102 protein-coding genes, 6 tRNA genes, 3 pseudogenes and 2 riboswitches (1 of these 113 cut by a window edge) are annotated in these 113,497 nt (G+C 65.4%); of the genes and pseudogenes, 76 read left to right on the top strand and 35 right to left on the bottom strand.

Translation table 11 applies throughout. The annotated features are described in order from the left end of the window. Positions 1–340: the 3' end of an HNH endonuclease family protein gene (locus tag JOE41_RS02140; RefSeq protein WP_209750635.1), read on the top strand. 458 nt of this gene lie to the left of the window's left edge; only the last 340 of its 798 coding nucleotides appear in the window; its start codon lies off the left edge, out of view; the stop codon is at positions 338–340. A 21-nt stretch (positions 341–361) separates the two neighbouring features. Here the strand turns inward: JOE41_RS02140 and def are convergent, their stop codons facing one another. From def to orn, 3 genes are all read right to left on the bottom strand, one after another. Beyond that, complete coding sequence (gene def / locus JOE41_RS02135) at positions 362–934, bottom strand: peptide deformylase (protein ID WP_011692278.1); 573 nt, start codon at positions 932–934, stop codon at positions 362–364. A 100-nt stretch (positions 935–1,034) separates the two neighbouring features. After that, positions 1,035–1,107 (bottom strand) — tRNA-His (locus tag JOE41_RS02130). A gap of 130 nt (positions 1,108–1,237) precedes the next feature. Then, entirely contained in the window at positions 1,238–1,873 is a 636-nt protein-coding gene (orn, locus tag JOE41_RS02125; protein ID WP_011692277.1) for an oligoribonuclease, read from the bottom strand. A gap of 157 nt (positions 1,874–2,030) precedes the next feature. Between orn and mptB the strand changes: the two genes are divergently transcribed. Next, on the top strand, positions 2,031–3,587 hold the full coding sequence (gene mptB / locus JOE41_RS02120; RefSeq protein ID WP_011692276.1) for a polyprenol phosphomannose-dependent alpha 1,6 mannosyltransferase MptB: 1,557 nt from the start codon (positions 2,031–2,033) through the stop codon (positions 3,585–3,587). On the opposite strand, the gene JOE41_RS02115 is transcribed toward mptB, so the two are convergent. After that, a complete protein-coding gene (locus JOE41_RS02115; protein ID WP_209750633.1) occupies positions 3,580–4,266 on the bottom strand; it encodes a DNA alkylation repair protein in 687 nt (228 codons plus the stop codon). The genes mptB and JOE41_RS02115 overlap by 8 nt on opposite strands. A gap of 218 nt (positions 4,267–4,484) precedes the next feature. On the opposite strand from JOE41_RS02115, the gene JOE41_RS02110 reads away from it, so the two are divergent. Next, positions 4,485–5,390 carry an aldose 1-epimerase family protein gene (locus tag JOE41_RS02110; protein WP_209750631.1) on the top strand — a complete coding sequence of 302 codons (906 nt, stop codon included), beginning with the start codon at positions 4,485–4,487 and terminating at the stop codon, positions 5,388–5,390. Positions 5,391–5,398: 8 nt separating this feature from the next. Here JOE41_RS02110 and xylB read toward each other — a convergent pair whose 3' ends face one another. Further along, positions 5,399–6,826, bottom strand: coding sequence for a xylulokinase (xylB, locus tag JOE41_RS02105; protein ID WP_209750629.1), 1,428 nt, complete (start codon positions 6,824–6,826; stop codon positions 5,399–5,401). A gap of 84 nt (positions 6,827–6,910) precedes the next feature. Beyond that, the gene (xylA, locus tag JOE41_RS02100; RefSeq protein WP_209744068.1) at positions 6,911–8,098 is read right to left on the bottom strand and encodes a xylose isomerase; all 1,188 of its coding nucleotides are present in this window, start codon (positions 8,096–8,098) and stop codon (positions 6,911–6,913) included. Positions 8,099–8,225: 127 nt separating this feature from the next. Between xylA and JOE41_RS02095 the strand changes: the two genes are divergently transcribed. After that, positions 8,226–9,482, top strand: a complete 1,257-nt coding sequence (locus JOE41_RS02095) for an ROK family transcriptional regulator (RefSeq protein WP_209750627.1) — start codon at positions 8,226–8,228, stop codon at positions 9,480–9,482. Here JOE41_RS02095 and JOE41_RS02090 read toward each other — a convergent pair. The 3 genes from JOE41_RS02090 to JOE41_RS02080 form a co-directional block, all read right to left on the bottom strand. Beyond that, on the bottom strand, positions 9,479–9,985 hold the full coding sequence (locus JOE41_RS02090) for a GNAT family N-acetyltransferase (RefSeq protein WP_209750624.1): 507 nt from the start codon (positions 9,983–9,985) through the stop codon (positions 9,479–9,481). The genes JOE41_RS02095 and JOE41_RS02090 overlap by 4 nt on opposite strands. Before the next feature lie 101 nt (positions 9,986–10,086). Then, entirely contained in the window at positions 10,087–10,899 is an 813-nt protein-coding gene (locus JOE41_RS02085; RefSeq protein ID WP_209750621.1) for an alpha/beta hydrolase, read from the bottom strand. Continuing rightward, positions 10,887–11,984: a LacI family DNA-binding transcriptional regulator gene (locus JOE41_RS02080; protein ID WP_209750618.1), complete on the bottom strand. Its 1,098-nt coding sequence runs from the start codon at positions 11,982–11,984 to the stop codon at positions 10,887–10,889. The genes JOE41_RS02085 and JOE41_RS02080 overlap by 13 nt, the downstream gene beginning before the upstream one ends. 164 nt (positions 11,985–12,148) lie before the next feature. Here JOE41_RS02080 and JOE41_RS02075 point away from each other — a divergent pair, with 164 nt between their 5' ends. The 5 genes from JOE41_RS02075 to JOE41_RS02055 all read left to right on the top strand — a co-directional run bounded on the left by JOE41_RS02075 (position 12,149) and on the right by JOE41_RS02055 (position 16,274). After that, positions 12,149–13,318 (top strand): Gfo/Idh/MocA family protein, encoded by a 1,170-nt coding sequence (locus tag JOE41_RS02075; protein ID WP_209750616.1) that lies wholly within the window; start codon positions 12,149–12,151, stop codon positions 13,316–13,318. Further along, positions 13,318–14,532 (top strand): dihydrodipicolinate synthase family protein, encoded by a 1,215-nt coding sequence (locus JOE41_RS02070; protein WP_011692266.1) that lies wholly within the window; start codon positions 13,318–13,320, stop codon positions 14,530–14,532. Before JOE41_RS02075 ends, JOE41_RS02070 begins: the two co-directional genes overlap by 1 nt. Next, on the top strand, positions 14,529–15,386 hold the full coding sequence (locus JOE41_RS02065) for a sugar phosphate isomerase/epimerase (RefSeq protein WP_209750614.1): 858 nt from the start codon (positions 14,529–14,531) through the stop codon (positions 15,384–15,386). Before JOE41_RS02070 ends, JOE41_RS02065 begins: the two co-directional genes overlap by 4 nt. 197 nt (positions 15,387–15,583) lie before the next feature. Then, complete coding sequence (locus JOE41_RS02060) at positions 15,584–16,015, top strand: SRPBCC domain-containing protein (RefSeq protein WP_011692264.1); 432 nt, start codon at positions 15,584–15,586, stop codon at positions 16,013–16,015. A gap of 82 nt (positions 16,016–16,097) precedes the next feature. Next, complete coding sequence (locus JOE41_RS02055; RefSeq protein WP_011694002.1) at positions 16,098–16,274, top strand: hypothetical protein; 177 nt, start codon at positions 16,098–16,100, stop codon at positions 16,272–16,274. A 58-nt stretch (positions 16,275–16,332) separates the two neighbouring features. On the opposite strand, the gene JOE41_RS02050 is transcribed toward JOE41_RS02055, so the two are convergent. Both JOE41_RS02050 and JOE41_RS02045 read right to left on the bottom strand, forming a co-directional pair. Beyond that, positions 16,333–16,851: a lipopolysaccharide assembly LapA domain-containing protein gene (locus tag JOE41_RS02050; protein ID WP_209750612.1), complete on the bottom strand. Its 519-nt coding sequence runs from the start codon at positions 16,849–16,851 to the stop codon at positions 16,333–16,335. A gap of 295 nt (positions 16,852–17,146) precedes the next feature. Beyond that, a tRNA-Arg gene (locus JOE41_RS02045) sits at positions 17,147–17,219 on the bottom strand. Positions 17,220–17,439: 220 nt separating this feature from the next. Here JOE41_RS02045 and JOE41_RS02040 point away from each other — a divergent pair. The 3 genes from JOE41_RS02040 to ettA all read left to right on the top strand — a co-directional run bounded on the left by JOE41_RS02040 (position 17,440) and on the right by ettA (position 20,415). Continuing rightward, complete coding sequence (locus JOE41_RS02040; RefSeq protein WP_209750610.1) at positions 17,440–18,018, top strand: single-stranded DNA-binding protein; 579 nt, start codon at positions 17,440–17,442, stop codon at positions 18,016–18,018. A 65-nt stretch (positions 18,019–18,083) separates the two neighbouring features. After that, on the top strand, positions 18,084–18,659 hold the full coding sequence (locus JOE41_RS02035) for a hypothetical protein (protein WP_307800654.1): 576 nt from the start codon (positions 18,084–18,086) through the stop codon (positions 18,657–18,659). A gap of 73 nt (positions 18,660–18,732) precedes the next feature. Continuing rightward, positions 18,733–20,415, top strand: coding sequence for an energy-dependent translational throttle protein EttA (ettA, locus tag JOE41_RS02030; protein WP_011692260.1), 1,683 nt, complete (start codon positions 18,733–18,735; stop codon positions 20,413–20,415). A 116-nt stretch (positions 20,416–20,531) separates the two neighbouring features. Here ettA and JOE41_RS02025 read toward each other — a convergent pair whose 3' ends face one another. Then, the gene (locus JOE41_RS02025; RefSeq protein ID WP_011692259.1) at positions 20,532–21,512 is read right to left on the bottom strand and encodes an acyl-CoA thioesterase II; all 981 of its coding nucleotides are present in this window, start codon (positions 21,510–21,512) and stop codon (positions 20,532–20,534) included. Positions 21,513–21,575: 63 nt separating this feature from the next. Here JOE41_RS02025 and JOE41_RS02020 point away from each other — a divergent pair, with 63 nt between their 5' ends. Both JOE41_RS02020 and JOE41_RS02015 read left to right on the top strand, forming a co-directional pair. Beyond that, a complete protein-coding gene (locus JOE41_RS02020) occupies positions 21,576–22,235 on the top strand; it encodes a hypothetical protein (protein ID WP_209750608.1) in 660 nt (219 codons plus the stop codon). A 41-nt stretch (positions 22,236–22,276) separates the two neighbouring features. Then, positions 22,277–22,984: a Pr6Pr family membrane protein gene (locus JOE41_RS02015; RefSeq protein ID WP_209750606.1), complete on the top strand. Its 708-nt coding sequence runs from the start codon at positions 22,277–22,279 to the stop codon at positions 22,982–22,984. 28 nt (positions 22,985–23,012) lie between these two features. Here JOE41_RS02015 and JOE41_RS02010 read toward each other — a convergent pair whose 3' ends face one another. Beyond that, on the bottom strand, positions 23,013–23,468 hold the full coding sequence (locus JOE41_RS02010) for a globin (protein ID WP_280873346.1): 456 nt from the start codon (positions 23,466–23,468) through the stop codon (positions 23,013–23,015). A gap of 4 nt (positions 23,469–23,472) precedes the next feature. Beyond that, positions 23,473–24,138, bottom strand: a complete 666-nt coding sequence (locus JOE41_RS02005; protein ID WP_011692255.1) for a mechanosensitive ion channel family protein — start codon at positions 24,136–24,138, stop codon at positions 23,473–23,475. 107 nt (positions 24,139–24,245) lie between these two features. Between JOE41_RS02005 and JOE41_RS02000 the strand changes: the two genes are divergently transcribed. Further along, positions 24,246–25,229 (top strand): epimerase, encoded by a 984-nt coding sequence (locus JOE41_RS02000; RefSeq protein ID WP_011692254.1) that lies wholly within the window; start codon positions 24,246–24,248, stop codon positions 25,227–25,229. Here JOE41_RS02000 and JOE41_RS01995 read toward each other — a convergent pair. Beyond that, positions 25,226–25,705, bottom strand: coding sequence for an OsmC family protein (locus JOE41_RS01995; RefSeq protein WP_011692253.1), 480 nt, complete (start codon positions 25,703–25,705; stop codon positions 25,226–25,228). The genes JOE41_RS02000 and JOE41_RS01995 overlap by 4 nt on opposite strands. 8 nt (positions 25,706–25,713) lie before the next feature. Beyond that, positions 25,714–28,266 (bottom strand): aminopeptidase N, encoded by a 2,553-nt coding sequence (gene pepN / locus JOE41_RS01990; RefSeq protein ID WP_043429835.1) that lies wholly within the window; start codon positions 28,264–28,266, stop codon positions 25,714–25,716. A gap of 145 nt (positions 28,267–28,411) precedes the next feature. On the opposite strand from pepN, the gene JOE41_RS01985 reads away from it, so the two are divergent. The 3 genes from JOE41_RS01985 (at position 28,412) to JOE41_RS01975 (ending at position 30,964) form a co-directional block, all read left to right on the top strand. Then, positions 28,412–29,398, top strand: a complete 987-nt coding sequence (locus JOE41_RS01985) for a hypothetical protein (protein ID WP_209750604.1) — start codon at positions 28,412–28,414, stop codon at positions 29,396–29,398. 154 nt (positions 29,399–29,552) lie between these two features. Then, the gene (locus JOE41_RS01980) at positions 29,553–30,047 is read left to right on the top strand and encodes a ribose-5-phosphate isomerase (protein WP_011692250.1); all 495 of its coding nucleotides are present in this window, start codon (positions 29,553–29,555) and stop codon (positions 30,045–30,047) included. Further along, positions 30,047–30,964 carry an Fpg/Nei family DNA glycosylase gene (locus JOE41_RS01975; protein ID WP_209750602.1) on the top strand — a complete coding sequence of 306 codons (918 nt, stop codon included), beginning with the start codon at positions 30,047–30,049 and terminating at the stop codon, positions 30,962–30,964. Before JOE41_RS01980 ends, JOE41_RS01975 begins: the two co-directional genes overlap by 1 nt. 81 nt (positions 30,965–31,045) lie before the next feature. On the opposite strand, the gene JOE41_RS01970 is transcribed toward JOE41_RS01975, so the two are convergent. Beyond that, positions 31,046–31,119 (bottom strand) — tRNA-Gly (locus tag JOE41_RS01970). 157 nt (positions 31,120–31,276) lie between these two features. Here JOE41_RS01970 and JOE41_RS01965 point away from each other — a divergent pair. From JOE41_RS01965 to JOE41_RS01940, 6 genes are all read left to right on the top strand, one after another. Next, positions 31,277–31,351 (top strand) — tRNA-Pro (locus JOE41_RS01965). Positions 31,352–31,417: 66 nt separating this feature from the next. Beyond that, a complete protein-coding gene (tig, locus tag JOE41_RS01960) occupies positions 31,418–32,827 on the top strand; it encodes a trigger factor (protein ID WP_011692248.1) in 1,410 nt (469 codons plus the stop codon). A 256-nt stretch (positions 32,828–33,083) separates the two neighbouring features. Further along, positions 33,084–33,695 (top strand): ATP-dependent Clp protease proteolytic subunit, encoded by a 612-nt coding sequence (locus JOE41_RS01955; protein ID WP_011692247.1) that lies wholly within the window; start codon positions 33,084–33,086, stop codon positions 33,693–33,695. Positions 33,696–33,731: 36 nt separating this feature from the next. Continuing rightward, positions 33,732–34,391 (top strand): ATP-dependent Clp protease proteolytic subunit, encoded by a 660-nt coding sequence (locus JOE41_RS01950; RefSeq protein ID WP_028268993.1) that lies wholly within the window; start codon positions 33,732–33,734, stop codon positions 34,389–34,391. Positions 34,392–34,588: 197 nt separating this feature from the next. Then, positions 34,589–35,878 carry an ATP-dependent Clp protease ATP-binding subunit ClpX gene (gene clpX, locus JOE41_RS01945; RefSeq protein WP_209750599.1) on the top strand — a complete coding sequence of 430 codons (1,290 nt, stop codon included), beginning with the start codon at positions 34,589–34,591 and terminating at the stop codon, positions 35,876–35,878. A 67-nt stretch (positions 35,879–35,945) separates the two neighbouring features. After that, on the top strand, positions 35,946–36,560 hold the full coding sequence (locus tag JOE41_RS01940; protein WP_011692244.1) for a DSBA oxidoreductase: 615 nt from the start codon (positions 35,946–35,948) through the stop codon (positions 36,558–36,560). A 399-nt stretch (positions 36,561–36,959) separates the two neighbouring features. On the opposite strand, the gene valS is transcribed toward JOE41_RS01940, so the two are convergent. Then, positions 36,960–39,581, bottom strand: coding sequence for a valine--tRNA ligase (gene valS, locus JOE41_RS01935; protein WP_011692243.1), 2,622 nt, complete (start codon positions 39,579–39,581; stop codon positions 36,960–36,962). A 105-nt stretch (positions 39,582–39,686) separates the two neighbouring features. Between valS and JOE41_RS01930 the strand changes: the two genes are divergently transcribed. Continuing rightward, a complete protein-coding gene (locus JOE41_RS01930; RefSeq protein WP_209750596.1) occupies positions 39,687–40,448 on the top strand; it encodes an SDR family oxidoreductase in 762 nt (253 codons plus the stop codon). A gap of 8 nt (positions 40,449–40,456) precedes the next feature. Here JOE41_RS01930 and JOE41_RS01925 read toward each other — a convergent pair whose 3' ends face one another. Next, positions 40,457–41,482 carry an endonuclease/exonuclease/phosphatase family protein gene (locus JOE41_RS01925; RefSeq protein ID WP_209750593.1) on the bottom strand — a complete coding sequence of 342 codons (1,026 nt, stop codon included), beginning with the start codon at positions 41,480–41,482 and terminating at the stop codon, positions 40,457–40,459. Positions 41,483–41,808: 326 nt separating this feature from the next. Between JOE41_RS01925 and ileS the strand changes: the two genes are divergently transcribed. The 4 genes from ileS to ndk are packed head-to-tail and all read left to right on the top strand — an operon-like array spanning position 41,809 to position 47,405. Beyond that, positions 41,809–45,138: an isoleucine--tRNA ligase gene (gene ileS / locus JOE41_RS01920; RefSeq protein WP_209750590.1), complete on the top strand. Its 3,330-nt coding sequence runs from the start codon at positions 41,809–41,811 to the stop codon at positions 45,136–45,138. Positions 45,139–45,141: 3 nt separating this feature from the next. Next, on the top strand, positions 45,142–46,500 hold the full coding sequence (locus JOE41_RS01915; RefSeq protein WP_209750587.1) for a folylpolyglutamate synthase/dihydrofolate synthase family protein: 1,359 nt from the start codon (positions 45,142–45,144) through the stop codon (positions 46,498–46,500). Between the two features lie 2 nt (positions 46,501–46,502). Beyond that, positions 46,503–46,946 (top strand): DUF4233 domain-containing protein, encoded by a 444-nt coding sequence (locus JOE41_RS01910; protein WP_043429833.1) that lies wholly within the window; start codon positions 46,503–46,505, stop codon positions 46,944–46,946. Positions 46,947–46,985: 39 nt separating this feature from the next. Continuing rightward, complete coding sequence (gene ndk / locus JOE41_RS01905; protein ID WP_043482064.1) at positions 46,986–47,405, top strand: nucleoside-diphosphate kinase; 420 nt, start codon at positions 46,986–46,988, stop codon at positions 47,403–47,405. Between the two features lie 86 nt (positions 47,406–47,491). Here the strand turns inward: ndk and JOE41_RS01900 are convergent, their stop codons facing one another. Continuing rightward, positions 47,492–48,163, bottom strand: coding sequence for a vitamin K epoxide reductase family protein (locus JOE41_RS01900; RefSeq protein WP_011692236.1), 672 nt, complete (start codon positions 48,161–48,163; stop codon positions 47,492–47,494). Between the two features lie 470 nt (positions 48,164–48,633). Here JOE41_RS01900 and JOE41_RS01895 point away from each other — a divergent pair, with 470 nt between their 5' ends. The 20 genes from JOE41_RS01895 (at position 48,634) to JOE41_RS01800 (ending at position 69,737) form a co-directional block, all read left to right on the top strand. Next, on the top strand, positions 48,634–51,975 hold the full coding sequence (locus tag JOE41_RS01895) for an Rne/Rng family ribonuclease (protein ID WP_209750584.1): 3,342 nt from the start codon (positions 48,634–48,636) through the stop codon (positions 51,973–51,975). 117 nt (positions 51,976–52,092) lie between these two features. Next, a riboswitch (TPP riboswitch) is annotated at positions 52,093–52,190 on the top strand. Then, on the top strand, positions 52,173–53,768 hold the full coding sequence (locus JOE41_RS01890) for a bifunctional hydroxymethylpyrimidine kinase/phosphomethylpyrimidine kinase (RefSeq protein ID WP_209750581.1): 1,596 nt from the start codon (positions 52,173–52,175) through the stop codon (positions 53,766–53,768). Its footprint overlaps the riboswitch before it by 18 nt. A gap of 323 nt (positions 53,769–54,091) precedes the next feature. Further along, entirely contained in the window at positions 54,092–54,400 is a 309-nt protein-coding gene (gene rplU, locus JOE41_RS01885) for a 50S ribosomal protein L21 (RefSeq protein ID WP_011692233.1), read from the top strand. Positions 54,401–54,461: 61 nt separating this feature from the next. Beyond that, entirely contained in the window at positions 54,462–54,725 is a 264-nt protein-coding gene (rpmA, locus tag JOE41_RS01880) for a 50S ribosomal protein L27 (protein WP_009372867.1), read from the top strand. Between the two features lie 117 nt (positions 54,726–54,842). After that, entirely contained in the window at positions 54,843–56,432 is a 1,590-nt protein-coding gene (gene obgE / locus JOE41_RS01875; RefSeq protein ID WP_011692232.1) for a GTPase ObgE, read from the top strand. 64 nt (positions 56,433–56,496) lie between these two features. Then, a complete protein-coding gene (proB, locus tag JOE41_RS01870) occupies positions 56,497–57,594 on the top strand; it encodes a glutamate 5-kinase (protein WP_052309786.1) in 1,098 nt (365 codons plus the stop codon). 26 nt (positions 57,595–57,620) lie between these two features. Beyond that, positions 57,621–58,970, top strand: coding sequence for a glutamate-5-semialdehyde dehydrogenase (locus JOE41_RS01865; RefSeq protein WP_209750578.1), 1,350 nt, complete (start codon positions 57,621–57,623; stop codon positions 58,968–58,970). A gap of 80 nt (positions 58,971–59,050) precedes the next feature. After that, positions 59,051–59,275, top strand: coding sequence for a hypothetical protein (locus JOE41_RS01860; protein WP_011692229.1), 225 nt, complete (start codon positions 59,051–59,053; stop codon positions 59,273–59,275). Between the two features lie 55 nt (positions 59,276–59,330). Further along, positions 59,331–59,948 carry a nicotinate-nucleotide adenylyltransferase gene (gene nadD, locus JOE41_RS01855; protein WP_245200600.1) on the top strand — a complete coding sequence of 206 codons (618 nt, stop codon included), beginning with the start codon at positions 59,331–59,333 and terminating at the stop codon, positions 59,946–59,948. 8 nt (positions 59,949–59,956) lie between these two features. Then, positions 59,957–61,246 (top strand): hypothetical protein, encoded by a 1,290-nt coding sequence (locus JOE41_RS01850; RefSeq protein ID WP_209750576.1) that lies wholly within the window; start codon positions 59,957–59,959, stop codon positions 61,244–61,246. A gap of 102 nt (positions 61,247–61,348) precedes the next feature. Next, positions 61,349–61,750, top strand: a complete 402-nt coding sequence (gene rsfS / locus JOE41_RS01845) for a ribosome silencing factor (protein ID WP_011692226.1) — start codon at positions 61,349–61,351, stop codon at positions 61,748–61,750. A 139-nt stretch (positions 61,751–61,889) separates the two neighbouring features. After that, positions 61,890–61,962, top strand: a tRNA-Ala gene (locus JOE41_RS01840). A 195-nt stretch (positions 61,963–62,157) separates the two neighbouring features. Continuing rightward, positions 62,158–62,230, top strand: a tRNA-Ala gene (locus tag JOE41_RS01835). A gap of 72 nt (positions 62,231–62,302) precedes the next feature. Further along, complete coding sequence (locus JOE41_RS01830; protein ID WP_209750574.1) at positions 62,303–62,653, top strand: zinc ribbon domain-containing protein YjdM; 351 nt, start codon at positions 62,303–62,305, stop codon at positions 62,651–62,653. 54 nt (positions 62,654–62,707) lie between these two features. Further along, positions 62,708–63,832, top strand: coding sequence for an NAD(P)-binding domain-containing protein (locus tag JOE41_RS01825; RefSeq protein WP_011692224.1), 1,125 nt, complete (start codon positions 62,708–62,710; stop codon positions 63,830–63,832). Positions 63,833–63,908: 76 nt separating this feature from the next. Further along, on the top strand, positions 63,909–65,084 hold the full coding sequence (locus JOE41_RS01820) for a class I SAM-dependent methyltransferase (protein ID WP_245200599.1): 1,176 nt from the start codon (positions 63,909–63,911) through the stop codon (positions 65,082–65,084). A gap of 154 nt (positions 65,085–65,238) precedes the next feature. Further along, positions 65,239–66,492, top strand: coding sequence for an ROK family transcriptional regulator (locus tag JOE41_RS01815; protein ID WP_307800653.1), 1,254 nt, complete (start codon positions 65,239–65,241; stop codon positions 66,490–66,492). Between the two features lie 117 nt (positions 66,493–66,609). Beyond that, entirely contained in the window at positions 66,610–67,965 is a 1,356-nt protein-coding gene (locus JOE41_RS01810) for an extracellular solute-binding protein (protein ID WP_209750572.1), read from the top strand. 3 nt (positions 67,966–67,968) lie between these two features. Continuing rightward, complete coding sequence (locus tag JOE41_RS01805; RefSeq protein ID WP_011692220.1) at positions 67,969–68,850, top strand: carbohydrate ABC transporter permease; 882 nt, start codon at positions 67,969–67,971, stop codon at positions 68,848–68,850. Next, positions 68,847–69,737 (top strand): carbohydrate ABC transporter permease, encoded by an 891-nt coding sequence (locus tag JOE41_RS01800; RefSeq protein WP_209750570.1) that lies wholly within the window; start codon positions 68,847–68,849, stop codon positions 69,735–69,737. Before JOE41_RS01805 ends, JOE41_RS01800 begins: the two co-directional genes overlap by 4 nt. Before the next feature lie 7 nt (positions 69,738–69,744). Here JOE41_RS01800 and JOE41_RS01795 read toward each other — a convergent pair whose 3' ends face one another. Continuing rightward, the gene (locus JOE41_RS01795) at positions 69,745–69,948 is read right to left on the bottom strand and encodes a hypothetical protein (RefSeq protein ID WP_156810671.1); all 204 of its coding nucleotides are present in this window, start codon (positions 69,946–69,948) and stop codon (positions 69,745–69,747) included. 161 nt (positions 69,949–70,109) lie between these two features. Between JOE41_RS01795 and JOE41_RS01790 the strand changes: the two genes are divergently transcribed. The 9 genes from JOE41_RS01790 (at position 70,110) to metE (ending at position 80,200) form a co-directional block, all read left to right on the top strand. After that, the gene (locus JOE41_RS01790; RefSeq protein ID WP_043429827.1) at positions 70,110–71,117 is read left to right on the top strand and encodes a MoxR family ATPase; all 1,008 of its coding nucleotides are present in this window, start codon (positions 70,110–70,112) and stop codon (positions 71,115–71,117) included. A 10-nt stretch (positions 71,118–71,127) separates the two neighbouring features. Then, the gene (locus JOE41_RS01785; RefSeq protein WP_209750568.1) at positions 71,128–72,051 is read left to right on the top strand and encodes a DUF58 domain-containing protein; all 924 of its coding nucleotides are present in this window, start codon (positions 71,128–71,130) and stop codon (positions 72,049–72,051) included. After that, complete coding sequence (locus tag JOE41_RS01780; RefSeq protein WP_209750566.1) at positions 72,041–72,541, top strand: hypothetical protein; 501 nt, start codon at positions 72,041–72,043, stop codon at positions 72,539–72,541. The genes JOE41_RS01785 and JOE41_RS01780 overlap by 11 nt, the downstream gene beginning before the upstream one ends. Further along, positions 72,532–73,554, top strand: a complete 1,023-nt coding sequence (locus JOE41_RS01775; RefSeq protein WP_209750563.1) for a VWA domain-containing protein — start codon at positions 72,532–72,534, stop codon at positions 73,552–73,554. The genes JOE41_RS01780 and JOE41_RS01775 overlap by 10 nt, the downstream gene beginning before the upstream one ends. Further along, positions 73,551–74,561: a vWA domain-containing protein gene (locus JOE41_RS01770; RefSeq protein ID WP_209750560.1), complete on the top strand. Its 1,011-nt coding sequence runs from the start codon at positions 73,551–73,553 to the stop codon at positions 74,559–74,561. Before JOE41_RS01775 ends, JOE41_RS01770 begins: the two co-directional genes overlap by 4 nt. Beyond that, positions 74,558–75,328 carry a hypothetical protein gene (locus tag JOE41_RS01765; protein ID WP_209750556.1) on the top strand — a complete coding sequence of 257 codons (771 nt, stop codon included), beginning with the start codon at positions 74,558–74,560 and terminating at the stop codon, positions 75,326–75,328. The genes JOE41_RS01770 and JOE41_RS01765 overlap by 4 nt, the downstream gene beginning before the upstream one ends. A gap of 118 nt (positions 75,329–75,446) precedes the next feature. After that, on the top strand, positions 75,447–76,316 hold the full coding sequence (locus tag JOE41_RS21085) for a type II CAAX prenyl endopeptidase Rce1 family protein (RefSeq protein WP_209750552.1): 870 nt from the start codon (positions 75,447–75,449) through the stop codon (positions 76,314–76,316). Positions 76,317–76,701: 385 nt separating this feature from the next. Next, on the top strand, positions 76,702–77,673 hold the full coding sequence (locus JOE41_RS01755; protein WP_209750549.1) for a methylenetetrahydrofolate reductase: 972 nt from the start codon (positions 76,702–76,704) through the stop codon (positions 77,671–77,673). A 166-nt stretch (positions 77,674–77,839) separates the two neighbouring features. Beyond that, the gene (gene metE, locus JOE41_RS01750) at positions 77,840–80,200 is read left to right on the top strand and encodes a 5-methyltetrahydropteroyltriglutamate--homocysteine S-methyltransferase (RefSeq protein WP_209750546.1); all 2,361 of its coding nucleotides are present in this window, start codon (positions 77,840–77,842) and stop codon (positions 80,198–80,200) included. A 124-nt stretch (positions 80,201–80,324) separates the two neighbouring features. On the opposite strand, the gene JOE41_RS01745 is transcribed toward metE, so the two are convergent. Then, positions 80,325–80,831: a DUF2004 domain-containing protein gene (locus JOE41_RS01745; protein WP_209750544.1), complete on the bottom strand. Its 507-nt coding sequence runs from the start codon at positions 80,829–80,831 to the stop codon at positions 80,325–80,327. Positions 80,832–80,942: 111 nt separating this feature from the next. Here JOE41_RS01745 and JOE41_RS01740 point away from each other — a divergent pair, with 111 nt between their 5' ends. Further along, complete coding sequence (locus JOE41_RS01740; RefSeq protein ID WP_209750542.1) at positions 80,943–82,370, top strand: aldehyde dehydrogenase family protein; 1,428 nt, start codon at positions 80,943–80,945, stop codon at positions 82,368–82,370. Here JOE41_RS01740 and JOE41_RS01735 read toward each other — a convergent pair. Further along, a complete protein-coding gene (locus JOE41_RS01735; protein WP_011692206.1) occupies positions 82,367–83,281 on the bottom strand; it encodes a LysR family transcriptional regulator in 915 nt (304 codons plus the stop codon). The genes JOE41_RS01740 and JOE41_RS01735 overlap by 4 nt on opposite strands. Before the next feature lie 210 nt (positions 83,282–83,491). Here JOE41_RS01735 and JOE41_RS01730 point away from each other — a divergent pair, with 210 nt between their 5' ends. From JOE41_RS01730 to JOE41_RS01685, 10 genes are all read left to right on the top strand, one after another. Then, positions 83,492–84,856: an FAD-dependent oxidoreductase gene (locus JOE41_RS01730; protein ID WP_209750540.1), complete on the top strand. Its 1,365-nt coding sequence runs from the start codon at positions 83,492–83,494 to the stop codon at positions 84,854–84,856. Then, entirely contained in the window at positions 84,856–85,584 is a 729-nt protein-coding gene (locus tag JOE41_RS01725; RefSeq protein ID WP_011692204.1) for a DUF1365 domain-containing protein, read from the top strand. The genes JOE41_RS01730 and JOE41_RS01725 overlap by 1 nt, the downstream gene beginning before the upstream one ends. Beyond that, positions 85,581–86,972 carry a class I SAM-dependent methyltransferase gene (locus tag JOE41_RS01720; RefSeq protein WP_209750538.1) on the top strand — a complete coding sequence of 464 codons (1,392 nt, stop codon included), beginning with the start codon at positions 85,581–85,583 and terminating at the stop codon, positions 86,970–86,972. Before JOE41_RS01725 ends, JOE41_RS01720 begins: the two co-directional genes overlap by 4 nt. Continuing rightward, positions 86,969–88,207 (top strand): cyclopropane-fatty-acyl-phospholipid synthase family protein, encoded by a 1,239-nt coding sequence (locus JOE41_RS01715; protein WP_209750536.1) that lies wholly within the window; start codon positions 86,969–86,971, stop codon positions 88,205–88,207. The genes JOE41_RS01720 and JOE41_RS01715 overlap by 4 nt, the downstream gene beginning before the upstream one ends. A 446-nt stretch (positions 88,208–88,653) precedes the next feature. Beyond that, positions 88,654–88,899: a glutaredoxin-like protein NrdH gene (gene nrdH, locus JOE41_RS01710; protein WP_011692201.1), complete on the top strand. Its 246-nt coding sequence runs from the start codon at positions 88,654–88,656 to the stop codon at positions 88,897–88,899. Between the two features lie 51 nt (positions 88,900–88,950). Continuing rightward, the gene (gene nrdI, locus JOE41_RS01705; protein ID WP_011692200.1) at positions 88,951–89,439 is read left to right on the top strand and encodes a class Ib ribonucleoside-diphosphate reductase assembly flavoprotein NrdI; all 489 of its coding nucleotides are present in this window, start codon (positions 88,951–88,953) and stop codon (positions 89,437–89,439) included. Between the two features lie 2 nt (positions 89,440–89,441). Further along, on the top strand, positions 89,442–91,625 hold the full coding sequence (gene nrdE / locus JOE41_RS01700; RefSeq protein WP_374068619.1) for a class 1b ribonucleoside-diphosphate reductase subunit alpha: 2,184 nt from the start codon (positions 89,442–89,444) through the stop codon (positions 91,623–91,625). 48 nt (positions 91,626–91,673) lie between these two features. Continuing rightward, positions 91,674–92,465, top strand: a complete 792-nt coding sequence (locus JOE41_RS01695; protein ID WP_209750534.1) for an NUMOD3 domain-containing DNA-binding protein — start codon at positions 91,674–91,676, stop codon at positions 92,463–92,465. Next, the gene (nrdF, locus tag JOE41_RS01690; RefSeq protein ID WP_209750532.1) at positions 92,462–93,436 is read left to right on the top strand and encodes a class 1b ribonucleoside-diphosphate reductase subunit beta; all 975 of its coding nucleotides are present in this window, start codon (positions 92,462–92,464) and stop codon (positions 93,434–93,436) included. Before JOE41_RS01695 ends, nrdF begins: the two co-directional genes overlap by 4 nt. A gap of 296 nt (positions 93,437–93,732) precedes the next feature. After that, complete coding sequence (locus JOE41_RS01685) at positions 93,733–95,481, top strand: hypothetical protein (RefSeq protein ID WP_209750530.1); 1,749 nt, start codon at positions 93,733–93,735, stop codon at positions 95,479–95,481. Positions 95,482–95,942: 461 nt separating this feature from the next. Here JOE41_RS01685 and JOE41_RS01680 read toward each other — a convergent pair whose 3' ends face one another. From JOE41_RS01680 to JOE41_RS01640, 9 genes and pseudogenes are all read right to left on the bottom strand, one after another. Next, the gene (locus JOE41_RS01680; protein ID WP_209750529.1) at positions 95,943–96,437 is read right to left on the bottom strand and encodes a winged helix-turn-helix domain-containing protein; all 495 of its coding nucleotides are present in this window, start codon (positions 96,435–96,437) and stop codon (positions 95,943–95,945) included. Between the two features lie 121 nt (positions 96,438–96,558). Continuing rightward, a pseudogene (locus tag JOE41_RS01675) lies at positions 96,559–99,704 on the bottom strand (type I restriction endonuclease subunit R). A gap of 140 nt (positions 99,705–99,844) precedes the next feature. Continuing rightward, positions 99,845–101,023, bottom strand: coding sequence for a hypothetical protein (locus tag JOE41_RS01670; RefSeq protein ID WP_209750527.1), 1,179 nt, complete (start codon positions 101,021–101,023; stop codon positions 99,845–99,847). Next, positions 101,020–101,412, bottom strand: a pseudogene (locus tag JOE41_RS01665) (N-6 DNA methylase); the annotation flags it as partial. The gene JOE41_RS01670 and the pseudogene JOE41_RS01665, both read right to left, overlap by 4 nt. A 2-nt stretch (positions 101,413–101,414) precedes the next feature. Further along, positions 101,415–102,471 (bottom strand): annotated as a pseudogene (locus JOE41_RS01660) (DUF222 domain-containing protein); the annotation flags it as partial. A gap of 26 nt (positions 102,472–102,497) precedes the next feature. Continuing rightward, the gene (locus JOE41_RS01655) at positions 102,498–103,022 is read right to left on the bottom strand and encodes a DUF2087 domain-containing protein (protein ID WP_209750525.1); all 525 of its coding nucleotides are present in this window, start codon (positions 103,020–103,022) and stop codon (positions 102,498–102,500) included. Positions 103,023–103,067: 45 nt separating this feature from the next. Beyond that, positions 103,068–103,466 (bottom strand): nuclear transport factor 2 family protein, encoded by a 399-nt coding sequence (locus tag JOE41_RS01650; protein ID WP_209750523.1) that lies wholly within the window; start codon positions 103,464–103,466, stop codon positions 103,068–103,070. A 251-nt stretch (positions 103,467–103,717) separates the two neighbouring features. After that, positions 103,718–104,122 (bottom strand): OsmC family protein, encoded by a 405-nt coding sequence (locus tag JOE41_RS01645; RefSeq protein ID WP_209750521.1) that lies wholly within the window; start codon positions 104,120–104,122, stop codon positions 103,718–103,720. A gap of 459 nt (positions 104,123–104,581) precedes the next feature. Next, entirely contained in the window at positions 104,582–105,307 is a 726-nt protein-coding gene (locus JOE41_RS01640) for a maleylpyruvate isomerase family mycothiol-dependent enzyme (protein ID WP_209750519.1), read from the bottom strand. 118 nt (positions 105,308–105,425) lie between these two features. Here JOE41_RS01640 and JOE41_RS01635 point away from each other — a divergent pair, with 118 nt between their 5' ends. The 5 genes from JOE41_RS01635 (at position 105,426) to JOE41_RS01615 (ending at position 108,938) form a co-directional block, all read left to right on the top strand. Beyond that, positions 105,426–106,247, top strand: a complete 822-nt coding sequence (locus JOE41_RS01635) for an amino acid ABC transporter substrate-binding protein (RefSeq protein ID WP_011692189.1) — start codon at positions 105,426–105,428, stop codon at positions 106,245–106,247. Between the two features lie 36 nt (positions 106,248–106,283). After that, complete coding sequence (locus tag JOE41_RS01630; RefSeq protein WP_209750517.1) at positions 106,284–106,949, top strand: amino acid ABC transporter permease; 666 nt, start codon at positions 106,284–106,286, stop codon at positions 106,947–106,949. Next, entirely contained in the window at positions 106,936–107,751 is an 816-nt protein-coding gene (locus JOE41_RS01625) for an amino acid ABC transporter ATP-binding protein (RefSeq protein ID WP_280873335.1), read from the top strand. Before JOE41_RS01630 ends, JOE41_RS01625 begins: the two co-directional genes overlap by 14 nt. A gap of 94 nt (positions 107,752–107,845) precedes the next feature. Then, positions 107,846–108,118: a hypothetical protein gene (locus JOE41_RS01620; protein WP_209750514.1), complete on the top strand. Its 273-nt coding sequence runs from the start codon at positions 107,846–107,848 to the stop codon at positions 108,116–108,118. Further along, on the top strand, positions 108,111–108,938 hold the full coding sequence (locus JOE41_RS01615; RefSeq protein WP_209750512.1) for a CPBP family intramembrane glutamic endopeptidase: 828 nt from the start codon (positions 108,111–108,113) through the stop codon (positions 108,936–108,938). The genes JOE41_RS01620 and JOE41_RS01615 overlap by 8 nt, the downstream gene beginning before the upstream one ends. Here the strand turns inward: JOE41_RS01615 and JOE41_RS01610 are convergent. Continuing rightward, the gene (locus JOE41_RS01610; protein WP_209750510.1) at positions 108,834–109,865 is read right to left on the bottom strand and encodes a ribonuclease Z; all 1,032 of its coding nucleotides are present in this window, start codon (positions 109,863–109,865) and stop codon (positions 108,834–108,836) included. The two genes, JOE41_RS01615 and JOE41_RS01610, sit on opposite strands and share 105 nt — an antisense overlap. Positions 109,866–109,964: 99 nt before the next feature. Between JOE41_RS01610 and JOE41_RS01605 the strand changes: the two genes are divergently transcribed. Next, positions 109,965–110,483 (top strand): DNA alkylation repair protein, encoded by a 519-nt coding sequence (locus JOE41_RS01605; protein WP_011692183.1) that lies wholly within the window; start codon positions 109,965–109,967, stop codon positions 110,481–110,483. On the opposite strand, the gene JOE41_RS01600 is transcribed toward JOE41_RS01605, so the two are convergent. After that, entirely contained in the window at positions 110,450–110,704 is a 255-nt protein-coding gene (locus tag JOE41_RS01600) for a hypothetical protein (RefSeq protein WP_156037032.1), read from the bottom strand. The genes JOE41_RS01605 and JOE41_RS01600 overlap by 34 nt on opposite strands. A gap of 25 nt (positions 110,705–110,729) precedes the next feature. Then, entirely contained in the window at positions 110,730–112,241 is a 1,512-nt protein-coding gene (locus JOE41_RS01595; RefSeq protein ID WP_209750508.1) for a polysaccharide deacetylase family protein, read from the bottom strand. A 250-nt stretch (positions 112,242–112,491) separates the two neighbouring features. Next, positions 112,492–112,668: riboswitch (cyclic di-AMP (ydaO/yuaA leader) on the top strand. A 3-nt stretch (positions 112,669–112,671) separates the two neighbouring features. Here JOE41_RS01595 and JOE41_RS01590 point away from each other — a divergent pair. Continuing rightward, positions 112,672–113,430, top strand: coding sequence for an NlpC/P60 family protein (locus JOE41_RS01590; RefSeq protein ID WP_209750506.1), 759 nt, complete (start codon positions 112,672–112,674; stop codon positions 113,428–113,430). The last annotated feature ends 67 nt before the right edge of the window (positions 113,431–113,497 follow it).

Here is a 113,497-nt window from a genome sequence, read left to right as displayed (position 1 = left end):
ACGGGGAGCGGAGAGCAGCAAGGCCGTCCAGATCGACCATGTCGTGGCGCTCGGGGACGCCTGGCAGAAAGGCGCCCAGCAGCTCACGCCGCAACAACGCCAAAGCCTGGCCAACGATCCGCTCAACCTCGTGGCCGCGGACGGTCCGGCCAACCAGGAAAAAAGCGCTTCAGATGCAGCCAGCTGGCTGCCGAAGAACAAGACCTTCAGGTGCCACTACGTGGCCCGCCAGATCTCCGTCAAAGCCGCTTACGGGCTGTGGGTGACCCAGCCGGAGAAGGACGCCATGAAGCGGGTCCTCGACTCATGTCCGCAGCAGCAGACTGTTATGCCGCGGTAGGGCAGCAAGGAGCGCTGCGGGTTAGTGACCGAACGGGTCGGGGTCGACGCCGGGCATCCACGTCAAACCGGGAACCCCCCAGCCGCTCCGTTTGGCCTGCTTCATGGCTTTCCGGGCGTAGCGGTCCATCAGCCGGTTCACGTAGAGCTTGCCGTCCAGGTGGTCGTACTCATGCTGGATGATCCGGGCGAACCATTCCGTCGCCTCAAAGTCCACCGGGTTCCCGTCCCCGTCGAATCCCTGCACCCGCGCCCACTCCGCGCGCTTGAGCGGGTACTGGCCGCCGGGGAACGACAGGCAGCCCTCCACTTCCTCGTCCGGGTCCGGGAGTGCGCCGGAGACCTTGGACAGCGTCAGGACGGGGTTCACCACGACCCCCGCAGGGGGCACGCCGTCGTCGTTGGCGAACTTGTAGACGAAGAGGCGTTTGCCCACGCCCACCTGGGGGGCTGCCAGGCCTACGCCGTTGGCGGCGTCGTTCGTTTCGAACATGTCGGCGATGAGGGTGCGGAGTTCGTCGTCGAAGACTTCCACTTCGGCGGCCCGGCGGTGGAGAACCGGCTCGCCCCAGATAGTGATCGGCAGAACGGTCATGTCAGGCGGTTCCTTTGATGCAGTGCGGTGAAACACAAAAGGCCGCACCGGATATCCGGTGCGGCCTCCTTGCTGGACGGCGGCAATACCATCCTGTGAGGGTGAGCTACGGGGGTTGAACCCGCGACCTCCTGGACCACAACCAGGCGCTCTGCCAACTGAGCTAAGCCCACCATGTGCCCTGCGGACAATCCGGCTAACCGGCTGTCTTGGAAGGCAACGTCATATAGCTTACCTGCTCCGCGGGGCTGTTTTTGCCACTTTTGCCGGTTTCGAGGAAATTTCCCTCAAACGTGGCGCAGATTACTTTTCCGAGGGTTCCGACAGGGGCTCGGCGGAGGCCATGACCGACTTGGAAATCCGCTGGGCTGTGGCACTGTCCGGCCCCGGGGCGGGGACGAAGATTGCCTCCCGGTAGTAGCGCAGCTCATCAATGGAATCCTTGATATCCCCGAGCGCGCGGTGCCCGCCGTGCTTGGCCGGAGCCTGGAAGTACGCCCGGGCGAACCAGCGGCGGGAGAGTTCCTTGATGGTGCTGACGTCTATCACCCGGTAGTGCAGGTGCTCCACCACCGCGGGCATGTCCCGGGCGAGGAAGACACGGTCGGTGCCTACGGAATTGCCTCCCAGCGGAGCCTTGCGGGGATCGGGAACCCACTTTGCGATGTATTCCATGATCACTGCTTCGGCCTCAGCCATGGTCTTGCCGTGGGGAAGCTCGTCGAGCAGCCCGGAGCGCGTGTGCATGTCGCGGACGAAATCGTTCATCTGGGCCAGCGCGGCGTCGTCCGGACGGATGACGACGTCGACGCCGTCACCGAGGATGTTGAGTTCGGAGTCCGTCACCAGGGCGGCCACCTCGATGAGGGCGTCGTTCTTGATGTCCAGGCCGGTCATCTCGCAGTCGATCCAGACAATGCGTTCGTTAGTAATAGGCACCCAACCAGCCTACCGTTCAGCTGCCACGGAGCTGTCCGATGCTAGGATTTCGGATACGTGGCGGTGCCTCTTTTTCATTGCCGCGGCCCCACCCCCGCCGGTTTGCCCGGCTATCACCGGGTGAAAAACGCCCCACAACAGATTGGACGATCCTGAGATGACGGCGCGTGTGCCTGCGGCGGGAAAAGTGGCTGCCGGCAGGTCACCGGAGCCGGCCACTGCGGAAGTGGACAACGCGCTCTCGCCGCTCCTCTCGGGGTTCGCCGGGTCGATGTTCATGGCGATCGGGTCGCTGGGTGTGGGCTGGCTCGCGCCTGTTTCCGAGCTTCGCCGCCTGCCGCTGTTCATCTGGATGCGCACGGAAGCGGTAGGGGTGGCGCTCTCCATCGTGCTGCTGGCCGTCGGCGGCATGCTCCTGGTGCGCGCCTGGCTTCGCCTTGGGCAGCGGGTCCGGGTCTGGGGTGCAGGCGCCCGTAGGGCCACGCTGCAGGCTGTGGCACTGTGGGGGCTGCCCATGATGTTTTCCGTGCCGCTCTTCAGCAGGGACGTGTACGCCTACATCGGGCAGGGCCGCCTGATGGTGGAAGGCTTCAACCCTTACGAAAACGGGATCTCGGCGCTGTCAAACTACTTCCAGCTCGGTGCCGACAAGATGTGGACCGAAGCGCCCGTTCCCTACGGCCAGCTGTTTCTCTGGATCGAACAGCTGGTGGTGTGGTCCACCAACGTGCAGCCTGAGGCCAGCATTATGCTGTTCCGCGTCGCCGCCCTGGTCGGCGTGGTTCTGTGCATCGTGTATGTCCCCAAGCTGGCAGAGCTGCACGGCGTCAATCCGCACCGCGCGCTGTGGCTGACAGCAGCCAACCCGCTGTTCCTCACCAACTTCATCGCCAGTGTCCACAACGATGCGCTCATGATCGGACTGGCGCTGGCCGGGCTCTACTACTGCGCCACCCGGCGCGTTCTTTTCGGCCTGGTCCTCGTGACGCTATCCATTTCCGTCAAGCCGATCACCATCGTCTTCCTGCCGTTCATCGGACTCCTGTGGGCCGGCAAGAACGCCGGCTGGCCGCGGAAGTTCGTCTTCTGGGGGCTCACTGCCGGTATCAGCCTGGCCATCCTGTACCTGATGAGCATGGTGAACGGCTTTGGCTTCGGCTGGGTGAACGGACTCTCCGCCCCCGGCAGCATATGGATCTGGTACGCGCCGGTGGGCCTGCTGGGACTTGTGGTGGCCTCCATCTCCAACGCCTTCGGCCTGGACGGCTGGGGCCTGGCCAAATGGGTTTACGACGCCGGCAAGCTGCTCGCCGTCGGAATTGTCGCCTGGCAGATCTTCCGCGGCGACCACGACCGCCTGATGCGCCGGCTCACGTTGGGGTTCGCGGCAGTGGTCCTGCTGGCGCCCATGATCCAGTCCTGGTATGTCGTGTGGCTTATCCCGCTGTTCGCCGTGACGGGCATCCGGGATGACTGGCAGGTGAAGGCCCTCTACTTCATCGTGTCTTTCTTTATGGTCTACGCCATCTCCGACCAGCTGGAAGTCTTCCCGTACCTGCAGACGGAGGACCTGGGGCTGCCCCTGGCCTTGGCGCGCAACGCGGCGGCCATCATCGCGCTGATGTTCGCGCTGTACCTGATCTTCCTCGATCCCAAGACCAAGCAGCTGTTCAGCAAACCCGACGAACCGGTAACCACCCGCCCGGTCATCTAGCCGGTAGGTTCCGGAGGGCCTCGCGGCGGGAGAGCGGGCTGAGCCCGGTCTCGTGCCGGGCCACAAACTGCCGGACCCAGTCGGCATCGGTCTTTGCGTACTCGCGCAAGGCCCAGCCAATCGCTTTGCGGATAAAGAACTCCCGGTCGGCCAGATTGGGCTCGATGACCGAGGCGAGCAGTACGGGATCTGTGGCGGATTTTGCCCCGAGCTGTGCCGTGATGGCAGCCCTGCGAACCCACATGTCAGGATCGCTGCTCCAGGAGCGGAGCACCCGATCGAGCTCCGGACGGTGTGCCTGCAGCAGATCGCAGATCCGGTGTGCCACTCCGTCCACAAGATCCCACCATGCACCGGTCCGGATGATCTCCTCGTACACCGGAAGCATCTCCAGCCTGCCTCTGGCCGGCCTCGCACCCGTCAGGTCAATGGCGGCGTAACGCTCTTCACGGAAGACGGCTGTACGCCAGAGTTCCAGGACAGTGTCGCGCAGCTCCTCGAACGACCGGCAGGGCCACTGCGCGGCGGCGCCAGTCGTGATCTTGCGGACCTCGGGAACCCTGACTCCCAGCGTCGGCATGTCCGATTTCATGTACGACTGGCTTCCCGCGGCCCGTAACGGATCCGCCGCCGCCCTCAGCCCGGCGCGGACCCCGGCGATCAGTTCCTCGTTGGCCATGGTGGACACTCTACTGGCGTGCCTGCATGTGCTTACGAACCGCTCCCGCGGAGTCCTGGATTTGGACCACGCGAGGTGATCCGGAGGAGGAAGTCCATGTCCGTGATCAAGGGTCCCCAGGAAATAGGACTGGTGCGCGAGTGATCACCGTGGACGAGTCGCCGGTGGACTAGAATAGTGAGCGCTAACACATATATTCCCGGCAGCATTGGACAACCATGACCCGCACCGAACATGAGATCAGTTTCGGCCCCTACACGGCTGTCGCCACGACGCGTGGAGGAGCCCTCCGTGAGCTGCGGCATGAGGGCCGCGACCTGGTGGTCGGCTTCGCTGCCGACGGCGAAATTCCGGACTACCGCGGCGTCATTTGTGCACCGTGGCCGAACCGCCTGGCTGGCGGCCGGTACAGCTTCGAGGGCAAGGACTATCAGGCCGTGGTCAACGAGGAGCAGCGCGGGACTGCCCTGCACGGGCTGGTGTTCGGGGCGGTATGGGAACTGCTTGAACGCACTGCGTCTTCTGTCCGGCTTGGAACCCGCATCGAGCCGGGCGACGGCTATCCGGGGCGCCTTGACGTGTCCGTTGACTACGAGCTGCGGCCAGACGGGCTGCACAGCACGGTGCGCGCCCGGAACGTTGGCGTTGAAGCAGCCCCTTACGGCGCGTGCCCGCACCCGTACCTGATCGCAGGTCCGGCCCCGCTGGATGAGTGGAGCGTGCAGATCCCGGCTACGGAATTCATGGAGGTCTCCGCCGACCGGCTGCTCCCGGAAGGCATGGCCGGCGTGGAAGGCCATGCCTTTGATTTTCGGACGGAAAAGGTCCTCGGGTCCGTGCAAATCGACCACGCTTTCACGGGCCTGATTCCCAACGCGGACGGTCTTGCCGCGGTGCGCGTTCACGACCCCTCGGGTAGCGGAGTGGAGCTGGAATGGGACGGGACGTGGCCCTGGCTGCAGATCCATACTGCGGACAAGCCGTCAGGGCCCACGCGGCTCGGGCTTGCGGTTGAACCCATGACCTGCCCCCCTGATGCCTTCAACAGCGGAACCGACGTGCTCCGGCTGGCTCCGGGGGAGTCCCACGAGGCCAGCTGGACCATCCGGGCGCTCAGTCGTTGAGTTAGGACTCAGCCGTTGACGTAGGTGCTGGCATACCGCCGGTATTGCTCGAGGACGTCCGGCGAGCCACTGCCGGTCCCTGGAACTTCGGTGCCGGACGAGTCCCACTCCGGCCACCGGCCCGTGAGGACGGCCGCCGCCTGCCGGGCGGCACCGTCCGCCACGTATTCACCTGGCTCGGGCACCACGACGGGAAGGTCGAAGACGGACGCGGCAATCTGCTGCACGGCAGCGGACTGCGCGCCGCCTCCTACGAGGATGATGCGCGCTGCCGTGACTCCCTGGGCCTGCAAGGCCGCCAGCCCGTCCGCGAGGGAGCAGACCACGCCTTCGACGGCGGCCCGGGCCAGGTTGGCCCGCGTGTAGCTCGCCAGGGTGGCGCCGTGCAGGGACCCCGTGGCGTGCGGCAGGTTGGGTGTGCGCTCGCCTTCGAAATAGGGAACGAGCGTGAGGCCGCCCGAACCTGCCGGGGCGGCGAGGGCCAGTTCGTTGAGCCCGGCCAGGGTCACGCCGAGCAACGCGGCCGTGGAATCGAAGATCCGGGTGGCGTTCAGCGTGCAGGCCAGCGGGAGAAAGTTGCCGGTGGCGTCGGCAAATCCGGCAACGAGTCCGGTTGCATCGGCGGACGGAGTCTTCGAGACGGCGAAAACAGTTCCCGATGTGCCCAGCGATACCACCACGTCGCCCGGACGGGCGTCGACGCCAAGGGCCGCAGCCGCGTTGTCGCCGGCGCCGGGGCCGATGATTGCACCCGCCGGCGTTGTGCCCGCGGCCTCCAGCGAACCGGCGACGGCAGGGAGAACCGGAACGTGGCCCAGTATTTTTTCGAGGAGTTCCGGGAGGTAGGTCCCCGAGGCCGTGGAGAAGTATCCGGTTCCGGAGGCGTCCGACCTGTCCGTGCGGAGCTGTTGCAGCGACGCGGGACCGGAGCCCGGGCCGTGGCCGGCGAGCCGCCAGCTGAGCCAATCGTGCGGCAGGCAGACGGCCGCCACGCGGCGCGCGCTGTCCGGTTCATGGCGGGCCAGCCAGCGAAGTTTGGTGATGGTGAGGGACGCCACCGGAACTGTACCCGTCGCCTCCGCCCAGAAAGCGGCTCCGGCTTCGGCGTCGCCGTCGCCCGCCTCTGCGATGAGCTGTTCCGCATCCTCCGCGGAGCGCGTGTCGTTCCAGAGCAGCGCGGGGCGCACCACCGCACCGGAGGCATCCAGGCACACCATGCCGTGCTGCTGGCCGCCGACTGAGACGGCGGCTACATCGTCCAGGCCGCCAGCCTGTGCGATGGCCTCCTGGAGGGCTGCCCACCAGTGGTCGGGGTGGATCTCGCTGCCGTCGGGGTGGGCGGCGCGGCCCTGGCGGATCAGCGTGCCGGTGTGCGCATCCCGGATCACCACTTTGCATGACTGCGTGGAACTGTCGATTCCTGCTACCAACGGCATGGCGGGTTCTTTCTGAAGGACTGCCGCCGGACCCGGCAGTCCGGGTCCGGCGGCAGTGGAGCTGGCTGGTTGGGGGAGCCTGGCCTAGCGGGCGCCGAGCAGGTGCTCGATGGCCAGCTGGTTGAGGCGGACGAAGGCGAATGACCGCCGGGCGGCGGCATCGGCGTCGAACTCCGCGAACGCGGAAGCGTCAGCCAGCAAATCCGCCGTGGTCTCTCCGGCGGCGAGGGTGGGCTCGCCGAGTTCGAAGACACCGGAGGTCTTCAGGGCTTCCTGGACATCGGGGTCGGCGCGGAAGGCCAGGGCGCGCTCCTTCAGGAGGAGGTACATGGACATGTTGGATTTCGCGGATTCCCAGACGCCGTCGTATCCGTCGGTTCGTGAGGGCTTGTAGTCGAAGTGACGCGGGCCGTCATACTTCGGACCGCCGTTGGGGAAGCCGTTTTCGAGCAGGTCCACGGTGAAGAATGCGCTGGTGAGGTCGCCGTGCCCGAACACGAGGTCCTGGTCGTACTTGATGCCGCGCTGGCCGTTGAGGTCGATGTGGAAGAGCTTGCCGGCCCATAGCGCCTGGGCGATGCCATGGGTGAAATTCAGTCCGGCCATCTGCTCGTGCCCGGTTTCCGGGTTGAGGCCCACGATGTCGCCGTGTTCCAGCTGGGCGATGAAGGCCAGTCCGTGGCCGACGGTGGGCAGGAAGATGTCGCCGCGGGGCTCGTTGGGCTTCGGTTCCAGGGCGATCCGAAGGCCGTACCCCTTGTCCTTGATGTAAGCCGCGGCCGTGTCCACGCCTTCCTTCATCCGGTCCAGCGCGGCAGAGAGGTCCTTGGAACCGTCATACTCGCTGCCTTCGCGCCCGCCCCACATGACGAAGGTCTCCGCACCCAGCTCGGCTGCAAGGTCGATGTTCTGAAGGACCTTGCTGAGCGCGAACCGGCGGACGGACCGGTCATTGGAGGTAAAGCCGCCGTCCTTGAAGACAGGATGGCTGAACAGGTTGGTGGTGACCATGGGGGTCTTGAGGCCCGTCTCGGCGAGGGCGGCCTTGAAGTTCTTCAGGATCAGCTCGCGCTCGGAAGCCGTTGCGTCGAACGGGACCAGGTCATTGTCATGGAAGGTGATGCCGTAAGCGCCCAGTTCGCTGAGCTTGTGGACGGCCTCGACGGGGTCCAGGGCAGGGCGGGTGGCGACGCCGAAAGGATCCGCCCCGGTCCAGCCGACGGTCCAAAGGCCGAAGGTGAAGCGGTCTGCAGGGGTGGGCTGAAGAGTCATGAAGCATCCTTGGTTCAGAGGTGGGATGGAAGTGGCCGGCCAGGCATGAAATGCAGGCCGATGAATTAGTTTTCAATCTGAACTATATGCGTCATGATTGACTTGGGTCAATGGTTAAGGGGTGGAAATGTCACGGGAAAATAATGCCAACGGCCGTGCAGGCGGGTCCTTCAAAGAACCGGGTCCGGCACCCGGCCGGGTGGAGGACGTCCGGCGCGGGAACCTCGTGCGGGTCCTCGCGGCAATTGCGCAGGCACGGACGGATCCACGGCGCTACCCTACGCGCGCCGAGCTGGCCTCCCTGACGGGCTTGACCAAGGCCTCAGTGTCCAGCCTGGTCGCGGAGCTCGCGGACTCCGGCCTGGTCATGGAGTCCGGCGCCACGCGCGACGGTGAACGCGGCCGGCCCGGGGTAGGCCTTCAGCTGAGCACCCGCCGCGGCGTGGTGGGCATGGAAATCAACGTGGACTACATCTCGGCAGGCCTTCTGGACCTCGGCGGTGCGCTGCGTGCTTCCAGGACGCTTGAGTGCGGTAACCGCGGCCAGTCGCCGGAATCCGTCATGGCCCTGTTGTCCGGGCTCGTGAACGGCGTCGTTGCCGAGGCGGCAGCCGCCGGGATCGAAATCCTGGGCGGCGGACTGGCGGTGCCCGGCCTCGTGGATACGGCCTCCGGAAGTGTTTCCAGCGCCCCCAACCTGCAGTGGCACAGTGTTGCCCTTGAGCTGGGCGGGTTGCTGCCGGGCGCACCGCTGGGCACTGTTCTGTATAACGAGGCTAACTGCGCCGCCCTGGCCGAGCTCTGGTACGGGCACGGACTGGATTTCCGCGACTACCTGTTTGTTTCCGGTGAGGTGGGTGTCGGTGGCGGCCTGGTCATCGGCTCCCGGCTCTTTGCCGGACCCCACGGGCAGGCGGGGGAGGTGGGCCACGTGGTGGTTGACCCGTCGGGTCCGGACTGCTCGTGCGGCGGCCGCGGCTGCCTGGAAACGTTCGCCGGCCAGGAGGCCATCTTTGCCGAGGCCGGCATTCCGGCAGGCACTGCCTCCGTGCGGCTGGGGCAACTCGTGGAACAACTTGACGTCGGCAATGCAGCCGCCACATCTGCCGTGGCCCGCGCGGGCCGCTACCTTGGCATCGCCGCAGCATCCACGGCACGGCTGATGAACCTCTCCGCCGTTGTCCTCGGCGGCCACTTCACCCGGATGGGGCCGTGGCTTGCACCGGCCGTGATAGAAAGCCTCGCCGACCATGCGCCCGGCGTCGTCAGTCCCGCCAGGGTGGCGGTTTCGGAGCTTGGCCAGTCGGCTGCCCTCCTGGGCGCGGCAGGGAGCGCCCTGCGTTCCGTCCTTGCCGCTCCCTCCGCGCTGACGCCCGCCGGTTAGCTTCTGTCCGGGGCGGCGAACCGGACCACCGCCCGGCCGGGCACTGCATTGCTGACCACCTCGAAGCCGGCGTCCAGGAACAGCTTCAGCGTTCCGTGGTAAAGGTCAGCCGGACCGGCTTTCGGCCGCAATGTTGGATCCACGGGGTAGCCCTCCACAATGCGGGCGCCATGCCCCACGGCATGGCCGACGGCGGCACGAAGCAGCGCTGCCGCCACGCCGCTGCGGCGGTGGCCCGGTGCGACGACGAAACAGCTCACCGACCAGACAGGGCCCTCCGGCTTCCCGCCGGGTCCGCCGTGCGCCGCCGGACCCGCGGCCTTCAACACCTGGGACCGGAGGATCCGCGGGTAGCAGTCGCGCGGCTCCACGGCACACCAGCCCACCGGCGCTCCGTCACGGAAAGCGAGGACGCCCGGTGCCGGAGTGCCGGCGTCGAACCTGGCCCGCAGGTGATTCTTCCGCTCCGGAGGGGTCGAATCATTCCAGTCGGCCCCCGTCATGGCGAAGAACCTGCACCAACAACGAGACGGCTCACCGCGCACCCCGAAAAGGCGTTCGACGTCGGGCCATTCCGCCGGTGCTGTGGTTACGGGTGAAGCGGTCACGGCCGCCAGCCGTGTCCGGCAAGCCAGGCGGCGCACAGCTCGGTCCAGCGTTCCACGCCGGCCACCCCGGAAGCGAGGCCCAACCCGTGCCGGCCCTGCGGAAAGACGTGCAGCTCCGCGGGCACGGCAGCCTTGCGCAGCGCCAAGGCGTAGCGCAGGCTGTGTTCCACATCGACTGCTGCGTCGTCAAACGTGTGCCAGATGAAGGCCGGGGGAGCATTGCTTTTAACGGTGAGCTCGGCGGACAACTCTGCCAGGAGGTCACCGGCCGGCGCAGCGCCGAGCAGGTTGTCAATGCTGCCCTGGTGGACGGCCGATTCGAAGGACACCACGGGGTAGCACAGGATGGCGAGGTCCGGCCGGGACTCCGGCCCGTCAAGTGTCTCGTCGCCGGTGGAAACTCCTCCGGCGAGGGTGGCAGCCAGGTGCCCCCCGGCGGAGAATCCCAGGACACCCACGCGTGCGACGTCCACTCCGAGTCCGTGGCCGCCGCGCCGGATCCAGGCCAGGGCCGCCTTCGCGTCCGCCAGCGGCGCCGGGTGGCGGTGCGGAGCCACCCGGTAGCGCAATACGAAGGCGTGGATGCCCAGCGACGCCAGCCATTCGGCCACCGGCTCCGCCTCGTGGTCGGTGTGGCGCGCGTAGCCTCCGCCGGGAAGGACCAGGATTGCCGGGAACTGACGGGATTGCCCGTTGTCCGGGTGTGCGCGGGCCGGTGACGTGCCGTCTCCGGATGCGGAAGGACCGTGGCGGGCCGGGAGCACGGTGAGGCCGGCCGGCATCCGGGAACCGCCCGTCAGGGTGTCCACTCTGTGCTCCGCCGGAGCGTCACCTGACCGGTGACGGCCGTGCCGTCGTCGTGTTTTCCGTCCGCTACGGCGGCAGCTTTGGAGCCCACGGTGCTCAACGTTGCCAGGCGGCCAATTTCCTCCAGCGGAAGGCGCACCGTTGAAAGCGCCGGGCGGAAGTCCCGCAGCGTTTCGATGTCGTCAAACCCTGCGATCAGGGCGTCGCGGGGAATTCGGAATCCCTGGGAGCGAAGCCCCGCAGCGGCGCCGATTGCCATGACGTCGTTCGCCGCAAAGATGCACAGGTCAGGCCTCCCGCCCTCGTTCGCCGAGGCGGAGTTCCGGACATTCCGGATCCGTTCGGCCAGCACGAGCCCGGCTTCGTAGCCGCCGGCACGGTTGAAGGAGGCGCGGAGGACTTCGGCTTCGGGGCGTCCGGCCGAGGCGAGGCCTGCCTGGAAACCGCGGATCCGGTCGTCCGACGTGATCAGGCCCTCGGGGCCGCCGATGATCACGAAGCCGCCTGAATGGCTGGCTGCCAGCTTTCCGGCAAATTCCGCAGCAAGCTGTTCGTTCGGCACCTCCACAAGGTGGTAGCCGTCCAGTTCAGCGGCTCCGACGATTGCCTGCCCTACGACGCCCACGTGCCCGCCATTGCGGCAGTAGCGGTCCAGTTCGGCGGCAAGATCGGCGTTGCCTTGCTGGTCTTCAGGACGGCTGGACCGTGAACCGGCAATAACGATGGCGTCGGCCCGCCTGGCAGCAAAGGCGGCGACGGCTTCCTTCTCATCGGCCGGAGTTCCGCCCGTTGTGGCCAGCAGCACCATCTTGTGCTGTTCGCGGGCCACTTCCTGGACCCCGCGGGCTATCGCGGAGAAATACGGATCGGCGATGTCGTGCACAATCAGGCCCACCAGGCCCGAACTGGATTTCGCCAGTGCCTGGGCCTGGGCGTTGGGGATGTAGCCAAGGGTTTCGGCTGCCTGCCGGACCCGTTCGGACACTCCCGGGCCGGGTTTGCGGGCGGAGCCATTGAGGACGCGTGACGCAGTAGCCGGCGAGACCCCGGCCAATCGTGCCACCTCGGTGAGGGTACTTGCAGCCACTGATATCTCTCCTGTTCAGCCAACGTGCGCGTAGTGGTCATTATGGCAGTTTGAAGGACTTTCGGGAAAGCGCTTGCCATGAGACGCGAGAAGATGCATCATAAATGCAGTGGGAATGCGCTTTCCCAGCACACCGTACCGAATCAACTCACCGTGGAGGACACATGGGCTTCGAAACAAAGACGATCCGTATCGCCATGAACGGCATTACCGGCCGGATGGGATACCGCCAGCACCTGTTGCGTTCCATCCTCCCCATCCGCGACGCGGGCGGGTTTACCCTCGAGGACGGCACAAAGGTCCAGGTCGAGCCCATCCTGGTGGGCCGCAACGAAGCCAAGATCCGGGAACTCGCAGAACTGCACAAGGTCTCCGAGTGGAGCACCGACCTGGACGCTGTGATCAGCGACCCCACAGTCGACGTGGTTTTTGATGCGTCCATGACGAGCCTCCGCGCCGCCACCCTGAAGAAGGCGATGTCCGCCGGGAAGCACATCTTCACTGAGAAGCCCACGGCGGAAACCCTGGCGGAGGCCATTGAGCTGGCCCGGATCGGCAAGGAAGCCGGGGTCACCGCCGGCGTCGTGCACGACAAGCTCTACCTGCCCGGATTGGTCAAGCTCCGCCGCCTCGTTGACGAAGGCTTCTTCGGCCGTATCCTGTCCATCCGCGGTGAGTTCGGCTACTGGGTCTTCGAAGGCGATGTCCAGGCAGCCCAGCGCCCGTCCTGGAACTACCGCAAGGAAGACGGCGGCGGCATGACCACGGACATGTTCTGCCACTGGAACTACGTCCTCGAAGGCATCATCGGCAAGGTCAAGAGCGTCAACGCCAAGACCGCAACCCACATCCCGGCCCGCTGGGACGAAACCGGCAAGGAATACAAGGCCACGGCCGACGACGCCTCCTACGGCATCTTCGAGCTGGAAACCCCGGGCGGCGACCAGGTCGTCGGCCAGATCAACTCCTCCTGGGCCGTCCGCGTCTACCGCGACGAACTGGTGGAATTCCAGATCGACGGCACCCACGGTTCGGCGGTCGCGGGCCTGAACAAGTGCGTCGCACAACAGCGCGCCCACACCCCCAAGCCCGTCTGGAACCCTGACCTGCCCGTGACGGAGTCCTTCCGCAGCCAGTGGCAGGAAGTCCCGGCCAACGCTGACCTGGACAACGGCTTCAAGCTGCAGTGGGAAGAATTCCTCCGCGACGTCGTCGCCGGCCGCGAACACCGCTTCGGCCTGCTCTCCGCGGCCCGCGGCGTCCAGCTCGCCGAGCTTGGCCTGCAGTCCAACGACGAGCGCCGGACCATCGACATCCCGGAGATCTCGCTCTAATGACATCCCTGATCCTTCCCACCGGCGACGGCGGAACCCGCGAATACCGGCTTAAGTCTTCCCCCGCCTGGGCAAAGCCCTCGGCACCCATCACCTCGCGGCACGCCTACGCCGCAGCCCACGTCATCCCGGAAGTCACCGCGGACAACACCCCCGGCGCGCCGGCCCGGCTCGACTGGGACGCCACGATGGCCTACCGGCACGAGCTCTGGTCCTATGGGCTCGGGGTTGCTGATGCCATGGATACCGCCCAGCGCGGCATGGGCTTGGACTGGGCTGCCACTCAGCAGCTGATCAAGCGCACCGGCGTCGAAGCGGCGTCAGTGGTCGCCGCGGGCGCTGCCGCCACGGCCGGCAAGTCCGTGCGCGACCTTGTCTCGTGCGGGGCCGGGACCGACCAGCTGGATCCGGCCGCCCTGCCGACGGGCGCCGCCGGCATCCAGGCCGTCCTGGACGCGTACCGTGAGCAGATCGCCGTCGTCTCCGAGGCCGGGCCCAAGGTCATCCTGATGGCCTCACGCGCGCTGGCCGAAGTGGCCAACGGGCCGGACGACTACCTGCACGTGTACTCCACGCTGCTGCGGGAAGCGGACCAGCCGGTCATCCTGCACTGGCTTGGCACCATGTTCGATCCCGCCCTCGCCGGCTACTGGGGATCCGACGACGTCTCTACGGCCACTGACACGTTCCTCTCCCTGATCCGTGAGCACGCGGACAAGGTGGACGGCGTCAAAGTCTCACTTCTTGATGCCAGCCACGAGGTGGCGCTGCGCGCCGCACTCCCCGAAGGCGTCCGTCTCTACACGGGCGACGACTTCAACTACCCGGAATTGATCGACGGCGACGGCACGCACCATTCGGACGCCCTCCTGGGCATCTTCGCCGCCATCTACCCGGCAGCATCGGCAGCGCTGCAAAGCTACGACGCCGGCGATGCAGTCAAGGCGCGGGCCATCCTGGACTCCACCCGCGAACTGGGCAAACACATCTTCAGCGCCCCCACGTTCTACTACAAGACCGGCATCGCCTTCATGTCCTGGCTCAACGGCAAACAGCCCGGCTTCCAGATGGTGGGCGGACTGCACTCCGGCCGGTCCGTGGTGCACCTCGCCAAAACCTTCGAACTTGCCGACCAGGCCGGACTGTTGAAGGACCCCGCCCTGGCGGCGTTCCGGATGTCCGACTACCTGCGCATCAACGGGGTGGGAGTATGACCTTCAATTCAGGGCCGTCCCCTTTTTCGCGACTTTCCCTCAACAGCGCCACCACCAAGAAGTGGACCCTGGCCGAGGCCGTCGACAGCTGTGCCCGGGCAGGGATCCCGGCGATTGGCCCGTGGCGGGACCGCGTCCACGAGGCCGGCCTGGACAAGGCCGCGAAGCTCATCAGGGACGCCGGCCTGCGGGTGTCCTCGCTCTGCCGTGGCGGCTTCCTGACAGCAGCCGACGCGGAGGGGCAGGCCTCCGCGCTGGCCGACAACCGCGCCGCCATCCTGGAAGCCGTGGCGCTGGACACCCGGGAACTGTTCCTGGTGGTCGGCGGCCTCGCGCCGGGGGAGAAGGACGTGGTGGCGGCCCGCCAGCGCGTCGCTGACCGCCTCGGGGACCTGGTTCCGTTTGCCGTCGAGAACGGCGTGCGGCTGGTGCTTGAACCGTTGCACCCGATGTACGCCGCCGACCGCGCCCTGATCTCCACCCTGGGCCAAGCCCTTGACCTGGCCGCGCCTTACGACGCGCAGGCCGTCGGCGTCGCCGTCGACACCTTCCATGTGTGGTGGGACCCTGAGCTGAAGGCCCAGATCGAACGGGCAGGCCGGGAGGGGCGCATCGCGTCCTACCAGGTCTGTGATTTCAACCTGCCCATCGCCGCCGATGCCCTGTTGTCCCGGGGCATGATGGGCGACGGCGTGATCGACTTCGCAACCATCGGCACCTGGGTGCGGGACGCCGGCTACACGGGCGACATCGAAGTGGAAATTTTCAACCAGGAAATCTGGGACGCCGACGGCGACACCGTCCTGGCGACCATGAAGGAGCGCTTCGCGGGACTCGTCCTGCCCTACGCCTGACCGGCCGCAGCGTCTTCCCGCGGGGACGCGATTCCTGGTACAGACCGCGGGCCCCTGCTTCGTCACGGCCGGGGCCTGCGCCCCACGGAACGGCCCGGCACCGCCCAGCGGTGCCGGGCCGTTTTTGGTCCTTGGATGTTCCGGGTCCTTAACAACGCCTGCCGTCGCGCGTAGGGTCGTGCGCAGGAGGCACTCACGTGAATGAGCAGATCAAGGTCGCGGAAGCATCGGTTCTGGTGGAAGCCCCGCGGAGCCGGGTATGGCAGGCACTGACCGATCCGGAAATCGTTAAGCAGTATTTCCTCGGCACTACTGTGACTACTACCTGGCGCGAAGGTGAGCCGGTGACCTTCGCCGGGGAGTGGAAAGGCAAACGCTACGAGGACAAGGGCATCGTGCTGGAAAACCGGCCTGAGGACCTGTTGCGCATCAGCCACTACAGTCCGCTGACAGGGCTGCCGGACGTGCCGGAAAATTACCACACGGTGGAGTACCGGCTGGATGAGCAGCCGGACGGCACACAGGTCACCATCACGCAGGGGAACAACAAGAGTGATTCAGAGGCGGAGGAGTCCGCAAAGCTGTGGGCAATCGTGCTGGGAAACCTCAAGGGGCTGCTTGAAAGCTGAGGGTTCCTGCCCGACGGAGTGGTGGCCTGCACCGCACATGTGAAGCGTCGACAAGCCGAACGTTCGGGACTAGCTTGGGCACATGACTGAGATTCCAGACGAAAACGGCACCGCCCGGGGCGACGACGGTACGGTCCGGCCGGCGGAGGAGGCCGCCCGGGTTTCCGTCGCCGGCGACCTGGCGGAAACGATTGAGCCCGATATCGCCGACATGGACGACACCCCCGAAGGACACCGGGGAGACGTGGATTACGGGTGAGGTTGCGGGTGATCCGGACCGCTTCGGGACGCCTTGGCGGACCACCCGCGGGTGTGCCTTAGCGCACCCGCTGCGCAAGCACCCGGCGGCGATGGGCCGCGGCACGCAACTGGATGATTCTGGCTGCGCCGGCAACCGCCACAAGCACCCCGCCGCCCACAGCCGCAATGAAGAGTGCAATCCCCAGCGGAACCGCGCCCTCCAGGCCGAAATACCTGACCTGCACGTAGTCCTGGTTCTGCAGGATGAAGATGATCAGAAGCACCATCACCGCCAATGCGGTGGCGACGGCCACCCAGACCATTCCGGCGCGTGTCACGTGCCGGTCCTCGGGCGGCGCAGTCGCCTGCGTTGCGGGTGCCCCTGGCGCCGGAACACGCCGGGCCGGCGCGACCTCTCCTGGCGCGACCTCTCCCGGTGCGCCCTGTCCCGCGCTGCCTGGTGCCGGTGCGCCTTGGGCGGGTACGCCCGGGGCGGGTTCCCCCGCCGGCGGAGTGCTCTGGGCCGCACCGGGTCCCGTTTGCGCTGATGACGTGGTTGTTTCCTGCGGCTCGTAGTCCGGTGATTGCTGAGTCATTCGGTCCATCCTCTCCAAGATGATCCACCGCGGCGGAAGGTGCGGCGCCGACGCCACTTCAAATGAGTCGGCGCCGCCCTCAAATGATAAGCATGCTTAGGGTGAATTGCTTGCAGAAGCATGGTGTCCTGCATACGGCATGTCAGTTAACACTGTCCTCCGGAGACTCGCGTCTGGAAAGGCCGGGGCGGCATTGCCCTTGCCGCCGCGGTGAAGGGCCCGGATCCGGCTGACCCCAGGATGAACGAAACGGCCCCCACTGCGTTGACGCAAGTGGGAGCCGCTTCCTGTTAAGTGCCCCAGGAGGGAATCGAACCCCCGACCGGCGGATTAGAAGGCCGCTGCTCTATCCCCTGAGCTACTGGGGCACGTTGGCGTGGCCGGACCAATCCGGCAGCGCCTAGAAAAGTTTACAGTGCCACGCGCCTCCGGCCAGTCAGCCCCGTCGCGGCGTTTTGACTCGTCCCTAACATCCCGGGTGCACCCGGAGTTGTCCACATAGCGACGCGGGCCCCTCGCCCCGGCGCTTATCCGGCCTGAAGCTGAAGATGCCTGCTAAGGCACCACCATTCGAGACAGGACACCAAGATGACCGACAACATCACCGTCCGGGGCTTCGTCGCCACGGAAATCAAGAGTTCGACCACGCCCGGGGGAGTCCCCACCGCGTCGTTTCGGCTCGGCTCCACGGACAGGCGGTATGACCGCGCATCGAGCACGTGGGTCGATGGCAATACCAACTGGTTCACTGTCCAGGGCTACCGGCAGCTTGCCGGAAACATGGGCTGCAGCATCAAGAAGGGCCAGCGCGTCATCATCGTTGGCCGGCTCAAGATGCGAAGTTGGGAAAAGGACGGCAGGATCTATCACGCGGCCGAGATCGATGCCGAGTCGGTTGGCCATGACCTCATGTGGGGCTCTGCCAATTTCACCCGCACAGCCGGCAACTCCGCCCGCTCCGGCCCGGCCCAGGGGCAGCTGGATCATGCGTCCGGGCCGCTGCACGGCGGCGGACCCGGCGGGGAGGATCATGATGACGCCGGAGGCCTCAGGGAGGACGGGGGCGACCCGGATCCCGCAGCTGAAGGTATCTTCATCGACGACGAGAGCGGTGACGTCCTGCAGCTCGATTCGGAGACCGGCGAACTTAAGGGGACGGCTGCCTGAACATGCCCCGCTGATGCCCCGCGTGCGGCACCGTCCCCTGCGGTGCCGCATGGCAGAATGGCAACGTGATCCGAGCAAAGACACCCCAGCCACACCACGGCCGCCAGTCCGGAACGTCACCGTCCGGAACGTCACGGCCCGGAACCGGGCGGCGGCTGCGCGGCGCGTCAGTTCTGTTCCTCGCGGCGTCCATGCTTGCGGCCGGCGTCGCTGGCTGCAGTGGTGCGGGTACGGGTTCCCCGGCGTCTGCCTCTCAGGCTGCCGCTGGGCCCGGATCCCGGGCCGCCCAGCCGGCAGCGTCAGCTACTGCGGGACCCCCGGGCGCTCCAGCGCAGCTGCCCGAACTTGACGCTGATACCGCCCGGCTGAGTGAAACCGTCGGCAATGCCCTTCGCGGAGTCGCCGCGGCCAACCCCAAGCCGGGGCAGGACCAGCTGACTGCGGCCCTGACCGGCGCCGGGATACCCGCCGGCTCCCTGCAGGTATCCGCCAGCCGCACGCCCACCGGCCTGGAAGTCGATGCCATAGAGGCCGCAGCGCTCCAGGGTAAGGATTGTGTGATCGGCCAGATCCGCGACGGAAGTGTAGTGGTCACCGTCCTGCCCGTGCTGGCAACCGGAAAGTGCTTTGTCGGCGGCTGAGCCGGAGCCGGACCGCCCGCGAATGACAGCCGCGAATGTGAGTTAACCCCGCCGACCCACTAGATTTGGAAGCATGGCGGAATTTATCTACACAATGACCAAGGCCCGAAAGGCCGTTGGCGAAAAACTTATTCTCGACGACGTAAGCATGTCCTTCTTCCCGGGGGCCAAGATTGGTGTTGTTGGCCCCAACGGGGCCGGTAAGTCCACCATCCTCAAGATCATGGCTGGCCTGGACACTCCCTCCAACGGCGAGGCGCGGCTCAGCCCGGGTTACACGGTGGGCATCCTGCTCCAGGAGCCGCCCCTGAATGAGGAGAAGACGGTCCTGGGCAACGTCCAGGAGGGCGTGGGCGAAATCTACGGCAAGATCCAGCGCTTCAACGAGATCTCCGAGGAAATGGCCAACCCCGACGCGGACTACGACACGCTTCTGGAAGAAATGGGCCAGCTCCAGGAAGCCATCGACGCCGCCGACGCCTGGGACCTCGACTCCCAGCTCGAACAGGCTATGGATGCCCTCCGCTGTCCGCCGGCGGATGCCGACGTCACCCTCCTTTCCGGTGGCGAACGCCGCCGCGTTGCGCTGTGCAAGCTCCTGCTGCAGAAGCCGGACCTCCTCCTGCTCGACGAGCCCACCAACCACCTCGACGCCGAAAGCGTCCTCTGGCTGGAACAGCACCTCTCGAACTACGCCGGCGCCGTCCTCGCCGTGACCCACGACCGGTACTTCCTTGACCACGTGGCCGAGTGGATTGCCGAAGTGGACCGCGGCCACCTCTACCCGTACGAAGGCAACTACTCCACGTACCTGGAGAAGAAGCGCGCCCGCCTGGAAATCCAGGGCAAGAAGGACGCCAAGCAGGCGAAGCGCCTTACCGAGGAACTCGAGTGGGTCCGCTCCAACGCCAAGGGCCGCCAGACCAAGTCCAAGGCGCGCCTGGCACGCTACGAGGAAATGGCTGCGGAGGCGGACCGTACCCGGAAGCTCGACTTCGAAGAGATCCAGATCCCGCCGGGACCCCGCCTGGGCGGTTTGGTGCTCGAAGCCAAGAACCTGCAGAAGGGCTTCGAGGACCGGACCCTCATCGACGGACTCTCCTTCACGCTTCCGCGTAACGGCATCGTTGGCGTCATCGGCCCCAACGGCGTCGGCAAGACCACGCTGTTCAAAACGATCGTCGGCCTGGAACCGCTCGACGGCGGCGACCTGAAGATCGGCGACTCAGTCAAGATCTCCTACGCCGACCAGAGCCGCGGCGGCATCGATCCGAACAAGTCCCTCTGGGAGGTTGTCTCGGACGGCCTCGACTACATCCAGGTGGGCCACGTTGAAATGCCTTCCCGTGCCTACGTGGCGGCGTTCGGATTCAAGGGTCCGGACCAGCAGAAGAAGGCAGGCGTCCTCTCCGGTGGTGAGCGCAACCGCCTGAACCTGGCGCTGACCCTCAAGCAGGGCGGCAACTTGCTCCTCCTTGACGAGCCGACCAACGACCTCGACGTCGAAACGCTCAGCAGCCTCGAAAACGCGCTGCTGGAATTCCCCGGCTGCGCCGTAGTGGTGTCGCACGATCGCTGGTTCCTGGACCGGGTGGCGACCCACATCCTGGCCTACGAAGGTGACGAGGAAAACCCGTCGAAGTGGTACTGGTTCGAGGGCAACTTCGAATCCTACGAGGAAAACAAGGTTGAGCGCCTCGGCCCCGATGCGGCCAAGCCGCACCGCGTGACACACCGCCGCCTGACCCGCGACTAGGCTCCGCCCCCAGGTCAAGGCATGAAAAGGCCGGTTCCCCGACGGGAACCGGCTTTTTCATGCGCAAGCCCGGACGGCACCGGGCCGCTGGCCGCTGTCACGCGGCGGCCGACAGCTTATTCTTTCCCGGCCTTGCGCATCTGGTGCTGGAGGACCTTCGTCTGGAAGGCGCCCACCACTTTGTTCTTGAGGTCGGTCGGCACCCGCACCATGCCCTCCTGGGCCACCGTTGCGACGTGCTGCCCGTCCCGGCTGAAGATCCGGCCGGTAGCCAGCCCGCGGGCGCCCTGTGCGCTCGGGGATTCCTGTACGTACAGCAGCCACTCATCGACGCGCACCGGGCGGTGCCACCACATGGCGTGGTCGAGGCTTGCCACGCTCATGCCCGGCGTGATCCAGCTGAGTCCGTGTTTGCGCAGGATGGATTCCAGCAGCGTGTAGTCGCTGGCGTACGCAAGGGCTGCTCGGTGCGTATTTGCGTCGTTCGGCATGGGCCCGAAGGTCTTCATCCAGACGGCATTGCGGGCTTCCCGTTCACCGTTTGCGGAGACGTACAGTGGCGGGTCCACGTGCCGGATGTCGAAGGGACGCTCGTAGGCCCAGTGCCGAGCCACCGGGTGGTCGAATTTTCCCAGCAGATCTGCCGTGCTGGGCAGCGATTCGGGGTCGGGGATGCCCTCGGGCATGGGGGACTGGTGGTCGATTCCCTCGTCTTCCTCCTGGAAGGACGCGATCATGGACAGGATCGGCATTCCGTCCTGGTAGGCGTGGACCCGTCGGGCAGAGAATGACCGGCCGTCCCGCAACCGTTGGACGCCGAACGTGATGGGCTTGTTGGCATCCCCCGGGCGCAGGAAATATCCGTGCATGGAATGCACGCTGCGGGCGGGATCAACGGTGCGGTTGGCGGCGATCAGCGATTGTGCCAGGACCTGGCCGCCGAAGACCCGCTGCCGCGGCTGCCGCTGGGAAGGCCCCATGAAGATGTCCTCATCGGTCCGGGCACCCTCGAGCTCGCCGAGGTCAAGGAGTTCAATGAGCGAGGAGGTGGGGTCCTGTGTCGGTGGTCCCGGCAGTCCGGCATCGGCTTCAGTCATGGTTCGACTTTAGACGTCCCCCGGGCACCCTCCCAAAGAGGCGCAGCCGGTAGAGTCGATATTGTGTCTGACGTCCTAACCCAGCCCCTGCAGTTCACCGATCCCCGCGACCTCGCAGATTTGCGCACCTTTGCCACCCGCGCCAAGTCGATCGACGACGGTGCCATCCGCCTCCAGGCCTCCGGCCCGGTGCTTGCCGCCTACGTGTGCGTGCTGCGGCCCCGGCTGTTGGGCGAGGCGACGCCGACGATCCTCGGGCTGCGGACCATGGCCCTGGCCCAGCCGGCGGACACCGACGTCACGGTTCCGATCTCGGCGGTTCTGGACCGGCTCGCCAGGGCAGGGGAGAACGACGTGGAGCTGCCGCTGCCGCCCGTGACCGTCACCGAGTCATGGGCCGGCGTCGGCGCGCCTCGCACGGGGTGGGAGTCAGTCGGCGCGCTGCCGGACGCCACGCTGCGGCAGGCCGCCGAGGCCGGCATCACCGAGATCGCTGCCATCATCCCGGACAAACCCGGCGCCCTGATCGTCAACAACGCCCGTGCCACCGTCTGGGGCAGGGAATTGCCGGGTGCCGCCGGGCTGCCGCTGGGTGCCGCGTTTGCTGCCCTGACGCTCGGCTTCCTGGCCGACGGTGAACAGCAGCTTTACCGGGCGGGGCGCTGGTTCAGGCTCAGCGGGTCCCGCGGACACGTCCTGGCCCGCACCGGATCGGGGCTTTAAGGCCCTCGTAAGGGTCCTAACGGGCCCGCCATACTGAGCGCATGAGCCGTGTAACCATGCTGGTTCCTCCGGTCGAGCGCCACGCCGGCTTCAACGACGCGCTGCGCCCGGACCGTGCCTGGGTCCGCCTGCCCCGCTTTGCGGTCGGCGCCTTTGTGCTGGTCGCCCTCGTCCGGAAGACAACGGACGCCACCCTTCCGGGCAGCGACGTGGACATCGGACAGCTCTACTCCGAATTCACGGTCCAGTCGAACCTTGTCCTCGGGCTCGCGCTCATCGCGTCCGCCGCCGTGCCGCGGGCGCGGCTGCCGGAGTGGTGGGACCACCTGCTCGGCGCTCTCACTTTTTACCTGGTGATGACGGGGATCATCTACGCGGTCCTCGTCGCGCCGCCGGGCGAGCCGTGGTGGAGCTGGGACATGTACTGGCCGCAGCTTGCGCACCACCGTCTCGCCCCGCTCTTCGTCATCCTTGACTGGGCGCTGGTGACGAAGACCGTCCACGGAAAGTGGTGGCGGCCGCTCGCGTGGCTTGGCTACCCTGCCGCCTTCCTCGTCTTCTCATGGATCCGAGGAGCGATCGACGGCTGGTACGTTTACGACTTCCTCGATCCGACCCTCGACGGCGGCTGGTCGGCCGCGCTGACGACGACGGCGCAGGTGCTCGTTGCGTTCCTCGCGATCGCCGTTCTCGTGCACGCCGCAGGAAACGGACGCGCCGCGCTTGCCGCGGGGCAAAAGCGGCGCTGACGGGTCCATACCGGATGGTGGACCGCGCTCAGGCGTCCGAGGGGCTGTTGATCATGGACAGTGCCGCGCGCTCCATATAATCCCACAGAGTGCCCTCGTAGAGCGGCGGCAGCTCCAGCGCGTCAACCGCCGTGCGCATGTGGTGCAGCCACCGGTCCTTGGCTTCGGGGGTGACGCGGAACGGCATGTGGCGCATGCGCAGCCGGGGGTGTCCGCGTTCCTCGCCGTAGGTGGTGGGGCCTCCCCAGTACTGCTCGAGGAACATCAGGAAACGCCGTTTCGCCGGTCCCAGGTCCGCTTCCGGATACATCGGCCGGAGCAGCGGGTCGGTGGCTACGCCGTCATAGAAGACGTCAATGAGTTTCACGAAGGTCTCGTGGCCGCCAACGGCGTCGTAGAAGTTGTCCGTGTACCCGGTCCGGGAGAACGGATCGTTCTGCATCAGCATCTTCGGTTGGCGCGGTTCAGGGGTTGGCATGCTCATGGTTCTATTCTCCGGCCTTCTGCTGGGGTGCGGTCTCAGGGGCGGACACGTCCGGGGTCTCGTCCGCCGGGGCGACATAGTTGCCCTGGGAGCGGTTGCCCACCCGCAGGATTTCGCCGTTGCGCAGGTACCAGATGGCGCCGTCTTCGGAACGGACGCGGGTGATGCGCAGGCCCATGGACTCCACCGTACCCACCACTTCACTGGTCTCGATGACATCGCCGATGCCGTACTGGTCCTCGATCGTGATGAAGATGCCGGCTAGAAAGTCGCGGATGAGCTGCTGGGCGCCGAAGCCGATGGCGACACCCAGGATGCCCACGCTCGTCAGTAGCGGCGCGATGTCCACGTCCAGGTTCTTGAGGACGTACATGATGGTGATCACGGCGATCAGGACACCCGCCACGCTGTTCAGCAGCGATCCGATCGTTTTGGCACGCTGGACGCGGCGTTCGTGGTCCAGGGCGCGCAGCGCAGGGGCGACCCAGCGGAAGTGCGGCTTTTTGAAGAACGTGGTTCCTGCAGCCACACTCTTGGTGATTCCGGCAATCACAAACGAGGCTACGAGCCAGATTGTGACGCCCACTCCGATGCTGATCACGATCCCGGCGGCGTTGATTCCGGACATGTCCGGGGTGGCGGGCGGGGTGATCGACAACATGCTGTACATCGGCAGGGATGCTCCTTATTGCTTATCGGCTCTCGCCGGAGCTGCCGGCGTTCGCCGGGCGCATAACACTCTTTTCACCTTCAACAGTAGCGCCGTAGCGTGGCCACATGCGCATCCTGATTCTTGGCGGCACCGCATTCCTGTCAGCCGAAATTGCCCGGCAGGCAGCCGCCGCGGGCCATGCTGTGACCTGCCTCGCCCGCGGCTCGGCGGCCACTCCGCCGGAAGGAACGGCCTGGCTGCGGGCCGACCGGACCACGGGCCTGCCGGCCTACGCGGAGGCAGCAGGAGACTGGGACGCCGTCATTGACGTGGCCCGTGATCCGGAGCAGGCCAAGGACGCACTCGAGGCCCTGGCGCCCGCGGCAGCGCACTGGACCGTGGTGTCCAGCTGCTCTGTCTACGCCGACCATTCGGTGCCCGGCGCGGATGAGAGCGCGGCCCTGTTACCGCCGCTCACACGGGACACCGGCTTTGCGCCGGAGAACTACGGCGAGGCGAAGTCGGCCATTGAGCACCATGCCATGGCCATTACCGGCGGGAAGGCCCACCTCTGCCGGGCGGGGCTGATCGGCGGCCCGGGTGACAGTTCGGACCGGTACGGCTACTGGCCGGCCCGGTTTTCCCGTGACGCAGGGCCGGTCATCGTTCCGGACACAGTTTCCGGTGCGACGCAGGTCATCGACGTCCGCGACCTCGCAGCGTGGATCCTCAAGGCGGCCGAACTGAAGATTGCCGGCGCCCTGAACGCGGTGGGAGGCGTCGTGAGGTTCGGTGACTACCTGGACGAAGCAAGGCGTGCGGCCAACTATTCCGGTCGCATGCTGGCGGTCCCGGAAGACTGGCTGGTTGCCCGCGGGGTCGGTTACTGGGCAGGCCCCGATTCACTGCCCCTCTGCCTCCCTCCGGGACATGACGGTTTCGCCACACGCTCCAACGACGCCGCGCTGGCAGCCGGCCTCAGCCTGCGGCCGTGGCAGGAGACGCTGCGGGATACGCTCGAGGACGAACGCCGCCGCGGCCTGGACCGGGAGAGGAAAGCCGGGCTCAGTGCCGACACCGAGAAGCGGCTCGTGGAAGCCCGCGGCTAGGCTTCCCGCACCTGCACGGAGGGTTCGTGCAGGACGGGAAAGTTCACGCTCCGGGCAATGAAGCAGACCTTGTTTGCCTCCTCATGCAGCTGCTCCATCAGTGCGGGGTCCAGGGCTGAAGCAACGGTCACTTCGGGCCGGAGTGTGGCGGACTCGAACTGGCCGCTGCCGTCGCGGTTGGTCCGCATCAGGCCTTCGGCGCGGTCCTCGTAGGCCGTCACCACTACGCCGTGCTTCACAGCCACATGCAGGAACGAAAGCATGTGGCATTGCGACAGGGCGGTCAGCAGCAGCTGTTCGGGGTTGTAGCGCGTCCTGTCGCCGTGGAAGGTGGGATCCGCGGAACCCTTGAGGACCGGAAGCCCGGGGATTTCGATGTCGTGGTCCCGGGAGTACCCCCGGTACGTCGACGTTCCGTCTCCCCGGTTCCCGGTCCATCGGACCGTCACGGCGTAGCGGTGCTCGTCGAGGCTCATGCCGTTGACTACCCGACGTCAGCCTGGCGGGCCCGCAGCGCGCGGGCAACGCCGTCGCGGTTTTCCAGCATCATGCGCCGCAGGGCGGCGCTGTCTTCGGGAAGCGAAGCCAGGAACTCGTCCGTCCGGTCCACGGTGGCCTGGGTGGTCTGCTGCGCCGGATAAAGCCCGACGACGATCTGCTGGGCGAGCGCGTGCGTGCGGTTCGCCACGATGCCGGGAACGGCGTCGAAATACTTCTCCGTGTAAGGCTCCAGCAGCGCAGGATCCAGGACGCGGGTGAAACCTGCCACCGCGGATGCCTGGAGGGCGTTGGACAGCTCACCCTTCACCACGATGGACTCCCAGGCCGCGGCCTTGGCCTCGGCCGTGGGGATGGCTGCCTTGGCCAGTGCCGCCGCGTTCTGGCCGTTGGCGGTGTTGTCCTGTTCGAGTTCGGCGTCGATCCGGTCCTGGCCGGCCCGGCCGCCTGCCACCAGCGACGCCAGCAGTTCCCAGCGCAGGTCCTGGTCGACGGTGAGGCCGTCCAGTGCCGCCGAGCCGTCCAGCAGCGCGGAAACCGTATCCAGCTGGCTGTCGCTGCGGGCCAGCAGCGCGAAGGACTTGACGAACTGCAGCTGCGCGTCCGATCCCGCCGGGACGGAACCGGCAAGGTTCCAGAGGGTGTCCGCTGCGGCCACGGACGTCTTCTCCCGGTGCTCTTCGGCAACGTAGTAGCTGAGCGTCGTGGCCAGCTGGCGAAGCTGGACCAGGATCACTGACGAATCGGATTCGGAGGCGATGTTGGCGAGGATCAGTTCGACGTAGCCGCGGGCGGGTGTTTCGCCGTCGCGCGCCGCATCCCAGGCGGAGCCCCAGACGAGCGTCCGCGGCAGGCTCTCGCGGAAGTCCTTCAGGTGGGCCGTCGCGGTGGCCAGCGACTTCGGATCGAGCCGGACCTTGGCATAGGCGAGGTCGTCGTCGTTGAGCAGGATAAGGTCCGGCTGCTGCAGGCCGGCGAGGGCAGGCACGTCGGTGCGTTCGCCGTCGACGTCCAGTTCCTCGCGGTGCACCCGGACAAGCTGCCCGTCGGCGACGTTATAGAAGCCGACCGCGAGCCGGTGCGGCCGGATGGTGGGCTGCTCCGCCACCGCGGACTGCACGATGGAGAAGGACGTGATGACCCCTGCGGAATCCACCGCCACGTCAGGAGTCAGCGTGTTGACGCCGGCGGTTTCCAGCCACAGCCTGCCCCACTGGTCCAAGTCACGGCCACTGGCTTTCTCCAGCTCCACCATGAGGTCGCTGAGCTCGGTGTTCTGCCAGGCGTGCTTGCTGAAGTACTCGCGGACACCGGCCATGAACTGCTCCGGGCCCACCCAGGCAACCAGCTGGCGCAGCACCGAGGCGCCCTTGGCGTACGTGATGCCGTCGAAGTTCACCTCCACGTCCTGCAGGTCGTTGATCTCGGCGAAAATCGGGTGTGTGGTGGGCAGCTGGTCCTGGCGGTAGGCCCAGGACTTCTCCACCGAGGCGAACGTGGTCCAGGCGTGGTCAAACTCGGTGTTCTCGACGGCGGCCAGGTGTGACATGTATTCGGCGAACGATTCGTTCAGCCAGAGGTCGTTCCACCAGCGCATGGTCACGAGATCCCCGAACCACATGTGTGCGAGCTCGTGCAGCACCGTGATGGCACGGCGTTCAACCTGTGCGCCCGTGACCTTGCCGCGGAACACGTAGCCTTCCAGGATGGTCACGGCGCCGGCGTTTTCCATTGCGCCGGCATTGAACTCGGGAACGAAGAGCTGGTCGTACTTCTCGAACGGGTAGGGGCAGCCGAACTGTGCCTCGAAGAACTCGAACCCCTGGCGGGTGAGCTCAAAAATGTTGTCCGCATCCAGGTACTGCATGAGCGACTTGCGAGCGAATACGCCCAGCGGAACGACGCGCCCGTCGGCGCACTTCACCTCGCTGCGCACGGACTGGTAGGGGCCGGCGACCAGCGCCGTGACGTAGGAGGACAGCCTCGGGGTGGCGGCGAATTCCCAGACGGAGCGGGCGCCGCCGTCCTCGCCGGGAATGGTTTCGATGGGGACGGGCGTGGGGGAGTTGGACACCAGGTCCCAGTGCGACGGCGCGGTGACGGTGAACGTAAAGCTCGCCTTAAGATCGGGCTGCTCGAACACTGCGAACATCCGGCGGGAATCCGGAACCTCGAACTGCGTGTACAGGTAAACCTCGTTGTCCACCGGGTCCACGAAACGGTGGAGCCCTTCGCCGGTGTTCATGTACGGCGCTTCGGCAACCACCAGCAGGTCGTTTTCCGCGGCGAGGTAGGGGAGCTGGATGCGGACGCCGTCGGACACTTCCGCGGGGTCGAGTTCCTCGCCGTTGAGCATGACGCTGAGGACCTGGTGGGTTACCGCGTCGATGAAGGTGGAGGACCCGGGCCGCGCACTGAACTTCACGGCCGTGGTGGTGCCGAAGACTTTGTCGCCCCGGGTCAGGTCCAGGCTGACGTCGTAGGACTCAACGGAGATGAGGTCGGCGCGCTCACGGGCTTCGGCGCGCGTCAGGTTCATGCCTGGCAAAGTGGGGCCTCCAGAAAGGGTTGCGGTTGCCGGCCGGCAACGGTCATCGCCGGCACTGTGAAGTTATTCTTTCACTTCGCCGGGCGATGGCAAGTTAGGTGGATCACGCGGCGCCGGCGCGGAGTAGCGTTGGGGTATGGGAAAGATCAGGGATTCGGTGGACGCCAGGGCGCTGCGGTTCGCGATGGTGTTCCCCGTGCTGCTGGCCGCCGCGTTCGTAGTCTGCGCACTCTTGATCCGGCCGGACGTGCCGGACCCCATGGCGGTGCGCTGGACCGAGGCCGGACCGGCCGGTTTTGCGCCGTTCTCCGCCTTTGTGACCTTCGGGGGCCTGATCGTAGTGCTGGTGGGCTGGCTAGTCCTGGGGCAGGCCGTACCGCTGAGCAGGCCCGCCGTCATGCGGCGTCTCATGATGGGCGCCGGGCTGACGGTCAGCCTCTTCGTCACCACGGTGCTGGCTGCAGTGCTCGTGGGCCAGGCGGGAATCACAGACGCCCGCGAAGCCCGGGTGGACATGACTGTCCTTGCCCTCGGGAGCGGGGCCGCCCTGCCCCTCGGCGTCATCATGGGCTTCGTTTTCAAGGCGGACGAGCGGTGGTCGGTGGACGATGACCGTGCTGTGCGGGCTGCCTTGGACCGCGAAATCGACCCTGAGCTGGCGGCGGATTCAGTCCACATGTGGGTCCATGCGCGCAGTTCCGTGTTTGTGATGCTGGGCGTCGCCTCGCTCTTTCCGGCAGCCCTGGTCTCCATCGCCGTCCCGTGGCTGGGTGCGCTCCTCGTGGCGCTGGCGGTGCTGGCAGCCGCCTTCCTCTTCGCCAGGGTCATCGTTGACCGGAGCGGGTTGCGGGTATTCGCCGCAGGGTTCGTCCGCGTGATGGAAGTCCCGGCGTCGGCCATTTCCTCCGCAACGCCCGCAGTTGTCCGTGCCGCAGACTACGGCGGCTGGGGCTACCGACACCACGGCGGAACCACTGCCATGCTGGTCAGCAGCGGACCCGCCGTCGTGGTCAACCGCGCGGACGGCAAGAAGATGGCTATCAGCGGCGGCAGCGCCGATTCCGCCGAAAAGGTGGCCGCCGTACTCTCCCGCGTGGCCGCCCGGGCCCGCGGCGAGAAGTAGCCCCCCGCAATCCTGATCCGAACGCCTGGTGCACCTGCCGGCGTCCGCAGAGTGTTCATGGCAGGCAGCCGGCGCCCGCAGGCTAGTACGCTTGGATCCGACCCCCGAAGCAGCCCGGAAGCCTACCGGTGCTTATGACTGAACGGACATTGCCGTGACCACATCTTCCGACTTCCCGCGCGTCCACATCGCCACAGACCACGCCGGCATGGAGCTCAGCGCCCATCTGGTAACCCACCTCACGGCCAAGGGCTACACCGTGGTGGACCACGGGCCCAAGGTCTACGACGCACTGGACGATTACCCGTCCTTCTGCATCAACGCGGCGCTTGCCGTCGTGGCGGACCAGGCGGCGGGAATCAACGCCCTGGGCATCGTGCTCGGCGGCTCGGGGAACGGCGAGCAGATCGCCGCAAATAAGGTCAAGGGTGTCCGTGCGGCGCTTGCCTGGAACCTGTCCACGGCAACCCTGGCCCGCGAGCACAACGATGCCAACGTCGTTGCGGTCGGCGGCCGGCAGCACAGCGTGGACGAAGCGACGGAAATCATCGAAGCCTTCCTGCGGGAACCATTCAGCAACGATGAACGGCACGTGCGCCGCATCGGCAAGATCGCGGCCTACGAGAACACCGGCGAGGTTATCGCCTAGTGCCTGAGGGGCATTCGGTCCACCGGCTGGCCCGCCAGTTCGCGGACGTCTTCGCTGGCCAGCGCCTCGCCGTTTCCAGTCCGCAGGGCCGGTTCGCCGACGGCGCGGCGCTGCTGGATGCCCGCACCTTGCTCGGCACGGTGGCCCACGGGAAGCACATGTTCCTGCATTTCGACAACGGGCTCGCCCTGCATGTGCACCTGGGCCTCTATGGCGCTTGGGATTTCGGCGGTGACGCCACCTTCCGGGGCGCGTCCAGCATCGGCGCACCCCGGAAGGTTGGGGAGAGGGAAGTGTTCGACGACGGCGCAACGGACCCCGCAGCCGGCGGCGGACCGGGATACACAGGGCCGCCTGCGCCGGTGGGCGCCGTCCGTGTCCGCCTTGCAGGCGCCCACGGCTGGGCGGACCTCAGGGGTGCCACCACGTGCCACGCCATCACGGAGGCCGAGGCCGACGCTGTCCTGGCCCGGCTGGGGCCCGATCCGTTGCGGAACCTTCCCGGGGACAAGGACGGTTTCGTTGCCGGTGTCCGCGCACGCAAGACGCCCCTCGCGGCGTTGCTGATGGACCAGAAGGTGATAGCCGGCGTCGGGAACGTCTACCGCGCCGAACTGCTCTTCCGCCAGGGCCTGGATCCCTGGCTGCCAGGACGCTCCCTGGACGCGGAGGCGGCGGGCGGTCTCTGGGAGGACAGTGTCGCCATGATGTCCGACGGCGTCCGCGACGGCAGGATCATCACCACGCCTCCCCGCTACTGGACGGAACCCGCGGCCGGCCTGCCGGCACCCGGCGAGTCCCACTTCGTCTACCGGCGGCACGGCCTTGACTGCCGGATCTGCGGTTCGCCGGTGGCCCTGACGGACCTTGGCGCGCGCAAGCTTTACTGGTGCCCCGTGTGCCAACAGGGATCCTGACGAAACAAAAGAGCCCCTCCGGAGAGGGGCTCTTTTGTTGTCCTGCGTGGTGGTCCCCGGAACGTTCCTGCGGGACTGTCCTGGAGGGGACGACGGGAATCGAACCCGCGTAATCAGTTTGGAAGACTGAGGCTTTACCATTAAGCTACGTCCCCGTGGAAAGGCATCCGGCCGTGCTGCTGATCCGCAGGGGCTGTTGGTGCATTTCTTCCGGTCGGCTGCTCGAGCCGGATATAACTAAACCTAATTCAGGGCCCCAGTGTCAAATGTGCATATCCGGCCGTTATGACCGTAGACTGTTCTGTGCACTTACGGGGTGTAGCTCAGCTTGGCTAGAGCGCCTGCTTTGGGAGCAGGAAGTCGCAGGTTCAAATCCTGTCACCCCGACTCTGCAGCTTGTCAGATCATTGTGTTTGCAGAACCCCATCCCACAAAACCAGGAGTACTTAGACTGTGAAGAGCGCTGTCGAGAACCTCACCCCCACGCGGGTCAAGCTCAATGTTGAGGTCCCCTTTGAGGAATTGAAGCCCAGCATCGATGAGGCATACAAGACTGTTGCTTCGCAGATCCAGGTCCCTGGCTTCCGCAAGGGCAAGGTCCCCGCAAAGCTGATCGACCAGCGCGTTGGCCGCGGCTACGTGCTGGAAACCGCCATCAATGAAGGCCTCAACGGCTGGTACCAGGAGGCTGTCCAGGAAACTGGCATCCGCCCGCTGAGCCGTCCCGAGGTTGAAATCACCGAGGTCCCGGATCCCACCGCGACCGACGGCGAACTCAAGTTCCATGCCGAAGTTGACGTCCGTCCCGAGATCGAACTGCCTGACTACTCGGGCATCAAGGTCGAGGTGGCCGCTGCTGAGTCCTCCGAGGCGGACGTTGACAAGGCCCTCGACGAGCTTCGCGGCCGTTTCGGCACGCTGAAGTCCGTGGACCGTCCGGCCGCCGACGGCGACTTCCTGACGATCGATATCACCGCTTCGATCGATGGCGCCGAAGTTGATTCGGCTTCCGGCCTGTCCTACCAGGTTGGCGCCGGCACCATGCTCGAAGGCCTGGACGAGGCTGTAACCGGTCTCAGCGCCGATGAGGACGCCATCTTCGACACCACCCTCGTGGGCGGTGACCACGCCGGCGAAGCTGCCCAGGTCAAGGTAGTGGTCAAGTCCGTCAAGGAGCGCGAGCTTCCCGAGGCTGACGACGACTTCGCCCAGCTGGCATCCGAGTTCGACACGCTGGCCGAACTGCGCGAGGACCTCGCCAAGCAGGCTGCCGAATCCAAGGTTGTTGAGCAGGGTGTCGAAGCGCGCGACAAGGTCCTGGACAAGCTCGTTGAGCTCGTTGAGGTTCCCGTTCCCGCTTCGGTTGTCGAAGAGCAGCTGGAGCAGCACTTCAAGGCTGAGAATTCCCACGGCGACGGCGAGCACGACACCGAAGAGCACCGCGCCGAGGTCAAGGCCAACACTGAGCGGGCCTTCCAGAACGAGATCATCCTTGACGCCATCGCTGACAAGGAAGAAGTCGGAGTCAGCCAGAACGAGCTGATCGACTACATCGTCACCACTGCCAGCCAGTACGGCATGGACCCGAACCAGTTCGCCCAGATCATCGATCAGTCCGGCCAGGTTCCCATGATGGTTTCCGAGGTTCGCCGCCGCAAGGCACTGGCCGTCGTGTTGGGCCAGGCCGAGGTCACGGACTCTGAAGGCAACAAGGTTGACCTGAGCGACTTCGTCCGCCCCGGTGGCGAAGAGGAGGCCGCTGAGGCTGAAGCAGCCCCCGCCGTCGACAGCGACGCCGTTGAAGGCGAAGCTGCCACCGAAGAAGCTGCGCCGAGCGACGATCCGGCAGCAGTGAAGTTCTAGCACGTGTTGCACGGAAGCCCCCGGATCCCTGATCCGGGGGCTTCCGCCGTTTAACCCCGGAATTGCGGCTGTGTCGTGCTCTGCGGTGCGGTTGCGGGCAATCGTGCGCCGTCAGCGAACAGCGCGATCCGTGAGAACAAAACGGCCGCCAAACCGGTTAGTGTCCAAGTAGTGATTTTCAGTGACGTCGTCCCGTGACGTCACCGTCGCCAGCGAGAGGTAAGTACATATGTCACAGCAAGCAGGGGCCCCCCGGATGGCTACTGTCGATCCGGCAGCCCAGGACAACTACATCTACAACCGCCTGCTGAAAGAGCGAATCATCTGGCTCGGCTCCGAGGTCCGCGATGAAAACGCCAACGCCATCTGCTCGCAGTTGCTGCTGCTGTCCGCGGAGAACCCCGATAAGGACATCTACCTTTACATCAACTCGCCGGGCGGCTCTGTTACGGCAGGCATGGCCATCTACGACACGATGCAGTTCATCCCGAACGACGTCGTCACCGTCGCCACCGGCCTCGCTGCATCCATGGGCCAGTTCCTGCTGTCCTCGGGCACCAAGGGCAAGCGCTACGCCACCCCCAACGCGCGTATCCTGATGCACCAGCCGTCCGGCGGCATCGGCGGTACGGCCTCGGACATCAAAATCCAGGCTGAACTCATCCTGCACATGAAGAAGGTCATGGCGGAACTCACCGCCGACCAGACCGGCCAGACCGTGGAAACCATCCTCAAGGACAACGACCGCGACAAGTGGTTCACGGCCCCCGAAGCCCTTGAGTACGGCTTCTTCGACAAGATCGCCGCGCACGCGGGATCTGTGGCCGGCGGCGGCGGAACTCAAAACGCCAGCGGCTCGGAAAAGTAACCGGGGTAGACAGAAATGATTCCAGGAGAAATGAACATGAACTACAATTTCGGATCGTCTGCCGGGAACCTGCCCACCAGCCGCTACGTGCTGCCGCAGTTCGAGGAGCGTACCCCTTACGGCTTCAAGCGCCAGGACCCGTACACCAAGCTTTTTGAGGACCGGATCATCTTCCTCGGTGTGCAGGTGGACGACGCCTCCGCCGACGACGTCATGGCGCAGCTGCTGGTGCTGGAGTCCACGGACCCGGACCGCGACATCACGCTGTACATCAACTCTCCGGGCGGCTCCTTCACCGCCATGACGGCGATCTACGACACCATGCAGTACATCCGTCCCGAGATCCAAACGGTGTGCCTGGGCCAGGCTGCAAGCGCCGCAGCCGTCCTGCTGGCGGCCGGTACGCCGGGCAAGCGCCTGGCACTGCCCAACGCCCGCGTATTGATCCACCAGCCGGCACTGTCCGGCGGCCAGGGCGGCCAGGCCTCGGACCTCGAGATCCAGGCCGCGGAAGTCATGCGGATGCGCTCCTGGCTCGAAGACACGCTGGCCAAGCACTCGGGCCGGACGTCTGAGCAGGTCAACAACGACATCGAGCGGGACAAGATCCTGACCGCCGCAGAGGCGCAGTCCTACGGACTCATCGACCAGGTCCTTGATTCCCGCAAGATCAAGCCGCAGGCTATCAGCAGGTAATCAGCACGACATGCGGAGCCGGTGCGGTTCATGAAAAATGGACCGCACCGGCTTTCGCTTTCAACGCGTAAGGTTCCACCTCTCAGGCCGAATGTGACCTAGAGTGGAAGATGTCACGGCCGGACCTCCCGGACCCACCGTGATTCCAGCAACCGGTGCAGTGCTGCGGTAGCAGCAGGATACTAAGGGGTTCACATATGGCTCGGATTGGCGAGAGCACGGATCTGCTGAAGTGCTCTTTCTGCGGAAAGAGCCAGAAGCAGGTGCGAAAGCTCATTGCCGGGCCCGGCGTCTACATCTGCGACGAGTGCATTGAGCTCTGCAACGAGATCATTGAAGAGGAACTCGCGGAAGTAGCGGACCTTGGCAGCTTCGAACTGCCCAAGCCGCGCGAAATCTTCGATTTCCTGCAGGAATACGTCATCGGCCAGGAACCGGCCAAGCGTTCCCTCGCCGTCGCGGTGTACAACCATTACAAGCGGATCCAGGCCGGCCACGCCCCGAAGAGCGGCAGCCTCGCCGAAGGCGTCCATCACGACGACGTCGAGATCGCCAAATCGAACATCCTCCTGATCGGCCCCACCGGTTGCGGTAAGACCTATCTGGCCCAGACCCTCGCCCGGCGCCTCAACGTACCGTTTGCCGTCGCGGACGCTACGGCGCTGACCGAGGCCGGGTACGTGGGCGAGGACGTGGAGAACATCCTCCTGAAGCTCATCCAGGCCGCTGACTACGACGTCAAGAAGGCCGAGCAGGGCATCATCTACATCGACGAGATCGACAAGATCTCCCGAAAGAGCGAAAACCCTTCCATCACCCGGGATGTCTCCGGCGAGGGCGTGCAGCAGGCCCTCCTGAAGATCCTGGAAGGCACGGTGGCCTCGGTGCCCCCGCAGGGCGGCCGGAAACACCCGCACCAGGAATTCATCCAGATCGACACCACCAATGTGCTGTTCATTGTCGCGGGGGCCTTCGCCGGGCTCGAGGACATCATCGGTTCCCGTTCCGGCCGCAAGGGCATAGGCTTCGGCGCTCCGCTGAACGAAGTCAAGAACAACTCCGACTCCTACGGCGAGGTCATGCCGGAAGACCTGCTGAAGTTCGGGCTGATTCCGGAATTCATCGGCCGCCTTCCCGTCATCACCACGGTCTCCAATTTGGACCGGCCGGCCCTGATCCAAATTCTGTCCACGCCGAAGAACGCGCTGGTGAAGCAGTATCAGAAGATGTTCCAGCTGGATGGTGTGGAGCTGCTCTTTGACGACGACGCGCTGGATGTGATCGCCGACCAGGCCCTGGAACGGGGCACCGGCGCCCGCGGGCTCCGCGCCATCATGGAGGAAGTGCTCCTCCCCGTGATGTTTGATCTCCCCAGCAGGGACGACATCGCCAGCGTTGTTATTACCGCGGATGTGGTGGCAAAGAAGGCGCCGCCCACCATGATCGCCCACGACGTGGTGGCGAAGCGGCGGAATAAATCAGCTTAGTTCATCGCTCTTGGTAGACGTGCGCCTGAAGTGCGCCATGCCCTGACGACTTTACGAGGAGATTTCCGTGCCTGAAACCACCGTGAGCAAAGCCGACTTCTGGTTCGACCCCCTGTGCCCCTTTGCCTGGATCACGTCCCGCTGGGTGGGCGAGGTGGAGGAAGTGCGCGATATCCAAACTGAATGGCACGTGATGAGCCTTGCAGTCCTCAATGAGGGCCGCGAGCTGGACCCGGGGTACCGCGAGGCCATGGACAAGGCCTGGGGCCCGGTACGCGTCATCATCGCCGCCCGTGAGCAGCACGGCGACCAGGTCATCAAGCCCCTCTACGACGCAATGGGCAGCCTCATCCACGACGGCGGCGAGAAAGATTTCGGCATCGTCATCAGCAAGGCGCTGGCGGAGTGCGGCCTCCCGCCCGGCCTCGCGGCCGAAGCATCCTCGGACGCCTTCGACGCGCAACTCCGCGCGAGCCACGAAGAGGGCATCTCCCTCGTGGGGCAGGATGTGGGTACGCCCGTAGTGGCCTTCAACGGCACGGCATTCTTTGGCCCGGTGCTGACCCGCATTCCCCGGGGCGAAGAAGCTGGACGCCTGTGGGACGCCGCGGTGACCCTGGCTGCGTACCCGCATTTCTTCGAGATCAAGCGCAGCAGAACAGAAAGTCCCGAATTCAACTGACGTTCCCCCAGGCGGCCCCCTGCGGGCCGTGAGAATTACTGCCTTGTAGTTCTTTCGGTACCCTTGCGAATGCCCCCGGGTGGGACAACAATAGTTGTTACCCACTTCGAAAGAAGCGGGACACGGAAACCAAAGATTCAGTGACACGCATCTGACGCAGCCTTCGGCAAAGTCAGAAGCTGGCTACCAGTGACGAGGTAGGAAGACCTGAAATTCCGAGGATTCCGCCAGATTGTCACAGACGTCACGAGACAATCGAAAAAGTCGAAGCCCCACCAACGGCAAAACGCTGATGGGGCTTCCCCTTTGCCCTAAAACAGTAAGACCGCCTAAGGCAGAAGCCCCACCAGCGTTGAACGCTGATGGGGCTTCATGTGTGTCCGGTAGCCGGGGGACGGGCTAGGCGCCCGGCGCTTCTTCCGGCTGGGCCAGCACAACGTCGCTGACGGTGAGTTCTCCTTCGCCTGCCACAAGGGTCAGTTCGCGAGCATTGGAGGCTGCCTTCAGGTCTGCAAGGCCGGCCTTCAGCTGCGTGGTGAGCGACTCCGTGGCGGTAATCGTCGCGGAGAGCACCTCAGTGCGCTGCTTGACCTTCGCCTCCGATTTGGCCTTGCGGATGCCGCTCAGCGCAATTCCCACAGTCGCGAGCATGGTCGTGTCGCCGTCGGACACCTCCAGGGCGGCCGGCCACTCGGCGCGGTGCACCGAGCCGCTGCGCCACCAGCCCCAGACCTCTTCGGTAGCGAAGGGCAGGAACGGCGCGAACAGCCGCAGCAGAGTATCAAGGGTGGTGGCCAGGGCTGCCAGCACGGACGCCTGCTCGGCCTCGCCTGCGGCACCGTAGGCCCGGTCCTTGATGAGTTCAACGTAGTCGTCCGTGAACTGCCAGAAGAAGCTCTCGCTGATCTGCAGGGCACGGGCGTAGTCGTAGTTCCCAAAGGCCTTGGTGGCCTGTGCCACGACGTCCGAGAGCTGCGCCAGCACGGCGCGGTCCAGCGGGTTCGTGAGCACCGACAGGTCGGCGGAGACCACCGAGTTTTCCGTTGCACCGAGGTTCAGGACGAACTTCGAGGCGTTGAGGAGCTTGATGGCCAGGCGGCGGCCGATCTTCATCTGGGCGATCTCGTAGGCGGTGTCCGCCCCGAGCTTCGCCGAGGCTGCCCAGTAGCGTACGGCGTCCGATCCGTACTCGTTCAGGACATCGGTCGGCACGATCACGTTGCCCTTGGACTTGGACATCTTCTTGCGGTCCGGATCGAGGATCCAGCCGGAGATGGCCGCGTGCTTCCACGGCGCGGTGTTCTGCAGCGCATCGGCACGCACGGCGGTGGAGAACAGCCAGGTCCGGATGATGTCGTGTGCCTGCGGGCGCACGTCAAACGGGTAGACCTTGGCGAAGAGGTCTTCATCCGTGCTCCAGCCGCCCACGATCTGGGGAGTCAGCGAGGACGTGGCCCAGGTGTCGAGGACATCGGCGTCACCGGTGAAGCCGCCGGGCTGATCGCGCTGGGCCTCTTCGTAGCCGGGTGCGGCGTCAGCGGCAGGGTCCACCGGGAGCTGTTCGTCGGTCGGCAGGACCGGGGCGTCATAGTCAGGGTTGCCGTCGGCGTCGAGCGGGTACCAGACCGGCACGGGGACGCCGAAGAAGCGCTGGCGGGACACGAGCCAGTCGCCGTTCAGTCCGGAGATCCAGTTCTCGTAGCGTGAACGCATGAAGGCGGGGTGGAACTCAATCTCGTTGCCGCGGCCGATCAGGCGTTCGCGGCGGTCCTCGTCACGTCCGCCGTTGCGGATGTACCACTGGCGCGACGTCACCACCTCGAGGGGCTTGTCGCCCTTTTCGAAGAAGTTGACCGGGTGCATGATCTTCTTCGGCTCGCCGTCGAGGAGTCCGGCAGCGGTGAGCTGCTCGACGACTGCTTCCTTGGCGCTGAAGACCGTCTTGCCGGCGATAGCCGCGAAGGCTGTGCGGCCTTCCTCGGTGGTGATCCAGTCCGGGGTCTCACCGATGATGCGGCCGTCGCGGCCCACAATGGCTCGGGTGGGAAGCTGGAGTTCGCGCCACCAGGTCACGTCGGTGAGGTCGCCGAAGGTGCAGACCATGGCGATTCCCGAGCCCTTGTCCGCCTTCGCAAGGTGGTGGGCCTTCACTTCCACCTCGACGCCGAACAGGGGAGAGGTGACCTTCTTGCCGAACAGCGGCTGGTACCGCTCGTCGTCGGGGTTTGCCACCAGGGCGGCGCAGGCTGCCAGCAGTTCCGGGCGGGTGGTCTCAATGAAGAGCTTCTCGCCGTCCTCGGTGAAGAACGGGTAGCGGTAGTAGGCGCCTGCGACCTCGCGGTCCTCAAGTTCCGCCTGCGCCACAGCCGTGCGGAAGGTGACGTCCCACAATGTGGGGGCCTCGGCCATGTAGGCGTCGCCGGCGGCCAGGTTCGCAAGGAACGCGCGCTGGGAGATGGCCCGTGACTTGTCATCGATGGTCCGGTAGGTGAGGTCCCAGTCAACGGACAGGCCAAGGGTCTGGAACAGGTTCTCGAAGACTTTCTCGTCCTCAACGGCGAGCTCCTCGCACAGCTCGATGAAGTTCCGACGCGAGATGACATCGAAGTCGCGCTGGTTCTTGGCGGGCTCAGCCGGCGGGCGGTAGTCGGCGTCGTAGTGGATGGCCGGATCGCAGCGCACACCGTAATAGTTCTGGACGCGGCGCTCGGTGGGCAGGCCGTTGTCGTCCCAGCCCATCGGGTAAAAGACATTCTTGCCGGTCATGCGCTGGTAGCGCGCCAGGACGTCGGTCTGGGTGTAGGAGAACATGTGGCCCACGTGCAGGGATCCCGACGCAGTGGGCGGGGGAGTGTCGATCGAATAGACCTGCCCCCTGGTGGTCTCCCGGTTGAACTTATAGGTCCCTTCGTCAAGCCAGCGCTGCGTCAAGGCAGCTTCCAACCCCTCCAGGGCGGGCTTGTCCGGCACGTTGATAGGGGCGGTGGTGGGCGTGTCTGTACCCTGATTGTCTTCAGCCATGGAGCAATTGTTTCATGATCTCTTCCCTCGGCCTGCGCCCCGCCCTGCAGTAGCATCCCGTAAGACCGCGTGCCGCTCGACTTCCTGCGACGCTAGGGTGGTGCCATGACTGAGGAAATGCACACGAAAGCAGCAGTAGTTACAGGAGCAAGCACAGGCATCGGCGAGGCCACTGTCCGCGCGCTGCGGGCCGAAGGGTGGACCGTTTTTGCCGTCGCGCGCCGGGCTGACCGGCTCGCTGCGCTTGCCGAGGCCACCGGGGCCACGGCAATTCCGGCGAACATCGTCGACGACGCTGACGTGGAACGCCTCCTCTCCGAGGTGACGCAGGCCGGCGGGATTGACACCCTCATCAACATCGCCGGCGGTGCTCGGGGCGCGGACCGGATCGCGGACGCCAAAACCGAGGACTGGGAATGGATGTTCGACGTAAATGTCTTGGGCACCATGAAACTGACCCGTGCCTTCCTTCCGATGCTGCGGGCCTGCGGGGAAGGGACGGTCCTGAACCTGACTTCGACGGCGGGACTTGCCGCCTACGAGGGCGGCGCCGGCTATAACGCCGCAAAGTTCGCCCAGCACGCCATGACCGGCGCACTGCGGCTGGAAGAAGTGGAAAACAACATCCGGGTCATCGAAGTGGCTCCGGGCCTGGTGCAGACTGAGGAGTTCGCCCTCAACAGGCTGGGCGACGAGGAGGCTGCCGGGAAGGTGTACCAGGGCGTCGAGAAGCCGCTCACGGCCGGAGACGTGGCCGATGTGGTCCGCTACGCTGTCATGGCCCCGCACCACGTCAACCTTGACCAGATCGTGATCCGGCCCGTGGCGCAGGCTGCCAACTACAAGCTCATCCGCAAGCAGGGCTGAGCCGGGGACTACCGGCCCGTCGGCAGGCTCAGCGTCGCGAGCACGGCGGCGTGGTCGGTTCCGGGTACGCGATGGACCGCATACCCGGAAGCGGCGATGCCGGGGCTGGTGACCTGGTGGTCGATGGCAATGCCGGGGAGCCGGTGCCCCTCCATCGGCCAGGTGGGCTCCAGCCGCAAGCCGGCGGCCGTCCCAACATCGACCATCTTCCGGCCGTCCGGCCCGACGTCGAGCAGCGCGCGGAACTCGGCGTGATCGTACGTGGCGTTAAAATCACCGATCAGCAGCCTGTTGCCCGGCCGCACGGACAGTCGGGCGAGGGCAGCCAGGTCGCTGCGCCACTGGTCCACACGCACGTCCACCGGCGGAAGCGCATGGACGTTCGTCACCTCCAGGACCGCCGGCGCTCCGGCGCCTTCCACCGTGAGCCTTACGATCGGCATGTGGAACGGGGTGTCAGGCAGGACGCCCACGGCTTCCAGTCGGTGGGCCGAGTAGATGGCGCTGTCGCCGCCGTCGTCCGTTGGAGAGCTGATCCTGTAGGGCAGCAGGCCGGACAGCCCCGCAGCGGCCAGCCTGTCCTCGAGTGCCCGCGAATGTTCCTGCACCGTCAGCAGCCCCACGCCGTTCTCCCGGACCAGCCGCACAATCCCGGCCGCCTCGGCCTGGCCAAACTCCGAATTGATGGTCATGGCCGTCAGCTTCGCCGCGGGCCCTCCGGCCTCCGTGATGCTCCGGCCGTGGTCCAGCGGGAACAGCCAGAAGACCTGGGCTGCCGCGAGGGCCGCGGTCACCCAGATAAGAAAACGGCGCCGCCCCGGGATGGCGAGAAGCACTGCGGCACCGGCCGGAATCAATAGCCATGGAGTGAAGGACAGGAGCTGGACGGCCAGGGTGGGCCACTCCACCGGGACGGCGCGGAACACAGAGAGGACCGCAACCGGCAGGGCCAACAGCACGGCGGCCACCGCCCACACGGCAGACCAACGGCTACGTGGCCGGACTCCGGCAACGGCCCGGGCGGTGAAAGTCATACGCCCGAGTCTAGGCACGCCCCCGGTTACGGAAGAACACCGCAACTCCGGGTAGAATCGAGTATCAGCTTCGACCCGGCCATCACCGGTGAGCTTCCGGAAGAACCTTCGGACCCCTGCAGCGCAGGAACCCGGAGCAGTAGAACCGGACGGGTAAGCCCGTCACAGCAGCAATGAGCGGCCGACGCCGGTGCTCCCTCAAACGGGGGTGCGGCGACGGTAAGTGAGGTGGTACCGCGGTGCCGGTGCTGTTGCAAAACAGCGTACGGGCCGTCCTCGCATCCTGAATGATCCACTTGTTCACTAGCTCAACCCAGGATGTCGAGATGACCTATTACCCCAAGGCCTCAGCCGCACCGTCAGGCACCAGCAGCGTTTCCGCCTCTGTGAAGTTCCCGGAGATCGAAGAGCGCATCCTCAAGTACTGGGACCAGGACGGCACCTTCCAGGCGAGCATCGACCAGCGCGAAGCCGGCACAGACGGGTCCAACGAATTTGTCTTCTACGACGGCCCGCCCTTCGCCAACGGCCTGCCGCACTACGGCCACCTGCTGACTGGCTACGCCAAGGACTTGGTGGGCCGCTACCAGACCCAGCGTGGCCGCCGTGTCGAGCGCCGGTTCGGCTGGGACACCCACGGGCTCCCCGCCGAGCTGGAAGCAATGAAGCAGCTGGGCATGACGGACAAGACCCAGATCGAGGCCATGGGCATCGACAAGTTCAACGACGCCTGCCGCGCTTCCGTGATGAAGTACGCGGACGAGTGGAAGAGCTACGTCACCCGCCAGGCCCGCTGGGTGGACTTCGACAACGACTACAAGACGCTCAATGTCGAGTACATGGAGTCAGTGCTCTGGGCCTTCAAGCAGCTGCACGAAAAGGGCCTGACCTACAACGGCTACCGCGTCCTGCCGTACTGCTGGAAGGACGAGACGCCGCTGTCCAACCATGAGCTGCGCATGGATGACGACGTGTACAAGAACCGCCAGGACCAGACCGTTACGGTCACCTTCCCCATCACGGCGGGGGAGTCGGAACTGTCCCGGCAGCTTGCCGGAGTCCAGGCCCTCGCCTGGACCACCACGCCGTGGACACTGCCCACCAACCTGGCGCTCGCCGTCGGGCCGTCCATCACCTATGCGGTGCTTCCGGCCGGACCCAACGGCATCAAAGCGGCGTCCCCGGATGCCCCGGTCGGAGGCAGCTTCCTGCTCGCCGCGGACCTGCTGGGCGCCTACGCCAAGGACCTTGGCTACGGCGACGGCACCGCCGGCGTTGAGGAGGCGGAAGCCGCAGTCACCGCCACGTACACTGGCGCCGAACTTGCCGGCCTGGCGTACCAGCCGCTCTGGAACGACTTCAGCGATACCGAAAAGTACGGCACCGAGAATGCCTGGCGCTTCCTGGTGGCGGACTACGTCACCACCACCGACGGCACCGGCATCGTCCACCAGGCGCCCGCCTACGGTGAAGACGACCAGAAGGTCTGTGAAGAGGCCGGCATCCCCGTGGTGTTGTCCGTGGACGAGGGCGCCAAGTTCCTGCCGCTCTTCTCTCACGGCGAGCTGCACGACATCGTTGGGCTGCAGGTGTTCGAAGCCAACAAGCCCATCACCCAGGTTCTGCGCGCCCAGGGCCGCCTGGTCCGCCAGGCCAGCTATGAGCACAGCTACCCGCACTGCTGGCGCTGCCGTAACCCGCTGATCTACCGTGCCGTGTCCTCCTGGTACGTGGAGGTCACCAAGTTCAAGGACCGCATGTCCGAGCTGAACCAGGAGATCAACTGGATCCCCGGCAACGTCAAGGACGGCCAGTTCGGCAAGTGGCTGGCCAACGCCCGCGACTGGTCCATCAGCCGCAACCGCTACTGGGGCAGCCCCATCCCGGTGTGGCAGTCCAGTGACCCCGAATACCCGCGCACCGACGTCTACGGCTCGCTCGCCGAGATCGAAGCCGACTTCGGCCGGCTCCCCTTGAACAAGGACGGGCAGGTTGACCTGCACCGGCCGTTCATCGACGAACTCGTGCGCCCCAACCCGGATGACCCCCGCACGCCGGAAGAAGGACAGTCCGTGATGCGCCGCGTCGAGGACGTCCTGGACGTCTGGTTCGACTCCGGTTCCATGCCCTACGGCCAGGTTCACTACCCGTTCGAAAACGAGCAGTGGTTCGACACGCACAACCCGGCGGACTTCATCGTCGAGTACATAGGCCAGACCCGCGGCTGGTTCTACATGCTGCACATCCTCTCCACTGCGCTGTTCGACCGGCCTGCCTTCCGCAACGTCATCAGCCACGGCATCGTGCTGGGCTCGGACGGGCAGAAGATGTCCAAGAGCCTGCGCAACTACCCGGACGTCTCCGAGGTCCTGGACCGCGACGGCTCCGACGCCATGCGCTGGTTCCTGATGTCCAGTCCCATCCTTCGCGGCGGCAACCTTGTGGTCACCGAGCAGGGCATCCGCGACGGCGTCCGCCAGGTCATCCTGCCGCTCTGGAACGTGTACAGCTTCTTCACGCTGTACACGAATGCCGCGGATGGGGGACGCGGCTATGACGCCAGGCTGCGCTACGACGGCTACGCAGACACCCTGGACCAATACCTGATGGCCAACACCGGGGACCTGGTCCGGAACATGACCGCGCAGCTGGACGGCTACGACATCTCCGGCGCCTGCGACGAACTGCGCAGCTACCTGGACATGCTCACCAACTGGTACGTCCGCCGCAGCCGCCAGCGCTTCTTCGACGAGAGCGTTGACGCCTTCGACGCGCTGTACACCGCGCTGGAAACTGTCTCCCGCGTGGCCGCATCCCTGTTGCCGCTGGTTTCCGAGGAGATCTGGCGCGGCCTCACCGGCGGGCGTTCGGTGCACCTGGCCGACTGGCCGGACGCCGGGCTGTTCCCGGCCAACCCGGAACTCGTTGAGGCCATGGACCGGGTCCAGCAGATCTGCTCCACCGGATCCTCGCTGCGCAAGGCCGCCAACCTGCGGGTGCGCCTGCCGTTGCAGGAGCTCACTGTTGTGGCACCCGGCGCGGACGCGCTGGAAGGCTTCGCCGCCGTCGTCGCCGATGAACTGAACCTGCGTTCCGTCCGCCTGCTCGACGCCGAGAGCGCCTCACCGGAGGAGTTCGGCATCGAACAGAAGCTCGTGGTCAACGCCCGGGCCGCGGGCCCGCGCCTGGGGAAGAACGTCCAGCAGGCCATCAAGGGCTCCAAGTCCGGTGACTGGTCTGTTTCGGAAGCTGGCGTCGTGACGGCCGGCGGGCTTGAGTTGGAGCCGCAGGAATACACGCTGGAGACCGTTGTGGCGGAAGCGGCGGAAGGCGAAGGATCCCGCGCGGCGGCGGTCCTGCCCGGCGGCGGTTTTGTGGTCCTCAATACTGAGGTCACTCCGGAACTGGAAGCTGAGGGTGCCGCCCGCGACATGGTCCGCGCCATCCAGCAGGCCCGCAAGGACGCCGGACTCAACGTGAGCGACCGGATTCACACCACTGTTACCGCGAAGCAGGACGTCGTCGACGCTTTGCTGGCGAACGCAGAGCTTGTCAAGACCGAAACACTGACGGTAAAGCTGGACACCGTCCCGGCCGATGTACATGAACCGCAGATCAGTGTTGTCAAGACCGCGGCAGAAAAAGTAGAGGCCTAAGCAATGACTGACGAATTTTCCGTAGAGAGCGTCTACGCCGAGCTGCTGGGCCGGGCGCCGGAAAACAAAATGGAGCCGCGCCTTGCGCCGCTCTTCCGTGCCATGGACGTGCTGGGGGAGCCCAACAAGGCGTTCCCGATCATCCACATCACCGGCACCAACGGCAAAACGTCCACGGCACGCATGATCGAAGCGGGGCTCCGCGCGCACGGGCTAAGCACCGGGCGGTACACCAGCCCCCACCTGTCGAAGGTCACCGAGCGGATCAGCATCGACGGCGCCCCCGTGCCGGATGAGACCTTCGTCCGGATCTGGGACGAAATCCGCCCTTACCTCCAGATCGTGGACAGCGAACTTGAAGCTGAGGGCCAGCCCCGGCTGACCTACTTCGAGTGCCTGACCATCCTGGCCTTCGCGATCTTCGCTGACCAGCCGGTCAACGTCGCCGTCATGGAAGTGGGCCTGGGCGGTATCACCGACGCCACGAACGTCGGTGACGGCCAGGTGGCCGTGGTGACTCCCATTTCACTGGACCACACGGACCTCCTTGGCGACACCACGGAAGACATCGCTTACGAGAAGGCCGGCATCATCAAGCCGGGAGGCTTCCTGGTCAGCGCCGCACAGCCGGTGGGCGCCGCCCAGGTGCTGCTCGAGAAGGCCCGGGAAGTGCAGGTGCCCTACCGCTTCGAAGGCGTGGAATTCGGCGTCGAGTCCCGGACGGTTGCCGTTGGCGGCCAGATGGTGACCATCCAGGGCCTGGCCGGACGGTACGAGGAACTCCTGGTGCCTCTGCACGGAGCTCACCAGGCGGAGAACGCCGCCGTCGCAATTGCCGCGCTCGAGGCGTTCTTTGGCGGAGAGAAAGCGCTTGACCCCGAGGTCCTCCAGGAAGCGTTTGCGTCGGTCACGTCACCGGGCCGGCTCGAAGTGCTCCGGACCGCCCCGACCATCATTGTGGATGCCGCCCACAACCCGGAGGGGATCCGGGTTTCAGCGGAGGCTATCCACGAAGCCTTCAGCTTCACCAAACTGGTGGTAGTGGTTGGCGTTCTGAAGGAAAAGGACGCCGAAGAGATCCTTCGGCAGCTCAAGGAGTCCCTGGGCGACCTCGCCGCCGAATACTGCTTCACCCAGTCCAACTCGCCCCGGGCAGTGCCGGCCGAGGACCTCGCGGAAATTGCGCTGGATCTCGGATTCGGCGAGGACAACATCCATGTTGCCGAAAAACTCGACGATGCCCTGGAGTGGGCCGTGGAGCACGCTGAAGCCAACGAGGACCTCGCCGGCGGCGTCCTGGTTACCGGCTCCATCACGCTCGTGGCGGAAGCCCGGATCCTGCTCGGAAAGGCGGATGCCTGACCATGGCCCGACTCACAAAGGCGCAGCGGGAGTGGCGGCCCGGCATGCCCAAGAAGCGGCGCTCCACCAAAGTCATGTTCGCCTCCACGGTCCTGGTTCTCGAAGGGTTCGTCGCGTTCTTCGCCACACTGGCGGTCTTTGGACTCCGCCGCGACGAGTTCCCGCCGGCCGTGATCCTCTCGGTGGGCATTGTCCTGAGCCTGGTGCTGGTGTTCACCTGTGCGGTGCTGTCCAAGCCGTGGGGTGTGGCGCTGGGGTGGATCCTGCAGCTCGTCCTGATCTTCACCGGATTCATTGAACCCATGATGTTCGTGGTGGGAATCCTCTTTGCCGTTGCCTGGTGGTACGGCATTAGGACCGGCATCCGGATTGACCGCGAGTCCGCCCAGCGCGAACGCGAACAGGCCGAATGGGACGCCGCCCACCCTGACGGCGAAACCAACTAGACTTATTCCGAACCCCACACCAACCACATTGGAGCAGCTGTGAGCATTGAGCGCACCCTCGTCCTGATCAAGCCAGACGGCGTGACCCGCAACCTGACCGGCGCCATCCTCGGCCGGATTGAAGCCAAGGGCTACACCCTCACCGAGCTCAAGAAGGTCGACGCCAGCCGCGAACTGCTGGAGCAGCACTACGAGGAGCACGTAGGCAAGCCGTTCTACGAGCCGCTCGTCGAGTTTATGCTCAGCGGGCCGGTTGTCGCCGCAATCTTCGAGGGCCACCGCGTGATCGAGGGCTTCCGCTCGCTCGCCGGTACAACGGACCCTACGACCGCGGCGCCCGGCACCATCCGCGGTGACTTCGGCCGCGACTGGGGCCTGAAGGTCCAGCAGAACCTGGTCCACGGTTCAGACTCCGTCGAGTCCGCCGAACGCGAGATCAAGATCTGGTTCCAGGACTAACAGCCACCGGCGCGAACGTACAGTTGAGGCCCCCTTCTCTTCGGAAAAGGGGGCCTCAACTGTACGTTCGCGCTTCTTCTTTGGCTTTAGTACCCGGAGGTTCCGATGAACACCTGGATGAAGGCAAAGAAGATGGTGGCGATGACGCCCACGTACAGCAGGGCTACGGCAATCCAGCCGGAGTCTCCGACGACCTTCGCGGGGCCGGCCGGAACCTTGATCACCCCGTGCGTGATGTTCCGGACCGTTACCCACACAAAGAGCGGAATCATCGCTGCCCAGACCACCATGCAGAACGGGCACAGGATGTGGATGGAGTACAGCGCCTGCGACCACAGCCACACCACGAAGGCAAAGCCAAGCGTGACGCCCGCTTGCAGGCCAAGCCAGTACCAGCGGGCAAACTTTGCGCCCGAAAGGACCGCCATGCCGGTGGTGATCACCACGGCAAAGGCCACGATGCCGATGAACATGTTGGGGAAGCCGAAGAGGGAACTCTGCCAGGTCTGCATGACGGCGCCGCAGGAGACCCACGGATTGACGTCGCAGGCCGTGACGTGGTTCGGATCCTTTAGGACTGCGAGCTTTTCCAGGACCAGGGCGCCGGAGGCGAGCCAGCCGATAACGCCTGTAATGACCAGAAGCCAGCCGAACGGTTTGTCCCGGGTCATGGGAGGCAGGCCTTCCTGGGCCGCTGCACGCTCGCGGAGGTCGCCGTCCACCACGTTGTTCTGCATGGAATGGGAGATGCTGGGCATGGGATGTTGCGTCCTTTTTCTCGAGGGCTCCTCGCCCTGATTGTAACGCCGGAGACTGGGCGGGCCGCACAGAGTCCGCGCGGCCGTGCCCTGATTATCCGCCTGCCTGCGCCGCTTCCTCCTCGTTTGAGTGAGCGTATGAGAGAATGAAGCTGGCTGGAATACGATCCACATTCGGATTCCGGTCCGGTGGCTTGTTTGTAAGACCGCCAATGATGAGCAGGGCACGCTCCGGATCCACGATTGATCCCGGCCTCCCGGCAATGCCATTGGACGGCACCTGGTTGTGGCTTTGAGGAACAACGGGTTTCAGAACAACGTCGCCGGCCCTCCAGGGCTGCCGCACCCCACTGCCGGTGCGAACCTGAGGGTATCCAATTGACTTCTGTCAACGCCTGCGGGTTTTGACAATATGTGCCCCAATGGGTGCCGGATGTGGCGGTGCGTCAGGGGCAGGAGTGTCGCCACATATGGATAATGACCAGGTTCTAGCCGTTAATGAAGAAGCAGCTGCCAGCGAAGAGGCTGCAGCGCCCCAAGCGCCCAAGAGGGCCGTCCGCACCAGGCGCAAGGCCGCCCCGAAGGCGGAAGCCGTCGAAGCGGAGGCAGCTCCCGCGGAAGCTCCCGCAGCCGATGCCGCCGCGGAGGAAAAGTCCCCGGTGCGCCGCAGCCGTTCACGCAAGAAGGTGGAGCCCGCCGAACCGCTTCCGGTTTTTGCCGATGACTCCGCTGCCCCCGTGGACGCGGTGCAGGCCGACACTGCACCCGCAGGGGAGGCAGTAGGGACGGCAGAAGTCGTCGAAAAGCCCGTCCGTCGCCGGGCCTCGCGCGCCAAGGCCCCCGCGAAAGCCGCCGAAGCCCCCGAAGCCCCCGAGCCTGCCGACGCCCTGGCTACCGAGGCCCGGGATGTTGCGGCCGTTGCCGAGCCGGCAGCTGAAGAAGAAGTGGTTGCCGCAGCCCAGGAAACAGAAGTCCGGGAACCCGCCGCTCCCGTGGCTGCCACTGAGCAGCCCGCGGCAGCCGAAGCCGCCAGTCCCGTCGGCGCGCTCTTCCTTGAGCCCGGTTCGGTGACGTCCATGATTTTCCAGGCACCGGACCTGAGCACCGTGGTCCGTCCGGCAGCCGCGCCTGCCGTGGCAAAGGAAAACGACGAGGAAGACACGGAAGAGGACACCGAAGAGGTAGACGCAGGCGGCTCCCGTCGGCGCCGCAGCCGCGGACGCCGTGGCCGCAGCCGTGTGACCGACCGGGAAACTGCCGGTGAGGCCGAATCCGCCGAATCCGCCGAAGGCGCAGCGGGCGACGAGGACTCTGATGAGGAATCCACCCGGACCGCGGACGACGGCGTTACCTCCCGCCGTCGTCGTCGCCGCCGCCGCGGTGACCAGGACCTCGAACTGACGGGCGGGGGAGACGACGACCCGCCCAACACGGTGACCCGGGTCCGTGCACCCCGGGCCATCAGCGAGGCGCCGGTCAACAACCGCGTCACGTCCGTCAAGGGTTCCACCCGGCTTGAGGCCAAGAAGCAGCGCCGCCGCGAATCCCGCGACACCGGCAGGCGCCGTACCGTCATCACCGAGGCCGAGTTCCTGGCCCGCCGGGAGTCGGTGGACCGCCAGATGATCGTTCGCCAGCGCGACGACAGAATCCAGATCGGTGTCCTGGAGGACGGCGTCCTGGCTGAGCACTTCGTTTCCAAGACCCAGCAGGACTCCCTGATCGGCAACGTCTACCTGGGCAAGGTCCAGAACGTGCTGCCGTCCATGGAAGCCGCTTTCGTGGACATCGGACGCGGACGCAACGCAGTCCTCTACGCCGGTGAAGTCAACTGGGACGCCGTCAACCTCGAAGGAAAGCAGCGCCGGATCGAGAACGCGCTGAAATCCGGCGACTCCGTGCTGGTCCAGGTCACCAAGGATCCGGTCGGCCACAAGGGTGCACGCCTGACCAGCCAGATCTCGCTGCCCGGCCGGTACCTCGTGTACGTTCCCGGCGGATCCATGACCGGCATCTCCCGGAAGCTGCCCGACGTCGAGCGCAACCGCCTTAAGCGGATCCTCAAGGACCGCCTGCCGGAAGACGCCGGTGTGATCGTCCGCACCGCTGCCGAGGGCGCGTCCGAGGAAGAACTGACGCACGACATCAACCGCTTGCGTGCCCAATGGGAAGGCATTGAAAGCCAGGCCACGTCCACGAAGATCCTTGCTCCGGAGCTCCTCTACGGCGAACCGGATCTCACCATCAAGGTCGTCCGGGACGTCTTCAACGAGGACTTCTCCAAGCTGATCGTCTCCGGCGAGGAAGCCTGGGACACCATCGAGGCGTACGTGACGTACGTGGCACCGGACCTGGTGGGGCGGCTCGAAAAATGGACCAAGGACACGGACATCTTCGCGGCCTGGCGCATCGACGAGCAGATCCACAAGGCCCTGGACCGCAAGGTCTTCCTGCCCTCCGGCGGCTCCCTCGTGATCGACCGCACCGAAGCCATGACCGTGGTGGACGTAAACACCGGTAAGTTCACCGGCAGCGGCGGCAACCTGGAGGAAACCGTCACCAAGAACAACCTGGAAGCGGCTGAAGAAGTCGTGCGCCAACTGCGGCTGCGCGACATCGGCGGCATCATCGTCATCGACTTCATCGACATGGTGCTCGAATCCAACCGCGACCTTGTGCTGCGCCGCATGGTGGAGTGCCTCGGACGCGACCGGACCAAGCACCAGGTTGCGGAAGTGACCTCGCTGGGCCTGGTGCAGATGACCCGCAAGCGCATGGGCACCGGGCTGCTGGAGGTCTTCGGCGAGCAGTGCGAGGCCTGCGCCGGCCGCGGCATCGTCACCCACGACGAGCCGGTGGAACACCGCCGGGCCAACACTGTTGCCGCCGAGCACCACGTGCAGCGGACGGAAGCCCAGCAGCCTCCCCGGACGGAGCGCAAGAGCCGCCGCCGCGGCAAGGGCGGCCAGCCGGCCTCCGAGGCTGTTCCGTTGACGCCGGCCCCGGTGCACCACGAGCCCACCGAAGCCGAACGCCACGCCAAGGCTGAAGCGACCCGCGTTGCCCTGGCCAACATCGCTGCGGCAGCACACGCCGCCCACCTGCATGACTCCGAGACGGGCCATGCAGCCCCGGCGGCCGCCGCACAGGCAAGTGCCGCACAGGCTGTCGGCCAGGCACTCGCCGCGCAGGCTCCTTCCGGGCAAGCCGGAGCGACGGCCGGGGAAGGGGCGGCCCAGCCGTCCACCACCCAGCCCGCCACGGCAAGGCCGGCCAAGGTGTCGGAATCTGAAGCAGCAGCCGCAGGACGGCCCGCGGCCGTTCTGACCTTCGGTGGCGAAAAGGTGGCACTGCCGTTTGTTGAGCATGCCGGCGAAGCACCCGCGTCCGGAGCCGCCCTGACTCTCGACCGGCTCGCTGAGGCTTTCGCGCACCTGGGTGAGCCTGCAGCTGCTGAGGCTCCGGCGTCACCGGCTGAGCAGCAGGCTCCGTCCGCCCAGGCGCCGGTCGAGGCACCCGCCCGTGTGCCGTCGGTCCAGGCCCCGGCAGCACCCGCTGCTGAAGCCGACTACACCGACCACACTGCGGTCCAGGGCCGGGCGCGCCGTCCCCGCCGTCACCGGAGTGCCAGCCGCGCCCAGGGCGCAGCCAACGAGACGTCCGTGGAACACCACGAAACTGCTCCTGTGGCCGCGTCAGGGCACACCCATGAGGCAAAGGCTCCCGAGCCGGCGAAGAAGGATGTGCCCGCCAAGGCACCGGCCAGCGAGCCGATCATCCTGGGTGTGGGAGTACCGGCCTCCGAGCTCTGATCCCACAGCACCACGGTCCCACACGCTGACATCGCGGGTGCGGTCCGGGACTGGCGTAGCAATACGCCGGTTTCGGGCCGTGCCCGTGAGTTCGTTGCGGTGGAACAGCTAGGCTAGGGGACTGACACGGGGTGCCGCGCACAGGGCCGGCTGAGATCCACACCCGTTGAACCTGTCCGGTTAGCACCGGCGAAGGGATGTCTCCTTTGGCCTCATCATTCCTGCCCACCCCTGCCTCCGAAGTCGCCCGCGAATCATCACCGGGCGGCACTGTCCTGCGCAGTACGCCCCGGGTCCTGGCCATCGCCGGCTCCGATCCGTCCGGCGGGGCGGGGATCCAGGCCGACCTCAAAAGCATTGCCGCAAACGGCGGATACGGCATGGCTGCCATCACCGCCCTGACGGCGCAGAACACCCGTGGCGTTCGTGCCGTGCACGTGCCCCCGGCGGATTTCCTGACGGCCCAGCTTGAAGCCATCAGCGACGACATCAGCATTGACGCCGTCAAGATCGGCATGCTGGGTGACTCTTCGGTGATCGCCGCTGTCCGCAGCTGGCTGGAGAAGGCCCGTCCCGCCGTCGTGGTTCTTGACCCCGTGATGGTCGCCACCAGCGGGGACAGGCTCCTGCAGGAGGCGGCCGAGGCGGCACTGCGCGAACTCCTGCCCCTCGCCGACCTCGTCACTCCCAACCTGGCGGAACTGGCGATTCTCCTCAACGAACCGCTCGCGGACGACTGGGAGGCGGCACTCGCCCAGGGGAAGCGCCTCGCCGCCCAGACCGGCGCCACTGTGCTCGTCAAGGGCGGACACCTCGACGGCGGGGAGTGCCCTGACGCGCTGGTCAACACGGCAGGGCTGCTCGCCCAGGACGTTGTGGTTGTACCCGGCGAGCGGATCGACACCATGAACAGCCACGGCACCGGCTGCTCCCTGTCCTCGGCAATGGCCACCGCGCAGGCGAGGCTGGGGGACTGGGAGGAATCCTTGCGGACAGTGAAGCCATGGTTGCAGGGGGCCCTCCGGGAAGCCGGCGCCTTGGACGTGGGAACAGGCAACGGCCCGGTGCACCATTTCCACCACCTGGCCCCCAAAGGAAGTGACGCGCCCGCCGAAGGCCGGTTCGCAGCGGTGCTCTGGCAAGATGCCGGGCCGGACCTGGACGCCGTCTACGGGCTCGACTTCATCCGCGGCCTGGCCGACGGCTCCCTCACCGAGCAGCACTTCGCCTATTACCTTGCCCAGGATGCCATCTACCTGAACGGCTATTCCCGGGTGCTTTCGCGCGCCGCCGCCATTGCCCCGACCGAGGTGGAACAGCTGTTCTGGGCGCGGTCGGCACAGCAATGCCTTGAAGTCGAGTCCGAACTGCACCGGACATGGCTCAGCACACGGAACGTGGACACCGCACTCGGACCGGTTACGAAGTCCTACGTGGACCACTTGCTGGCCTCATCCGTTTCAGGCAGCTACGGGGTACTCGTCGCCGCTGTGCTCCCGTGCTTCTGGCTGTATGCAGAGGTGGGTGCCACCCTGCACGGGCAGTTCCTTGCTGCCGGGTCGGCCCCGGACCACCCGTACGCCGAATGGCTCCGCACCTACGCGGACGAAGGGTTTGCCGCCGCCACCCGGCAGGCAGTGCGCATCACCGACGACGCTGCCCGTGCCGCGTCTGACGCGGAGCGGCAAGCCATGCGGGTGGCCTTCCGGCAGTCGTGCCGGTACGAGGTGGAATTCTTCGACGCGCCGAGGCTTCACGCTGCACCGCAAAGCATTCCCGAGCCGGTACGATAGTGGGGCACGGTTCCGGAAGTCGTTGCGGCAACAGTCTGTTTTGAGCAGAGTGGCGCCTATCACGTACTACCACCGGAGTCAGCCTCATTTGCGGCCGAAGGCAAAATTAGCGTATTCTAGATCTTCGGTGCTTACGCCAACACTTGGGTTATAACCTCAGAACGGTCCGTTTGGAATTCCAGATGGCATTGTTCCTTGGATAACTCATGGGTTCCCCCGGGGAACCCACCGGCGTTGAGGCACAGCGTGAACCAGGCCAAACAATTGGACCCAGGTTCCGCACGCAAATCTAGTAATAAACGTCGAGAGAAGTGAGTTCCCCAGTGGTGTACGCGATTGTCCGCGCAGGCGGCCGCCAAGAGAAGGTTTCCGTTGGAGACTTCGTTACCCTGAACCGCGTCCCCGGTGGAGCCGGCAGCACCATTGAGTTGCCCGCACTGCTCCTGGTAGACGGTGACAAAGTCACGTCTGCCGCTGCGGACCTGGCCAAGGTAACGGTTACGGCTGAGATCCTTCAGGACCTTCGTGGTCCGAAGATCGTCATCCAGAAGTTCAAGAACAAGACCGGGTACAAGAAGCGCCAGGGTCACCGTCAGGAACTGACCAAGGTCAAGATCACCGGTATCAAGTAACCTTCCGTTACTTTTCAGGTTTTCAGCAGATTCCCCAGAATTTTTAAGGCAGGCATTTCAAATGGCACATAAAAAAGGCGCGAGTTCCACTCGCAACGGTCGTGACTCCAACGCCCAGTACCTCGGCGTCAAGCGCTTCGGCGGCCAGGTAGTTTCCGCAGGCGAGATCATCGTCCGCCAGCGTGGCACCCACTTCCACCCGGGTGCCGGCGTTGGACGCGGCGGCGACGACACCCTGTTCGCACTGACCCCCGGCGCCGTTGAATTCGGTACCCGCCGCGGACGTCGAGTCGTGAACATCGTTGCTGCTGCAGCTGCAGAGTAACAACAAGATCCAAACCGGTGGAGCGGGCCATGATGGCCCGCTCCACTGTTCTTTTAACCGCATTACAATCAATTTGGGCGTCCAAGACGGTCAGGTTAAGCAATAGAGGAGATTCACGTGGCGAGCTTTGTAGACCGGGTAGTACTGCACGTATCCGGCGGTACCGGCGGTCACGGCTGTGTCTCCGTCCACCGCGAAAAGTTCAAGCCCCTGGGCGGTCCCGACGGCGGCAACGGCGGTGATGGCGGCGACGTCATCCTGCGTGTTGACCCCCAGACCACCACGCTGCTGGACTACCACCACGCACCCCACCGCCACGCCACCAACGGCGGACCCGGCATGGGCGACTGGCGCGGCGGGAAAAACGGCGAGACGCTCATCCTTCCCGTTCCGGAAGGCACCGTCGTCAAGACCAAGGACGGCCGCGTCCTCGCCGACCTGGTCGGCGAAGGCACCGAGTTCATCGCGGCCGCAGGCGGACCGGGCGGATTGGGCAACGCCGCACTCTCCTCGCAGAAGCGCCGCGCCCCCGGCTTCGCCCTGCTCGGCATCGAAGGCGAGTCCAGCGACATCGTCCTGGAACTGAAGTCCATTGCGGACATCGCCCTCGTGGGATTCCCGTCCGCCGGCAAGTCCAGCCTGATCGCGGCCATGTCCGCTGCCCGTCCCAAGATCGCCGATTACCCCTTCACTACACTCATCCCCAACCTTGGTGTCGTCCAGGCCGGCGACGTGCGCTTCACGATCGCAGACGTGCCCGGCCTCATCGAAGGGGCCAGCGAAGGCAAGGGCCTGGGCCACCACTTCCTGCGGCACGTGGAACGCTGCGCTGCTTTGGTTCACGTTTTGGACTGCGGTACGCTCGAAGCTGACCGCGATCCGCTCTCCGACCTGGCGATCATCGAAGCAGAACTCGAAAAATACGCGGTTGACATGAGTTACGCCGGCACCGACGGCGAGGTCGTCCCGCTGAACCACCGGCCCCGGCTGGTTGCCTTGAACAAGGTAGACCTGCCTGACGGCAAGGACATGGCCGAATTCGTCCGGCCCGAGCTTGAGTCCCGCGGCTACCGGGTGTTTGAGATCTCCGCGACGAGCCACGAGGGCCTGCGCCAGCTTGGCTTCGCCATGGCGGAGATCGTCAAGGCGGCCCGCGACGCCGTGGCCGCCACCCCGCCGAAGGTGCACGCGCCCGTACTGCGCCCCCGTGCGGTCAACGAGGCCGGCTTCAAGATCCGCCGCGAGGAAAAGAACCTCGAGCCGCTGTTCCGCGTCCTGGGCGACAAGCCCGTGCGCTGGGTCAAGCAGACCGACTTCACCAACGAGGAAGCCATCGGCTACCTCGCCGACCGCCTGGCAAAACTGGGCGTGGAAAACGAGCTGTTCAAGCAGGGCGCCAAGCCCGGCGACACCGTAGTGATCGGTGAAGACGACGGCGTGGTCTTCGACTGGGAGCCCACCATGATGGCCGGCGCCGAACTGCTCGCCTCGCCCCGCGGCACCGACGTGCGCTTCGCCGACATCGGAGACCGCCCCACCCGCGGCCAGAAGCGAGACGAGCAGCAGGAACGCCGCGACGCCAAGGCAGCGGCCCGGGCAGAGCTGGAAGCCGAGCGCAAGGCCGGGATCTGGACAGAATCAGTCAGCGGGCGCCGTGCCGCACGGCCGCTCCAGGAGAGCGGACTGACCACCGAAAATGAGGAGTGAACCCCCACACGTGACCGATAATTCCGCAATTGTCATCGAGGAACCCAGGACCGACGACCGCAGCATGCTCGCCAGGGCACGCCGCATTGTTGTCAAGGTCGGATCGTCGTCGCTCACCAGCCTCAAGGGTGGAATCTCCGAAGAGGCGCTGATCGAACTCTCGGACGCGCTGGCTGCCAAGCACAACGGCGGAACCGAGATCATCCTCGTGTCCTCCGGCGCGATCTCGGCAGGCCTTGCCCCCCTTGGCCTGGTGAAGCGTCCCCGGGACCTCGCCACCCAGCAGGCGGCCGCCAGCGTCGGCCAGGGCCTCCTAATGGCCCGCTACACGCACGCGTTCGCAGCGCACGGCGTGACCGTGAGCCAGGTTCTGCTGACCGCGGACGACCTCATGCGTCGCAGCCACCACATGAACGCTTTCCGTGCACTGAACCGGCTCCTGAACCTGGGCGTTGTGCCCGTGGTCAACGAGAACGACACAGTGGCAACGCACAAGATCCGCTTCGGTGACAACGACCGGCTCTCCGCCCTGGTGGCGCACCTGGTCCGCGCTGATGCCCTGGTGCTGCTCTCCGACGTCGACTCGCTCTATGACGGGCCTCCCTCGAAGGGGGCCAAGCGGATTCCCCAGGTGGACGGTCCCCAGGACCTTGAGGGCGTCAACATCGGCAAGCCGGGTCAGGCCGGTGTCGGAACCGGCGGCATGCAGACGAAGGTGGAGGCCGCCACGATGGCCGCCGATTCGGGCATCCCCGCACTGGTCACCTCCACCGCGAACGCCGCCGCAGCCCTGAACGGTGAAGACGTCGGAACCTGGTTCTCCGTCAACAGCGGACGCAAGTCGGTGCGCATGATGTGGCTCGCTCACCTTGCGCACGTGCAGGGCCGGCTGCTCCTTGACGACGGTGCCGTCACCGCTGTCCGTGACCACCGCTTTTCGCTGCTCCCGGCCGGTATCACGGCCGTCGAAGGCACCTTTGAATCGGGCGACGCCGTCGAAATGGTTTCGCCGGACGGCACCGTGATCGCCCGCGGGCTGGTCAACTATTCATCGGACGAACTGCCGCAAATGCTGGGGCGTTCCACTGTGGAACTGGGGGAGTCCCTCGGCCGCGGCTTCGACCGTGAGGTTGTTCACGTTGATGACCTGGTTCTGGTCTAGCGGACTGATTCGCCTAGACTTGAATGATGACTGAGGCACTGATTCACCAAGCGGCCGAGAAATCCAACGACTCCACGGAGGCATCTCCCACGCCGGAAAATGCCCAGCTGTCCCCGGCTGACATCGAGACTGCCGTGCACGCAATCGCTGATCGATCCCGGCACGCTGCCCGCAGCATGGCACGCGCCAACCGCGCCTGGAAGGACAAGGGCCTCCGCGCGATCGGCGCCGCCCTGCTCGACAGCAGGGCGCAGATCCTGGCCGCCAACGCCAAGGACGTTGAGGCCGGCCGCGCCAACGGGACGTCCGCGGCACTGCTTGACCGGCTCACTCTTAATGACGCAAGGATCGAGGCGCTTGCCGCCGCCCTGGAAAACCTTGCCGGCCTGCCGGACCCGGTGGGAAATGTTGTTCGCGGCCAGACGCTTCCCAACGGCCTGCGGTTGCGGCAGGTCAATGTTCCCATGGGCGTCGTTGCCGCCATCTATGAGGCCCGTCCCAACGTGACAGTGGACATCGCCGGGCTGGCGCTGAAGAGCGGCAACGCCGTGATCCTGCGGGGCGGCACGGCCGCGGCGGCCACCAACGAGGCCCTCATCCGCGTCCTTCGGGATGCCCTCGCCTCCGTTGGCCTTCCCGCGGACGCTGTCCAGACGGTCGACCAGTTCGGCCGCGAAGGAGCCAATGTGCTGATGCGGGCCCGCGGCCGGGTGGATGTCCTCATTCCCCGCGGCGGCAGGGACCTGATCCAGACAGTCGTCACCAACTCCTCCGTCCCGGTCATCGAGACGGGCGAGGGCAACGTCCATATCTTCATCGACGAATCCGCCAGTGAAGACATGGCCGTGGACATCCTGCTCAACGCCAAGACCCAGCGGCCCAGCGTCTGCAACACGGTGGAGACCCTCCTGGTGCATTCCGGGTCCACGGTCCTGCCGGCCGTCGCGGCGGCGCTCCGAAAAGCCGGAGTCACCCTCCACGCCGACGAGAGGGTCCGTGCCGCCTTGCCCGCGTCCATTGAATCCGTCCCGGCCACTGATGAGGACTGGGCCACCGAGTACATGGACCTGGATCTCGCGGTGGGCATGGTGGACAGTCTTGACGAGGCGGTGCAGCACATCCGCAAGTGGTCGACCGGACACACCGAGGCCATCATCACCAACGACCTCGCCAACGCCGAACGCTTCATTTCCGAAATTGACTCGGCAGCGGTCATCGTCAACGCGTCCACCAGGTTCACGGACGGCGGGGAACTTGGCCTGGGCGCCGAGGTGGGCATTTCCACCCAAAAGCTCCACGCGCGCGGCCCCATGGGCCTCACCGAGCTGACGACCACGAAGTGGATCGTCCAGGGCGAGGGCCAGATTCGCAGCTAGCAACGCTGTAACATGGAACAGAAGTCCGGAACGGCGGGAATGACCGCCGTCGTCATTGTGTGAACTCTTTAGGGGAGAAAATGCTGTTGCAGCAGGTGGGCGCGTCTGTCGCCGAACATGAAGAACTGGCTCCGCTGTGGGCCGAACCGTGGGTCTTTGGCGTGTCGATCTTTGCGATCATGCTGGTCCTGATGTTCGTGACGCTGTCCTACAGCAACCTGGGCAACCGGCACGAGGCCGTCGAGGAGCACTCGGACCCCCACCGCCAGCACCCGAACAAGCACGATCACGGCCAAGGCCACTAACATCACTGCGGTCCTGAAGCGGCGTGGCGCCAAGCGTCGCCTGCGTTTAGGTGTGATGGGTGGGACATTTGATCCCATCCATCACGGCCACCTTGTTGCGGCCAGCGAAGTTGCGGCGAAGTTCGGCCTCGACGAAGTGGTATTCGTGCCGACCGGCCAGCCGTGGCAGAAGATGAGCAAGAAGGTCAGTGAACCGGAGCACCGGTACCTGATGACTGTCATTGCCACGGCGTCCAACCCCAGGTTCACCGTCAGCAGGGTCGATGTGGACCGTCCCGGCCCCACTTACACCATCGACACCCTGCGGGACCTGCGTACGCAACGGCCGGATGCGGACCTTTTCTTCATCACCGGCGCGGACGCCATGGCGCAAATCCTGTCCTGGAAGAACATCGATGAATTGTGGTCGCTAGCGCATTTCGTTGGTGTGACCCGGCCGGGGCACGTCCTCGACGGGATGGGCAGGAAAGACGTCAGCCTCCTGGAAGTCCCGGCCATGGCGATTTCCTCCACTGACTGCAGGACGCGCGTGGCGGACGGGAACCCGGTCTGGTACCTCGTACCCGACGGGGTGGTCCAATATATTGCGAAATACGGCCTGTACGCCGGGCAGTCCGACCCCGGCCCCAGTGCCGCACTTACCGAGTTACACGAACCAGCCAGTACCGAGTGAGTTGTTAGATGAGCCAGGAACAGCCTCCCCTCCGCAGCCGCCGCGAATTGCGGCAGGCCAGAGATGAGCGCGCGGAATCACGCCAGGACACGGGGCCCTCTGCCCCGGGTCCGGTTCCCCCTGCCTCAAACGCGCCCGGGAACGGAACACCGGCGCCCGCCAGGGAGGATGGCACCGGGCGCATCCGCCGTGTGGCTCCCGGCCCCGTCGACTCCGTCCGCACACCGTCGGGATCCGAGCGGTCATCGCAAAGCCGGGCGCGCGACCGTGCCGCCCTTCGCACCATCAAGGAACTCGCGGAGAAGGAGGAGCGGCTCTCCGGTGGCGGTCCGCCCACGCGCCGCCAGCTCCGCCTCCAGCAGCTCCAAGCCGAGGCCGCGCCGGCTACGGCCGCGAACCTGATCGTCCCGCCAGCCCGCACTTCCGCCCAGCGCACCGTGCCGCAGGCCCGGCCGGGACAGTCTGCGCCGCAGGCCCGGCCAGGGCAGCCCTCGTCGCCGAAGGGGAACTCGCAGGCAGCAGCTCCGCAGGCCGACGCCCCGGAGGCCAACGCGGAAAGCAAGCTTCCTGAGGGCATGACTGTGGAACAGGCACTCGCGGCGCGGTCACTCATCGCCGAACAGGCCAGGAACCAGATTGCCAAGATGGAGCACATCGCGGCGAACGACCCCGAAGCGGTGGACCCGGAGATCCTCGCGGAGCAGATCGCGCTGGCCGAGCGTGCCGCCATCCTGAACAAACGGGCCATGGCCAAGCAGAAGCTGGCCGAGCAGGCCAGCCAGCCCGCCCACCCGAAGACCGAACCATCAGCCGTCAGCAACCTTGCGATGGTCACGCCGCTGGAGTTCGAGAAGGTTCCAGGAATTGACCGGCCGGTGATGAAAAAGCCTGCCACTTCGTACGTGCCGGTGGTCACCAACCCCGGTCCGCGGCTGCAGCCAGCCGGCACCAAGGGTGCACGCAAGACAGGCCCCGCGAAGCGGACCGCCCGGCCGGCGACAGGCCGGGCCGGAGTGCTTGCTCGTGCTGAGGCAGCCGCTCAGGCCGCAGCCGATCCTGCGTCGGCAGTCCAGGCATCCGCCGCTGGTGAGCCCTGGGCTGCTGAAACCGGCGAGAATTTCGTGGACAAGCCGCGTGTCGCCGCCAACACCGCCTACGGCCTGGAACCGCTCGACGCTGTCACTGCCGGCCTGGGCAGGGCACACCGTATCCGGCTGCTGCAGCTCGCGGTCCTCGCACTGGGGATCGTCGCACTGATTGCAGGCGTCACCATGATCATCAGCGGCTTGACGCCCTGACCCGCCGCACCGGCGCATCAGCGCGCCGCCATCCTCACGCATGACGGCGCCGACATCAACGGCGCCGAACCTACATAGCTTTAAACCACTACAAGGAGTCCCGTGACTGCAACCGATTCATCCATCGCCATAGCCCGCGTCGCCGCGCGCGCTGCAGCGGACAAAATAGCCCAGGACATTGTTGGCCTGGACGTCAGCGAGCGGCTGGCCCTGGCCGACGTCTTCCTGATTGCCTCCGCACCCAGTGAGCGCCAGGTCAACGCGATCGTCGACGGCATCGAAGAGGAACTGGGCAAGCAGGATCTCCGTCCTGTCCGCCGCGAGGGCCGTTCCGGCGGACGCTGGGTCCTGTTGGACTACTCCGACGTCGTGATCCACGTCCAGCACGAGGAAGACCGCGTGTTCTATGCCCTGGAGCGCCTGTGGAAGGACTGCCCCGTGGTGGATCTCCAGCTCGGGGAAGACACGTCCGCCAAAGCGGCCGTCTCCTCGGACAGCGAGTAATCCTGAGTCGGCCACCGAATATGCCCGATTTGGAATTTTCGGAACGGCTGTTCTAAGATATTTGAGTTGCTTCGGAGAGATCCGGACGCAGAACCGGGCCCTACAGTGAAGACTGAAGGTGTCGGAGCAATGAAAATTCGGGGCTGTGGCGCAGCTGGTAGCGCACCTGCATGGCATGCAGGGGGTCAGGGGTTCGAGTCCCCTCAGCTCCACCCAAGGGTCCGCCGGAATCGAAAGATTCCGGCGGACTTTTTTGTGTCCTGCCCTGTTTTCCTTGCTTACCCTCGGCGTTACCACCACCTACGGCGGACCGGTACAGGGTTCCGGACCCGAATTGGCGTCTTACACAATTGTGGTTTAAGATAATCAAGTTGCTTACGGAGATCGATCCGGAAGAAACAAAGTTTGGGGCTGTGGCGCAGCTGGTAGCGCACCTGCATGGCATGCAGGGGGTCAGGGGTTCGAGTCCCCTCAGCTCCACCCTGGTTTTTCAGAGCAGAAGCCGCCCGATCGGGCGGCTTCTGCTGTTTAACGCTCGACTAATATGGGAGCGTGAACCAATCCCTTCCGCCCTGCCCTGAATGCTCCAGTGAGTACACCTATGAAATGGGAGCGCTGCTGGTCTGCCCTGAATGCGCACACGAGTGGTCCGCCCAGACCTCGGAGACGCCAGAGGCCGCGGACGCTGTCATCAAGGACGCGGTAGGCAACGTCCTCGCCGACGGAGACACTGTGACTGTCATCAAGGACCTGAAGATCAAGGGAAGCTCCACAGTCATCAAGGTGGGGACGAAAGTACGCGGCATCCGGCTCATGGACGGCGTGGGGGACCACGACATCGACTGCAAGGTGGACGGCGTCGGCCCCATGCAGCTGAAGTCCAGTGTGGTCAAAAAGGTCTAGGCGGGTCCCGGGATCCCACATGCCCAGGCGGCGGAACTGCGCGCCGCAGATGTAGTGGTGATTGGTGCGGGCCAGGCCGGTCTGTCGGCTGCCTACCACTTGCAGCGGCGCGGCTTCCTGCCCGCCGGAAGGACCGCCGGTCCCGCCGTCGTGCAGGGCTCCGCGGGATCCTACGTGGTGCTGGACGCCGAAGCCGGACCCGGCGGGGCCTGGCGCCACCGCTGGCAAAGCCTCAGGATGGCCACCGTCAACGGCATCAGCGACCTGCCGGGCATTCCCCAGCCGGAAGTCGACCCGGCTGAGCCAAGTTCAGGATTCCTTTCACGCTACTTCGGGGACTACGAGGAAGAACTCGGACTGAACATCGTCCGGCCCGTGAAAGTCCGCTCGGTATCCCGGGAAGATGGCGCCCCTTCCGGGCGGCTCAGAATCGAAACCTCTGCCGGCGACTGGTCCACGCGGGCGGTCATCAATGCCACAGGCACCTGGACCAGGCCGTTCTGGCCCATCTACCCGGGCCAGTCCTCCTTCCAGGGCAGGCAGCTGCACGTGGCCGACTATGTGGCGGCAGAGGAATTCCGCGGGAAGCATGTCATTGTGGTTGGCGGCGGCATATCGGCTGTCGGCCTGCTCGACGAGATATCCCAGGTGACCACCACGAGCTGGTTCACCCGACGGGAACCGGTGTGGCGCGATGCGGGCTTCGACCGCAAGGCGGGGCACGACGCCGTCGCGCTCGTTGAAGAGCGGGTCCGGCAGGGACTTCCTCCGCAGAGCGTGGTGTCAGCCACGGGACTGATCTGGACCCCTTCGCTGCGGGCGGCCGCCGCGCGCGGCGCCCTGGACCGGCACGCGATGTTCACCGCAATAGAGCCCCACGGCGTCCGGCTCGACGATGGAACCTTCCTGGCGGCGGATGTGATCCTGTGGGCGACCGGATTCCGGGCCGAGCTGGAACACCTTGCCCCGCTGCACCTTCGCAGCAGCGGCGGGGGCATCGTTATGGACGGCACCCGGGTGGCAGCGGACGAACGGATTCATCTGGTGGGTTACGGGCCGTCGTCGTCCACCATCGGCGCCAACCGGGCCGGCCGCGCTGCAGTGGCCGGCATCGTGAGGATGCTCGGGCGGCCCCCGGGCCGGGTGCCTGCGGCGTCGGTCGGGGCCGTTTCACGGTAGGTTTACCGGGTAGCTTTTCGTCGAGGGCTCCCTCCCCGACGGCGGAGCGAGTACTGGCGCGGCGATTGTCAGCCGAATGGCGATGAACAGAGGAGAAGGCAGCTTGGACGTGGCGGACAACACCCTGGAATCAGTCCTCTCCGGTCTGCGCCGGTTCCCGGATGTCGAAGCCCCCAACCTGCAGGCCTGGGATGCCACCGACAGGCTGCTCCTGGAAACAGCGGCCGGACTGCTCGCCCCGGACAGCCGAGTCGCGGTAGTGGGTGACCGCTACGGCGCCCTCACTCTCGGGGCGCTGGCCGCCGGCGGCGTCCGGCATGTGCAAGTCCACCAGGACCTGATAACGGGGGAGCGGGCCCTCCGCAACAACGCCGCAGCACTTGGAGTGGACGCCGGCTTTAAGCAGCTGCCGCTTGGTCGGGCCCTTTTCGCCGACGCCGACGTGGTGCTGCTGCAGCTGCCCAAGACGCTCGCGGAGCTGGACGAAGTGGCCGACGCCGTGGCCCGCTATGCAGCGCCGCACACGGTCCTGCTGGCAGGCGGCCGGATCAAGCACATGAGCCTGGGCATGAACGCTGTCCTGCAACGCCACTTCAGCGATGTCCAGCCACAGTTGGCACGGCAGAAATCCAGGGTCCTGGTTGCCAGGGACTCCCGGCCCGTTACGGGACCGCCGCCGTTTCCCGTCGCCGAAAGCAACAGCGAACTGGAACTCACCGTCTGCGCGCGGGGTGCGGTGTTCGCCGGCACAAAGCTCGACATCGGGACACGGTTCCTGTTGAGGTACCTGCCTGACATGCCGTCGGCCGGGAACGTGGTGGACCTCGGGTGCGGCACCGGCATTTTGGCCGCCATGTATGCCAAAAGCCATCCGGAATCGAAGGTCACGGCGACAGACCAGTCGGCGGCCGCCGTCGACTCCGCCCGGGCCACAGCGGAAGCCAATGGCCTCGGGGGCCGGGTCACCGTTCTCCAGGACGACGCCATGAGCTCGCTCCCGGACAGCAGCGCCGGCCTCATCCTGCTGAATCCGCCCTTTCACCTGGGTGCCAGCGTCCACGCGGGGGCGGGAATCAAGATGTTCCGGGCCGCCGGAAGGGTGCTGGAGCCGGGCGGCGAACTCTGGACCGTGTACAACAGCCACCTGCAGTATCTGCCGGCCCTGGAACGGTACGTCGGCCCCACCCGCGTGGCCGGCAGGAACGCAAAGTTTACGGTGGCCGTCAGCACCGGACGCGCTCCGCACCAGTAATGGTGCAGGTGACGGGACGCCCGCGCCCGGTGCTGTCCCGCCCGGAAGCGAAAGCACGGTCCCGGAAGTCCGCGTGGGAGCGTACCGCCGCGCGCGCAGGTAACGTACGATTCAAGCATCAGAAGTGCATAACCGAAGACGTTTAGGGGAATCCGTGACTGAGATCCGCACGCCAACGCCGAGGCGCGGAACCAATTTGCCCCGCATGGGGGACTTCAATCTCACGGTGATTTTGGATGCCATCCGCCGGTCCTCGGGAGGCCTCAGCCGGGTGGAACTCGCCCAGATCGTAGGGCTCTCCCCGCAAACCATCTCCAACATCTCCCGCCGGCTGCTTGACCAGAACCTCATCGTCGAAGCCGGGAAGGAAGGAAGCGGGCCGGGTAAGCCGCGCACCATCCTCCGGTTGAACCCCGCCGGAATGTATGCCGTGGGGGTCCACCTCGATCCCGCCGTGACCACTTTCGTGGTGCTGGATCTCGTCGGCTCCGTCGTCAGGCACTCACGGATCAACACCCCGGGCGCCAGCGACCCCGACGGCATCATCGCCACCATTGCCGCCGAGATCAAGGACCTGGTGGCAGCCTCCGGCGTCGACCCGGACAAGATCGCCGGGCTCGGCGTCGCAGCCCCCGGCCCCATCAACCTGGATGAGGGAACCGTCGTGGATCCGCCGCTGTTGCTGGGCTGGGACCGTGTGCCCCTGCGCGATGCCCTCGCGGAGGCCACCGGACTGTCCACCCTGGTGGACAAGGACGTCACCAGCGCCGCCGTCGCCGAAACCTGGGCAGGCGGCCCGAGCGGCTCCGGCAGCTTCATTTTTATGTACATGGGCACAGGCATCGGCTGCGGCATCGTCCTGAACGATGAAGTGGTGCGCGGGACTTCGGGGAATGCCGGTGAAATCGGGCACATCATTGTTGACCCGGACGGTCCGCCCTGCGACTGCGGACTTCGGGGCTGCGTGAAGTCAAGCAGCATCCCGCAGGTCCTCGTGGCGCAGGCCGAAGCCGCCGGCGTGCTGGAGGTTGTGCGCCATCCCTCCGGTGCACTGGACATCCAGGAGAGCTTCGCCAAACTTTGCGACGAGGCCGACGCCGGGAGCAGCCAGGCGGGGGAGATCATCGACCACTCCGCCGTCCTGGTCGCCCGGGCCGTGGCAGTGGTCACGAACACCCTCGACGTCGAAAGGGTCGTCTTCGGCGGCCCCTTCTGGACGCGCCTCTCACGGAGGTACCTGGACCGTGTTCCCCAACTGCTGGCAGACAACAGCGCAGCCCGCGAGATCCACGGGATAGAAGTTGTCGGGACCGGGGTGGGAGAGGACGTCGGAGCCATCGGTGCGGCCTGCCTGGTGCTGGAGCATACGCTGGCCCCGCGCGCACAGCGCTTGCTGCTGGAAGGCTGACGCCGGCATTCCGTTGCCCTGTCAGTGGGGAGCACTAACCTGAAATTGCATATCGGCTAAAGGCTGGGGCCAGCTGGAGGACATTGGGGGCTGCAGCCGCTCGAAGATTGGAGCGTCATGCACCGCCCTGCCAAAATACTTGCGGCGCTGATGTCGGCGGCAGCGCTGCTGGCCACATCAGCCTGCTCCGCGGAGAAACCGGCCGCCGAAGACCGGACCCTGAAGATCGTCTACCAGAAGACTGACTCGTTTTCTGCCCTGGACACCTTGTTCAAGGACGCCAAGAAGGACTTCGAAGCTGCCAACCAGGGCACCACCGTGGAGCTGCAGCCCATCGAGGCCAACGATGACGACTACGGCACCAAGCTGGCGCTGGCCCTCCGGTCGTCCGAGACCGCCCCGGACGTCTTTTACGAGGACACCTTCAAAGTGAGGTCCGATGTCGACGCCGGATACCTCCTGAAACTGGACGGGTATCTCGAAAAATGGGACGACTGGAAGTTGTACAACGAGGCCGCCAAAGCTGCCGGCACAGGAGACGACGGCGGGATCTACGCTGTGCCCCTGGGAACCGACACCCGCGCCATCTGGTACAACAAGAAAGTCCTGCAAAAAGCAGGCATATCGGTTCCCTGGCAGCCCCGGAGCTGGGACGAAATACTCGAAGCCGCCCGCAAGATGAAAGCGGTGGACCCGTCCCTGGTCCCCTTCAACATGTATGCCGGCAAGGCCACCGGTGAAGGAACCGTCATGCAGAGTTTCTACGAACTGCTGTACGGCACGGACAGCGAACTCTATGACCAGCAGGAGAAAAAATGGGTGATCGGTTCCCGGGGGTTCACCGATTCCCTGGCTTTCCTGAAGACACTCTACGACGAAGGACTTGCCGTCACGCCTGCCGAGGCGCTTGACGCCAACGTCTGGAAGAAGGTCTTCGGCGAATGGCTGCCCAAGGGCAAGATGGGCGCCACCGTGGAAGGTTCCTACACGCCGTCGTTCTGGCAGAAGGGCGGCAACTACGAATGGGCAGGCTATGCCGAGGACATGGGGGTGGCGAAATTCCCCACCCAGCGTGGCCAGGAACCCGGCGGCGTCAGCATGTCCGGTGGCTGGACGCTGGCCGTCGGAGCCGACTCCAAAAACCCGGACCTGGCGTTCAAGTTCCTTTCCGAGGCCGTGAGCAAGAAGAACTCGCTGGCGTTCACCGTGTCCGGATCCCAGATCGCGGTCCGGACGGACGTCGCCGCCGAAGCCGAGTACCTGGCGGCAAATCCGTTCGTCAAAGACGTCTCCGAACTCGTATCCGTCACCCACTACCGGCCCGCCACGGCGGACTATCCGCGGATCTCCGCCGCGGTCCAGGAGGCAACCGAAGCCGTGATCACCGGTGCCCTCTCACCGCAGGAGGCAGCCGCGCAGTACGACAAGACAGTCAGGGACCAGGTGGGTGACGCCAGGGTCCTGCAGAAATAGCGCATGGCTGAACGACGAACTGTCCGGCGGCAGCTCCGGCTGCTGCCGGTGGTCCCCTCCGTCCTGCTGCTTCTCCTCTTCCTGGCGGCGCCCGTCCTGTGGTCCTTCCACGCCTCCTTCACCAACGCCGCCCTCACCGGCCGCAACGCCAGGAACCCGGCCTGGACCGGCGTCGAGAATTACGTGCGGCTGCTCAGTGACCCTGCGTTCCCGGCCGCCGTCCTCCTGACCATCGTCTTCGTTGTTGCGTCAGCGGTGGTGGGCCAGAACCTGCTGGGACTCCTGATTGCCGGGCTGATGACACGCGCCCGGAAGCCGGTGTCCGCCGTTGTGGGTACTGCAGTGGTCGCCGCCTGGGTGCTCCCCGAGATCGTGGCGGCCTTTGCCGCTTACGCCTATTTCAGCAAGGACGGGACGCTGAACCAGCTGCTCGGCAATGCCGGCGCTGCCGGTGCGGACTGGCTCTACGCTTACCCCATGGTTGCCGTGGTGCTGGCCAACATCTGGCGCGGCACCGCGTTCTCCATGCTGGTGTACCGCGCGGCCCTGGCCGACGTTCCCAGGGACATCTCCGAGGCAGCCCTGATGGACGGCGCTTCCGGCTGGCAGCGCCTGGTGTTCATCACCCTGCCGCTCATCAGGTCCAGCATCGCCACCAATTTGATGCTCGTCACGCTCCAGACCCTGGCCGTGTTCACCCTGATCTGGGTGATGACGGCCGGCGGACCGTCCAATGCCAGCACCACTTTGCCGGTCCTCGCCTACCAGGAGGCCTTCAAGTTCGGAGACATTGGCTACGGCACGGCGATCGCCTCGGTGCTCATTGTCCTGGGCCTGGTGTTCGGGATTGGCTACGTGCGGCTGCTGAAGGGGGACAAAAGATGAGGACGACAGGCCGGCCGCCCTTAGCAGTCGCTTCACGGCGGGCCACCCGCCGGGGAGTTGCGTCGCCGGGATTCCGCCGGGCCCGGACTCCGGCAGACGCGGCCCTGCTGCTGATTGGTGCCTGCTTCGTGTTGCCGCTGCTCTGGCTGGTGTTCGCCTCCCTGGACACAACGGCGGGCTACCAGACACAGTTGCCGGCCAGTGCTTCGCTCGACAACTTCGCGGCTGTCCTCACCCCGGACTTACTGCTCGGCCCGCTCTGGAACAGCCTCTTGCTCTCCGCCGGGACGGCAACAGTGACCTTGGCGGCAGCCGTGCTGGCCGCGTACCCGCTGTCCCGTTTCCAGTCCAGGTTCAACCGGCCGTTCATGTATTCGATCCTGTGCGGCACCTGCCTGCCGATCACGGCCATCATGGTGCCCGTCTATGGTCTGTTCGTCCAGCTGCGCCTGCTGGATTCGCTGCCGGCCACGGTCCTCTTCCTGGCGGCAACTTCGCTGCCCATGGCCATCTGGATGACCAAGAACTTCATGGATGCGGTGCCCGTTTCGCTGGAGGAGGCCGCCTGGGTGGACGGCGCGTCCGGGCTCACTGCCCTGCGTTCCGTGGTGCTGCCGCTCATGCGCCAGGGGCTGGGGGTGGTGTTCATTTTCGTCTTCATCCAGACGTGGGGGAACTTCTTCGTACCCTTCATCCTTTTGTTGTCGCCGTCAAAGCAGCCCGCGTCGGTTTCAATCTTCAGCTTTTTCGGACAGCACGGTGCGGTCGCCTACGGCCAGCTGGCCGCATTCTCAATTCTCTATTCGGTTCCGGTCCTGGTCCTCTACGTGCTGGTGGTGCGGGGAGCCGGCGGGTCGTTTGCGCTGTCCGGGGCGATGAAGGGCTGAGCCGCCTTCAGTCGATGTCCTCGACCACTGTCCCGAACGGGATCGTGTCGTCCAGATGGGCCTGATGGCCGGTAGGGCCGGGGTTGTACAGGACCCTGACGCCGTGCATCTTTTCCGCCGCCGACTGCATGAGGATCGGACGGACAGTGTTGATGAAACTCTCGCTCTTACCGGCGAGATACTCCTGGTAACTGGCTGGAAGCTGGATCATGCCATCAGGATAGTCCTGCGCGGCCTGCATGGGGAGTGGTCCCCATTGTGCAATCCGCCGCCCGGGGCTTGGATAGTATGGCCCGTGGCGGTCGCCAAGTGACCGCCGGACATCCGGCAGCAGCCGCGGCCGTTCATGAACAGCAACCAGGGGGACTTCCAGTGCTTCAGACTACGGCCGCCGTCCGGATCGAAGCGGCGGAGCTGGCCCGGGCGCAGCAGGTCATGGGCAGCATTTCCCGCAGCTTCGACGCAAAGGTTGTGGGGCAGGCAAGGCTCCGTGAATCGCTGCTGGTGGGGCTCATGACCGGCGGGCACATCCTGCTCGAAAGCGTCCCCGGACTCGCGAAGACCACCGCCGCGCAGACGGTGGCGGAGGCCGTCAGCGCAGAGTTCCGGCGGATTCAGTGCACGCCGGACCTGCTCCCCAGCGACATCGTGGGCACGCAGATCTACGATGCCGCCAAGGGCACGTTCGTCACCCAGCTTGGCCCGGTCCACGCCAACATCGTCCTCCTGGACGAGATCAACCGCTCCAGTGCGAAAACGCAGAGCGCCATGCTCGAGGCGATGCAGGAGCGGCAGACATCCATCGGGGGAGTGGTGCACCGGCTGCCCTCTCCGTTCCTTGTCCTGGCGACGCAGAACCCCATCGAGCAGGAGGGCACCTACCTGCTGCCCGAGGCCCAGATGGACCGCTTTATGCTCAAAGACGTCCTGGACTACCCCACGCCGGCCGAAGAGGCCGAGATCATCCGCAGGATCGATTCCGGCGTCTTCACCGATGAACAGCGCCCAGCGGCGGCTGCGTCCCTGGACGCGGTCTCGGAAGTGCAGGAGCTGGTCAAACGCGTCTACATCGATCCCGCAATAGTGCGCTACATCGTGGGGCTGGTGTTTGTCACCCGGAACGCCGCCCAGTACATCGACTCCCGCCTGGCGGGTTTTATCGAATTCGGAGCCAGCCCGCGCGCCAGTATCGCCTTCAGCCAGGCCGCCCGCGCTGTCGCACTCCTGAACGGCCGGGACCACGTGATCCCCGAGGACGTGAAGGCACTGGCCCACCGCGTGCTCCGGCACAGGATTATCCTTGGCTTCGAAGCGGTCGCGGAGCAGGTTCCGGTCGAAACCGTCATCGATGCCATCGTGGCGTCCGTCCAGACTCCCTGAGCGCGCCCGCATGGCCAGCCTCCTGACCCGGGTGAAATCTAAGATGTCGATCTTCGCCCACCGCAAGGCACGCGGGATGCTCGACGGCGAATACGGTTCCGTTTTCAAGGGGCGCAGCCTGGACTTTGACGACCTCCGTGCCTACATTCCCGGAGACGAAGTCCGCGACATCGACTGGAAAGCCTCTGCCCGGCACGGATCCGCGCTCATCAAGCGCTATGTTGCAGTGCGGCGGCAGACAGTGATGCTGGTCACGGATACCGGACGCAACATGGCTGCTTCCTCGCTCGGCGGCGAGGAGAAGAAGGACATTGCCGTGATGGCCCTGGGCGTGGTGGGCTACCTTGCCCACCGTCACGGCGACGTGGTGGGGCTCGTGTGCGGCGACGGGACGTCGACCCGGTCGCTGCCCGCGAAAGCCGGCGAGGCCCACCTGGAAAGGCTTCTTCGCGAAGTCGACGGGGCCACGGCGCTGGCCTCGCCCCGAAGCAACATCAGCGAGCAGCTCTCCTATGTGGCACGCAACTTCGGCCAGCGCATGCTGCTCTTCGTTGTGGCCGACGAGCTGGTGCCGGATGCCGGGATGGAGCGGCTGCTGCGGCGGCTGCGCGCGCAGCACGAAGTCCTCTGGCTGACCGTCCGCGACGCGCAGTTGGCCGGACCCGCCGCCGGACCGAACGCCGCCGGACCCGCCGCCGGACCGAACGCCGGACCCGTCGACCGCTACGACGTTGCGGATGCCGGCTTCCTTCCCGGACGCCTTGCGGCGTCTGATGCCATCATCCGGGCCTATGCCGCGGCGCAGGAGCAGCGCGATGCCGCCCGGGAGGCTGTGCTGCGGCGGATGGGCATTGCCCACGTCGATGCGGGCAGCAGCCATGATGTGATGCCTGCGGTGTTCACCCTGCTGGAACGGCACCGCCGTGGGAAATGACACCGGATTCTATGCCCCCCTGGCCTACAGTGCCTGGCTGCCGTGGGCCGGCCTTGGCGTTCTGGTGCTCGTGGCCGCGTGGCTGGCCTACGTGATCCTGAGCACGCGGCGGCGGCCCGACATGTCCGCCGCAGCTCCCCCCGCGCCGCCTTCGGATCCGTCCAGCCTGAAACGGGACTATCTGCGCCGTATCGATGTTGTGACGGCTGACGCCGCGGCCGGCAGGCTGTCCGCACGCGCCTCGCAGCAGGAGCTCAGCCTGCTTATCCGGAGCTTTGTCCGCGACATCGCAGGGATTGACGCTCCACGGATGGCCCTGGCTGAGCTCAACGAGCAGAACATCCCGGCTGCCGCCCTGGCCGTCAGCAGCCTCTATCCGGCGGAATTCAGCCCGGGACCCTGCGACACCGACGTTGGCGACACCGAGCTTGGCGACTCTGTCGCGGTTGCGGCGGAAACGGCCCGGGAGGTGGTCCGGACATGGAACTGATCTTCTGGTGGATGATTCCGGCGGCGATCCTTACGGGCGCAGGGATGTGCTGGATGGCCTGGAAACGGCAGCGGGGCGACGACTCCGCCCGGCGGCCTGTGGCGCACGGCCACCGGCTCACGGAGTTGCCGGAGTACCAGGCCGCTGTGCGGCGCCACCGGCGATGGCTCACCGTTGCCGCCGTCGCCGGTGTGGTGTTGATGGCGGCGGCCGTGGCGGCAGCAGCACGTCCCGCCGAACGGAGCACAGTCAGCCCCGAACAGCGCAACCGCGACATCATCCTGTGCCTTGACGCCTCGGGATCCATGAGCAGCGCCGATGCAGCGGTGGTGGAAGTTTTTGCCCGGCTCGCAGCGGGATTCGACGGCGAACGGCTGGGCCTGACCGTCTTCGACAGCAGCGCGGTACAGGTCTTCCCCCTGACCGATGATTACGACGTCGTGCAGGAGCAGCTCGAAGCAGCCCGGAAAGCATTTGACGGCGCACCCGGCAGCGCCGCCTTCCTGGACGGCACATGGAACGGTGCAGGCTCCTCGCTGATCGGTGACGGACTGGCTTCCTGCGTACAGGGCTTCCCGTCAAACGGGGGCGATACCGGCACGGGAGAGCAGGCCGGAAGCGGCAGGGAGGAGCGATCCGGCTCCGTCGTACTGGCCACCGATAATTTCATTTCCGGCGAGCCCATCTTCACCCTGCAGGAAGCGGCGGCACTGGCCAAGAAGAAGGACGTCCGGGTCTATGCCCTCAACCCCGGAGACTTCGACTACGGCACGGACCCGGACCAGCCAGGCGTTCAGCTGCGCACCGCTGTGGAAGGTACCGGCGGTGCGTACTATCCGCTGGACAGCCCGGAAGCGGTCGGGGAGATCATCCGCAGGGTCCAGTCCACGGATGCCACCGCCTTCAAAGCCGGCCCGCAAGCCGCCGTTTCGGACCGTGCCGAGATTCCCCTGAGCATCGCCTTGCTGTCCGGCCTGGTGCTGGCCGGGGCTACCTGGAGGCTCCGGTCGTGACAGTACAGCCCATCTGGCCGTGGTGGATCATGCTGCCGGTTGTTGTCGCCGTCGTCGTCTTCCTTGCGTGGACGGCCGTCCGAAGCCGGCTCCGCAGTACCGGACTGCGCGGGTGGCTGCTGCCCGCCGGCCTTGTGGTCCTGCTGATGCTGGCGGCGCTCCGCCCGGGTTTACCCGGCGGCAGCGTCCGGGCGGCGGCAAGCGACTTGAACGTCTTCTTCGTGGTGGATACCACCAGCAGCATCTCCGCCGAAGACTACGGCACGGGCAGCCCCAGGCTGGACGGCGTCCGGAAGGACATCATGGCCATCGCCGGGGAGCTGGCCGGGGCCCGGTTTTCCATGATCACGTTCGATTCCCAGACGGTGGTCCGAATGCCCCTGACGACGGACACCTCAGCCCTTGATACGTTGACCGGTGTGCTGGAACCCCAGATCACCTTGTACTCGACAGGCAGCAGCGTCACCGCCGCCCGGACCGTCCTCAACGAACGGCTGGGGGCAGCGCGGGAGAGCCACCCGGAGCGGGCGCGGATCGTCTTCTACTTTGGCGACGGCGAGCAGACCAGCGGCAGGGCACCGGAGCCCATGAACGTGGATGCTTCGCTGGTCAACGGCGGCGCGGTGCTCGGCTACGGCACAGACCAGGGCGGGCGTATGAAGGAGAAGACCAGCTATTCAGCCGACGATGCCGCCGGCTACATCCAGGACCGCAGCGGCGAAAGCGCCGGGGACGCCGTGTCACGAATCGACGAGGACACGCTGCGGGGGATCGCAGCGCAGCTCGGCGTTCCCTATGTCCACCGGGCTGCCGGGGATGGAGTGGCCCCGATGATGCAGGCGGCCCGGCCCGGCGCCCTCCACGAAACAACCGGGTCACTCGAGGGCAGGGTGGAACTGTACTGGGCCCCGGCGCTGGCCGCGTTCTTCCTCGCGCTGTGGGAGAGCCTCACGGTGCTCCGCCAGCTGAGGCAGCTCAGGACCGGAAAACGGGAGGTCCGCGCATGACCGGGGCATCGGAACAACAACCGGGGCAGGGCCTGCGCAGCCGCCGACGGCGCCGTTTGCTGCTCGGATCCGCGCTGCCTGTGTTGGTCGCCGTGGCGCTCGCCGTCAAGCTTCTGAGCGTCGGCTACCTGGGCGGCGAGGCGGCAGGATCATTCGGCCGCGGTGACCAGGCCGCCCTTGCATCCGCGGCATCCGGACTGGGCGTCGCCAATATCGTGGAACGGCACAAGGCGCCTTTTGCGGCCGCCGATGCCCTGGTGCTGGGCGGGGACTACGGCGGTGCCCGGGCGCTCTTTGAAGCAGCCCTCGCTGATGCGCCGCCCGCTGACGAATGCAAGGTGCGCGTCAACCTGGTCCTGAGCATCGAACGGCTGGCAGACAAGGCCGCCGAGCCGGCCGGCTCCGGCGCCGAAGCGGACCGCCTCTACGCCGACGGACTGGCGGCGGTCAAGGCCGCTCCGCCCGGTTGCTTCAACCCGGAGGGCGGCGAGGCCGCCGCCAACGGGGCGGACGGCGAAGGCGACCGCCTCCGGGAAGCGGAACAACGGCTGCAGGGCAAAGCGGACAAGCTCGGAGATGCGGGGGCCGGGGCTGAAGCCGGGTCCGGCGACAAGCAGCCGCAGCCCGATCCGGAACCGCAGCAGAGCCAGCTGGACAAGCTGGAGGAGTCGGCCAAGTCCGCGCAGCGGGAACGCAACGGCGGCATGCAGCGGAACGAGTATCTCCGGAATGCCGACACCGGGGCCGGAACAGACAAACCCTGGTGATGCGCGGAGGTTGCGACCAAATCCCCTAGCGCCGGGAACTATCGCGCGTCACGCTGTTGACAGGGGAGGCCGATCAACAGAGCGGCGGCGGCGGATGAAGATTGCCAGGCGTGTAAACGTGCGTCAATGGATGTGGGCTTCGTGGCTCGTTGCGGCGGTGCTCTCGCTGGCGTTCCTGGACCTGACTGTCTACGGTTTGGTGATCCCGGCTTCAGCATTGGTGCTCGCCCTCCTGGCAGGTCCCGGACTCCGGAGGCGCGGGAGGGCACGGATAAGGGTCGACAAGCTGGACCTGGCCGTGGTCGCGGCACTGTACCTCGCCGTCGTGGCGCTCTTCAGGGTGGCATTCACGGTCTTCACCCCTGCCAACGTCCTGGGTCTCTTCCTGTGCTTCGGCACCGGACTTGTCCTGGGAGTCGCTGGGCCGGTGTTCTATACGGTGCAGCGGCGACGGCCCTTGTCTGACCTGGGCCTGTGGGCGGGAAACTGGAAAGAGGCTGTCGGCCTGGGCCTCGTCCTGTCTGCAATCCAGTTCGCCATCACCCTCTGGGGCCGTGCGCTACCGGCGCCCGTGGACTGGGTTCCGCTGCTGGTTATGTCGCTGACCGTCGGGGCCTTTGAGACGGTTTTCTTTAGAGGTTTTGTCCAGACGCACCTGAGTGCGAGCCTGGGGCAGATCCCGGGCATAGCACTCGCGGCGGCCCTGTACGCGGTGTACCACGTCGGCTACGGGATGAGCGGGCTAGGAATGGTCTTCCTGTTCGGGCTCGGCGTCGTCTACGCCGTGGCCTTTGCGCTCGTCCGGAACGTCCTGGTCCTGTGGCCGCTGCTCACCCCGCTGGGTTCGTTCTTCAACAACCTCAACAGCGGGGATATCGAGCTGCCCTGGGAGGCTATCCTCGGATTCGCCGATGTCCTCGGCCTGATGGCCGCAGCGGTGTGGTTGGGGCGCCGGAAGCTACGGAAAGCGGTCCGCCGCCAGCCTTGAATCCGCGGACTGCCGTGCAAACCATTCCGGGTGCTGGTCATATACCGGCCTTTCGGCGAACAATGTTCTGTCCGGTGGCGCAACAGAGCGTAAAGGTGCGTCTTAATTCGGGGCCCGGCTTGAACGCCCCGGAGCAGGGCCCTAGAGTCTTATACAAGTTACCGAGGTAACGTGTCAGCGATCCTCCGCCAGGAGGGTGTGGGTGCCCCCATGTGGGCCTGACATTTGCTCACGGACAACTTCCTGTCAGGCGTAACAGTCGCGGCTGCGCCCTGCCGAAGTTCTCTCCGTGTTCCCAAACTCAAATTCATTGACGGTTCAGCGTTTCCAAAGTCCCATGGACTGAGGCGCAGCTGCCGGCAATGGCCCAAAGCCAAGGACGCAAATGTCTCCACCTAGCCTTATTGACACACATCCGAATCTCTCCGACGCCGCCCCGGTGGCGCTTTCGTACGAGCTGTTCCCGCCACGTTCGCCGGCGGCCGCCGAATCGCTCTGGACCACCATTGGCGAGCTGGAAGCCACGGACCCGGACTACGTTTCCGTGACATACGGCGCCAGCGGATCAAACCGGGACACCGCCGTCGAACTCATCAACCGGCTCCTGCTGGAGACGACGCTGCGCCCGCTGGCCCACCTGACCTGCGTGGGCAACACGCCGGAGGAACTCTCCGAAATCATCGGCGAGCTCCTTGACGTGGGTGTCCGGGGAATCCTGGCCCTCCGCGGTGACAGGCCTAAGGACGGCGCAGCACCGGTTAGCGGTTCCCTGCGGTACGCCCAGGACCTGATCGAGCTGATCCGCCGCGTGGAGCAGCGACGTTCGGCACTGCTGTGTGCCGGCAAGGTGGCGGTCGGCGTGGCCGCGTACCCGACGCGTCACCCGGAATCACCCACTGAAGCCCACGACGTCGAGGTGCTGCTAGCCAAGCAGCGCTCCGGCGCGGACTTCGCCATCACGCAGGTGTTCTTCCACACCGAGCAGTTTGCCGACCTCATCACGAGGGCACGCCGGGCCGGGGTCACCATCCCCATCATCCCGGGCGTCATGCCCCTGACCAGCGTGCGGCGGCTCAACCGACTGGCTGAGCTGACTGGCGTCGAACCCGCACCGGAACTCATGGCACGCCTGGCAGCCGCGGACACCGACGCCGAACGCCGGCTGATCGGCGTCCGGGCAACGGTGGACCTGGCCAACGCAGCCCTGGACGCCGGAGCACCGGGCATCCACCTGTACACCTTCAACGAACACGCGTGTGCTCTGGAGGTCCTGGACAAGCTGGCCCTGCCACGCCCCGCCCGTCCGGCGAGCAGGCTGAATGCCATTGCCCGCCGCCACCAGGAAATGGCCAGCTGAGCCGGCTTCGCCTGCCCGCCAGAACCACGCGCCCGACCCGGCACCCGGCACCGCCCGCCGGGAGCACTGCCTGTCGGCACTGCCTGTCGGCACCCCCCCGCCGGTCAGCACTGGCGCTTTCCGCATCCAACACCACTGATTTTCACCAACACCCAAGGAATTCCACATGACTGAGCAGAACACCCCGGCCGTGACCACTCCCTTCCCGTCGGCTTCGATCCTGGGCTACCCGCGCATCGGCCGCCGCCGCGAACTGAAGAAGGCCGTCGAAGCCTACTGGGCCGGCAAGATCGACGCCTCCGCCCTCGATGCCGCCGCGAAGGAAATCCAGCTGGGCACCGCCAAGCGCCTGCAGGGACTCGGCCTGACCGAAGCCGCCGCTGTTCCGGGCACCTTCTCCTTCTACGACCAGGTGCTCGACGCCGCCGCCCACCTTGGAGCCGTACCGGCCCGTTTCGGGAACCTCCTCAACGCCGAGGGACAGCTGGACATCGATGGGTACTTCACCCTGGCCCGCGGCAACAAGGAAGAGCAGCCGCTTGAAATGACCAAGTGGTTCGACACCAACTACCACTACCTGGTGCCGGAAATCGGTCCGGAGACCAACTTCGCGCTGACCTCCGACCGCATCGTCGAGGAATTCGAGTACGCCCTTGCCAACGGGGTGGAGACCCGCCCGTACATCGTTGGTCCGGTCACCTTCCTGCTGCTGAGCAAGGCTTCCGACGACGCCCCGGCCGGCTTCAGCCCGCTGTCCCGCCTTGAGGACATCCTGCCGGTTTACACCGCGCTGCTGGAGAAGCTCGCCGCTGCCGGCGCCGGCTGGGTCCAGCTGGACGAGCCCGCCCTGGTGGTTGACCAGGACACGTCCGCGGAGGAGATCCAGGCCGCGGTTGCCCGCTCCTACGAGGTCCTGTCCGCTGCAGCCCGCCGCCCGCAGCTTTTCGTTTCCACCCCGTACGGCGCACTGAACGGCCAGCTCGGCACCCTCGCCGCCACCAACATCGACGCGCTGCACATCGACGTCTTCAAGGGCGCTGTTCCGTCCGCTGCGGCACTCGCTGCACTGGGCAACAAAACCCTGGTTGCCGGCGTCGTGGACGGCCACAACATCTGGCGCAACGACCTGGCCGCCTCTGCCGAGAAGATCGCCGAACTGAAGAAGTCCGTGGCCAAGCTGGCCATCAGCACCTCCACCTCCACCCAGCACGTCCCGCACGACGTCGAGGAAGAGACCCAGCTGTCCGAGCAGCTCCGCAGCTGGCTGGCGTTCGCGGACCAGAAGGCCGTTGAAGTAGCAACCCTCGCCGGCCTGCTGACCGACGCTGCCGGTGCTGAGACAGGCTCAGTGCAGTCGGCCATCGACGAAGCCACGCGCATCATCGCCTCCCGTGCCGCCGCCGAAGGTGTGCAGCGCGCCGACGTCCGGGCCCGCACCGCGGCCCTGACCGCGGCCGACTTCAACCGCTCCGAGTACCCGGTCCGCGAAGCCGCCCAGGAAGAGGCCCTTCACCTGCCGCCGCTGCCCACCACCACCATCGGCTCCTTCCCGCAGACCTCCGAAATCCGTTCGGCCCGTGCGCGCAACAACAAGGGCGACCTCACCAACGAGCAGTACGAGCAGCTCATGAAGGACGAGATCAAGCGCGTCGTGGAGCTGCAGGAAGAGCTCGGCTACGACGTCCTGGTGCACGGCGAGCCCGAGCGCAACGACATGGTCCAGTACTTCGCCGAGAACCTGGAAGGCTTCGACGTCACGGTCCACGGCTGGGTGCAGTCCTATGGCTCACGTTGCACCCGTCCGTCCATCCTGTGGGGCGACGTCACCCGCAGCGCCCCCATCACTGTGAAGTGGGCCGAGTATGCCCAGTCGCTGACCAGCAAGCCGATGAAGGGCATGCTCACCGGTCCGGTCACCATCCTGGCCTGGTCCTTCGTCCGTGACGACCAGCCGCTGGGGGAGACCGCCAACCAGGTGGGCCTGGCGCTCCGCGACGAAATCGCCGACCTCGAAGCAGCCGGCATCAAGGTCATCCAGGTGGACGAGCCCGCCCTGCGGGAACTCCTTCCGCTGCGCAAGGCAGACCAGGCCGCATACCTGGACTGGTCCGTGAACTCGTTCCGCCTTGCCACTGCCGGTGCTGCTGATTCCACGCAGATCCACACCCACCTGTGCTACTCCGAGTTCGGCGCCATCATCGACGCCATCGACGGACTGGACGCTGACGTCACCTCGATCGAGGCCGCACGTTCACGCATGGAGGTTGTCCACGACCTCGAGTCCCACGGTTTCGGCCGCGGCGTCGGCCCGGGCGTCTACGACATCCACTCGCCGCGCGTCCCGGGTGAGCAGGAAGTCACCGAGCTGCTCAGCACCGCCGTGAAGCACGTCCCGTCCCGCCAGCTCTGGGTCAACCCGGACTGCGGCCTGAAGACCCGCGGCTACGCAGAGACCGAAGAGTCCCTGCGTAACCTTGTTGCGGCCACCAAGACGGTCCGCGCCAGCCTCCTGGCGACGGCCAAGTAGGCAAAAGCAGCCACGCACGACGGCGGCCGGTCACCTGAGGTGACCGGCCGCCGTCGTAATGTCCTGCTATCCGATGGTTGAGTCCGTCGAAACCTGGATCCCGACGGGCTGGATCACCGGCCCCTCAGGACTCCCAGAGGATTTCGTCGTCCACGACGCCGTCTTCGTCGGCGGACGCTACCAGGACTTCGTCGGTGAAGTGCTCGCCCAGGGTGAAATCCAGGACGAAGTAGCGTTCAGGCTGGCCGGGATAGATGCCCACGTGGCCGAGTTTCAGCGCCTTCAGGAACACTGCATTGGTCAGCTGGCTCTTGTCCTCCACACCGAACACCTTCCTGAGGTGCTCGTCCTTGATGGCGTTGCAGTGGAAGTGCCGGTATTCCTGGGGACTGGTGCCCTCCTGCTCCAGCTCCTCGGCGATCATGTCCCGGACCTGGTCCACGAGCTCGGGCAGGTACCGCAGCCGGTAGTCGACCTTGTGCATGGCCGCCTCGTCGAAGTGGTCGTGGGCATTGATGTTCAGGTCCAGCTCTACCGGCTGGCCGCCCAGTTCATGCTTCGCTGCGATGTTGTGGTCCCGGCCATGGTTGAGCTCGATCTCACCAAAGTGCCGGCTCGCTACCTTGTTCATATCTTCAACATAGCCCTCTCGGGCAGTCCATTCCAGCATCGGTGATTTTTATCTGGCGCTTTATCCCCGGCTGCAGCCCGTCCTGCGTCCCGCCACGGGTACATTGATCGGATGCACACTCCCGCCGCCGCCGTCGCCCGATCCCGCGAGCTTTTCGACAGCGGGGTGAGCCGCCCCCTGGACTGGCGGCTGGAGCAACTGGGCAATCTGCGCAGGATGCTGACGGAACGCCGTGAGGATTTTGCCGGCGCACTGCTCAGCGACCTGGGCAAGCACCGGAGTGAATCACAGATGACCGAAATCGGTTTCGTGGCCGCGGAAACGGCCCATCTGGAACGGCATCTCGCGGGCTGGCTTCGGCGCCGCCGGGTGGACGTTCCGCTTGCCATGCAGCCGGCCCGGGCCTGGACCGAGCTGACTCCGCTCGGTGTGGTGCTGGTGATCGGCACCTGGAACTACCCGGTCCAGCTGACGCTGGCGCCGATGGCCGGCGCCTTGGCGGCCGGCAACACCGTGGTCGTCAAGCCGAGCGAGCACGCCCCCGCCACCTCAGCCGCCCTGGTCCGCTGGTTGCCTGAGTACCTGGGCGGTGCCGCCGAGGTGGTGCCCGGAGGCATCCCGGCAACCAAGGCACTGCTGGCTGAGCGCTTCGACCACATCTTCTTCACCGGCGGCCAGGACGCGGCCCGGGTGGTCATGCGGGCGGCAGCCGAACACCTGACGCCGGTGACCCTGGAACTGGGTGGAAGGTGCCCGGCCTTCGTGGACGGGACCGCAGACCTCGCGACCACCGCCGGACGCCTTGCCTGGGGCCGGTTCATGAACGCGGGGCAAACGTGCGTTGCACCGGACTATGTGCTGGCCACCCCCGAGGTTCTGGACGCGCTGGAACCGCTGCTTGTGGACGCCATCACCGCCATGTTCGGAAAGGACCCGGCGTCCAGCGCTTCCTATGGCCGGATCGTGGATGACCGGCACTTTGAAAGGATCGCCGAACTGGCGGACGGCAGCACCGTGGTGCACGGAGGGCAGCGGGACCCCGGCAGCAGGTATTTTGCACCGACGCTGTTGCGCCCCGCCCCCGGCGATGCAGTCCTGGGCGAGGAAATCTTCGGTCCGCTGCTGCCGCTGGTGCCGGTATCCGGGCGGGACGAAGCCATCCGCATGATCAATTCCGGCTCCAAGCCGCTGGCCGTGTATGTCTTCAGCGAAGAGGACGCCGTGCGCAGCGCCTTCGCGGCGGAAACGTCGTCGGGCGCGCTGGCCTACGGAGCACCGGCGGCACACCTCACGGTTCCGGGCCTCCCGTTCGGCGGGGTGGGCGGCAGCGGCATGGGGGCATACCACGGTGAACATTCCGTGCGGACGTTCTCGCACGAACGGGCAGGCATGGACAAGCCGCTGTGGCCGGACACCCTCGGGCTGGCCTATCCGCCGTACGGGACGGCGAAAGACAGGGTGGTCACCGCCCTGCTGTCATTGGCCGGGCGGGTGCCGGGCCGCCCGAAAGCCGGCCGTCCCGGGGACCGCAAGGCCTAGCGGGCTGTTCCCATGCCGTGCAGGGTGTCGGCCAGGAGTTCGACGAAGAGCTGCACCCGCGCCGTCCGCTTGTCGTTGATCAGCAGGGCGAAGACATTCCGGGCCAGCCGGATCTCCGGAACGTCCAGGACCACCACACCGGCAGGCCGGTGCCGCAGGGCAAGCTCAGGGACCAGCGCGGCTCCCAGTCCAGCGGCGGCCATTTCGAGGCTGGCATGGAAGTCGTCGCTATAGGCCACCACGCGGGGGTGCAGGTTGCAGCTGGCGAACAGCCGTTCAATGACCGTCGCGTCGCTGGTGCCCGGGTGATGGACGATCCACGGCATGTCGGACAGATGGTCCGCCGCCACCTTGGCTTCGGCGCGGAAACCCCAGGCTGCCGGCAGTACCACACGGAATTCGTCGTCGCCGATCCATTGCCGGTTCACGGTGTGGGGCCACGCCAGGCCGGACTGGCCCACCTGGTAGACCAGGGCCACATCGAGTTCGCCGCCAGTGCGCAGCCCCTGTATGGTCTGGGACGGCTCAGCCACGGACACCCTGAGGTCGATGCCCAGGTCCTTCCACTTCGGGTTCTGCAGGATCCGCGGCAGGACGTATGTTGCCAGGCTGGGAAAGATTCCCAGCCTGAGCTCCTGATGGGTGGCGTCGTGCGTCCGGGAGGCGGCCGCCATGAGGGCCTCAATGTCGGTCAGGACCTTGGCGGCGTGCCGGGTCATCACCAGGGCGGCTTCGGTGGGCTGGATGCTCCTGGCCGAACGCTGGAAGAGATCCACGCCGGTGTCCCGTTCCAGGGCAGACATCTGCTGGGAAACAGCGGAAGCGGTGTAGCCCAGCCGGTTGGCGGCTGCCGCGAATGAGCCAAGGCGGGTGACCTCGACGAGGGTCCGCAGATGAACGGGGTTGATCAATGGGTTGCCCTTCGCCTCGGAAATCCCGCTTCATTGTGGCACATCGCCCCGTAGCCCCGGAATGTCGCGTCAGGCTGGCCGGGTCCATGGGGCAGAATCGCGTCAAGGTGCCCGGCGGGAATTCGTAGTCATCCGGGAGCCCATCGGTGACGAATTGTCCATAAGACGATTCATCACAACGATTCAGGCGAAGCCAACAGGAGCAGATCAGTGTCCCAAGCAGCAAGCATTCCGGACGGCCGGCGGGTGGCCGTCATTGGCAGCGGCGTGGCAGGACTGACCGCGGCCTATGTCCTGAACCAGCGGGACAACGTGACGCTATTCGAGGCGGACTCCCGGCTGGGCGGGCATGCCCACACCCACGACGTGGGGCAGGAGGGCGGCCCGGACCTCGGCGTGGACACGGGTTTCATCGTCCACAACGAACGTACCTACCCCACACTCCTGCGGCTCTTCGCGGAACTCGGCGTGGAGACCCAGGACTCCGAAATGAGCATGTCGGTACGCTGCGACGGCTGCGGCCTCGAATATGCCGGCGCCCGCGCCAAGGGGCGCGGCATCATTCCCCGGCCGTCCACCCTGCTGCGCGGTCGGTACCTGCTGATGCTGCTGGAGGTGACGCGCTTCCACCGCCGTGCCCGTGCCTTGCTTGCCGGGGCGTCCCGCGGTGCGTCCGGCACCGGGGAGCCGGAACTGACGCTGGGGGATTTCCTGGCCCGGGAGAAGTTCAGCAGCTATTTCATCTCGCACTTTATGACCCCCGTGGTGAGTGCCGTCTGGTCCTGCGACCCCGCCACGGCGTTGGCGTACCCGGCCCGCTACCTGTTCACTTTCCTCGCCCACCACGGGTTGCTCGGAGTGTCAGGCTCACCCCAGTGGCGGACGGTCAAGGGAGGTTCCCGCACCTACGTGGACAAGCTGGCCGCGGCGCTGACGGACATCCGGCTGTCCAGCCCGGTCGCCTCGGTGCGGCGCCACGGCGACGGCGTCGAGCTGACTACCGCGCAGGGCACGGAAAACTTCGACGCCGTCGTGATTGCCACCCACCCGGCCCAGGCGCTGGGCATGCTCGCCGATGCCTCATCAGCCGAGCGCGAGGCGCTCGCCGGCATGCCCTACTCGGTGAACCAGACACTGTTCCACCGCGACGAAGCCGTCCTGCCGCGCAGCGCAAACGCACAGGCGTCCTGGAACTACCGGCTGCCGTCCTGCGACGCACGTCCTGACAAAGTGCTGGTCAGCTACGACATGACGCGCCTGCAGCGACTCGAACCTGCCGACGGCGGACGCTACATCGTGAGCCTCGGTGAGTCCGAACTCATCGCCGACGGGACGGTGCTGGACCGGATGGTCTACGAGCACCCGCAGTACACGCCCGATTCGCTCCGGGCACAGCAACAGATCCTGACCCTGGGGGACGAACGCCTGGCCTTCGCCGGCGCCTACCACGGCTGGGGCTTCCACGAGGACGGGGCCCTCTCCGGCGTCAAAGCGGCTGCCCGGCTTGGCCGGAACTGGGAGGAGCAGCCGGTGTCCGATCCCGGCCTGGAGAGCATCGCCGCGGAGGTCGCCTGATGCAACGGGCGGCCATCTACCGTACGTCCATAGCCCATGTGCGGCGAACACCCCTGCACAATGCGTTTACCTACCGCAGCTACAGCTGGTATGTCGACGTCGACAGGCTTCCGTCTCTTCCGTGGCCGCTCCGGCCGCTGGCCGGCTTCCGCGTTGCGGATCATCTTGGCGACCCGGCCGGGTCGCTCCGGGGCAATGTCGAACGGTTCCTGCGGACCCGGGGAATCGAACTCGACGGCGGCCGGATCACCATGCTGGCCAGCGCCCGTGTGTTCGGCCACGTGTTCAACCCGCTCAGCCTCTTCTGGTGCCACGACGCCTCCGGCGGCCTGCGTTGCGTGGTTGCGGAGGTCCACAACACCTATGGTGAACGGCACTGCTACCTGCTTGAAACGGACCATTCCGGCAGGGCCAGCGTTCCCAAAGCGTTCTACGTTTCCCCGTTCAACGACGTCGAAGGCCAGTACCGGATGAAACTTCCGGAACCGGGGGAGCGGCTCGCAGTATCCATCGTGCTGGAGCGCGAAGGCCAGAAGCCCTTCGTGGCAACGGTTGACGGCGAACGCCGCGAGGCATCGGTGCCGAACATCCTCTCCGCCGCGCTCGCGGTTCCGCTGGCGCCGCTCCGGGTGTCCGCGCAGATCCGCTGGCAGGGCATCAAACTTTGGGCACGTCGGCTGCCCATCATCAAACGACCACAACACCCTTCACAGGAGGCAGTACAGTGACCATCACCGAAGCTACCGGATCCGCAGCGGGGCGCGGACAGGGCGAAGGCCACGCAGGCCGGGTTCCCTACTCGTTTCCACGGCCGCCCGTCACTATCGACGCCGCCATCTGGCCCAGCATCGCCACCACGCCGGACAGCCTCAAGGCACGGGTGGCCGGGCGGATTGCGGACGCCATCTTCAGAGCCGCCGTCCGAACTCTTCCGCTGGAAGTCCGGTACCCGGACGGCACCGTCCTCGGTAAAGCGGCGTACGATCCGGCACCCGGCAATCCGTACCCGGTCATGACCCTGAACCGGCCGGATGCCTTCGCCGCCCGGCTGGGCGACGGCGGGCTGATCGGACTCGGCGAGTCCTACATGGCCGGCGACTGGGACGCCGACGATCTCACCGCTGTCATGGAAGTCTTCGCAGCCCGCGTCGGAACCCTCGTGCCCGAGCCCTTGCAGAAACTGCGCGCTCTCTACCTGCCGCGCCAGCCGCGCAGGGAACGGAACACCGAACAGAACACCCGCTCCAACATCTCCCGGCACTATGACCTCTCCAACGAACTGTTTTCCTCGTTCCTGGACAGCACCATGACCTACTCCAGTGCACTGTTCCCGGAGCGGGGCGATGCCCTGCGGACAGTCGCCTGGGACGGTTTCGCCGCCGCGCAGCAGGCGAAGATCGACCGGCTGCTGGATAAGGCCGGCGTCGGCGAGGGAACGCGCGTACTGGAAATCGGCACGGGCTGGGGCGAACTCGCGCTGCGTGCAGCTGCCCGCGGCGCCACGGTGTATTCGGTCACGCTCTCCAGCGAACAGCAGGAACTCGCCCGCCAGCGCGTGGCCGAGGCCGGCTACGCCGACGCCGTCACGATTGAGCTCAAGGACTACCGGGCGGTGGAAGGCGAGTACGACGCCGTCGTCTCGGTAGAAATGATCGAGGCCGTCGGCTACGAATACTGGGCCACCTACTTCCAGACGATCGAGCGCGTCCTCGCCCCCGGCGGGAAGGTGGCCATCCAGGCCATCACCATCGCGCACGACCGGCTGATCGCCACCCGGACGAGCTACACCTGGGTGCACAAGTACATCTTCCCCGGCGGCGTCATTCCCTCCGTCCGGGCCATCGAGGAAATCACCGAGAAGCAAACCGGGCTCCGGGTCCGCGAACGCCTCGCCATGGGCGAGCACTACGCGCAGACGCTGCGCCTCTGGGAGGAACGTTTCATGTCCCGCGCCGACGAGGTAGCGGCCATGGGGTTCGACGCGATCTTCCAGCGGATGTGGCTGTTCTACCTCTGCTATTCCAGGGCAGGCTTTGAGACCGGTTACCTGGACGTCCAGCAGATTGTCCTGGACCACGCAGCATCCAAGCGTGCGGCCGGCGGAGCCGCAATATGACGGCGCCGCTCGCGGACACCATCGCCGAGGTCCTGCGCCCGGTGGTCGGCGGTGAACTGCCCGTCCGGCTCAAGGTGTGGGACGGCAGCGAAGCAGGCCCGGCCGACGCTCCGGTGGTGCGGCTGAAGGCGCCCGGTGCCATCCGCCGGCTGCTGTGGGCGCCGGGGGAGCTCGGGGCCGCCCAGGCGTACGTCACCGGTGAACTGGACGTCGACGGCGACCTGAACTTGGCCCTGGAGCACCTGTGGAAGGTAGTCCGGGAACGCGGACTCTCCGGGATCCGGCCCACACCGGCCGTCCTCGCAGGCGTGGGCAGGATCGCACGGGCGGCAGGCGCCGTCGGGACTCCGCGGCAACCGCCGGCCAGCCAGGCCCGGGTGAAGGGAAGGCTCCACAGCATCCTCCGTGACCGGGCGGCCATCAGTCACCACTACGACCTCAGCAACGAGTTCTACGGCCTCATCCTGGATCCCCAGATGGCCTACTCCAGCGCGTACTGGACAGACTCCTCCGAGAACTACGGGCTGGAGGACGCCCAGCGGGACAAGCTGGACCTCGTCTGCCGGAAGATCGGGCTCAAGGCCGGCATGCGCCTGCTCGACGTCGGCTGCGGCTGGGGGTCGCTGAGCCTGCACGCAGCACAGCACTACGGTGCCCACGTCGTGGGTGTCACCCTGTCCACCGAACAGAAGGCCTTCATCGACGCTCGGATCCGCGAACGCGGCCTGGAAGACCGTGTGGACATCCGGGTCCAGGACTACCGCGAGATCCCGGACGGGCCGTTCGACGCCGTCGCCTCCTTGGAGATGGGCGAACACGTGGGGCAGCGCAACTACCCGGTGTATGCGGCGGCACTGTTCAATAACGTCGTTCCCGGCGGGAGGGTGCTGATCCAGCAGATGTCCCGGCGGGGAAAGCACCCAGGGGGAGGGCCGTTCATCGAATCCTTCATCGCACCGGACATGCATATGCGCCCGGTCGGCGAGACCCTGGGCTTCCTGGAGGACGCCGGCCTTGAGGTCCAGGCCGTGGAGGCGATGCGTACGGACTACGTGCGCACCCTTGAGGCCTGGTACGCCAATTTCGAGGCGAACCAGGAGGCTGCCGTCGACATGATGGGGGAGGAGATAGTGCGCGTCTGGCGGCTCTATCTCGTCGGTGCCCTGCGCAGCTTCGCTGAAGGCAGGATGGGCGTGGAACAGATTCTCTGCAGCCGGCCGGCTCCGCACGGCTGAGCCCGCCACCGTCTGGCAAGTCGGCTCTCGCCGCTACGCCGTTCCGTTCGTCACATCGGGGGTCCTGAAAAATGTTTCAGGACCCCCTTTGTGTGCCCTCCGACACGCCTTCGGCACAGTGGCGACACGCCGTCTACCACGCGACACGCGGGGGGATTAATTGTGGCTAACTCCTCCACAGGGTGTGGATTTCGTCCGTGAAAACAGCTGAAACACGGACATTTTTCAACCCCTGCCCTGTGGATTAACGGTGCATTAAATGACATACTTGTAATACATCATCTTGGGGTCCATATCGGGGCCGTGCACTACATGTAGTATCGACATACAGATTGAGCGGGACGCAGGACCGGCATCGAGCAGGGGTTTCAGATCCGGGCAGTGTCTACCGCAGCGATGATCCAGAGACTTCAAAAGCAGTGACTTCAACAAAGGGGACAGGAACCATGACCGTTACGGTTTACACGAAGCCGGCCTGTGTTCAGTGCAACGCAACATACCGCGCGCTGGACAAGAAGGGCATCACCTACCAGAGCGTCGACATCTCCCAGGACGCGGATGCCCTCGAGCGCCTGAAGGCCCTCGGCTACATGCAGGCCCCCGTCGTGGTCACGGACCAGGATCACTGGTCAGGCTTCCGCCCGGACAAGATCGAGGAGTTGGCGCTGAGCGCAGCCGCCTCAGTGGCCTAGGCTCAGCCCGCCGCTTCCGGCAAAGAACTTTAGGTAGATGAGGTGACTCCCATGGCAGCGCCGGCACTTGCCGATGCGCCGCTCGCAGCAGATGCTGTGAATACGACGCCCATGAACCGGACATCCAGTCACCTCATCTACTTTTCCTCGGCTTCCGAGAACACCCGGCGCTTCGTTGAGAAGCTCGGCCGGGATGCAGCCCGGATCCCCCTGCATCAGCGTGAAGCTGAACTCGTAGCCTCCGAGCCTTTCGTCCTGGTGGTTCCCACCTACGGAGGAACCGGCGGCGAGGGCTCAGTGCCGAAACAGGTGATCCGGTTCCTCAACAACCCGCAGAACAGGGCCCTGATCCGCGGGGTGATCGGCGCAGGAAACACGAATTTCGGGGACAACTACTGCATGGCGGGCGACATCATCGCCTTCAAATGCCAGATACCGCACCTCTACCGCTTCGAACTCATGGGGACGCCTGAAGACGTCCGCCTGGTAAACCAAGGATTGGACAAGTTTTGGACACTACTGTCGCAGACACAGAAGTAACCATGCCTGAGGGTCAAGGTCCCCGCGCGGGGGCCGCCGTCGAAAAGACCGCAGAGAAGTCCGCGCTGCCCGCCGCCTACAAGGGGCTGGGCTACCACGAACTGAACGCCATGCTGAACCTGTACGGGCCGAACGGGGAGATCCAGTTCGAGGCGGACCGCGAGGCCGCGCACCAGTACTTCCTGCAGCACGTGAACAACAACACCGTGTTCTTCCACGACCTGGAAGAGAAGCTCGACTACCTGGTGAAGAACCAGTACTACGAGCGGGAGACCCTCGACCAGTACACGATGAACTTCATCCGCGAGCTCTTCAACCGTGCGTACAAGAAGAAGTTCCGTTTCGAGACCTTCCTGGGCGCCTTCAAGTTCTACACGTCCTACACACTGAAAACGTTTGACGGCAAGCGCTTCCTGGAGCGCTACGAGGACCGCGTCTGCATGGTTGCCCTGCACCTGGCCCGCGGCGACGAGCAGCTTGCCCTGCAGATGGTGGACGAAATCATCGAAGGCCGCTTCCAGCCGGCCACCCCCACGTTCCTGAACGCCGGCAAGAAGCAGCGCGGCGAGCTGGTCTCCTGCTTCCTGCTCCGCATCGAAGACAACATGGAGTCGATCGGCCGTTCCATCAACTCTGCCCTGCAACTGTCCAAGCGCGGCGGCGGCGTGGCGTTCGCGCTGACCAACATCCGCGAAGTCGGCGCCCCGATCAAGCAGATCGAAAACCAGTCCTCGGGCGTCATCCCCGTGATGAAGCTCCTCGAGGACAGCTTCTCCTACGCCAACCAGCTCGGTGCCCGCCAGGGCGCCGGCGCGGTCTACCTGCACGCCCACCACCCGGACATCTACCGGTTCCTGGACACCAAGCGGGAAAACGCGGACGAGAAGATCCGCATCAAGACCCTCTCACTCGGCGTCGTGATACCGGACATCACCTTCGAGCTGGCCAAGCGCGACGAGGACATGTACCTGTTCTCCCCGTACGACGTCGAACGCGTCTACGGCATGCCGTTCTCCGACGTCTCGGTCACCGAGAAGTACTACGAGATGGTGGATGATTCCCGGATCAAGAAGACCAAGATCAAGGCGCGCGAGTTCTTCCAGACGCTCGCCGAGATCCAGTTCGAATCCGGCTACCCGTACATCATGTTCGAGGACACCGTTAACCGGGAAAACCCGATCGACGGCAAGATCATCATGTCCAACCTGTGCTCCGAGATCCTCCAGGTTTCGCAGCCCACCACGTACCACGATGACCTGTCCTACGACCAGACCGGCAAGGACATCTCCTGCAACCTGGGCTCGCTGAACATCGCGAAGACCATGGATTCGCCGGACTTCGGCCTGACCATCGAGACGGCCATCCGCTCGCTCTCGGCCGTTTCGGACATGTCCAACATCACCTCGGTGCCGTCCATCGCCCGCGGCAACGACCAGAGCCACGCCATCGGCCTGGGCCAGATGAACCTGCACGGCTACCTGGCACGGGAGCGGGTCCACTACGGTTCCGAAGAGGGCCTGGACTTCACCAACATCTACTTCTACTCGGTGGTGTACCACGCGGTCCGCGCCTCCAATAAACTGGCCATCCAGACCGGCCAGACCTTCGGCGGCTTCGAGAAGTCCAAGTACGCCTCGGGCGAGTTCTTCGACAAGTACACGGACCAGGAGTGGGTGCCGCAGACCGAGAAGGTCGCGGAGCTGTTCAAGAACATCCACATCCCTACCCAGGATGACTGGCGCGAGCTGAAGGCTTCCGTCATGGAGCACGGCATCTACAACCAGAACCTGCAGGCCGTTCCGCCGACGGGCTCGATCAGCTACATCAACAACTCCACCTCCTCGATCCACCCGGTGGCGTCCAAGATCGAAATCCGCAAGGAAGGCAAGCTGGGCCGCGTGTACTACCCGGCGCCGTACCTGACGAACGACAACCTGGAGTACTACCAGGACGCGTACGAGATCGGCTACGAGAAGGTCATCGACACCTATGCCGCTGCCACGCAGCACGTGGACCAGGGCCTGTCCCTGACGCTGTTCTTCAAGGACACGGCCACCACGCGCGACATCAACAAGGCCCAGATCTACGCCTGGAAGAAGGGCATCAAGACCATCTACTACATCCGTCTCCGCCAGCTCGCGCTGGAAGGGACTGAGGTGGAGGGTTGCGTCAGCTGTGCGCTATGACAACCCACATCGGTTGATTTCAGTTATTTCAGGCTGAGGGATGAGATGATGGAAACGGCGACGGCGACGGGCGGCTTGGTATACGGCATCCGGCTTCGGCGGGAGGTCGAGTACCGCTATGTCGGTATCACCACCAAGACGGCCAGTCGTCGTTTCCATCAGCATCTCCGAGTCGCCGCAGAGGGACGCAAGACGCCCTTCTACGACTGGCTCCGGAAGCACGACCCGGCGGACGTCATCGCAGATGAGTTGGACTGGATTGAAGGCCTGCCCGAGCTGGGTCAGGCGGAGATCGAGTGGATCAGCTACTTGCGACGCGAAGGGGACCGGCTCTTGAACCTCTCAGCCGGAGGTCTTGGTCCAACTGGTGTGGTTTGGACGGAAGAGATGCGGGAAGCCGCCCGAATCCGTTCCACCGGCCGCAAGATCGTTCGCCAGTCCGGGCCCGGAGCATCGTTCTACGGGAGGAACCACAGCCTAGAGCAGCGCCAGAAGTGGTCTGCGGATCGTAAAGGGTCCAACTCGGGTCCGGATAACCCCAACTTCGGCAAGTTTGGTCCGGACCATCCGGGCTATGGCCACACAATGAGTGAGGAATCCAAGGCGGCGTTCTCGGAAGCGAGGAAAGGTGCCGGCAACCCGAACTTCGGTAAGAAGGCCAGCGCGGAAACCCGTGCGAAAATGTCAGCAGTACGGAAGGGCCGCCCGATGCCCTCCAGCCAGCGGAACGCCCACACCAGGCACCACACGAACAAAGGCATCGAGAAAGCCGACTGCAAGTATTGCGTCGAGGACTCGGCCAAACCAAGTCTCTCTTCAGAAAGCGAGTCGGAGTCATGACAGAAAAAGTAAAGCTTCTTAGCCACGTCGAGGCGATCAACTGGAACCGCATTCAGGACGAAAAGGACGTTGACGTCTGGAACCGCCTGGTCAACAACTTCTGGCTGCCGGAGAAGATCCCGCTTTCCAACGACGTTCAGTCGTGGGCGACGCTGACCCCGGACGAGCAGCAGCTCACCATGCGCGTGTTCACCGGCCTGACCCTGCTGGACACCATCCAGGGTACCGTCGGCGCCGTCTCGCTGATTCCGGACGCGATCACTCCGCACGAAGAGGCCGTCTACACGAACATCGCGTTCATGGAGTCCGTGCACGCCAAGAGCTACTCCTCGATTTTCTCCACGCTGGCCTCCACCAAGGAGATCGACGAGGCATTCCGCTGGTCCACCGAGAACGAGAACCTTCAGAAGAAGGCCCAGATCGTCATGGACTACTACCAGGGCGACGATCCCCTCAAGCGCAAGGTGGCCTCGACGCTGCTGGAGAGCTTCCTGTTCTACTCGGGCTTCTACCTGCCGATGTACTGGTCCTCCCGGGCCAAGCTGACGAACACGGCCGACCTGATCCGGTTGATCATCCGCGACGAGGCCGTGCACGGCTACTATATCGGCTACAAGTTCCAGAAGGGCCTGGAAGGCCTGTCCGAGGAGCGTAAGCAGGAGATCAAGGACTACACGTTCGAGTTGCTCTTCGAGCTGTACGAGAACGAAGTCCAGTACACGCACGATCTCTACGACTCTGTCGGCCTTGCCGAGGACGTCAAGAAGTTCCTGCACTACAACGCGAACAAGGCGTTGATGAACCTGGGCTACGAGGCCATGTTCCCGGCTTCTGTCACCGATGTGAACCCGGCGATCCTGTCGGCCCTGTCGCCCAACGCGGACGAGAACCACGACTTCTTCTCGGGCTCGGGTTCGTCGTATGTGATTGGCAAGGCTGTTAATACTGAGGATGACGACTGGGACTTCTAGTTCCGCTCTGGTCCTTCGTCTCTGTCGAGAGCCGGCGGCATATGCATCTATCGACGGGCACCCCCTCGCGGGTTTGAGCGCGCAGGGCGGTGCCTGTCTTTAATACCTGCGAGTGGCGTTACTACTTGGCTGCCCCTTGCTCGGATTGGTCCGCACGCCGTGACGAGTCTCGAGACCTGGTCCCGTTTCTACAGAGTGACAACGCCAAGCGATCAAGGCAGATTGCCGGGCCGATCAGGATTAGGGGGCCATGGCTCCGGGCCTAGCGACCATATTCTATAGAGACTGGGGAACGAGTGCAGCAGGCTTCGAGCATCAACTGGCGGACGATCAGCGAGAATGACTTCAACAAGATCGTTGAGTCTCTTATTGTGAGAGATCGAACTAAGAACGGACTCATCGCCCAAGCTGTAGATGGGCGGGGCGGAGACGGCGGGACAGATATCGATGTGCGGGTAGAGCGGACCGGGCAGGTCATAGAGATTTTGCAGCTCAAGTGGTTTCCTGAAGGGTTCTCAAACCACTTCAAGGCGCGGAAGACCCAAATCAAGAAGTCTTTTGAATCAGCCATGAGCGAAGCACCGCCGGTTTGGACCCTCGTAATCCCAGCTAACCTCACGCCGAACGAACGTAAGTCTGTATTTGCCTTGCGTAAAGGGCGGAAGGTAATCATCCGCTTTGTTGATGAAACGAATCTCAACCTTCTGCTGGCCGATCATCCGGAAGTACACGACTGGGCTACCCGGGATGTTGCACGTCAGGCTCTCGAAATTGTGGCACGGGACAGCGCAAGCATGTCGAAGCCTCGCGACCTGGCTCTCGAAGCCACCAGACTCCACGACAAAGCGAACGGAACCAGTGCATATTGGGGCCGGAACTGGGCCGTAACCGACGGAGTCGTGACGGAAGTGCTTTATGCGAAGAGGCCGGACGCCCCTCAGCGCGAACCACTCTCATTCGTTGTCGAGACAGAGTTTGGTCCGGACGATGCCGCACTTGGGCGCGAGTTTACTGATTCTCTGAGTTATGGGGTGATGAATCCAATCGTGCTTCCAAGCCATGTTGTTACCTCGTTCACCAAGGTTGGCCCTGAATGGTTTGCCGAGGAGGTAGGTCCTGGGGAGTTGAGGATTTTTCCCTCCGGAGATTCTAAGAGGAAGCTGCGTGTTCAGGCCACGACTCTTGACTCTGGTGACAGGAGACTCAGCAATATCTCCGGCAATACGTCCCACGTAACGTCCGGAACCACGGGCGTAGCTGTTCAATGCAGTTTCCCCGGCGGAATAGGCCAGCGCTGGCGCTTCCCGTCGAACCGTTCCGAGCCAGGAAGAGTCGACATTAGCTTTAGTCCTGAGGGCTCGAGCGCTCGAGACATCCGAAGGTCTCTGACCTTCATGGAGTCTCTTGAGAGTGCCACAAAGGTGGCTCTTGTGGTCGATGGTGTGAGGCAGGTGCTTAGTCTCCCTGGCCTAAGGCCGACCTATGAACTCGATCCGGCACTGCTCGAGCTGATCGATGATCTTGCCTACATCGAAGATCATCTAGACGTGACTTTTGAGTTTCCAAGTGAAATTCCGAATCGGCTGCAACGTGTCTGGATTCGGACGGTTCGGAGGATGCTGGAAGGCCGTTGCGTGGTTCTGCCCAACTCCAGCGGGTTTGATGCGACTCTGAGCGGCGAGTTGGATGAAGGTCTTGAGACCGTTCTGTCGGAGCAAGGATCTGCCATCGCCTTTAACGAGGAGGACTGGACCCTCAACGTGTTGGGGGAAGAGTTGCTGGTCGGAAGCATGGGGATATATCACCAGCGAATCCGAGTCGACGGGGCAGAGGAGCACTTGAAGTCGTTGCGGGCCGGGCGGGGTGGAGGCCGGAAAATGCATATGCGACCGGTGGATGGTTCGCCGTTCCGCATATATAGCCCGGCACGAATGGGGCCCGATGACGCCGTGGTAGCTGAACCGTGGGGTCTAACAGGAATCCCGGAACATGAAAACTTCGATGCCCTAGCGTCAGCACCTGGATCGGCCACGAGAGTTGACTAGTTGGGCAGGTTTGGGGGCAGATATTTGGGAGCCAGTTCACTTTTGGCGGGAACTCCGAAGCAAGATGCCGGCTCTGGACTCGGGCGGGCGCCTACGGCAGCCGCCCGCCACGGAACACAGGAAATTGGCGTCCGGACAGGGGACCGGGTTTGCCGCGGGTCCGAATCTGCAGGAAATTGCTGTCCGCGAAGCCTTTGGTCGGCGACCATGTACTCGCCCCGCAGATCCATCCATGCCGGTGCGATGGCGTCATATGCAATCTGCCCCGCCCGCTGCAAACTGATCATGAGCTCTCACTATTGTTCAAGGCTTTGAGGCTGACCAGATTCGGTCCATATCGAAACTCGGGCAGTCGCTAATTTTCGCGGGCAGAAAAAAGGGGCTAAAGCAGCGGGCCGGACCTTGCTTCCGTAGCTACCGGCAGGCGAATATGCGTCAGCCTCCGCTGGATGTACGGATGGTCAGTTCCTCGACATACCTAGTTCGGTAAGTTCCCAGACGCCGCGTCTCACGCTCTTCTTGATCAGACCGTCATCGACCATGTCGTTGCGTTCCCAACGAGCCGCGTTCCTCCATTTCACTTCACCCTTGCTTACTAGCTCGTAATCAGCTTCTCGGAAGCGAGACCTCATACGACGCTCAACCTCGAACAGCACTTGGTCAACGGTCTGAAGACCTCCGGCATCACGGAGACTGGCCAGGATGAACTGACGAAACTCTCGCTGTGGTGTCGCATCGTCCGCATCTCGGGTCTCGGCTGGTTTTGCGGTCGGACGCGTGGAACGGCCCTCGGAATTAGTCAACTTCCTGAGACCGGGTTCCGTTTGCTCGCCCCTCTCTTGAGCGGCGGCAATGCCCAAAGCTCGCCGCAGAACGTCGTTTGGTGTGTCCACAAACGGCTGAGCCAGCGACTGTAGACGAGCGAAAACTTCTGCATCAACTGTGATGTCAGGCATTTCTGCTGACCTCCTTTTTCATTGTTTTGATGTCAGCGGCGTGACCGCTGACATCAGCAAGATTGCTTCGGGTTCAGCGACAGATTCAGCGTCATCCGGTGATATGCCCGTCTCTGAGAGTTCAAAGCCGCGCTTCAGCAAAACGCGGTGCCATGGACTCCATCTGCTCCATGACCAGCTTGATGGCCTCGGGCTGTTTATCCGGCGGGTAGCCGAAACGGACCAGGAGACGCTTGATCGAGGACCGCAATTTTGCCCTTACATCATCACGCACAGTCCAGTCGGTGCGGACGTCGCGGCGCATCACTGAGACCAGCTCCCGGGCAATATCGGCCAAGACGCCTTCGCCCTGGACTTCGACGGCCGATTCATTCGAAGCCACGGCGTCGTAGAAGGCCAGTTCGTCCATATTCAGCGGGGGAGTGAATTGCGCACCGCGGTTTCCTTCGGCGGCAACCTCCCGCGCCAGCTCCACCAGCTCCGCGATAACTTCCGCCGACGTCAGCTGCTGGTTGGTGTACTTCTTCATCAGCTCGGTGATCCGCTCCGAGAACGCGCGTTGACGGATGACGTTGTTGCGGGTCGTCTTCGCCGATTCATCCGCGATGAGTTTCCGCAGCGCCTCGATGGCCAGCTGCGGATTCCGGGCCTGCTGCGTCTTGGCGATGAACTCCGGCGTCAGGTCATCGAGCGAGGGCTTGGGCATGCCGGCAGCCTCATAGATGTCCAGGACCTCGCCCGAAGAGGTTGCCGTAGCGATGAGATTGCCCAGCAGCCGCTGGATCTCTTCCGGCACCGGCTCGCCGCTGGCCTGACGGTCTGCGGCGTCGAACTTGGCCATATAAACGCGGGTCTCTTCGTAGACCTGGATCTCCGGCCGCAGTTCCGCCAGAGTCTCTGACCCGGAGCAGAGTGCCCACGCCCGGGAGAGCTGGCTGGAGAACCGCCGGTACTTCGAGGCCAGCGTCTCCTCGACTTCGGCTGGCTGGTTTCCGGCCGTCTCCGGGCTGCGCAGGTAGTTGGCCGCCCCCGTCGCGGCGGACACAAACGCCTTCGGTCCGCCCTTCATCAGGACGGTCTTCCAGTCGTAGCCGGCGAGCAGCCCCCGCAGGGTCTCCACCAATCCACGTGCAGCCACAACGGCTTCGTCGACATTGCGGCCCACCGGCTTGTTCGCCTGGTCGGACTTCGTGTACTCGCCCAGCGCCTTGGCCAGGTTCTCCGCCAGCGGTGCGTACGCCACCAGCAGCCCGTCCTCCTTGCCGCGGAACGTACGGTTCACGCGGGCAAGCGTCTGCATCAGCAGCGCGCCCTTGAGCGGCCGGTCCAGGTACAGGGTGTGCAGCGGCGGGGCGTCGAAGCCGGTGAGCATCATGTCCTTGACGATCACCAGCTCCAGCTCGTCGTCCACGTCCTTGAGCCGTTCCTTCACCGTCGCATTCAGGGAGTCGCGGCGGACGTGATCGGAGACCGGCGGCACATCGGACGCCGTTCCCGAGTAGACCACCTTGATCTTGCCCTTGGCCAGGTCATCGGAATGCCAGTCCGGCCGCAGCTCCACGATCGCCGTGTAGAGCTTCGCGCAGATTTCCCGCGTTCCGCCCACGATCATTGCCTTGCCCGGCGCCTCGATGAACTTGCCCATCCGCGCACTGCGGTTCTCCCAGTGCGCCACCAGGTCGGCGGCCAGCGCCGCGATCCGCTGCGGCGCACCGTAGACGGCGTTCACGACGGCGACGCTCGCCTCATGCGTGCCCGCTCGGTTTCGTCCAGCCCCAGGGTGGCTTCGTCGGCTGCCTGGTCCAGGATCTCCTCCGTGACGTCGGAGGCCAGCCCCACCTTGATCAGCCGCGGCTCGAAGTACACCGGCACCGTTGCGCCGTCCTCCACCGCCCGGGAGAGGTCGTAGATGTCGATGTATTCGCCGAACACGTCCTGGGTGTTGCGGTCGTCGAAGGAAATCGGCGTGCCGGTGAACGCGATCAGTGTCGCGTGCGGGAGGGCGTCACGCAGGTGCCGGGCATAGCCGTCCAGGTCGTCGTAGTGCGAGCGGTGCGCCTCGTCCACCACCACGATGATGTTGCGCCGGTCGGATAGCAGCGGGTGCTCGGCGCCGGCGTCCTTCTCGGACTTGCTGCGGCCGAACTTCTGCAGGGTGGTGAAGTAGATGCCGCCGGTGGTGCGGTTGCTCAGTTCATCCCGGAGCTCGGAGCGTTTCTTGATCTGCTTGGGGGACTCTGCCAGCAGAAGGCTTCGGCTGAACCCCTCGAACAGCTGGCCGTCGAGTTCGTTGCGGTCGGTGATGACGACGACGGTGGGGTTCTTCAGCTTGGGGTGGCGCGCCACGAGGTTGGCGTAGAGCTCCATTTCCATGGACTTCCCCGAGCCCTGCGTGTGCCAGACGACGCCGGCCTTGCCGTTGCTTTCCACGGCCTGGACGGTGCTTCCCACAGCTTTGGTCACGGCGAAATACTGGTGCGGCTTAGCGATCCGCTTGGTCAGCCCGTCCGATCCCTCATCGAACGCGGTGAAGTTGCGGACGAGCTGCAGGAAGCGGTCCTGGTTGTAGAGGCCCTGAAGTGCAGTTTCCAAAGCGGTCACCGCTTCGCCGTCTTCCATGTACCCCGGCGCGACGGGCACGCCGTCGTCGTCGACGTTCCAGGGGGAGAAGTGGTTGAGGGGAGTGAACGGCGTGCCGTACTTGGCCTGGATGCCGTCCGAGGCGAGCGTGAAGATGCAGAAGCGGAACGCCATGGGGAACTCGCGCAGGTAGGTCTGCAGCTGGGCATGCGCGGAGGGGACGTCGGCGGTGGCGCTGCCGGCCTTCTTTAGTTCGATGATGCTCATCGGCATGCCGTTGCAGTAGAGCACGACGTCGAAGCGGCGTTTGTAATCGCCCTGCATCAGGGTGACCTGGTTAACGGCGAGCCAGTCATTCTGGTCCGGGTCCGAGCCGATGAGGTGAATGGTGGGGTTGGCCTCGTTGCCGTCCGAGTCGATGTAGCTGAGCCGGTAGCCGTCCACGAGGTAGTTGTGGAGGCGGTGGTTCTCGGTGATGGCGTCGTTGGACTTGGGTGCGGCGATTTCGGCCACGGCCTGCTGTAGGTACTGGGCCGGAACCGTGGGGTTGAACCGCTGGAGGGCGGCGAGCAGCCGGGGCCGGATCAGCAGCTCGTCCCAGGAATCGCGCTCGCCCCTGCCGGGCGCGACGTCCTGCCCGCTAGCTGGCCGCCACAATAGCGGCTCGGCCAGACGGTCTAGCGCCATGCCTTCCCAGTCGGCTTCGGAAAAGGCTACTGCGGGTGCTGCTGTCACGGTGGTTCCCCCTGATGGACCGGATGTCTTTCTGCAATGTCTGTGCTAATCCTGCTTCGAGGCGAGACCGACTTAGATGAGTCCGTCAGACCTCATACTCCCGCGTCCTCCAGCACCTTTTCCGCATCCCTGACCCGGATCCTGCCTGACATGAGCTGGGGGAGGAGCGCGTCGCGGGTTGCGGCCAGCTTGAGGTTTTCCACCTCGGCCGCCAAGGCTCGCCCCCACAGGCCCGACATGAGATCGTCATGCTCGTGAATCTCCTCGCTCGGCGGAACCGCCACGAGTTCGTCTAAGTGCTTGCGCTGGATGTGCCCCATAGTGGTGGCTTTGTCGGCGGCTATGGATTTGAACTCTTCTAGCTTGTGCCGGAGAAGTTCGTGAACAAGCCAGTGGGGGTATCCGTCGTTCGGGATGACCTTGAATATGTGCTGGTTGACGATAGCTTCAGGCCTGAACCACCTGTGAAGGGTGAGCGAGCCGGACCAAGCGAAGAGGAGATCGCCCGGTGTGGCAAGGTGCTGCTCATCCACATCTATATCGTTGAAGACGGTCGAGCCACCTATCCCTGAGTTGAGCTCTGAAATGCGGATTACGACTCGACCAGTGCCACTTGCATTCTTCGTGAATGCCCTGCCGTTTACGAATTTCGCGGTCTCCGACAAAGGAACCAGTTGACTATCGGATCGGCTCATGGACAGGAAAAGACTGTGCGAAAGTTGGTCGGCCGTGGCGACGAGTTTGGTGTTGGCAGCGATCTTTTCGACCAGCGACTGCGACACCCCGGCTATGGCATCTTGCTCCGAGCTTTCGTGTAGCCGAAGCTCGAAGGCTCCTATCTGGCGAGAGCTTATATGCGGAATAGATGTCCCCGTTTGCACTGAAAGGATGTAATCAGTGAAAGCCTGATCGCCAATGACAGCGGAAAGATAATCTTGGTTGATACCTTCAGAGGCTCGGATACGAGCAACTCGCTGGACCAGATATGCGGGCAGATCTATGTCGCGAACGCGGGCAAACTTCAGTCCGCCCCCGACCCAAGGCCTATCCATAGCTAGCACAATGTCGCCACCTTGCAGTTGATACCGCTCCGCAACTGACGCCGTCTCCGGCCATCGCTCGGTGCGGTCCCAACGAACCGATCCAGGAGCGATGTTGTCGCCTCGCAACAGCCTTACGCCAGCAGTTCCTGAGGAAAACTCGCTACTCTTAAAGGCGTAGCCGACTTCGATTTCGGCAATGTCTCGCAGCGGCACAAGTCCCTTGCTCACAGAACCCGCCCCAACTGCTCGCGCACAATCTGTGCCAGCCGCTCCGATTCCTCGAACTGTGCAAACAATTCCTGGGACAGCCGCGCGATCTTTTCCTCGATCGGCTCGCCGTCGTCTTCGACATCGGCCGCACCGACGTACCGTCCGGGCGTCAGTGCGTAGTCCGCCGCCTTGACCTCCGCGAGGGTGGCCGAGTAGCAGAAGCCGGCCTCGTCGTCGTACGTCAGTCCAGCCTCAACTGCCGAGGCAGTGCCGCGCCAGGCGTGGTACGTGTTGGCGATCTTGGCGATGTCCGCATCGGAGAGCGCGCGCTCGGCGCGGTCCACCATGTAGCCGAGGTTCCGGGCGTCGATGAAGAGCACCTGCCCGGTCCGGTCCACCGAACCACGCGGGGGAAGGGGCATTTGCCGTCGCGGAGGCGGAGCCACTGACGCTGCGCCTTCGTGAGCCGGTAGCTGGTCCGTCCGATTTCCAAGGGCGCCCCGTCGCGGGGGTCCGTCAGGACGCGGTGGAAGGAATCGGCGCCGTCGGCGATCAGCCGGCGGGCCATGGACGGCGGGATCGGGCCGTACCCGTCCAGCATGGCTGGTTCGTCCGTAGCGCCCAGTAGTGACAAGACCGGAACAGTGATGAGGACTTGGGCCCTCGGGTACGGGACGTCTCCACCCAATCCGGCCCCGCGGTCGACCGTCCCGCCGGGGGTGCCGGTGCCGTTGGTGAGGAGCCAGCTAGCGGCGACGTCGGCGCGGAGCTGGGTGAGGGTCCTGACCTCGTCCGGGGCTTGCATGGAGCGGGCGGCGGCGGTGGTCCGTTCCCAAATGCCCGCTGCAATCTGGGCCGGGAGGTAAGCCATGCCATGCCATGCCGTCCCGGTCCGGGAAGTACTCGACCCGCCGTTCGGCGGCGCTGCTGGCGAAGCGTTTTTCGATGCTGACCGTGTGGTGGCGTTCCCGCCAGGAGCGTGCCTTGGCCCGGAACCGGGGAGGCACGAGGTACCCGGCCGGACAGCCGCGGGCGGGGTTTGGCGCGTCGGTGTCTAGGAAGTGCGCTTCCAGTGCGGCTGCACCGTCAGGATTCAGGCTGGTGGTTTCGTCGACGATGATCCGGGCATGCTGCCAGGAGATCGTCCCGGCTTGAAGCGCTGTTAGGGTCAGCGGCAGCGCCGTCGTCAGCGTCTGGCATTCGTGCAGGAGGGCTCCGGCGGAACGTTCGCTGATGGTTAGGACGCAGGCGACCTCGGCCACCAGCGCCATCTGTTGGGTGGTGCGTTCGCGCGGGGAAGCAGCCGGTGAGGCCAAGGCCCGGGTTGCCCGCACATATTCTGCGGTCATCCTCACCTTCAGCGCGGCGGTCCGGGCTTCCTGTCGGGCTATTTCAGCGAGACCTTCCAGGCAATCATCCGCCAGACGCTGAAGCGGATCGGTGTCCGGAAGGGGATCGCCGGAACCGCCATCGGCCCTTTCCGCACAGGGAACTAAGTCTTCTTCGGCCGGTAATAGGAGGAGCCCGAAGGGGTCCGTTCCAGCAGCCCGAAGTCAACCAGGTAGCGGCGCAGCATCACGACGTCGTCCGTATAACTGAGAAGCCGTTCATTGACCTGTCTTTCCGACAGGTCTTGGCCGAGCTCGATGGCATCGGTGACAATCCATGCCAGGAGCTCCCGTCGCTCCGCCTTGTTGGCCGGATACCGCTCGATCCTGCCCAAGCGCATAAAGCGGGCGTGTCCGGCCTGCGGCTGCCGCCGGGATTGTTGCGTGAGGAGGCGGCGGAAGATCGCCCCGGACGCCTCGAGTTCGCCGGCAGCGTTGGGTTCGACGAGCCCGGACTCGAGCAGGGCCGTGATGGCCCGGCTCCGCCGCCGTTCGTTCAAATCAGCGATCGCTTCGGGGAGCTTGGCCCCGAGCACTACTTGAGCGTAAGCCGTCCGCGCGTCATCGTTGCCGAGGGCGGCCATCACCCGGCGCCAGTGCGGTCCGCTAAACCTCGTTGCTTCGGTCATAGTCGTCTTACCACCCCGTGTTCACCCCTTGCGTCTACGTCGCCCTCACTCGGCCACGGTGTCGGCGTGGCGGTGCGCCACCTTCCATTCTCCGTTTTCTCGGCGGTAGACCTGGGTGGCGCGCAGGGTGTAGCTGCGCGGCTGACCGTCCACGGAGGTTGAAATATGTTCCAGGCCCGCGGTGTAGGCCATGGCGCCGACCACGTCATAGGCCTGCAGTTCGAAACTGTAGGACGTGCAGTTGGAGAAAGCCCTCTCGAGGACAGCGAAGGCCTCGTCGATCTCCTGCTGCCCATACGCATTCCGCCACGCGCCAAGGATGCTCACCGGCTCATTCCGGGACCAGAGCGCCCGGCGCGGGGCGGCGTCGCCGTCGTGAAGGGCCATTTCCGCCCGGTACAGCGCGGATCTAACCCAGGCTAAAAAGTCGTCGGCGTCATTCATACCTCAGTATGCCCCTGGCCCGGAGCATTGCACAGGGTGGCCCGTTGCGCCCCGGACCGGAGATCGGATGCGGTCCTGCTTTCCATGAGCCACCTCGCCCACAAGTCCTTAATAGTGATGGCTGCCGCCGCGGACCCCGTAGCGCTGGATGCGCCGGGACCTCCGCCGCCGGAAGCGCACCCCACCAGTAGGAGCGCCGCTGTCAGCGGAAGTGCGGCACGGGCCTGAATTGCTTTCATGGGGGGAGGGCGCTACCCGGTCATCGTCCGGCGCTCACCGGTGCCCGCGAAGGCCACCGAGATCTCAGGGGTCACCATCAGCGAGTTGTGAACGGTGCAATGCGAGGCGACGGCAAGCAGCGGCTCACGTCGCTCGGCGGGCACGTCGGCGGGGATAGTGAGCCGCACCTCGATCCGGGCGACGCGTGCAGGACGCGAGCCCATCTGGAAGTCCGCTTCCACGGCCAGGCCTTCGGTGGGAAGTCCATGCCGGTCCAGGTAACGGCGGGCGTAGAACGCGACGCAGCCTGCGAGGCTCGCAATGAACAGCTCTGTCGGCGTGGGACCGGAGTCCTCCCCTCCGTCGCTGGTTGGCTGGTCGGTCCGGATGACGTGCCCGCGGACATTGATGTCGAAGCGGTCTCCGCCCTGATGCACGACGTGTACTGGCTGTACATCGCGGGCTGCAGGGCCAGGACCCGGTTGGACCTTCCGGAGGCCGTGATGGGTTGTTCGCTGCTCATGGTTGCTTCGATCCGTCGTTTGATCCCCCGGGGGTCCGGGGCCGGTTCAGGGGCGGTGATTGTCGTAGGACTTCGGGCCTGCGGAGCTAGCGTCCGAACAGCTTGGCGAAAAAGCCCGTCCCGGCCGGGTTTTCGTGCTCGTGCCCGCGGCAGCGATCGGAGCCAGGGACCCCGCGCATCACCTGGTCGACGTGCTGGCCGCAGCCCGCCCAGGTTGTCTTACCGCATTTCTTACATGTCACTGCACGGCACATCTGGTGGCTCCCTCAGTATCAGTGGATAGTCACATCAGTATACCCCATGGGGTATTTAAGGCTGTGTTCCCAGCACTGAACCGACGACGGCGGGCGGTGGGCCAGGGAGGTCACCCCGCTCATGGTGTGAGCGGGCCCCGGAGGACGCGAAGTGCCAGCGCGGCGTCGCCGTCGATGATGGCCGTGTCCTTGATATTGGACCGGCCCCACAAACCGAGGTACATGTCCGTTAGCGGGGCGGTGACAGACGCCGCCGCGGGGCCGCTGCCGACGGTCCAGCTGGCCGCCCCGGGCGCCTCGAAGCCGGGCACGTCGAAGCCGGGCACGTGGAAGGCGACGGCCTGCTCAGGCGGCTGCATCCGCTTCAGCCGCAACTGTCGCGGAGTGAACATCGCCAGGACCTCATCGACGCCGTCGAGCATGAATTCCGCGCCGGGAACCGGCGCTGCCACTCCGGACGCCTGGCTGGCGTCGATGAGGTGGATGGCATGCTCGTGCGCCTGTCGTCGAAGCCAGAAGCCCGCCGTGCGCGGCGGCGGTCCAAAGTTCCAGCACGCTGCCCCGGGTTCGACGGACGCCATCGCCTCGAGGAACGGCGCGGTGCCCTCGATGAACCACGCGGCGGCTCCCGCGGCCGGGGGAGACGGCTCCTCAACGTAGTTCCCGCCACGAACCACCGCCGCAGCCCAGCGTTCGATGGAACCGAGGTGCCCGAACAGCTGGTCGAGTGTCCAGCCGGGGCACGCCGGAACGGAACGGGACAGCACGTCGCCGGACTGGCGGGCGAGCGCGGTGAGCCTGTCGAGGAAACCGGCAAGCTCGGCGAGGTAGCGATCGGGCGACATGGCATGAGCCTACGGTGCAACTGTTCTCCCCAAAAGCAGATCTTGCTATCGTCGGAAGTGGACTGCCGGCCTGCGGTACAGCTGGCGAGCCCTTCCGGCTACAGGACGAAGGTTCACCATGAAGCGCACACGCCTTTCCGCTCTCGGCCTCTTTGCAGCGGCAGCCCTTGCCTTGGCCGGCTGCGGGTCCGGGTCCACCACCCCGTCCGGCTCGGCGCCGACAGGCGGCGCGGACTCCTCCCTGAGCGACGTCAAGAGCGCCGGCGAGCTCAAGATCGGCACGGAAGGCACCTACAAACCCTTTTCCTTCCACGCTGAGGGCAGCGGCGAACTGACCGGTTACGACGTCGAGATCATCACCGCCGTCGCCGGGAAGCTCGGGGTGAAGCCGTCCTTCCAGGAAACCCAGTTCGACGCCATCTTCGCCGGCCTGGAGGCCAAAAGGTTCGACGTCGTAGCCAACCAGGTTTCGATCACCGACGAACGCAAAGCAAAATACGAATTCTCCGAGCCGTACACGGTGAGCACCGGCGTTATTGTCACCAAGGCCGATGACGGCAGCATTAGCTCCTTCGACAGCCTCAAGGGCAAGACCACTGCGCAATCGCTGACCAGCAACTGGTACAAGCTCGCGCAGCAGAGCGGTGCCAACGTTGAGGCCGTGGAAGGCTGGGCACAAGCGGTCACTCTGCTCAAACAGGGACGCGTCGATGCCACCATCAACGACAAACTCACCTATCTGGACTACCAAAAGACCGCGAAGGACAGCGACATCAAGATCGCAGCCGAGACCACGGACAAGTCGCTCAGCGCCCTCGCCTTCCGCAAGGGATCAACAAGCCTGACGGAAGCCGTGAACAAGGCCCTCAGCGAACTGGAGACCGACGGCACCCTTACCAAAATTTCGCAGAAGTACTTTGACGCGGACGTTTCGAAGTAGCCACGTGGAAGCCGGCGGCGAACGCAGCATCAGAGCATGAACATCAATTGGGACCTCGTCTGGAACTCGCTGGGGCCTATCCTCGTCGGCGCCATCACCGGAACCATTCCGCTGGCACTGGCGTCCTTCGGCCTCGGCCTCCTCCTTGCCCTGCTCGTCGCGCTCATGCGGTTGAGCCGGAATCCGGTGTTATCAGCCGCGGCTCGCATGTATATCTCGGTTATCCGCGGCACACCCCTCCTGGTCCAGCTGTTCGTCATCTTCTACGGACTTCCCTCGGTCGGCGTCACCATCAGCCCCTGGCCCAGTGCCATAATCGCGTTCTCCCTGAACGTGGGCGGCTACGCCGCGGAGGTCATCCGGGCGGCCATCCTTTCCGTTCCCAAGGGACAGTGGGAGGCGGGCCATACGATCGGCATGTCCCGCCGCCAGTCGCTGGTGCGGATCATCCTGCCGCAGGCCGCGAGGGTGTCGGTCCCGCCCCTGTCCAACACCTTCATCAGCCTGGTCAAGGACACGTCGCTGGCATCCCTGATCCTCGTCACCGAGCTGTTCCGCCAGGCGCAGCAGGTGGCGGCGTTCAGCCAGGAATTCATGCTGCTGTACCTGGAGGCAGCGGTCATCTACTGGATCATTTGCCTGGTCCTCGCCGGCGGCCAGTCCGTTCTGGAGAAGAGATTGGACCGCTATGTCGCCCACTGAACCGTCATCCACTGAACCGTCGCCCACTGAACCCGGACCACCCGACACCGGGGCGCTGCTTTCTGTGCGCGGGCTGCGCAAGGCATTCGGCAGCCATGAGGTGCTGAGATCCGTGGACATGGACGTCCGCCGGGGCGAAGTCGTCGCCCTGATCGGGCCGTCGGGATCCGGCAAGACGACCGTCCTGCGGTGCCTGAACGGACTCGAAATCCCCGACGACGGCGTGGTGGACTTTGTGGGCCAGCTCGCCGTCGATTTTTCCGCCCCGGTGTCAAAGAAACAGCTGGCCGCGCTCAGGGACCGCAGCGCCATGGTATTTCAGCACTACAACCTCTTCCCACACAAAACGGTGCTGGAGAACATCATAGAAGGCCCTGTCCAGGTGCAAAAGCGCCCTAAAGCCGAAGCGATCGCCGAGGCCAGGGACCTGCTGGCCCGCGTAGGCCTCGCAGAAAAGGAGAAGAGCTACCCCTTTGAGCTCTCGGGCGGCCAGCAGCAGCGCGTGGGCATTGTGCGTGCCCTGGCCCTGCGGCCGCAGCTCCTTCTTTTTGACGAGCCGACGTCGGCCCTGGACCCGGAGCTCGTTGGGGATGTCCTGACCGTTATCAAGGAGTTGGCGGATGAAGGCTGGACCATGGTGGTGGTCACCCATGAGCTGGCGTTCGCCCGGCAGGTGGCCGACGAGGTCATCTTCATGGACGGCGGCGTCGTCGTCGAACGCGGCCATCCGGACACCGTTCTGCGCGACCCCCGGGAGGAGCGCACCCGGCAGTTCGTGGACCGGCTGCTCAACCCGTTCTAGGCAGGGCGCTGAGCGCGCGTAATGGCTGACTTCGAGCCCTTGCCCCGCGACGGGCGGCAGGGGAGTATATGTGGCAAACGGCAGGAGGCCCGCCATGACAGTGCAGCTCGGCAAGTTTGAGAGATACCTGATCGAGGAGTTCTTTGACGACTACCGTGCCGGTGCCATGCCGCCCGCAACGCCAACCGGCACCGGCACGCCCTCTGGCTCCGCTGCCGCCAGGGCGCTGACCCGGGCGGGAGTACAGCGCCACGTGGCGGATTTCGCGACAGCGTTCGACTTCCTGGCCTCGCAGGACTTCGTGGACGCCGGGCGCATGGCCATGACCGGCTTCTGCGTCGGCGGAGGCATCGGCAAATATGTCTAACCGTGCGCCCGCGGCCGGAACCAGCGTCCGCAACGGCCTGACGCTGAAGCTGATTCCCTCGGCCCTCGTGTCGCTCTCCGGCTTCGTCCTGTACGTCCTGGAACAGAAAGTTCCGGGGTACGGGCTGCTGGCGCTGGCCCTGGTACTGGCGGGCTTCATTGACCGTGCCCTCCTCCGGGACCTCGCCCTGATCGCTGTCGGGCTCATAGCCATCAGCCTGGTTCCGATCACCACTGACATCAGCACCGGGCACATGGCGGTTATGGGCACGGCGATGATCATCGCGGTGGGAGTTCCTTACGCGGTGTCGCGATGGGCTTTCAAGGAGCACGCTGTCAGGTTTCCCGTGCTGACCGGGCACCCATGGACGCGAGCGGAAAAATGGTACCTCGCCGCCGTCGTGCTGATGGGATACGCCCTTCTCCCGGCGTACATGGTCAATACCGGGGTATACAGCAACTGGCCAGCGGTATCGGACCCCGAAGGAATCTTCCGCCTCTTCCTGGGCACCAACGCGCTGGGCATCTGGGACGAGCTGTTCTTTATCTGCACCGTCTTTGCGCTCCTGCGCCGGCACCTGCCGCTTGCGCAAGCCAACGTGTTGCAGGCCGTCCTGTTCACATCGTTCCTTTGGGAACTGGGTTTCCACGCGTGGGCGCCGGTGTTTATCTTTCCTTTCGCCATGCTCCAGGCGTTCATCTTCACCCGGACGAAGTCACTGTCCTACATCGTGGCCGTACACCTGCTGTTCGACTTTGTGCTGTTCCTGGTCCTGCTGCATGCACACAACCGCGCCTGGATCGACATCTTCGTCTACTGACACTGTTCCCCTCGGGGCGGCAAACTCGCCAGCCGGCCGGGAGTCCCGTTGCCGTTTGGGCAAGGGGATTCTGTCCAGATCCTGTGCGGCGATGACGGCTGCCAGGCCCGCACGGGCACGGGCCTGCTCCGCCAGCCCACTGACGTCGCTGTAGCGAGACGAGAAATGCGTAAGGAGGAGCGTGCCGGCCCCGGCGGTGGCGGCCAGCGCGCCTGCCTGCCCGGCGGTGAGGTGAAGATACCGGGCGGCGAGCGCGGCGTCGTCGTCGCTGAAGGTGGACTCCGCCACGAGGAGGTCCACGCCGTCGGCGAGTTCCCGTGCACCGTCGCATTCCGCGGTATCCATGACCAAGGCAAAGCTCTGGCCGGGGCGCGGAACGCTCACGTCCTCCAGGCGCACGCCGCGCACTGTCCCCTCACGCTGCAGCCGTGCGATCTCCGGCCCGGCGATCCCTGCCGCTGCGAGCTGATGGGGCAGGAGTGTTCGCCCCTCGGGCTCCACCAGCCGGTAGCCGAATGTGTCGATGCGATGCCGCAGGGGCCGCACCTCCAGCCCGGGCGCGATCGGGCCCGGACCGGAGTGCGGATGCAGCCGCAGGTCCAGGCCGGGGGAGGCGAGGGACACGAGGGCGCGGACCACATCTCCGTCGGCGGCTGGAAAGTGCAGGTCCACCGGGTGCTGCACGCCGTCGAGGACCATTCGTGAGAGCACGCCCGGAAGCCCGTAGCAGTGGTCCCCGTGAACGTGCGTGAGGCAGATCCGCGTGATCTGGCTGGCTGAAACGCCGGCGTGGATCATCTGCCGCTGAGTGCCTTCACCGGGATCGAAGAGCAGCCCGTCGCCGTCCCATCGAAGCAGGTAGCCGTTGTGGTTTCGGGTCCGGGTGGGGACCTGCGAGGCGGTTCCCAGGACGACCAGTTCACGCATGGGACTGAGTGTCTCACGTAGCCGCGGCACGCGCTCGCAGGCAGCACACGGGCACCGGTGCCCGTGTGCCAGCGCGCGATATTAGGACAGAATAGTCGGGTGACCGATGCCTGTGACTTCGTGGATGCCTCGCTGCAGCGGGAGAGTTCCTGGCTCAGGGCGGAAGAGGCGCACGCCCGGCTGGGCGACCGCCTTCAGTTCTACGGTGCATCCGTCGGTGCTGTGCGGGGGACCATCCGTGACATGCTGCGCCGCCACCGTGACCTGGTGCACGACGACATCACCGCCCTTAGCACCGAGCTGTGGTCGGTTCCCGTCTTCGAACGCCGCCTGGCGGCGGTTGTCCTGCTGCAGTCCCGGGTGGCCCTGCTCAACAACTCCGACCTCACCCGGATCGAGGGCTTTGTGCGGGAGGCGCAGCTGGGTGAGCTGGTGGACCCGCTCGCCGTCGACGTCGTCCGTCCCCTGGTGGCGGCGCTGGAAGGACAAGCGGGGATGCGGGCACGCGCTGTGCTGGAGCGCTGGGTGCGGGATCCTGATCCGTGGCTGAGGCGCGCGGCGGCGCTGTCGCTTGCGGACGCCGCTCAGCCGCCGGCCCGGCGCTCCACCACCGCGTAGGCCCTGCCTTCCAGGAACTCCCAGTCTGTAACCACCATGAACCCGAGGGCGCTGACACGGTCGTTGAGAACCAGGACGTCAAAGCCGCCGTCCCGCGGCTCGGCGTCCCACGTCGCCACATGCAGTTCCTTGCCCTCGAGGATCAGGAGCTCCGTGTTGACGTCGAAATCCTCCGGCGGCTGATCGCTCAGCTGGCAGATCGCCACGCAATAGTGTTTCACCACGTATTCCGCTTCACGCGGGTTCTTACGCAGGGAAGGCGTTGTTGTAGCGGTAGAGGAAAGCAGCCACCTGGTCACGGTTGACCGGCAACGCGGACCGGTAGGTCCTCGTGCCGTCAGCCTCGGTCCAGCCGGTGGAGATTCCTTGTGACGCAAGCCATGAGATCTCTTTGAAGAATGCGGTTTGCGGGGAAATGTCCGCGAAGGGAGATACCCCCGGCGTGTAAGCCGGGCTTCCGGCGAAGCGGTACACAAAAGCGGCGACCTGATCCCGGTTGACGGCCAATGTTGGCCGGTAGGTCCTCGTGCCGTCAGCCTCGGTCCAGCCGGTGGAGATTCCTTGTGACGCAAGCCATGAGATCTCTTTGAAGAAGGGGGTCTGTGGCGTGACATCCGTGAAGGGCGATGCGCCCGGCGTGTAGGCCGGGCTGCCGGCCAACCGGTAGAAGAACGCCGCCATCATGTCCCGGCTGGCCGCAGCGCCGGGACGGAACGTGCGAGTCCCGTCGCTTTCGCGCCAGCCGACGGAAATGCCTTGGGTGGCCATCCAGCTGACCTCGGTGTACAGCGCCGCGCCCGGCGGCACGTCGGCAAACGATATTGGCGACGGCGACGGCGACGGCGAGGGTGTCGGGGTCGGCGACGGTGAAGGCGACGGCGAGGGAGGCGGTGACGATACGGGGGACTGGCCCAATGCCTGCGCCACTGTACGCACCGACGTCGTACCGTTTGCTGTCCGCGCGGCCAGCCACGTGACGAACTCTTTGAACAGCGCGGGGCTGATGGACAGCGACGGATCCGTTCCGTTCGCAATCTCGTGGAACGTCAGCTGCAGCCAGCCGCCGGTTGTCTCGGCGTTGGTGACTGTCGCCTGCAGGTCCGCCAGGGTCCATGTGGCGGCCACCTGGTCCGGCGCCTTGGTGACCATGGGTTCCTGCGGCGGGAGCGTTTCGGCGACGGGGCAGTCGGCGCAGCTGGCGGGGGAGCGGATGTCGCCGAGGCCACGGGAACTGCTGTACCCGCAGCCGCTGACGGCGTTTTGGGCTGTCTGATTCACCGCCGCGAAGGGGTAGGCGAAGTTCCGGACGGTGAAGCCCCAGGCCTCGAGGGTCGACTTGCTGTTGCAGGCCTCCGCGCTGGCGGCCGCTGCGCTGAGCGTTGTCATGTCCGGGTGGGTCACGCTGTGGCCGCCGATCTCATTGCCGTCGGCCACGAGAGTGTTCAGGTTTGCTTGGGTGAGGAACCCGGACTGGCCCACGAAGGACGTGGTGATGAAGAAAGTTCCCACCAGTCCGTGGGCTTTCAGCTCCTGCGCCGCGGCCAACTGGCTGCCGAGGCCGTCGTCGAACGTCAGGCTGACGATGGTTGGCGCCGCAGCCTTCGAAGTACCAGCCACGCCCGCCACTGTGCTGACAGCAAGCAGCAGAGCACCCAGGACTGCAACCCAGCGCCTGCCGTGCCGGCCTTCGGCCAATGGTTCAGGGGGATCCGCCACGCAACGCGCGGGCTTGCGGACAGGCTGATTCGACCAACGCATGATGCCTCCAAGCGTGTGAGTCCCCCCGCAAGAACATGCACGTAGACTACGCCTCGCGGCGCCAAGGCAAAACACTCGACTTTGATTGCCGCAGTACCCGAGTACACAGCAGCCGAAATCTGCATCCCGCCCTTGGTCCGGCAGCGCGTTACTCAAATGTGACATCGCCCGAGAGGCACGCGTACGGTGGAACGGTGCCGGTTATCTCAGATACGGGCACTCCCGGGCGGATTGCCTAACCCTGCCGCGGTCCGGGATCCGATCGAAACCATCCGGCAGGGACGGGGAAACCACTTTTGGCCTGCAGGATTCTTGTGCAGGTCTTCGGGGTGAAGCCGCACGCCGTCCGCTGAGCGGATGGCAACTGCGGCCGGGTGTCTCCCATCCGAATCCGACAGCTAACCTCGCAGGCATCGGGAGAGGTTACTTCATGTCTTCACGCAAACTGCCCGCTCATCATCCGTCAACAGCGCCTGCAGGGCGCTCCGGGTTCCCAACGGCCCGCGGCAGGAGCAAGGTTGGCCGCCAGGCCGCGGTAATTGCGGCGGCTTCGGGCCTGGTCCTGTCCAGCGGGATGGCTGCGCAGGCCGCCGAGGCTCCCGCGGAACGCGACTCGGCACCGGCATCCGGCCTCGATGCCCAGGCCCAGGTGGGTGCCCCGCTCAGCGCGGACTCCCACGTCAGGATCAGCTTCGAGCGGCCGGACGTCAGCACCACCCCCGCTCCGGTCGAAGTGCCGGTTGCAGAGCCCGCCCCGGCAGAAGCGGCGGCCCCGGCGGCAGCTCCGGCACCGGCCGCGACGCCGGCGGCCCCTGCCGTTTCCGTCCAGGTCCAGGCGGCTGCGCCCGCCCCTGCCCCGGCTGCCGGCGGCGTCAATGACGCCATGGTTTCTGCCGCCTATGCCCAACTGGGCATCACCCAGGACTGCACCGCCATGGTGGAAAAGGCACTTGGCTCCGCAGGCATTCCCGTCGGCGACCTGGGACCCATGCAGTTCATGAACTACGGCTCAGTGGTGGGGGAACCCCAGCCCGGCGACATGGTGGTGCAGTCCGGCCACGTGGGCATCTACGTCGGCGACGGACAGGTGATCAGCGGCGGCATGAACGGCGTCAACGCCACCGTCACGCACCCGTTGTCCTGGCTGACGGCCACCGGCGGCGTGACTTTCGTCCGCGCCGGAGCCTAGCCTTCCGTCCCGTTCTCGCCGGGGGCAGGGAACAGGAGGACAGGCCGGTGATCTGCTGCCTTGGGGG

Source organism: Arthrobacter sp. PvP103 (genome assembly GCF_017833075.1).
In the GTDB taxonomy this organism is placed as follows: domain Bacteria; phylum Actinomycetota; class Actinomycetes; order Actinomycetales; family Micrococcaceae; genus Arthrobacter.
The sequence above is the reverse complement of the archived record's forward strand: the minus strand, read 5'-3'. Positions and strand labels throughout refer to the sequence as shown.

Excerpts from the sequence above, each read along its gene's own strand:
- JOE41_RS01910 (WP_043429833.1), top strand. The coding sequence starts at position 46,503 with ATGGCCCGACTCACAAAGGCGCAGCGGGAGTGGCGGCCCGGCATGCCC.
- rpmA (WP_009372867.1), top strand. The coding sequence starts at position 54,462 with ATGGCACATAAAAAAGGCGCGAGTTCCACTCGCAACGGTCGTGACTCC.
- nadD (WP_245200600.1), top strand. The coding sequence starts at position 59,331 with ATGGGTGGGACATTTGATCCCATCCATCACGGCCACCTTGTTGCGGCC.
- JOE41_RS02070 (WP_011692266.1), top strand. The coding sequence starts at position 13,318 with ATGACATCCCTGATCCTTCCCACCGGCGACGGCGGAACCCGCGAATAC.
- JOE41_RS01850 (WP_209750576.1), top strand. The coding sequence starts at position 59,957 with ATGAGCCAGGAACAGCCTCCCCTCCGCAGCCGCCGCGAATTGCGGCAG.
- JOE41_RS01865 (WP_209750578.1), top strand. The coding sequence starts at position 57,621 with ATGACTGAGGCACTGATTCACCAAGCGGCCGAGAAATCCAACGACTCC.
- JOE41_RS01795 (WP_156810671.1), bottom strand. The coding sequence starts at position 69,948 with ATGATCCAGCTTCCAGCCAGTTACCAGGAGTATCTCGCCGGTAAGAGC.
- JOE41_RS01775 (WP_209750563.1), top strand. The coding sequence starts at position 72,532 with ATGGAACTGATCTTCTGGTGGATGATTCCGGCGGCGATCCTTACGGGC.
- JOE41_RS01895 (WP_209750584.1), top strand. The coding sequence starts at position 48,634 with ATGGATAATGACCAGGTTCTAGCCGTTAATGAAGAAGCAGCTGCCAGC.
- JOE41_RS01610 (WP_209750510.1), bottom strand. The coding sequence starts at position 109,865 with ATGCGTGAACTGGTCGTCCTGGGAACCGCCTCGCAGGTCCCCACCCGG.
- JOE41_RS01695 (WP_209750534.1), top strand. The coding sequence starts at position 91,674 with ATGGAAACGGCGACGGCGACGGGCGGCTTGGTATACGGCATCCGGCTT.
- JOE41_RS02000 (WP_011692254.1), top strand. The coding sequence starts at position 24,246 with ATGCGCATCCTGATTCTTGGCGGCACCGCATTCCTGTCAGCCGAAATT.
- JOE41_RS02095 (WP_209750627.1), top strand. The coding sequence starts at position 8,226 with ATGTCACGGGAAAATAATGCCAACGGCCGTGCAGGCGGGTCCTTCAAA.
- JOE41_RS01955 (WP_011692247.1), top strand. The coding sequence starts at position 33,084 with ATGGCTACTGTCGATCCGGCAGCCCAGGACAACTACATCTACAACCGC.
- nrdH (WP_011692201.1), top strand. The coding sequence starts at position 88,654 with ATGACCGTTACGGTTTACACGAAGCCGGCCTGTGTTCAGTGCAACGCA.
- JOE41_RS02055 (WP_011694002.1), top strand. The coding sequence starts at position 16,098 with ATGACTGAGATTCCAGACGAAAACGGCACCGCCCGGGGCGACGACGGT.
- JOE41_RS02005 (WP_011692255.1), bottom strand. The coding sequence starts at position 24,138 with ATGTACAGCATGTTGTCGATCACCCCGCCCGCCACCCCGGACATGTCC.
- JOE41_RS01890 (WP_209750581.1), top strand. The coding sequence starts at position 52,173 with ATGTCTCCTTTGGCCTCATCATTCCTGCCCACCCCTGCCTCCGAAGTC.
- JOE41_RS01765 (WP_209750556.1), top strand. The coding sequence starts at position 74,558 with ATGACCGGGGCATCGGAACAACAACCGGGGCAGGGCCTGCGCAGCCGC.
- JOE41_RS01615 (WP_209750512.1), top strand. The coding sequence starts at position 108,111 with ATGTCTAACCGTGCGCCCGCGGCCGGAACCAGCGTCCGCAACGGCCTG.
- JOE41_RS01930 (WP_209750596.1), top strand. The coding sequence starts at position 39,687 with ATGACTGAGGAAATGCACACGAAAGCAGCAGTAGTTACAGGAGCAAGC.
- JOE41_RS01925 (WP_209750593.1), bottom strand. The coding sequence starts at position 41,482 with ATGACTTTCACCGCCCGGGCCGTTGCCGGAGTCCGGCCACGTAGCCGT.
- JOE41_RS02090 (WP_209750624.1), bottom strand. The coding sequence starts at position 9,985 with ATGACGGGGGCCGACTGGAATGATTCGACCCCTCCGGAGCGGAAGAAT.
- def (WP_011692278.1), bottom strand. The coding sequence starts at position 934 with ATGACCGTTCTGCCGATCACTATCTGGGGCGAGCCGGTTCTCCACCGC.
- JOE41_RS01810 (WP_209750572.1), top strand. The coding sequence starts at position 66,610 with ATGCACCGCCCTGCCAAAATACTTGCGGCGCTGATGTCGGCGGCAGCG.
- JOE41_RS01630 (WP_209750517.1), top strand. The coding sequence starts at position 106,284 with ATGAACATCAATTGGGACCTCGTCTGGAACTCGCTGGGGCCTATCCTC.
- JOE41_RS02050 (WP_209750612.1), bottom strand. The coding sequence starts at position 16,851 with ATGACTCAGCAATCACCGGACTACGAGCCGCAGGAAACAACCACGTCA.
- JOE41_RS02110 (WP_209750631.1), top strand. The coding sequence starts at position 4,485 with ATGACCCGCACCGAACATGAGATCAGTTTCGGCCCCTACACGGCTGTC.
- JOE41_RS01640 (WP_209750519.1), bottom strand. The coding sequence starts at position 105,307 with ATGTCGCCCGATCGCTACCTCGCCGAGCTTGCCGGTTTCCTCGACAGG.
- JOE41_RS01740 (WP_209750542.1), top strand. The coding sequence starts at position 80,943 with ATGCACACTCCCGCCGCCGCCGTCGCCCGATCCCGCGAGCTTTTCGAC.
- JOE41_RS01620 (WP_209750514.1), top strand. The coding sequence starts at position 107,846 with ATGACAGTGCAGCTCGGCAAGTTTGAGAGATACCTGATCGAGGAGTTC.
- JOE41_RS01590 (WP_209750506.1), top strand. The coding sequence starts at position 112,672 with ATGTCTTCACGCAAACTGCCCGCTCATCATCCGTCAACAGCGCCTGCA.
- JOE41_RS01650 (WP_209750523.1), bottom strand. The coding sequence starts at position 103,466 with ATGAATGACGCCGACGACTTTTTAGCCTGGGTTAGATCCGCGCTGTAC.
- ileS (WP_209750590.1), top strand. The coding sequence starts at position 41,809 with ATGACCTATTACCCCAAGGCCTCAGCCGCACCGTCAGGCACCAGCAGC.
- ettA (WP_011692260.1), top strand. The coding sequence starts at position 18,733 with ATGGCGGAATTTATCTACACAATGACCAAGGCCCGAAAGGCCGTTGGC.
- JOE41_RS01995 (WP_011692253.1), bottom strand. The coding sequence starts at position 25,705 with ATGAGCCTCGACGAGCACCGCTACGCCGTGACGGTCCGATGGACCGGG.
- JOE41_RS01985 (WP_209750604.1), top strand. The coding sequence starts at position 28,412 with ATGGGAAAGATCAGGGATTCGGTGGACGCCAGGGCGCTGCGGTTCGCG.
- JOE41_RS02075 (WP_209750616.1), top strand. The coding sequence starts at position 12,149 with ATGGGCTTCGAAACAAAGACGATCCGTATCGCCATGAACGGCATTACC.
- JOE41_RS01900 (WP_011692236.1), bottom strand. The coding sequence starts at position 48,163 with ATGCCCAGCATCTCCCATTCCATGCAGAACAACGTGGTGGACGGCGAC.
- JOE41_RS02010 (WP_280873346.1), bottom strand. The coding sequence starts at position 23,468 with ATGAGCATGCCAACCCCTGAACCGCGCCAACCGAAGATGCTGATGCAG.
- JOE41_RS01755 (WP_209750549.1), top strand. The coding sequence starts at position 76,702 with ATGTCTCCACCTAGCCTTATTGACACACATCCGAATCTCTCCGACGCC.
- nrdI (WP_011692200.1), top strand. The coding sequence starts at position 88,951 with ATGGCAGCGCCGGCACTTGCCGATGCGCCGCTCGCAGCAGATGCTGTG.
- JOE41_RS01820 (WP_245200599.1), top strand. The coding sequence starts at position 63,909 with ATGGCGATGAACAGAGGAGAAGGCAGCTTGGACGTGGCGGACAACACC.
- JOE41_RS01950 (WP_028268993.1), top strand. The coding sequence starts at position 33,732 with ATGAACTACAATTTCGGATCGTCTGCCGGGAACCTGCCCACCAGCCGC.
- nrdE (WP_374068619.1), top strand. The coding sequence starts at position 89,442 with ATGCCTGAGGGTCAAGGTCCCCGCGCGGGGGCCGCCGTCGAAAAGACC.
- JOE41_RS01715 (WP_209750536.1), top strand. The coding sequence starts at position 86,969 with ATGACGGCGCCGCTCGCGGACACCATCGCCGAGGTCCTGCGCCCGGTG.
- xylA (WP_209744068.1), bottom strand. The coding sequence starts at position 8,098 with ATGACTCTTCAGCCCACCCCTGCAGACCGCTTCACCTTCGGCCTTTGG.
- JOE41_RS01800 (WP_209750570.1), top strand. The coding sequence starts at position 68,847 with ATGAGGACGACAGGCCGGCCGCCCTTAGCAGTCGCTTCACGGCGGGCC.
- nrdF (WP_209750532.1), top strand. The coding sequence starts at position 92,462 with ATGACAGAAAAAGTAAAGCTTCTTAGCCACGTCGAGGCGATCAACTGG.
- JOE41_RS01635 (WP_011692189.1), top strand. The coding sequence starts at position 105,426 with ATGAAGCGCACACGCCTTTCCGCTCTCGGCCTCTTTGCAGCGGCAGCC.
- JOE41_RS01915 (WP_209750587.1), top strand. The coding sequence starts at position 45,142 with ATGACTGACGAATTTTCCGTAGAGAGCGTCTACGCCGAGCTGCTGGGC.
- pepN (WP_043429835.1), bottom strand. The coding sequence starts at position 28,266 with ATGAACCTGACGCGCGCCGAAGCCCGTGAGCGCGCCGACCTCATCTCC.
- mptB (WP_011692276.1), top strand. The coding sequence starts at position 2,031 with ATGACGGCGCGTGTGCCTGCGGCGGGAAAAGTGGCTGCCGGCAGGTCA.
- metE (WP_209750546.1), top strand. The coding sequence starts at position 77,840 with ATGACTGAGCAGAACACCCCGGCCGTGACCACTCCCTTCCCGTCGGCT.
- JOE41_RS02065 (WP_209750614.1), top strand. The coding sequence starts at position 14,529 with ATGACCTTCAATTCAGGGCCGTCCCCTTTTTCGCGACTTTCCCTCAAC.
- JOE41_RS01805 (WP_011692220.1), top strand. The coding sequence starts at position 67,969 with ATGGCTGAACGACGAACTGTCCGGCGGCAGCTCCGGCTGCTGCCGGTG.
- JOE41_RS02025 (WP_011692259.1), bottom strand. The coding sequence starts at position 21,512 with ATGACTGAAGCCGATGCCGGACTGCCGGGACCACCGACACAGGACCCC.
- JOE41_RS01745 (WP_209750544.1), bottom strand. The coding sequence starts at position 80,831 with ATGAACAAGGTAGCGAGCCGGCACTTTGGTGAGATCGAGCTCAACCAT.
- JOE41_RS01595 (WP_209750508.1), bottom strand. The coding sequence starts at position 112,241 with ATGCGTTGGTCGAATCAGCCTGTCCGCAAGCCCGCGCGTTGCGTGGCG.
- JOE41_RS02115 (WP_209750633.1), bottom strand. The coding sequence starts at position 4,266 with ATGGCCAACGAGGAACTGATCGCCGGGGTCCGCGCCGGGCTGAGGGCG.
- proB (WP_052309786.1), top strand. The coding sequence starts at position 56,497 with ATGCTCGCCAGGGCACGCCGCATTGTTGTCAAGGTCGGATCGTCGTCG.
- JOE41_RS02015 (WP_209750606.1), top strand. The coding sequence starts at position 22,277 with ATGAGCCGTGTAACCATGCTGGTTCCTCCGGTCGAGCGCCACGCCGGC.
- JOE41_RS01625 (WP_280873335.1), top strand. The coding sequence starts at position 106,936 with ATGTCGCCCACTGAACCGTCATCCACTGAACCGTCGCCCACTGAACCC.
- JOE41_RS01680 (WP_209750529.1), bottom strand. The coding sequence starts at position 96,437 with ATGCCTGACATCACAGTTGATGCAGAAGTTTTCGCTCGTCTACAGTCG.
- clpX (WP_209750599.1), top strand. The coding sequence starts at position 34,589 with ATGGCTCGGATTGGCGAGAGCACGGATCTGCTGAAGTGCTCTTTCTGC.
- JOE41_RS01860 (WP_011692229.1), top strand. The coding sequence starts at position 59,051 with ATGCTGTTGCAGCAGGTGGGCGCGTCTGTCGCCGAACATGAAGAACTG.
- valS (WP_011692243.1), bottom strand. The coding sequence starts at position 39,581 with ATGGCTGAAGACAATCAGGGTACAGACACGCCCACCACCGCCCCTATC.
- JOE41_RS01725 (WP_011692204.1), top strand. The coding sequence starts at position 84,856 with ATGCAACGGGCGGCCATCTACCGTACGTCCATAGCCCATGTGCGGCGA.
- xylB (WP_209750629.1), bottom strand. The coding sequence starts at position 6,826 with ATGCCGTTGGTAGCAGGAATCGACAGTTCCACGCAGTCATGCAAAGTG.
- JOE41_RS01785 (WP_209750568.1), top strand. The coding sequence starts at position 71,128 with ATGGCCAGCCTCCTGACCCGGGTGAAATCTAAGATGTCGATCTTCGCC.
- JOE41_RS01655 (WP_209750525.1), bottom strand. The coding sequence starts at position 103,022 with ATGACCGAAGCAACGAGGTTTAGCGGACCGCACTGGCGCCGGGTGATG.
- JOE41_RS02040 (WP_209750610.1), top strand. The coding sequence starts at position 17,440 with ATGACCGACAACATCACCGTCCGGGGCTTCGTCGCCACGGAAATCAAG.